The organism is Lysobacter sp. Soil_C_15 (genome assembly GCF_057657315.1).
The window spans coordinates 1-115,343 of record NZ_JBDGIR010000010.1; the positions used below are offsets into that span (position 1 = coordinate 1).

A 115,343-nucleotide genomic window follows, 5' to 3' on the forward strand; every position below is an offset into this window, starting at 1 on the left:
CGCTGACCCCGAACGGCAAGCTGGACCGTGCGGCGCTGCCGGCGCCGGAAGGCGAGGCGCATGCGCGCCAGGCCTACCAAGCGCCGCAGGGCGAGGTGGAGCAGGCGCTGGCGCAGCTGTGGACGCAGTTGCTGGGGGTGGAACGGATCGGCCGCCACGACCATTTCTTCGCCCTCGGCGGGCATTCGCTGCTGCTGGTGCAGTTGTCGTCGCGGATGCGCGAGACCTTCGCGGTCGAGTTGAGCATCGACCTGCTGATCCGCAACCCGGCGCTTGGCGCAATGGCCGCGGCGGTGGTCGAGGCGCAGTTCCAAACCTATCTGGGTAGCGATGCGCAGGCCCTGGCCGAGCAACTGGACGGATTGTCGCGCGAGGAACTATTGGCCTTGCTGGACGAGGAGGATGGGGTGACCTGATCCGCACGCTTGCCGACCGAAGAACACGCCTACCCACGCCGCTTCCTATCGAGGACGACAACATGAAGCACGCAGTCAACAGCGAGATCCGCGCCATCGATGGCGCGGCCGATGGCGCAGGCCACGATCCGGCGCAGACCGCCGCAGCGGCCGGGCGACGGCGCCCGCTGGGCGGGCTGGCGGGAATCGCGGCTTTCGTCCTGCTGGCGTTTTCGGCCGCCGTGTCGGCGCGCCAGGCGACGCCGGTCGCCGGGGTCGACTATCAGGTGTTGCCCAAGCCGGTGCGCGCTGCGCAAGGGGCCGGCATCGAAGTGGTGCAGGTATTCAGCTACGCCTGCGGCGCCTGCGCGAAGTTCGACCCGGCGATGAGCGCCTGGCGCGCCAAGCTGCCCCGCGACGTGCGCTTCCAGTACGTGCCCGCGGCCTTCGGCGGCGCATTCGACGCGGCGGCCAAGGCGTACTACGCGGCCAAGGAACTGGGCGTCGCCGACAAGACTCATGCGGGCATCTATCGCGCGGTGCACGTCGAGCAGACCCTGACCGGCGACAGTCCCGAACAGGTCGGCGAAGCCTATGCGCGGCTCGGCGTGGACCGGGCGCGATTCGACCGCGCCTACCGGAGCGACAAGACCGCCGAGCGCCTGCGCTGGGCGCGGTCCTACGCGATCGCCGCAGGCGTGGAGAGCACGCCGACGGTCCTCGTCGCCGGCAAGTACCGGGTGGCGCCGAAGCCGGGCGCGCCGGCCGAGGCCCTGCTGGCCACGGTCGACTACCTGATTGGGATCGAACGCCGCGCGCACGCCAAACGCTGAGCCCGATCGGCACGGACGCATGAAGGAGACCGCTTTGTTATACGAATCGATCCTGGATACCGTCGGGCGTACCCCGATCGTCAAGATCAACCGACTGGCGCCGGCGGGGGTGGACGTCTACGTCAAGGTGGAAGCGCGCAATCCCAGCGGTTCGATCAAGGACCGAATCGCCGCCTCGATCCTCGACGACGCGATCGGGCGCGGCGCGCTGCGCCCCGGCCAGACCGTGGTCGAGGCCACCTCCGGCAACGCCGGCGTCGCGCTGGCGATGGCCTGCGCGGTGCGCGGCTACCGCTTCGTCGCCTTCATCAGCGACAACTACTCGGTCGAGCGCCGGCGTCTGATGCGCGCCTACGGCGCGGAGGTGGTGCTGACCCCGGCGGTCGAGGGCGCGCTCGGCCGCAGCCGTGCGGCGCGCGAATACGCCGAACGCAACGGCGCGTACTTCGCCGATCAGTACGCCAACCCGGCCAACCCGGCCTGCCATCGCGACAGCACCGCGCGCGAGATCCTCGACGCCTTCGCCGGGCGGCGGCTGGACTGGTTCGTGTCCGGCTGGGGCAGCGGCGGCACCTTGAGCGGGGTCGGGGCGGCGCTGAAGGCGGCACGCGGCGATGTGCGCGTGGCGGCGGCCGAGCCGGCGCGCGCCCGCGTGCTCGCCGGCCAGCCGTGGGCGGCCCACGAGATCGCCGGCTGGGCGCCCAATTTCATGCCCGCGGTGCTGACCCCGCAGGTGGCCGACCGCACCGTTGCGGTGGACGAAGCCGAAGCGCGCCAGGCCGCGCGCGAACTGGCGCGCCAGGAGGGCTTGTGCTGCGGCATTTCTTCGGGCGCTGCGTTCGCCGCGGCGAGCGCCATCGCCCGGCAGATGCCGGCCGGCAGCGCCGTACTGACCATCCTGCCCGACACCGGCGAACGCTACCTGTCGACTTCTCTGTTCGACGCGGCCGGCGCCTGAGCCGGCCGCGCACCGCACCACGCGACGCCCCATCCGATATCGCCTAGCCCTCATGACCGACGACCACGCCAGCCTGGAACAACTCAAGCGCAAGATCCTGCAGCGGAAGCTGGACCAGCGCATGCGCGAAGCCGCTCCGGCCGCGGCGCCGATCGCGATCGCCGACCGCGACGGCGGCCTGCCGCTGTCGTTCTCGCAGCAAAGGCTGTGGTTCCTGGATCGGCTGGAGCCGGCCAGCGCCACCGCCTACCTGCTGCCGGCGGCCTTGCGCCTGAGCGGCCGCCTGGATCGGGCGGCCTTGCGCGCCGCGCTGGACCGCATCGTCGCCCGCCACGAAGCGCTGCGCTGCGCTTTCGTCGAACGCGACGGCGCCGGCCGCGCGGAGCCGGCGGCCGCCGATATCGGCATGCCGATCCGCGAGGACGACCTCAGCGACCTGTCGGCCGAGGCACAGCAGGCGCAGATCCGCGCCATCGTCGCGCAGGAATGCGCCACCGCCTTCGATCTCGCGCGTCCGCCGCTGGTGCGCTGCAGGCTGCTGCGGCTGGGCGAGTGCGAGCATGTGGCGATCCTGGTCCAGCACCACATCGTCTCAGACGGCTGGTCGCTGGGGGTGCTGGTGCGCGAGTTGGGCGCGCTGTATTCGGCCTACGCGCAAGGCCAGTCCGATCCGCTGTCGCCGCTGCCGGTGCAGTACGGCGACTACGCCGCATGGCAGCGCGAGCGGGTCGAAGGCGATGCGGCGCGGGCGCGCCTGGATGCATGGCGAGCGCGCATCGGCGATGCGCCCGGGTTGTTGGCCCTGCCCAGCGACCGGCCGCGGCCGCCGCAGCAGAGTTTCGCCGGCGCCGCGATCGAACTGGCGCTGCCCGCCGCGCTGACCGCGCGGGTGCGCGAGTTCGCGCTGCGCTGGGACGCCACTGCTTTCAACGTGCTGCTGGCGGCCTGGGCGGTGCTGTTGTCGCGGCTGAGCGGCCAGCGCGACCTGCTGATCGGCGCCTCGGCGGCCAATCGCGGCCAGGCTGGCGTGGAGGGCTTGATCGGCTTTTTCGTCAACACCCTGGCGCTGCGCGTGGACCTGCGCGATGCGCCCGATGTGGCGGCGCTGATGCAGCGCAGCCGCGAGACCCTGGCGTTCGCCTACTCGGCGCAGGACGTGCCGTTCGAGCAGGTGGTCGACGCCGTGCGCCCGGCGCGCAGCCTGGCGCACGCGCCGCTGTTCCAGGCGATGCTGAACTACGACAACACGCCGGCCGGGGCCCTGGACCTGGCCGGGCTGCGGGTGGAGCCGTTGCGCCTGGAGCAGGCGACGACCCATTTCGATTTGACCCTGGCGTTGAGCGACGACGGCGAACGGATCCAGGGCCGGCTGGAGTACGCGACGGACCTGTTCGACGCGGCCACCGCGCAGCGCTGGGCCGGCCATTTGCTCAGCCTCCTCGAATCGCTGACCCAGGCCGCGCCGTCCACCGCCGTGGACGCGCTGGACGTGCTCGGGCCGAGCGAACGCACCCGCTTGCTGCAGCGGTTCAACGACACCCACACCGTGTTCGCCGAACCGATGCTGATCCACCGGCTGATCGAGGCGCAGGTGCGGCGGACGCCGGATGCTGTGGCGGTCGAGTTCGAAGGCGCGCAACTGACATATGCCGAACTGGATGCGCGGGCCAACCGCTTGGCGCGCTACCTGCGCGCGCGCGGTTGCGGGCCGGACGTGCTGGTCGCGATCGGCATGGAGCGTTCGCTGGAGATGGTCGTGGCCCAGCTCGGCACGCTCAAGGCCGGCGCCGCGTTCCTGCCGCTGGATCCGTCCTACCCGATCGAGCGCCTGCGCTACATGCTCGACGACGCCCGCCCGCCGATCCTGCTGACCCAGGCGCGGCTGCGGTCGATGTGGCCGGCGGACGAAACCCGCCGGGATCTGGCTCTGGATGAGGGCTGGGACGAGGTCGAAGCCTATCCGGCGACGGCGCCGACGCCGGACGAGGCGCCGGCGGAGCCGAGTCCCGAACACCTGGCCTATGTGATCTATACCTCCGGCTCGAGCGGACGGCCGAAAGGCGTGATGGTGCAGCACCGCGGCATCGCCAACCACATGTGCTGGCTGCGCGCGCAATACCCGATGGACGGCCGCGACATCCTGATCCAGAAGACGCCCTTCAGCTTCGACGCCTCGATCTGGGATTTCTTCAGCGCGCTGATCTGCGGCGCCCGCCTGCTGATCGCCGCGCCAGGGCGCCATTTCGACGCCGAGTATCTGATCGACCTGATCCTGCGCGGCGGAGCGACCCGGCTCAAGCTGGTCCCGACCCTGCTGCGTGCCATGCTCGATCATCCGCGCTTCGGCCAGTGCACTTGCCTGCGCCAGGTGTTCTCCGGCGGCGAAGCGCTGCCCTACGAGCTCGCGCAGCGCTTCTTCCGGGCGTTGCCGGGCACCGAGCTGTTCAATCACTACGGCCCGACCGAAACCTCGGTCAACGTCTGCTATGCGCCGTGCCGGCCCGGCGACCCGGGCGGGCGCGCGCCGATCGGCTGGCCGATCGCCAACACCCGTTTCTACATCGTCGACGAGGCGATGCGGCCGCTGCCGGTGGGCGCGCCGGGCGAGCTGCTGATCGGCGGGGTGCAGGTCGCGCGCGGCTATCTCAACCGGCCCGAACTGACCGACGAACGTTTCCTGCCCGATCCGCTGGACCCGGCCGGCGGACGCGTCTACCGCACCGGCGACCTGTGCCGTTGGCTGGACGACGGCAGCGTCGAATATCTCGGCCGCAACGACCAGCAGGTCAAGATCCGCGGCTTCCGCATCGAGCTGGGCGAGATCGAGGCGCAGTTGCTGGCCGAGCCGGGCGTGCGCGAGGCGGTGGTGGTCGCGCGCGAGGACGAGCCCGGCGAGCCCAGGCTGGCGGCGTACGTGGTCGCGCACGACGGCGCCGATCCGGCGCCGGCGCGGTTGCGCGCCGCCTTGGCCGCGGTCTTGCCCGAATACATGGTGCCCGCCGCGATCGTCCGGCTCGCCGCGCTGCCGTTGACGCCGAACGGCAAGCTGGACCGCAACGCGCTGCCGGCGCCGGAGCGCGGGGCGATGGTCGCGCGCGATTTCCTGCCGCCGTCGACTCCGACCGAACGCCGGGTCGCGGCGCTGTGGCGCGAGTTGCTGGGGCTGGAGCAGGTGGGGCGCGACGACGGCTTCTTCGAACTGGGCGGACATTCGATGCTGGCGATCCGCATCGTGGCCCGGTTGCGCGAGCACGGCGATACGGTCGATGTGCGCATGCTGTTCGCCGCACCGGTGCTGCGCGCGTTCTGCGCCCAGCTCGACGCCGGCGGCGTCCGTCCGGCCGCGCCGATCGCCGCCGGGGTGCCGGAGCACGCCACCGCATTGCGGCCGGACCTGGTGCCGCTGGCGGGCCTGTCGCAGGCCGAGCTGGACGTCCTGGCCGCGCGCATCCCCGGCGGCGCGCCCGGCGTGCAGGACGTTTATCCGCTGGCGCCGCTGCAGGAAGGCATCTTGTTCCACCACCTGGCCGAAGAGACGGGGGATCCCTACCTGTCCACCTTCGTGCTCGGTTTCGCCGACCGCCGCGGGCTGGATCGCTTCGTCGAGGCGCTGCGCACGGTGGTGGCGCGCCACGACATCCTGCGCAGCTCGGTGCACTGGCAGGGACTGTCGCGGCCGGTGCAGGTCGTGCACCGCCGAGTCGAGCTGCCGTTGCGGGAGGCGGCAGTGCCGGCGGGCGCGGACCCGACCGCCTGGCTGTCGCGCATCGCCGATCCGGCCACGACCCGCATCGCTCTGGACCGGGCGCCGCTGATCGCGCTGCACGCCGCCGCCGATGGCGACGGCGCGCAGTGGCGCCTGGCCCTGGTCAATCACCACATCATCAGCGACCACGTCACCCTGGAGCTGATCCTGAGCGAGGTCGCGGTGCTGCTCGACGGCCGCGCGGAACAGTTGCCGACGCCGGTGCCGTTCGGCCGCCACCTGGCCGCGATCGCGGCGCAGCCGGCCCGGACGCACGAAGCCTATTTCAGCGGCTTGCTCGGCGACGTCGACGCGCCGACCGTCGCGTTCGGAGTCGACGCCCTGCACGGCGGCGCAGCCGGCGTGCACGAAGCGCGGCGAGCCTTGCCCGCGCCGCTCGCGGCGGCGGTCCGCGCCTGCGCGCGGGCGCGCGGGGTCGCGCCGGCGGCCCTGTTCCATGTCGCCTGGGCGCAGGTCGTGGCGCGCTGCAGCGGGCGCGACGACGTGGTGTTCGGCACCGTGCTGTCCGGGCGGATGGGCGGCGACGACGCCGAACGGATGATGGGGGTGTTCATCAACACCCTGCCGTTCCGCTTGCAGGTCGACCGGCGCAGCGCCGCGACTGCGGTGGCGGCGGCCGCCGCGCAACTGGCGGCGCTGCTGCAGCACGAGCACGCGCCGCTGGCGCTGGCGCAACGCTGCAGCGCGGTGCCGGCGCCGCAGCCGTTGTTCACCACGCTGCTCAATTACCGCCACAGCGTCGCGCTGGCCGAACCGGGCTCCGGCGGGGCCGATTGGGACCGCATCCGCGTGTTGTTCATGGAAGAACGCACCAACTACCCGCTGTCGATGTCGGTCAACGACGAGGGCGAGGGCTATACCCTGGTCGTGCATTGCGCGCGATCGATCGATCCGGTGCGCTGCATCGGCTTGCTCGAGCGCGCGCTGGCCGGCCTGGCCGAGGCGCTGGAGCGCGACGCCGCGACTGGCGTTTGCGAACTGGAGGTGCTGCCCGAGCCGCAGCGCCTGCTGATGCTGGAGCAGTTCAACGACACCGCGGCCGCTTACCCGCGCGGCACGACCGTGCACGGCTTGTTCGAGGCCCAGGCCGCGCGCACCCCGGATGCGACCGCAGTCGAGTACGAGGGCGCGGCGCTGAGCTATGCCGAACTGGACGCGGCGGCCAACCGGGTCGCCAGCCGGCTGCGCGCGTACGGGGTCGGTCCCGAGGCGCGGGTGGCGATCTGCACCCGGCGTTCGCTGCAGTTGCCGGTGGGACTGCTCGGCATCCTCAAGTCCGGCGCCGCCTACGTGCCGTTGGATCCCGATTATCCGCACGAGCGCCTGGCTTTCATGCTCGAGGATTCGGGCGCCTGCGTGCTGCTGGTCCAGTCCGAGCTGCTGCGGACCCTGCCCGGACTGGCCTCGGCTTGCGACCGGGTCTGGCGCCTGGACGCGGCGGAGGAATGGTTAGGCTATCCGAGCGCAACCGCGCCGGTGCCGGGGCTCAGCGAGTCGAGCCTGGCCTATCTGATCTATACCTCGGGATCGACCGGCCGGCCGAAAGGGGCGATGAATCAGCACGATGGAGTGGTCAATCGCCTGCTGTGGGCGCGCGACCGGTTCGGCGTGGACGCGCGCGACGTGGTGCTGCAGAAGACCTCGTTCGGTTTCGACGTGTCGGTCTGGGAACTGTTCCTGCCTCTGCTGAGCGGCGCGCGCCTGGTGCTGGCGCGGCCGGGCGGGCAGGCCGACCCGGCTTATCTGTCGCGCACGATCCAGGAGCGCGGAGTGACCATGGTGCATTTCGTGCCGTCGATGCTGCAGGCCTTCCTGGACGGCGCCGAAGCAGCGCAATGCCTGGGATTGCGCCATGTGCTGTGCAGCGGCGAGGCCTTGCCGCCGCGCTTGCAGGCGCGCTTCCGGCGATGGTTGCCGACGGTGCGCCTGCACAACCTGTACGGACCGACCGAAGCGGCGGTGGACGTGACCTGGTGGGCCTGCGAGGAGGCCGCGCCCGAGACGGTGCCGATCGGCCGGCCCGTCGCCAACACCCGCATGTACGTGCTCGATCCGGCGCAGCGGCCGGTGCCGTTGGGCGCGATAGGCGAACTGTACATCGGCGGCGTGCAGGTCGGCCGCGGCTACTGGAATCGCCCGGAACTGACCGGGCAGCGGTTCCTGCCCGATCCCTACGCGCCCGCAGGGCGGATGTACCGCACCGGCGACCTCGGCCGCTGGCGCGAGGACGGCGCGCTCGAATACCTGGGGCGCAGCGACTTCCAGCTGAAGATCCGCGGTTATCGGGTCGAGCCGGGCGAAATCGAGGCCTGCCTGGCCGCGCACCCGGGGCTGGACGACGTGCGCGTGGTCGCGCGCGACTTCGGCGACAGCGATCGCCGGTTGGTGGCCTACGCGGTGCCGTCGGCGCGCCGCGCCGCGGTGCCGCGCGCGCTGGCGGCGTTGGCGGCGGAAGCGGGCGCCGACACGCTGGAACTGGACGGGCTCGGCGAGGTGTTCCACCTCAACGCCAGCGAGACCCGGTTCCTGCACGAGGAGATCTTCGCCGGCGACGCCTACCGCCGCCACGGCATCCGCCTCGACGACGGCTGTTGCGTGTTCGACGTCGGCGCAAACATCGGCATGTTCGCGCTCTACGTCGGCGAACGCTGCCGCGACGCGCGGATCTTCGCGTTCGAGCCGATTCCGCAAGTCCATCGCATCGCGCGCCTGAACGCCGAACTGCGCGGTCTGCGCGCCACGGTCTACGACTGCGGTCTGGCGGCGGCGCCCGGCGAGGCCGAGTTCGTGTTCTATCCGCACAACAGCATCGTTTCCAGCTGCGTGCTGGATGCCGCCGCCTCGCGCGGCGTGGTCGAGTCTTATCTGAGTTCGTCTTCGGCCGCGGCGCCGGCCGGCGAGGGGCTGCGCGAGCTGCTGGACGAGCGCATGCGCGAGGAACGGGTGCGGCGGCCGTTGCGGACCGTGTCGCAGGTCGTCGCCGAGCACGCGCTGGACCGCATCGACCTGCTCAAGGTGGATGTGGAGGGCGCCGAGCTGGAGGTGTTGCTCGGCATCGACGACGCGCATTGGCCGCGCCTGCGCCAGGTGGTGGTGGAGGTGCACGACCTGGACGGGCGTCTGGAGCGGGTACGCGGCCTGCTGGAGAGGCATGGCTTCGCGGTGGCCAGCGAGCAGGAGGCCGCGCTGGCCGGCACGGCCCTGCACAACGTTTATGCGACGCGTCGCTCCCCATCGCCTGAGGCGGCGACGGTCGCGGCGGATGCGGGCATGCAGGACGCTACGGTCTGGAGCGGCCGCGGCGCGCTCGAACGCGCCCTGCGCGAACAGGTCGCGGCCTTGCCCGATTACCTGCGCCCGGCGCATTACGTGTTCCTCGACCGGATTCCGACCACCGCCAACGGCAAGCTGGACTCGGCCGCGCTGCCGGCGCCGGGACGGATCGCCGGCGACGGGCGCCGCGAGCCGCCGGCCGACCGGACCGAGCGCGAACTCGCCGGGCTCTGGCGCGAACTGCTCGGCGTCGCCGAGGTCTGTCGCGGCGACGACTTCTTCCTGCTCGGCGGACACTCGCTGTCGGCGTTGCAACTGGCGCAGCGGGTGCGCGAGCGGCTCGGAATCGGCTTGGCGATACGCGACATCTTCGCCCATCCCACATTGGCGGCGATGGCGGCCGCGGCGACCGAGAAAGGATTGGCCGGGTTCGACGCCCAGGCGGTAGCGCAGGCCAGCGCGGGACTGGACGAGCTCAGCGAAGACGAACTGCTGGCGCTGCTGGACGAGTAAGCGCCGGCGGTTGTGGCGGCGCAGGCAATGGACGTGGAACCGACGACGTAATGGAATCGAGGCGATGACGCAGAATCGAAGCGACGCAAGCGGCAAGGGACGGCAGGGGCAGGGCGCGGACCGCCTGCCCGCGAACGAGGCCGAAGAGCGGCTGCAAGCCTTGCGCCGCGCGGTCGCGCTCAAGCGCCTGCGCGCGGGCGAAGCGCCGACGCAAGCGGGCGATGCAGCCATCGTGCGGATCGATCGCGACGGCGCGCTGCCGTTGTCCTGGGGCCAGCGCCGGCTGTGGTTCCTGCACCGCCTCGATGGCGGCGCCGGCGATGCCTACCGGATCTGCGCCGCGCTGCGCCTGCTCGGGCCGCTGCGCAGCGAGGCGCTGCAGGCGGCGCTGAGCGGAGTGACGGCACGGCACGAGATTCTTCGCAGCCGCATCCGCGACCGCGACGGCGAGCCGGAGCTGACGATCGCCGCCCCGGCCGAGTTCGCGCTGGCCCGGTCCGACCTGGCGGACGCCGCCGACGCCGAGCGCGAATCGCGGCTGCAGGCCCTGTGCGGCGAAGAAGCGGGCCTGCCGTTCGATCTGCAGCGCGAGCCGCCGGTGCGTGCGCGCCTGATCCGGTTGGGCGAGGAAGACCATGTGCTGGTGCTGACACAGCACCACATCGTCAGCGATGGCTGGTCGGTCGGCATCCTGGTACGCGAGGTCGCGGCCTTGTACGCGGCGCAGTTGGAGGGTCGTCCCGATCCGTTGCCGCCGCTGGCGCTGCAATACCCGGATTTCGCCGCCTGGGAGCGCGGCCGGCAACACGGAGCGGCCTTCGAGACCGCGTTGTCGGCATGGAAGCAGGCGCTGGACGGCGCGCCGCTGCTGTCGACCCTGGCCGGCGACTTCGCCCGCCCGGCGGTGGCGCGGCATCGCGGCGCGCGGGTCGAGGTGCGCTGGCCGCAGGCGGTGAGCGCGGCGGTGCGCGGGTTGGCCGCGCGCTGCGGGGCGACGCCGTTCGCGGCGATCCTGGCGGCCTGGAACCTGATGCTGGCGCGGATGAGCGGCCAACGCGACCTGGTCGTCGGCATGCCGGTCGCGCACCGGCCGCGCACCGAACTGGAACAGCTGATCGGATTCTTCGTCGATACCTTGCCGGTGCGGACGCGATTGGACGACGGCATGACCGCCGAGGCCCTGGTTGGCGCCGTGCACCAGGAGCTGCTGGCCTGCTTCGAGCGCCAGGAGGTGCCGTTCGACCGCATCGTCGATGCGGTGCGGCCACAGCGCGCGCTCGGCCACGGCCCCTTGTTCCAGACTCTGGTATCCCTGAACAACACGCCATCGACGGCGTTGCGCCTGGGCGAGTTGCGCATCGAGGAATTCCCGCTGCAGCAACACACCGCCAGTCACGACTTGGTGTTGAATCTGAGCGAGACCGCCGACGGCTACGCCGGCGGACTGAGCTACGACGCCGACCTGTATCGCCGTTCCAGCATCGAGCGCTGGCTCGGCGGCCTGGAACGCCTGCTGCTGGAGATGGCGCGCGATCCCGCGCGGCCGGTCGAGACGCTGGAGCTGTTGCCGCCGGCGGAACGATCGCTGTTGCTGGAAACGTTCAACGCGACCCAGCGCGGCTATCCGCCGCTGCCGAGCCTGCACGCCGGCTTCGAGGCGCAGGCGCGCAAGGCGCCGGACGCGGTGGCGGTGGAGTTCGAAGGCGCGTCGCTGAGTTACGGCGAGTTGAACGCGCGCGCCAATCGCCTGGCCCACACCCTGCTGGCGCAGGGCGCGATGCCGGACGACCGGATCGCGCTGTGCGCCGAACGCGGCCTGGAGTTGGCGGTCGGCCTGCTCGGCATCCTCAAGGCCGGCGCGGCCTACGTGCCGCTGGACCCGTCGCTGCCGGCGCAGCGGCTGCAGGCGATGTTGGCCGACTGCGCGCCGCGGCAAGTGCTGGCCGACGCCGCCGGCGCGGCGGCGCTGGCGCAGACGCCGTTGCTGCACCTGGACCGGCCGGCCGGCTGGTCGGCGCTGGACACCGACCCCGACCCGCAGGCGCTGGGCCTGACGCCGCAGCACCTGGCCTACGTGATCTACACCTCCGGTTCGACCGGCGCGCCGAAAGGGGCGATGAACCAGCACGACGGGGTCTGCAACCGGCTGCAATGGGCGCAGGAGGCGTTCGCTGTGGGACCGCAGGACGTGGTGCTGCAGAAGACCCCGTTCGGCTTCGACGTGTCGGTGTGGGAGTTCTTCCTGACCTGGAACGCGGGCGCGCGGCTGGTGCTGGCGCGGCCGGGCGGGCATCAGGATCCGCAGTACCTGGGCGAGCTGATCCAGCGCAGCGGCATCCGCGTGCTGCACTTCGTGCCGTCGATGCTGGAGGCGTATCTGCGCCACGCGCCGGCCGGTTCGCTGGCCGGGGTGCGCGCGGTGCTGTGCAGCGGCGAGGCGCTGAGCGGCGAACTGCGCGACCGGTTCCTGGCGGCGTACCCGCAGGTGGCGCTGCACAACCTGTACGGCCCGACCGAAGCGGCGGTGGACGTGACCTGGTGGACCTGCACGGCGCAAGACCGGGGCGCGGTGCCGATCGGGCGGCCGGCGCCGAACGTGCGCATGTACGTGCTGGACGAGGCGATGCGTCCGCTGCCGTTGGGCGCGGCGGGCGAGTTGTACATCGGCGGGGTGCAGGTCGGACGCGGCTATCTGAACCGTCCGGAGCTGAGCGCGGAGCGGTTCCTGGCCAGCCCGTTCGCGGCCGGCGATCGGCTGTACCGGACCGGCGACCTGGCGCGCTGGCGCGAGGACGGCGTGCTGGAGTACCTGGGGCGCAACGATTACCAGGTCAAGCTGCGCGGGTTCCGGATCGAGTTGGGCGAGATCGAGAGCGCGCTGCGCCAGTGCGCGGGCGTGCGCGAGGCGGTGGTGTGCGCGCGGTCCGACGGCGGCGAGCCGCGGCTGGTGGCGTATGTGGAATGCGAACGGCTGGAGGCGTCCGAGCTGCGCCAGGCCTTGGGCGCGCGCCTGCCGGACTACATGGTGCCGGCGGCGTACGTGGCGGTGGCGCAGTGGCCGCTGAGCGCGAACGGCAAGCTGGAGCGCAGCCGATTGCCGGAACCGGGAGCGTCGGCGTACGTGCAGCGCGCCTACGCCGCGCCGCAGGGCGAGGCGGAGCGGGCGCTGGCGCAGATCTGGTCGCAGGTGCTGGAGGTGGCCCAGGTCGGCCGCCACGACAACTTCTTCGAACTCGGCGGCGACTCGATGCGGGTCCTGCGCCTGGTCGAGCCGCTGGCGCGCGCCGGCTGGCGATTGCAGGTCGGCGACGTATTCGCGGCCCCGGAGCTGGCCGCGTTGGCGCGACGCATGACCGCGGAAGCCGGATCCGAACCGGTCGTCGCGGTTCCGCCGAACCGGATCCCCGCCGATGCCGAACGCATCGAACCCTCGATGCTGCCGCTGGTCGAGCTGACCCAGGCCAATATCGATGCGATCGCCGCGGCCGTGCCCGGCGGCATGCGCAACATCCAGGACATCTATCCGCTGGCGCCGCTGCAGGAAGGCATCCTGTTCCATCATCTGCTGCAGAGCCAGGGCGATGCCTACCTGCTGCGCACGGTGCTCGGCTTCGATGACCGCCCGCGGCTGGATGCGTTCCTGCGCGAGTTGCAGGCGACGGTCGACAGCCACGACGTGCTGCGCACGGTGGCGTGCTGGGAGGGCGTGCCGGAGCCGGTGCAGGTGGTGCTGCGGCGGGCAGCGCTGCCGTTGGAAGAGCTGACGCCGGCCGCGGACCGCAGCCCGCGCGAAGCGTTGGAAGCGCACACCGATCCGGCCCGGCTGCGCCTGGACCTGCGCCAGGGGCCGCTGTTGCGCGCCTACGCGATGCCGGACGCGGACGGCGGCTGGTTGCTGGCGCTGGTCAACCATCACTTCATCAGCGACCACATCACTCTGGCCGGCGTGGTCGAGGAAATCGGCCTGCGCCTGGCGGGACGGACCGCGCAACTGCCGCCGGCGCTGCCGTTCCGCGACTTCGTCGCGCGCGCGCGCCTGGCCGGCAGCGCCGGGCACGAGGCGTATTTCCGCCGCACTTTGGGCGAGGTCGAAGAGCCGACCGCGCCGTTCGGGATTGTGGACGCGCGAGATGCCGGCGCGTCCGCGGTCGAGGCGCGCCTGGCCCTGCGCGAGGAGGTCGCGTTGCGCCTGCACCGCCTGGCGCGCGCGCGCGGCGTGCCGCTGTCGGCGTTCCTGCATGCGGCCTGGGCGATGACCCTGGCCGCCTGTACCGGCCGCCGCGACGTGGTGTTCGGCTCGGTGCTGTCCGGACGCATGCGCGAAGCCGGCGCGGCGCGCGCGCTGGGCGTGTTCATCAACACCCTGCCGCTGCGGATCGCGCTCGACGGCGACGCCACCGCGCTGGTGGAGCGCACCCGCCAGGCGCTGGCCGAGTTGCTGCGCCACGAGCAGGCTTCGCTAGCCCTGGCCCAGCGCTGCAGCAGCGTCGAGGCGCCGTTGCCGCTGTTCACCGCCTTGCTCAACGTGCGCCATGGCGCCGAACCGACCGGCGCAGGGACGGGCCTGCCCGGGGTGCGCGTGCATGCCGGACGCGAGCGCTCGAATTATCCGTTGACCTTGTCGGTCGACCTGGCCGGCCATGCCATCGGCCTGGTGGCGATGTGCGCGCCCGGAATCGACGCCGCGGCGATGGCCGAACGCTACGCCTGCGCGATCGAGCGCCTGCTGAGCGCGGTCGAGAGCGGCGATTCCACGCCCGCGCACGCCTTGCCGGTACTGCCGGCGGCCGAGCGTGCGCGGCTGGTCGACGCGTTCAACGACACCGCCGTGCCGTACCGGCGCGAGGACCTGATCCACAGCGGTTTCGAGCGCCAGGCGCGGCTGCGTCCGGACGCGGTCGCGGTGATCGCCGACGGCCGCAGCTGCGGCTACGGCGAGCTCAACGCGCGCGCCAACCGGATCGCCCACCGCTTGCTGGCGATGGGGCTGCGCCCGGGCGATCGGGTGGCGATCTGCGCCGAACGCGGGGCGAGGATGATCGCCGCGCTGCTTGGCATCCTCAAGGCCGGCGGCGCCTATCTGCCGCTGGATCCGGGGTATCCGCCCGAACGCCTGGCCTACATGCTGGAGGACGGCGCGCCGGTCGCGCTGCTGGCCGATGGCGGCCTGCTCGACGATCCGACCGCGCTCGGCGCGGCCGCCGAGCGGATGCAGGTGCTGCGCCTGGACCAGGAAGACGCAGTCGCAGGCTATCCCGAGCACGACCCGGACCCGGCCGCGCTCGGCATCGTCTCCGATCAGCTCGCCTACCTGATCTACACCTCCGGATCGACCGGCCTGCCCAAGGGCGTGATGGTCCAGCATCGCCCGGCGATCAACCTGTTCGAATGGGTCCAGCGCAGTTTCGGCGTCGGTGCGGACGACACCCTGCTGTTCACCACCTCGCTGTGCTTCGATCTGTCGGTGTACGACATTTTCGGCATCCTGGCGGCGGGCGGCCGGGTCCGGGTCGCCACCCGCGAAGAGGTCGCCGACCCGCGCGCGCTGGTGCGGATCCTGCGTGAGGAGCGGATCAGCTTCTGGGACTCGGCGCCGGCGGTGTTCGCGCAACTGCTGCCCTACCTGCGCGACGGCGTGCAATCGCCGTGGCTGCGGCTGGCGTTCTTCAGCGGCGACTGGATCCCGCTGGAACTGCCCGACGCGCTGCGCGCCGCGTTCCCGAACTGCCGGCCGATCGGCCTGGGCGGCGCCACCGAGGCGGTGGTGTGGTCGAACTACTTTCCGATCGAGCGCGTCGATCCGGCCTGGGCCAGCATTCCCTACGGCCGGCCGATCCAGAACGCGCGCTATTACGTGCTCGACGCCGACCTCAACCCGGTGCCCGAAGGCGTCGCCGGCGACCTGTACATCGGCGGCGAATGCCTCAGCGCGGGCTACTTCCGCCGCGACGCGCTGACCGCCGAGCGCTACCTGGCCGACCCCTTCGTCGCGCCGGGCGCGCAGGCGCGGATGTACCGCACCGGCGACCGCGCCCGCCATCGCGGCGACGGCCAGCTGGAATTCCTCGGCCGCCTCGACAGTCAGGTCAAGATCCGCGGCTTCCGCATCGAGCTGGGCGAGATCGAGGCCCAGTTGCTCGACGCCGGCGATGTAGACGCGGCGGTGGTGGAAGTGCGCGAGTTCGCGCCGGGCGACCGGCGTCTGGTCGCCTACGTCGTACCCGCCGATGCCGCGTCCTGGTCGGCCGCGGCCGCGCGCGAGCGGCTCGCCGCGCGCCTGCCGGACTACATGATGCCGTCGGCCTTCTCGGTCCTCGAGGCGCTGCCGCTGACCGCCAACGGCAAGGTCGACCGCGCGGCGCTGCCGACGCCGCAGGGGCCGGCGGCGATCCGGCGCGATTACCAGGCGCCGAGCGGCGCGCAGGAGACCGTGCTGGCCGAAGCCTGGACGGAGGTGCTCGCGGTCGACGCGGTCGGCCGCCACGATTCTTTCTTCGAACTGGGCGGGCATTCGCTGTCGGCGATCGCGTTGATCGAACGCCTGCGCCAGGCCGGCCATGCCCTGGACGTGCGCGCGGTATTCGAAATGCCGTCGCTGGCGCGGATGGCGAGCCGGCTGCGGTTGGCCGGCGGCGCCGAAGCGACGGACCCGTCTGCGGCGGACGGCAGCGGCATCCCGGCCGATGCGCTGCGGATCGAACCGACGATGCTGGATCTGGTCGCGCTGGACCAGGCTCGCATCGATGCGATGGTCGCCGCGGTCGAAGGCGGCGCCGGCAACGTGCAGGACATCTACCCGCTGGCGCCGCTGCAGGAAGGGATCCTGTTCCATCATCTGCTCGGCGGCAGCGGCGACGCCTACCTGCTGCGCACCGCGATCGCTTTCGACGGCGCCGAACAGGCCGAGGCCTTCCTCGACGCGCTGCAAACGGTGATCGATCGCCACGACATCCTGCGCACGGCCTTGCATTGGCAAGGCCTGGAGGCGCCGCTGCAGGTGGTCCGCCGGCAGGCGCGCCTGCCGTGCATCGACCATGGCCGCCTGGCCGACCGCCAGGCCGCTACCGCGCACCTGCTGGCTGCGACCGATCCGGACCGGACCCGACTCGATCTGGACCGTGCGCCGCTGCTCGCGGCCCATCGGGTGCAAGCGGCCGACAGCGGCGAATGCCTGCTCGGGCTGCTCGCCCACCACGCAGTCTGCGACCACGTCACCCTGGCGATGATGATGCGCGAGGTGTTGGCGCTGCTGTCCGGGGCCGGCGAACTGACCCCGCCGTTGCCGTACCGGCGCTTCATCGCTCACACCCTGGCAGTGCCGCGGCAGGCGCACGAGGCCTACTTCCGCGAGCGTCTGGCCGACCTCGCCGAACCGACCTTGCCGTTCGGCGCGAACGACGTCCGCGGCGACGGCAGCGCATTGCGCGAAGCCGTCGAGCGCCTGCCGGCGGATCTGTCTCGGGCCTTGCGCGCCCGCGCCCAGCGTGCCGGCGTGCTGCCGGCCGCGCTGTTCCACCTGGCCTGGGCGCAGGTGCTGGGCGCATGCGCGGATCGCGACGACGTGGTGTTCGGCACGGTCCTGTCGGGCCGCCTGCAGGGCGTGGCCGGCTCCGACCGCGCTCTGGGGGTGTTCATCAACACCTTGCCGGTGCGGGTGCGGCTGGACGGGCAAGGCGCGGACGGCGGCCGCGATGGCGATGCCGCGTTGCGCCGCATGCAGGACGAATTGAACGCGCTGCTCGCCCACGAGCAGGCGCCGCTGTCGTTGGCCCAGCGCTGCAGCGCGGTCGCGCCGCCGACGCCGTTGTTCAACAGCCTGCTGAACTACCGCCGCGGCGAAGCCGCCGACGCGCGCGCCGCGGCCGCCCTGGCGGCGCAAGGCATGCGCCTGGTGGCCGGCGGCGAACGCACCAACTACCCGATCGCGATCGCGGTGGACGACACCGAGGAGGGCTTCTCGATCCTGGCCCAGTGCGCCCACTCCGCGCGGGCGGCGGATCCGCAGCGCCTGATCGGCTATCTGCGCACGGCGCTGGAGGCTCTGGCCGGCGGCGAGAGCGCCGACGGCGTACTGCCGCCGGCGGAACGATCGCTGTTGCTGGAAACGTTCAACGCGACCCAGCGCGGCTACCCGCCGCTGCCGAGCCTGCACGCCGGCTTCGAGGCGCAGGCGCGCAAGGCGCCGGACGCGGTGGCGGTGGAGTTCGAAGGCGCGTCGCTGAGTTACGGCGAGTTGAACGCGCGCGCCAATCGCCTGGCCCACACCCTGCTGGCGCAGGGCGCGATGCCGGACGACCGGATCGCGCTGTGCGCCGAACGCGGCCTGGAGTTGGCGGTCGGCCTGCTCGGCATCCTCAAGGCCGGCGCGGCCTACGTGCCGCTGGACCCGTCGCTGCCGGCGCAGCGGCTGCAGGCGATGTTGGCCGACTGCGCGCCGCGGCAAGTGCTGGCCGACGCCGCCGGCGCGGCGGCGCTGGCGCAGACGCCGTTGCTGCACCTGGACCGGCCGGCCGGCTGGTCGGCGCTGGACACCGACCCCGACCCGCAGGCGCTGGGCCTGACGCCGCAGCACCTGGCCTACGTGATCTACACCTCCGGTTCGACCGGCGCGCCGAAAGGGGCGATGAACCAGCACGACGGGGTCTGCAACCGGCTGCAATGGGCGCAGGAGGCGTTCGCTGTGGGACCGCAGGACGTGGTGCTGCAGAAGACCCCGTTCGGCTTCGACGTGTCGGTGTGGGAGTTCTTCCTGACCTGGAACGCGGGCGCGCGGCTGGTGCTGGCGCGGCCGGGCGGGCATCAGGATCCGCAGTACCTGGGCGAGCTGATCCAGCGCAGCGGCATCCGCGTGCTGCACTTCGTGCCGTCGATGCTGGAGGCGTATCTGCGCCACGCGCCGGCCGGTTCGCTGGCCGGGGTGCGCGCGGTGCTGTGCAGCGGCGAGGCGCTGAGCGGCGAACTGCGCGACCGGTTCCTGGCGGCGTACCCGCAGGTGGCGCTGCACAACCTGTACGGCCCGACCGAAGCGGCGGTGGACGTGACCTGGTGGACCTGCACGGCGCAAGACCGGGGCGCGGTGCCGATCGGGCGGCCGGCGCCGAACGTGCGCATGTACGTGCTGGACGAGGCGATGCGTCCGCTGCCGTTGGGCGCGGCGGGCGAGTTGTACATCGGCGGGGTGCAGGTCGGACGCGGCTATCTGAACCGTCCGGAGCTGAGCGCGGAGCGGTTCCTGGCCAGCCCGTTCGCGGCCGGCGATCGGCTGTACCGGACCGGCGACCTGGCGCGCTGGCGCGAGGACGGCGTGCTGGAGTACCTGGGGCGCAACGATTACCAGGTCAAGCTGCGCGGGTTCCGGATCGAGTTGGGCGAGATCGAGAGCGCGCTGCGCCAGTGCGCGGGCGTGCGCGAGGCGGTGGTGTGCGCGCGGTCCGACGGCGGCGAGCCGCGGCTGGTGGCGTATGTGGAATGCGAACGGCTGGAGGCGTCCGAGCTGCGCCAGGCCTTGGGCGCGCGCCTGCCGGACTACATGGTGCCGGCGGCGTACGTGGCGGTGGCGCAGTGGCCGCTGAGCGCGAACGGCAAGCTGGAGCGCAGCCGATTGCCGGAACCGGGAGCGTCGGCGTACGTGCAGCGCGCCTACGCCGCGCCGCAGGGCGAGGCGGAGCGGGCGCTGGCGCAGATCTGGTCGCAGGTGCTGGAGGTGGCCCAGGTCGGCCGCCACGACAACTTCTTCGAACTCGGCGGCGACTCGATCCGCAGCATCGCGGTGGTCGCCAAGGCGCGCGAGCGCGGTCTGGCGTTCGCTATCGCCGACTTGTTCCGCAGCCCGACCGTGGCCGAACTTGCGTGCGGCTTGGGCGGCGCGGCGGACACGAGCGCGGATACCGACGCCGACGAGCGGCCGCGGCCGCGGCCCTTGACGGAGGCCGACGCCGCGCGCCTGCCGGCCGGCATCGAACAGGCGTATGCCGCCACGCTGTTGCAACAGGGCATGATCTTCCATGCCCAGTTGGCGCATGCCGAGGGCGCCTACCACGACGTCTTCAGCTACGAACTCGAGCTGCCGCGCTGGAGCGAAGCCTGCATGCGCGCCGCATTGGCGGCGGTCTTGCGCCGCCATCCGGCCTTGCGCACCGGTTTCGTCCACGGCGGCTACAGCGAGCCCTTGCAACTGGTCCACGCCGAGGCGGCCGTGCCGCTGGAGGTGATCGACTGGCGCGCGCACGACTCCGGCCAGCGCGCGGCCGCGGTGGCCGACTTCGTCGCCGGCGAGCGCCGTCGCGATTTCGACCTGGAACGGCCGCCGCTGTGGCGCGTGCTCGTGCACCGGCTGGACGAGCGTCGGATCCAGTACACGATGAGCTTCCACCACGCGATCCTCGACGGATGGAGCGTGGCGCTGATGCAGACCGAGCTGTTCGGCGGTTATCTGCGCAGGCTGGAGCAGGCCGGCGCGGCCGACCCGATCGAACCGATCGAACCGATCGAACCGATCGAACCGATCGATCGGGTCGATCCGCAGCCTTTGCGCGCCTCGCCGGCCGATGCGGTGGCGCTGGAACAGGCGGCGTTGCTGGACCCGCGCCAGGCGCAATATTGGCGCGACGCGCTGGCCGGTTTCCAGCGCAACGCGCTGCCGGCGCACGACGGCAGCGCGCACGCGCGCGCCGGCTACCATGCCGAGGCGACCGAGATCGCCGCCGGCGACGAACGCGCCCTGCGCGAGCTCGCCCATGCCATGGGCGTGCCGGTGCGCACGCTGCTGTTGACCGCGCACTTGCGCGTGCTGGCCGCGCTATGCGGCAGCCGCGACATCGCCACCGGACTGGTCTCCAACGTGCGTCCGGAGACGGTCGACGGCGATCGCGCCCTGGGACTGTTTCTCAACACCTTGCCCTTGCGGACGCAGCTGGATGCGCGCAGTTGGCGCGAGCTCGCGCTGCAGGTGCGCCAGGCCGAGCTGGGAGCGATCGAGCATCGCTATTACCCGTATTTCCGCCTGCACCGCGAACAGGGCGGCGAAGCCTTGTTCGAGTCGATCTTCAACTACGTCAACTTCCATGCCTACGAAGCCCTGGACGGGGCAGGGCTCAAGCTGCTGGGTTCCAGCGTGCACGAGTGGACCGGCTATCCGCTCGATGTGTCGTTCTCGCACACTGGCGGGCGGTTGCTGCTGCAGGTCATCGTCGATCCGTTGCGGCTGTCGCCGGCGCAGGCGCGGCGCATCGCCGGGTATCTGCGCGAGGCGATCGCGGTGCTGGCGTCGCAGCCGGACGCCGACGCTGCCGCGCATCCGCTCGCCGCGCCCGATGAGGCCGAGCGGCTGCGCGGCTGGGAGCAGGGCCCGGCGCCGGCCGACGACGACGCGCCGGCGACCGTCCATGCCGGGGTGGAAGCGCGGGCGCGACTGTGCCCCGAGGCCGAGGCGATCGTCGACGGCGAACGGCGCCTGAGCTATGCCGAGCTCGACGACCGTGCCGAACGCATCGCCCGGCGCCTGCGCGCGCTGGGCGCGGGTCCGGGCCGCTACGTCGCCTTGGTCATGGCGCGCGGTGCGGACCAGATCGTCGCGATGCTGGGGGTGCTGAAGGCCGGGGCCGCATACGTGCCGGTCGATCCGGCGTATCCGGACGCGCGCATCGCCGATGTGCTCGCCGACTGCCGTCCGGCCGCGCTGATCGTCGATGCGCCAGCCGCGGAGCGGTTGGCCGGCATCGCCGCTGCGCCGCTGCTGACGGTCGATGCGGCTTGCGCGGCCGTCGATCCGGCCGCCGTGCCGCACTTCGTCGCTGCCGCGTCCGCCGCCGATGCCGCCTATGTCATCTACACGTCCGGCTCGACCGGGCGACCCAAGGGGGTGGTGGTCGAACACCGCAACGTGGTCCACCTGATCCGCAACCACATCGCCCAATGCGCGCTGGCGCCGGCGGAGCGGGTCATGCACTACGCCTCGTGCAGTTTCGACACCTCGGTGGAAGAGATCTTCCCGACCCTGTGGGCCGGCGCCACGATCGTCGTGCGTCCTGCGGCGCTGGTCGCGCCCGATGCCGAGTTCGAGCGGTTCCTGCGCGAGCAGCGGATCGCGGTGGCCGATCTGCCGACTGCGTTCTGGCATCGCTGGGTGCAGGCGTTGGGCCGCGGCGTCGGCGAACGGCCGGGAATCGGTCCGGACCTGCGCCTGGTGGTGGTCGGCGGCGAGAAGGCCGAGCCGGCGGCCCTGGCGCAGTGGCGGGCATTGCCGGCGACGGCGGCGACGCGCTGGCTCAACACCTACGGGCCGACCGAAGCGACCGTCTACGCCACCGCCCAGGCGCTGGACTGCGCGGCCGTGCCGCAGGCCTGGGACGGCAGTATCGGCCGGCCGATCGCCGGCGTGCGCGTGCGCGTGGTCGACGTCTACGGCCAGCCGGCGCCGGTCGGCGCGGCCGGCGAGTTGTGGATCGGCGGCGACGGGGTGGCCCGCGGCTACCTCGACCGCGCCGAGCTGAGCGCGCAGAGGTTCCTGCGCGACGCCGAAGGACGGCGCTGGTACCGCAGCGGCGACCGCGCGCGTTGGCGCGACGACGGGCACCTGGAATTCCTCGGCCGCGACGACGGCCAGGCCAAGTTGCGCGGCTATCGGATCGAACTGGGCGAGATCGAGGCGGCGCTGCTGTCCTGTCCCGGCCTGCGCGATGCGGCCGTCGCCGTGCGCAGCGACGGCGACGGCGAGCCGCGCCTGGTCGCCTATGTGGTGGCCGAGGCGGGTCTGGCGCCGGACTCGCGCGGCCTGCGCGATGCGCTCGCCGCCCGCCTGCCGGAGTACATGCTGCCGGCGGCGTTCGTCGCCCTGGAGTCGATACCCTGGTCGACCAGCGGCAAGCTGGACCGGGCGGCGCTGCCGGCAGCGACCGCCGCCGCCGGCGCGAGCGCCTATGTCGCGCCGGCGCCGGGGGTCGAGACGGCGATCGCCGCGATCTGGTCGGCCATGCTCGGCATCGAGCGGGTCGGCCGCGACGACCATTTCTTCGAACTCGGCGGTCACTCGCTGATGATCGTCGGCATGATCGAACGCCTGCGCGAGCAGGGCATCGCCCTGGACGTGCAGACCGTGTTCGCGGTTCCGCGGCTGGCCGAACTGGCCGCGCGCGCGGTCGCGGCGACGTCCGGCGACGCGGCCGCCGCCAGCGCGCCGCCCAATCCGTTGCAGGCGGGCCCGCAACGGATCGTGCCCGGGCTGCTGCCGCTGGTGGACATCGACCAGGCCGACATCGATGCGGTGGTCGCCGCGGTACCGGGCGGGGCCGACAATATCCAGGACGTCTACCCGTTGGCGACGCTGCAGACCGGCATCTTGTTCCATCACTTGATCCAAGAGCAGGGCGACCCCTACTTGCTGCGCTATGTGGTCCGGATCGACCAGCGCGCCCGCCTGGACGGCCTGTTGGCCCATCTTCAGCGAGTGATCGACCGGCACGATGCCTTGCGCACCGGCGTGCATTGGGAATCGCTGCTGCAGCCGGTGCAGGTGGTGCAGCGGCGCGCCGCGCTGCCGGCGATCGAACTGGCGCTGGATCCGGCGCAGGACCCGGTCGAGCAGATGTTCCGGCTCACCGACCCGCGCGTCGCGCGCAAGGACCTGCGCGTCGCGCCCTTGCTGGAAGCGCGCTACGCGCGCGATCCCGACGGCGGCTGGCTGCTGGCCATCCTGGTCCATCACATGATCAGCGACCACGTCAGCCAGAACCTGATCCTGGGCGAGGTCGACCTGCTGCTGCGCGGCCGTGCCGACTTGCTGCAGCCGCCGGCGCCGTACCGCGACTTCATCGCCGCCCAGCGGTCGGTGTCGGCGGCCGAACAACGGCGCTATTTCGAGCAGCGTTTCGCCGGCCTGGCCGCACCGACCATCGTCTTCGGCGTGCCCGAAGTGCGCGGCAGCGGGCACAGCGTGGCGGCGGTGCACGAGCCGATGGCCCCGGCCCTGGCCGCACGCGTGCGCGCGGCGGCGCAGCGGCTGGGGGTGGCCCCGGCGGTGCTGTTCCATCTCGCCTGGGCGCGCTGCCTGTCGGCGCTGACCGGCAGCGACGACGTGGTGTTCGGCACCGTGCTGTCGGGCCGTCTGCAGGGCGTGCGCGGCTCCGGGCGCGCGCTGGGGGTGTTCATCAACACCCTGCCGCTGCGCCTGCGCCTGCAGGGCCTGAGCCTGCGCGGGGCGGTGGAGTTGGCGTTCGCCGAGTTGAGCGCGATCCTCGGCCACGAGCAGGCGCCGTTGGCGCTGGCGCAGCGCTGCAGTCCGACCGGCGCGCGCACCGCGCTGTTCAACACCCTGTTCAACTATCGACACAGTCCGATCGGCGATGCGCAGGAACTGGCGCGCGCGCGGCAGACCTGGCAAGGCATCGAGCTGATCCTCGGCGAGGAGCGCACCAACTACCCGGTCGCGGTATCGGTCGACGACCAGGGAGGCGGCCATGGCTTCGTGGTCAGCGTGCAGTGCGTGGCGGGGATCGATCCGGCCGCAGTCTGCGCGATGGTGCAGACCGCGATGGCGAATCTGATCGATGCGCTGGGGCGCGATCCGGAGCGGCCGCTGGCGACGATCGCGATCGGCGCCGAACACGCCGGCGAACACGACAGCGACGGTGGAACGACGCAACCCAGGGACGAGGTGGTCGCATGAACGCAACCGACGGCATGATGGTCCTGTTGCACGAGCGCGCGGCGGTGCCGATCGAGATCGGCGGCGCAGACCTGATCGGAACAGATCGGATCGGAACAGATCGGATCGAAACGAACCCGATCGAGACGGTTCGGGTGCCGTGCGAGGATTCGGCGACGACCCTGCCGGGCATGGCCAAGGCGGTCTTGGCCCGATTGCGCCAGCGCGGATGGGCGGGCGAGTGGATCCTGGTCGGCCTGGGCGACCGGCCGGGCGCCCTGGCCCAGGCGCTGGCACTGGAAATGCTCGGCTGCGACCTGCCGGTCCGCAGCGTCGCCGCGGTGCCCGATGCGGCCTTACCGGCGTGGGCGCCGCAAGCGCAGGAACTGGCCGCGGCCGAGCGGCTGCGCGCGGCCTGCGAGGCATGGACGGCGCCGGAGCCGACGCTGCTGCCGACCCAGCGCTGCTCACCGCACGAGCGCGACGTCGCGACCTGGGTGGCCGCCGCCGCGGCCGCTCCGCGGCTGCGGCCGCCGCCGCCGGCGACCCAGTCGATTCCGCTCAAGAACGGCGGTCCCCTGCGCGCTCCGGTGTTCTGCATTCCCGGCGCCGGCGCCAGTGTGGTCAGCCTGCTCGACCTGGCCCAGGCGGCGCATCCGCAAGCGAGCATGTTCGGCATGCAGCCGCGCGGCCTGGACGGCATCGCGCCGCCGTGCACCACGGTCGAGACGGCGGCGGCTTCGATCCTGGCGCAGGCGTTGCAGGCCGCGCCGCAGGGGCCGATCCGTCTGGTCGGCCATTCCTTCGGCGGTTGGATCGCGTTCGCCGTGGCCTTGATGCTGCGCCGGCTGGGCCGGACCGTGGCCAGCGTGGATCTGCTCGACTCCAGGCCGCCGACCGCCGACCCGGCGATGGCCGAATGCGACGAACTGGACGTGCTGGTGCGCTGGGTCGAGTTGGTGCAACTGTCCAGCGAACGCCCGCTCGGCATCGATGCGGCCGGCCTGCGGCCGCTGTCGGCCTCGGCACGGATGCAACTGGTGCACCGGCGCATGGCCGAGGTCGGCCTGATGCCCGCGCAGTCGGATCCCGCCTCGATGCTGGGCGCGTTGCGCATGTTCGCCGCCTGCCTGCGCACGAGCTATCAGCCGGCGGGCGTTTACGACGGTGTGCTGCGGGTGGTGCACATGCCCGATCCCGAGCTCGACGCCGAGGGCAACGACCGGGAAGCCCTGCAGATGCATGCGGGCTGGCTGCGGCACGCGCCGCGGGTGCAGTTGATCCGCGGCGGCGGCAACCACATGACCGGCATCCGCGGCCGGCATGCGCATGCGCTGGCCGAACGCCTGGGGCTGGGGGACTGAGAGCGGCGCGCCGCGCGCCGCAGCCTCAGTACTTCTTTTCCGGGGCGATGTCCTTGTACAGGCCGCCGCCGTCGATGAGACTGGAGAACTGCTGCGCCATCGCCATCAGGCCGCCGCCGCCGGCCAGCTGGCTCAGCGCGTCCAGGCGTTCCTGGAACTCGCGCGGCGCCGCGGTCGCCAGGTTTTCCGGACTCAGCGCCGAAGTCGGCCGCCGCCAGTCCAGGCCGTACAGCGGCGGCGCGTGGTCCAGCATGAAGCGGAACAGGTCGCGCCACGACGGCAACCGCACCTGCAGCACCAGGTGCAGGCTTTCTTCCAGATTCTGCTCGACCTTGTGCCAGTACCCGCGCGGCATGTACATCACCGAGCCGGGCAGCATTTCCACCGATTGCCAGCGTTCCGGCTCGCGGATCGGCGCCGGCGCCTTCAGTTGCATGGCCATTTCACGCGACGGCGACGAGGTGGGCATGCCGTTGATGGTCGGCCAGTCGACGTAGTCGTTGGGCGCCACGTGCCACAGCTTGCGGCCGCGGACCTGGACCACGAACACTTCCTGCGAGTCCCAATGCCAGGGAATGCCCTTGCCGCGCAGGGAGGTGAAGCCGTTGACCACGGTGGTGCCGGGGATCAATCCGAGCGACGCGTCCAAGGCGCGATGCCAGCGCCGGATCTCGTCGGTCTTCAGGTCGAGGATCTGGATGGTATTGCCGGCATGGAATTGCGCGACCGCATGGGCCGGGTCGGCGTCCAGCTCGATCCGGAAGCGTTCTTCGCGGGTGTAGTTGATATGGATCCCGCCGTCGTTGCCGGCTGCGCAGAAGGCGTCGATGTCGCGCAGCTCGGGCTGCGCCAGCAACGGCGCCAGCTCGGGCTTGGGGTGGTGCGAAACGTGCAGCTCGCCGGGCCATACCCTGGCCTTGAACTCCTGCGCCGACATCGGGGCGACGAGGCCCTCGAACAGGCGCGCGCATTCCGTCGTGGTCATCCTGGCCTCAGCGGTATCGGGAGTAGCGAAGGATTGCATGGATGGGCGGCGATCGCCACGGATCGCACCGGGCCGACTGTATGGCAGGTCTGGTCTTCTTGCCGTCTGGTACGTCTGCAATGCCGTTTTCCGACAACGGCGCCGAGGCGCCGCGATCGCGCGCCGGCGCCGGACGCGCGGATCCTCGTTCGCGGCACGCCCGACCGCGGCGCGACGCAATGCGCCGGGCGGCCCGGCTGCGCTGGCGCCTGCCGCGCCATCGCGCGTTCCATGTTGCGACGCGGCAATGAAAACGGCGGAGAAAACGCTTTTTGCTTGATCGGAATACCGCTTCTGTCCAGAAGATTGACAGCGCTGTCATGGCCGTGCCAAATCGGCCCCTGGCAGTCGAGGGGACGGGCAGCACCTGCCCGGCCATGCATCGTGGGCATTCGGGGAGGAATTTCGATGAAGCAAACGCGCGGCGCGCTGAAGCGCACTGTACTGACGTCCGCATTGCTGCTGGCGCTGGCCCAGCCGGCGTATGCGCAGAGCGCCGAAACGGCGGCCGGCGCCCAGGCCGCGGCGGAGGCCGGAGCGCAGAGCCGGCCCGGCGCCGCCGACGACGCGCGCACGCTCGACACCGTCGTGGTCACCGGCATCAAGGGCAGCCTGACCTCGTCGATGAACCTCAAGCGCGACGCGCAGGGCGTGGTCGACGGCATCGCCGCCGAAGACATCGGCAAATTTCCCGACACCAACCTGGCCGAAGCGCTGCAGCGCATCAGCGGCGTGTCGATCGACCGCAACGCCGGCGAAGGCTCGCGGGTGACCGTGCGCGGCGTCGGCCCCGACTTCAACATGGTCCTGCTCAACGGCCGGCAGATGCCGACCGCCACCGGCAGCCGCGCGTTCGAGTTCAGCGACCTGGCCGCCGAGTCGATTTCCGCGGTCGAGGTCTACAAGACCAGCCGCGCCAGCACCCCCGCCGGCGGCATCGGCGCGACCATCAACATCAAGACCGCGCGTCCGCTGGACAAGCCGGGCGTGCACGCCAATGTCGGCGTCAAGGGCGTCTGGGACACCTCCGACGACGATCTGCCGGGCGACCTGCGCGGCGATTCGGTCACCCCCGACGCCTCGGGCATCTTCAGCGCCACCTCGGCCGACGGCCGCTTCGGCATCGGGCTGAGCGCCAATTACCTCAAGCGCGAGTCCGGTTCGGCCTCGGCCTTCGTCGCCGCGGGCAACGGCTGGCGACCGTTCCTCGATACCCCGCTGGCCAGCGGCGAGGGCTCGGGTTCGGCCTTGCCGCTGCCGGGCCAGCCGGGTTCGGAGAACATCGCCAACCGGCCCGGTCCGAACGACGTCTACTCGATGCCGCAGAGCCTGGGCTACAGCGTCAACTCGGTCAAACGCGAGCGCCTCAACGGCCAGCTGACCCTGCAGTGGGCGCCGACCGACAACCTCACCACCACGCTCGACTACACCTATTCGCAGAACAAGATCGAGCAAATGCGCCACGACATGTCGGTGTGGCTCAACTTCACCCCCGGCATGAGCTCGTGGACCCCGGGCTCGGGTTCCTCGCCGCTGATCTACGACGAGCGTTACAACGGCAATTCCGACTTCGCCAACGGCGCGGGCAAGAGCGCGATCAAGCGCGAGAACAAGTCGCTGGGCCTCAACGTCGACTGGCGGCTGAGCGACGACTTCAGGCTCAACTTCGACTACCACCGATCGACCGCCGATTCCTCGCCCGACAGCCCGTACGGCTCGAACAACACCCTGGCCAGCGCCGGCTTCTTCCGCGCCGGCAACACCATCGATTTCAGCCGCGATTTCCCGGTCCTGACCCTGCACCTGCCGAACGGGATGAGCGCGATCGACCCGGCGCAGATGCTGGTGACCGGGTCGGTGTTCCGGAACGAGCGCGAGCGCGCCCAGATCGAGCAGTTCCAGGCCAGCGGCGAATACCAGTTCCAGAACTATTCCAAGCTCGACTTCGGCGTCGCTTCGACCGACTATAAGAACCGCTCGGCCTTCACCCACGTCCAGCTCGACACCTGGGGCGGCGCCACCAGCCCCAACGACTACCCGGACTCGGTGTGGAAGCTCGCCCGCATGGGCGACTACTTCCGCGACGTCGGCGGCGCCAACGACCCGCGTTTCACCGACGCCTTCTTCCTGTTCGACTTCGACCAGGTGCGGCAGATGGCCGAAGACGCCTGGGTGGCCAGCGGCAAGGGCGTGCGCGACGACTACCGCGCCTCGTTCGACTACAGCGGCGCGCGCGTGCCCGGCAGCGCCGCCAACCGCACCGTCGGCGACAGCCGGGTGCGCGAGGAGTCGCGCAGCTTCTATCTGCAGTGGAGCAACAGCTTCGATTGGAGCCTGCCGGTGCACGTCGCCGCCGGGGTGCGCTACGAGCGCACCAAGGTCAAGGCCTCGGCCCTGCAGCCGGCGCCGGTCGGGATCGACTGGGTCGCGGCCAACGAGTTCATCATCCGCTACTCCGGCTCGCAGTTCCGCGAGCTGGACGGCGACTACAAGTACTGGCTGCCGGGCCTGGACGTGTCGGTCGACCTGCGCGAGGACATGAAGCTGCGCGCCAGCTACGGCGAGTCGATCGGCCGGCCGAACTGGAACAACCTCAACCCGGCGCTGAGCGTCGGCGGCCAGGCGCGCTTCGACGGCGGCGGCGGCGGCGCCGGCAACCCGGCGCTCAAGCCGTTGGAGTCGCGCAACTTCGACCTGTCCTACGAGTGGTACTACGGCGAATCCAGCTACCTGTCGCTGGGCTACTTCCGCAAGAAGATCGACAATTTCATCGCCGACCAGGTCAGCCGGCAGACTCCGTATCCCGACCTGCACACCCCCGCCGGCGGCGCCTACTGGAACCAGGCCATCGGCGCCGGCGGCTGCGCGAGCACCGATCGGCCGTGCATCCGCAACTACATCCTCAACACCTACAACGGCCAGCCCGGGGTGGTCAGGACCGGGACGGATGCCAACGGTTTCCCCACCGGCACCATCAGCGGCCTCGGCGCCGATCCGGTGCTGGCGTTCAACATCACCCAGCCGGTCAACAACCGCGCCGATACGCTCGACGGCTGGGAGTTCAACATCCAGCACGTGTTCGGCGAATCGGGCTTCGGCCTGGCCGCGAACTACACCATCGTCGACTCGGGCCTGACCTACAACAACGGCAGCCTGGGCACCCAGTTCGCAATGACCGGTCTCAGCGATTCTGCCAATCTGGTCGCGTTCTACGAAAAAGGGCCGTGGCAGGCGCGCGCTGCCTACAACTGGCGCGACGAGTTCCTGACTTCGCTGGGCGACGGCAAGGGCGCCAACCCGATCTACGTCGAGGCTTACGGTCAGTTGGACATGAACGTCAGCTACGCGGTCAGCGACAATCTGGTGCTGTCGCTGGAAGGCATCAACGTGACCGACGAGACGATGCGCACCCGCGGGCGCAACAAGCGCCAGCTGTACTCGTTCGACCAATACGGACCGCGCTACATGTTCGGCGTGCGCTACAAGTTCTGAGCGCGGTCTTCGGTGAAGCCGCCGCCGCGCTGCGCCCGCAGCGCAGGCGGCGGCGCTGCGGCCGGCGCTGGTCCCGATCACGGAAATTCCGATGCCCCGAACCGTACTGCTCAACAACGTCGAGCACCACGACCTGCGCGTGATCACCGCGCGCGGCGTCCGCTACGGCGACGACGAAATGCTGGCGCCTGCCTGGTTCGGCGAGTTCCGCGAATTGCAGGCGCACTATCCGATCGTCTTCCAGAAAACCGCGGACGGCGGGTTTCGCTCGCTGGCGCTGCTCGGCCTGCGCCAGAACGAAAACCTGTTCCTGCAAGGCGCGGCGGACGAGGGCGGCGAACGCTGGGACGCGCACTATCTGCCGATGGCGGTCGAACGCCTGCCGTTCTGGATCGGCATCGCCGAGGACGAGCCGATGGTCCACATCGACCTGGATCATCCGCGGGTGGCGCGCGGCGGTACCGCGGGCCAGCCGTTGTTCCTCGAACACGGCGGCAGCACCGCCTATCTCGAGCGCGTGGCCTCGCTGCTGCGATCCCTGCACGAGGGGCTGGGCGAGGAGGCCGGTTTTCTGGCCGCGCTGCAACGCTACCAACTGCTGGAGCCGTTCGCGCTGGAGATCCGGCTGGACGAGCGCACTCAGCACCGGCTGTCCGGATTCCACACCATCGACGAGCGCCGCCTGCGCGGCCTCGACGGCGCGGCCCTGCATGCGTTGTCGCAGGCGGGGTACCTGGAAGCGGCCTACATGGCGCTGGCCTCGCTGTCGCGGTTGCGCGACCTGATCGACCGTCTGGAGCGCCGCCATGCCGCCGGTGGTTGAAGCCATCGAGGAGGTGCGCGGCGTCGACCCGGCCGCGCTGCCCGAGGCGCTGCTGCGCTCGGACCGTCCCTGCGTGCTGCGCGGCCTGGTGGCGCACTGGCCGCTGGCGCGCGCGGTCTCGGCGCAGGCGTCGGCCGATTACCTGAAGCGCTACGCCAGCGACGCGGCGGTGACGGTCAGCATCGCGCCGCCGGACGCCGACGGGCGCATCACCTATCGGCCGGACCTGCTCGGCTTCGGATTCGAGCAGCACAAGGCGTCGCTGTCCGGCGTATTGGACGCATTGCTGCGCCATGCCGGCGACCCGGCGCCGCCGACGATCTACGTCGGCTCGACCACCATCGACACCTGGTTGCCGGGCCTGCGTTCGGATAACGACCTCGGCTTCGGCGCGCTGCAGCCGCTGGCCAGCATCTGGATCGGCAACCGTACCCGCATTCCCGCCCACCAGGATGTGCCCGACAATATCGCTTGCGTGGTCGCCGGGCGCCGCAGGGTGACCCTGTTTCCGCCGGACCAGTTGCGCAATCTGTATATCGGGCCGCTCGACCGCACCCCGGCCGGGCAGGCGGTGAGTCTGGTCGATTTCGCCGCGCCCGATCGGCAGCGCTTCCCGCGCTTCGTCGAGGCGATGCGCCATGCGCAGGTCGCCGAGCTCGGGCCCGGCGACGCGGTGCTGATTCCGAGCATGTGGTGGCATCACATGGAGGCGCTCGACGCCTTCAACGTATTGGTCAACTACTGGTGGCGGCAGTCGCCGCGCTGGATGGATACGCCGATGAACGCGCTGCTGCACGCGATCCTGAGCGTACGCGACCTGCCGCCGGCGCAACGCGAGATCTGGCGCGAGGCGTTCCGCCATTACGTGTTCGAGGCCGATGCGGATACGCCGGCGCATATCCCGGAGGCCGCGCGCGGCGCGCTGGCGCCGTTGGACGAAACGCGCGCGAGAGAGCTGCGCGCGCGCCTGCTGCAGGGGCTGAATCGATGAGCGCGGTATCGTCGAACGCCGCGCGCTCGGCCGCCGCGCTGGCCTTGTCCGTCGCCCTGGCGCTGGCGCCGGGCGCGAGCCGGGCCGAGGGCTTCCTGCGCGCGCAGGGCCGGCAGATCGTCGACGCGCAAGGGCGGCCGGTGATCCTGCGCGGGGTCGGCCTCGGCGGCTGGATGCTGCAGGAGGGCTACATGCTCGGCCTGACCGGCCCCGGCATGCAGCACGCGATCCGCCGGCGCATCGTCGACCTGATCGGCGAGGAGGACGCCGAGGCGTTCTACCGGGCCTGGCTGGACAACTATGTCGGCAAGGACGATATCGACGCGATCGCGGCCTGGGGATTCAACTCGATCCGACTGCCGATGCACTACCAGCTGTACACGCTGCCGGTGGCCAAGGAGCCGGTGCGCGGACGGCAAACCTGGCTGGAGGACGGTTTCCGCCGCACCGACGCCCTGATCTCGTGGGCCAAGGCCAACGGCCTGTACGTGATCCTGGACCTGCACGCCGCGCCAGGCGGACAGGGCAACGACCTCAATATCTCCGACCGCGATCCGTCCGCGCCTTCGCTGTGGGACGAGCCGGCCAACCGCGACAAGATGGTCGCGTTGTGGCGCCGGCTGGCGCTGCGCTATCGCGACGAGCCCGCGGTCGCCGGCTACGACCTGATCAACGAGCCCAACTGGGGCTTCGCCGACGCGGACGACAAGAACGGCTGCAAGGAAGCCGGCAACGCACCGCTGCGCGAGTTGCTGGTGCGCACCACCGCGGCGATCCGCGAGGTCGACCGGCGCCACATCGTGATCGTCGAAGGCAATTGCTGGGGCAACAACTATCGCGGCGTGCTCGACGCCGGGTTGTGGGACGACAACCTGGTGCTGAGCTTCCACAAGTACTGGACCGGCACCGGCCGCGACAGCATCGCCGAGCCGCTGGCCCTGCGCGAGCGCTGGAACCTGCCGTTGTGGCTGGGCGAGACCGGCGAGAATTCCAACGACTGGTTCGCGCGCACGGTCGAAACGCTGGAGGGCGAGGGCATCGGCTGGGCCAATTGGCCGCTGAAGAAGCTGCGCTACAACAATCCGCTGCAGGTGGTCGCCAATCCGGGCTACGAGCGGGTGCTGGCGTACTGGGAAGGCCTGGGGCCGCGGCCGAGCCGCGCGCAGGCGCGCGAGGCCCTGCTGACCCTGGCCGGCCGCGACGTGCGCTTCGAGCACAACCTGCGCCGTGCCGATGTGGTCGACGCCTGGCTGCGCGCGCCGCGCGACGACCGCAGCCTGCCGTTCAAGCCGCACCGGATCGGGCGCGGCGGCGGCGAAGTGGCGGCGGTGGACTTCGACCTCGGCCGCAACGGCGTGGCCTACTTCGACCTCGACGCCGGCAACGAAAGCGGCAAGCCGAATGCGGACTGGAACCGATCGCAGCTGTACCGCAACGACGGCGTCGATATCGAACGCGACGGGGACGGCTTGCGAGTGGCGTCGATGCAGGCCGGCGAATGGCTCAAGTACACGATCGAAGCCGAGGCCGCCGGCGATTATCGGCTGAGCTGGCGCGGTACCCCGGGCCGGCTGCGGATCCGGGTCAACGGCGCAGCGTTGGCGCCGGCGCCGGCGGACCGGCCGCAACGCGCGGCCCTGCTGCGCGGGCGCAATACGCTGGTGGTCGAATCGGTGTCGGGCGCGCCCGCCGTCGCGGCGCTGCACTTCGAACCGATCGGCGCAAGCGCCGGAGCCGGCCGCTGATGCGCGTCCTGGTCAGCGACATCGGCGGCACCAACGCCCGTTTCGCCCTGGCCGAGCTGGACCGGGGCGAGCGGCTGCGGCACGACAGCGTGCGCGAATACCCGGCCGCGGGTTTCGCCAGCGCCGCCGAGGCTGCGCGCCATTTCCTCGAGGAGTCGGGCGAACGGGTCGACGCCGCGGTGTTCGCGGTGGCCGGACGCGTGCGCCGGGAGGAGGCGCGCATCACCAACCATCCCTGGCAGATCCGCGCAGCGGACATCGGCGCCGCGCTGGGCACCGCGCGGGTCGCGCTGATCAACGATTTCGCCGCCCAGGCGATGGCGATCTCGCGCTTGCGCGCCGGCGACGTGGCTGCGGTCGGAGCGGTCGACTGGCCCGGCTTCGACATGGCGGCGGCGCAGACCTACGCGGTGATCGGCCCCGGCACCGGCCTGGGCGTGGGCGGCCTGCTGGTGCGCGAAGGCCGCTGCTTCGCCCTGGAAACCGAGGGCGGCCACGCCGGTTTCGCGCCGTCGCGGCCGCGCGACATGGCGGTGCTGGAATGCCTGATGCGCCGTTACGGCCGAGTCTCGTGCGAGCGGCTGGTGTCCGGGCCCGGCCTGGCCAATCTGTACGCCGCGGTCTGCGAACTGGAAGGCGCCGCCGCCGAGCCGTGGTCGCCGGCGCAGATCAACGCTCAGGCCGCGGCCGGCGATGCCCGCTGCCGGCACGCGGTGGAGCTTTTCTGCGCCGCCTTCGGCTCGATGGCCGGCGACCTGGTGCTGACCCTGGGCGCCTGGGACGGCGTGTTCCTGGCCGGGGGCGTGGTGCCCAAGCTGCTGGATGCGTTGCGCTTGGACAGCTTCCGCGACGCGTTCGAGGCCAAGGGCCGGTTCGCCCCGGCGATGGCCGAAGTGCCGTCGCTGGCGATCGTCCACGCCTGTTCCGGCCTGCTCGGCGCCGCGGCGCACGCGGCGGAGACGTATCGCGGCACGATGCGCGCCTGAGCGGCGCGAGCGACGGCGGCGCTCGCCGCGATCCGAGCGGGCGGAGCAACCGATTGCAGCGAGGCGGAGCGTCGGTGCGGTTTGCTCAACGCGGCTGCGCCGACCCGCGCGCCGAATCAGCCCAAGTCCACCGCGCGTCCGCCGACATGCACCTGGACCACGCGCAGCTGCGCGTCCAGCACCACCAGGTCGGCGCAGGCGTCCGGTTCGAGCCGGCCGCGGTCGCTCAGGCCGAGGTAGTCGGCCGGGAAGGTCGAGACGCGTTGCGCGGCGTCGGCCAGGTCCAGGCCGACCTCGACCAGGTTGCGCAGGGCCTGGTCCATGGTCAGCGCGCTGCCGGCCAGCGAGCCGCTGGCCAGGCGCACGCAGCCCAGGCATTTGTGCACGCGCTGCGAGCCCAGGGCGTACTCGCCGTCGGGCATGCCGGTGGCGGCGGTGGCGTCGGTGACCGCGTACAGGCGCGGGATCGCCCGCAAGGCCATCCGGATCGCGCCGGGGTGCACATGCTGCAGGTCGGGAATCAGCTCGGCGTACTCGGCGTGGGCGAGGGCGGCCGCGGCGATGCCGGGCCGGTAGTGATCGACCCCGGTCATGCCGTTGAACAGATGGGTGAAACCGGCCGCGCCGGCGCGCAGCGCCGCCAGGCCTTCCTCGTAGGTGCCGGCGCTGTGGCCGATCTGGACCCGGATGCCGATCGCGTTCAAATGCGGGATCAACTCGGTATGGCGGCCGATCTCCGGCGCCAGGGTCAGCACCCGTATCGGCGCCAGCGCGTGCAGGCGCTGCACCGATTCCACAGTGGCCTCCACGGTCAGCGGCGGCTGCGCGCCGAGCCTTCGCGGGCTGATGAACGGCCCTTCCAGGTGCACCCCGAGCATGCGCGCCGCATCCGCGGCGGGCTCGGCGATGGCCGCGGCCAGGCCGCGCAGGGCGTGGGCGATGTCGGCCTCGGCGGCGGTCATGGTGGTGCCGAGCAGAGCGGTGGTGCCGTGGCGCGCGTGGGCGCGGGTCACGGTGCGCGCGGCGTCGCCGCCCTGCATCAGGTCGACCCCGGCGGCGCCGTGCACGTGCAGGTCGATGAATCCGGGCAGAACGATGGCGTCGCCGTCGCCATCGTCGCCGGCGACGTCCTCGATGGTGCGGATCCTGTCGTCGAAGGCGATGCGGCCGCGACGCCAGCCGGCGGGGGTCAGGATGCGGCCTTGCAGGCTGCGCAGTTCGTTCACGGCGTAGGCTCGGCGATGATCAGCTCAATGCCCAGCCGTTGCAGACCCTCGCGGTAGCGGTCGTCGATGCCGGGGTCGGTGATGATGGCGTGGATCTGGTCGAGGCGGGCGATGCGGTGCAGGCTGACCCGGCCGAATTTGGACGCGTCGGTCAGCACCACGATCCGGCGCGCGCGCTCGACCATGCGGTGGTTGAGGCGGGCTTCGGCCTCGTCGTGGGTGGTCAGGCCGAACTGCAGGTCCAGGCCGTCCACGCCGAGGAACAGGGTGTCGAAGCTGTAGGCGTTGAGGCTGGCCTCGGCCTGGCTGCCCTGCAGCGACAGCGATTGCTTGCGCAGCAGTCCGCCGCTGAGCAGCACGTCGACGCCGGGGGCGTTGGCCAGCTCCCAGGCGATGTTGAGGCCGTTGGTCATCACCGTGACCTCGCGATGGCCGCGCAGGTGGCGGGCCAGGGTCATGGTGGTGGAGCCCGAGTCGATGATGATGTTGTCGCCGGCCTGCACCAGTTGCGCGGCGCGCGCGCCGATGGATTCCTTCAGCGGCAGGTTCAGCGCGTCCTTCTCGTGGATGTCCTGCTCCTGCGGCGGCGTGCGCACCAGGCTGGCGCCGCCGTGGGTGCGGGTGGCCAGGCCCTGGGATTCGATATGGCTCAGGTCGGAGCGCACGGTCACGGCCGATACGCCGAAGCGTTCGACCAGTTCGGCGACCTGCACCGAGCCCTGCTCGATCAGGCATTGCAGGATCTGCTGCCGGCGGGAGCGGGTATTGCGCGTGGCCATCGGTGGGTCCGCAGGAGAGCGAAGAGAAGATTAGCCGTTTGCCGCGGCGCGGGCGCCGTGCCCGGCGTCGGACCCGGGCTCGGACTCCGCGGGCCGCGCGCCGGCCATGTTCGCCGAGCAGGCGCGGGCGTACTCGTCCAGGCACAGGCCGATGCGGTGCCGGACCCAGGCTTCGGGCGTGTCGGCCAGGGTGCCGGCGCGCAGCGCGCGGTATTGCTCGGGCAGGTACTGGCTGAGCAGATAGGCCGGCGGCGCATGCGCGCGCAGGTTGTCGAACAGGCGCCGCACCGCCGCGACCAGGGCCGGTTCGCCCCAGTAGTAGCGGCAGCGGTCGCTGAGCGCGTACAGGCGCAGCAAGTGCAGCTCGCGCTCGTCGCCGCGGTAGTGCTGCTGCCAATGGCGCGGCTGTTCGAGCATGCAGCGTTCCAGCACCTGGGGCAGGTCGGAGCGCTGCTCCTGCGGCAACAGTTCGGCCTCGATCGCGGCCAGCGCGAACAGCGCCTCGCGGTAGGCGAAGGTCGCGGCCGGGCCGACCTTGAGGATGGCGAAGTGGTCGCGCACCAGTTCGTGCAGGCCTTGCTCGCGCTGGTAGTCGGTGGAGTGCGCCTCGAACACGATCCTCGGCTGGCGCTCGAGGAAGTCGGCCAGCTCGCGCGCCGCGATCGGGTCGTAGTCGTGCACGCTGCTGTGGTCGAAGTCGACCCCTGGCTGCACCACCATCGCGATCACCCGCTCCCAGGCCGCGGCCAGGTCGGGCGCGGCGAAGGCCTCGCGATGGATCGCCAAGGTCTGCTTGGCCGCTTGCGGGGTGGTCACCTGCAGGCCGCCGGCCAGCGAGGCTTCGCCGCCGGGCACCGGCACTTCGGTGCCGATCACGTACACCGGCGGCGCCAGGCCGTGCGCGGCGGCGGTGCGTTCGGCGATGCGCGCCAGCTCGGCCGAACGTGCGGCGACCACGGCGTCGGGCAGCGGCGTGGGGTCGTCGGCGCAGGACATGCTGCAGTCCAGGTGGATCTTGTGGAAGCCGGCGGCGACATAGGCTTCGATCAGCACCCGCGCGTTGGCCATCGCTTCCGCGGCCGGGCGCTTCTGCCAGGCGTTGGGGCCCAGGTGGTCGCCGCCCAGCACCAGGCGGTCGCTGGGGAAGCCTTCTTCGCGCGCCAGCGCCAGCACGTAGTCGCGGTACTGCGGCGGGGTCATGCCGGTATAGCCGCCGAACTGGTCGACCTGGTTGGAGGTCGCCTCGATCAGAAGCAGGGTGTCGTGACGCAGGGCCACGTCCATCGCCGCGCGCAGCACCAGTTCGTTGCTGCAGCACACGCTGTACAGGCCGAGGTTGCGGCCCTGGCGGTGGGAGGCGATCAGCGATTGCACGGGCGACATGTGGAAACTCCAGCGCGGCGGAAAACGGAAGGGACGGCGCGAACTCAGGACAGGGCGGGACGCCAGGCCAGCAGGGCGGCGCCGCGGGCGCCGCCGGCGTCGCCGAAACGCGGCGGCACGATCGGCGGCACCTGCACGCCGTTGAACAGGTGCGCGGCGACCGCGGCCGGCAAGGCGTCGTACAACGGCGCGTGTTGCGACAGGCCGCCGCCGAGCACGATCACGTGCGGATCCAGGATCAGCACCAGCGCGGCCAGGCTGTGGCCGAGCAGGTCCAGGTGGACGGTCATGGCCTGGCGCGCGCGCGCGTCGCCGGCGTCGGCCAGGGCGATCACCGCGCCGGCGTCGGCGGCCGCGCCGCCGAGGTGGCCGTGCAGGGCGACCAGGCCGCTGCCGGAGACATAGCGCTCGACGCAGCCTCGCAAGCCGCAGGCGCATTCCAGCACCGGCAGGCCGTGGCTACGCAGCAGATGCGCCGGCACGCTCCAATGGCCCCACTCGCCGGCCAGGCCGTTGTAGCCGGCGACCAGGCGGCCGTGCAGGCAGTAGCCGCCGCCGGCGCCGGTGCCGAGGATCGCGCCGAACATGCTCGGATAGCCTTCGGCCGCGCCGCCGTGCGCCTCGGACAGGGCGAAGCACTGCAGGTCGTTGCCGAAATGCAGCGGACGGCGCAGGCGCGCCTGCAGATCGGCGGCGACGCCGTGGCCGGTCAGTGCCGGCACGTTGGCGCTGAGCTGGCGGCCGCTGCGGCGGTCGCGCACGCCCGGCAGGGCGATGCCGATCGCGGTGCCGGCCTGGCCGAGTTCGGCGTCGGCGTCGGCGACCAGCGCTTCCAGCGCGGCGAGGAAGCCGGCGTAGTCGCCCTGCGGCGTGGCGATGCGCCGGCGATGGCGCACCTCCAGCGCGGCGTCGCAGGCGACCAATTCGATCTTGGTCCCGCCGATGTCGATGCCGTAACAGATTCCGGAATGCGACGCTTCAGCCATGGTGGATGGTAACGCCCTGAACCACCCGGTTGACGGTGCCGTCCGGGAAGGGATTGTCCGGGGTCAGGCCGAGCGCGGCCGAGCGCTGCAGCGCGTACAACTGGGCGAAGATCAGCCACACCGGCGCCAGCCAGGTATCGTCCAGCGGCGGCGCGCGCAGGCTGTAGTCGTCGCCGCCGCCGATGTCGGAGTGCGGGCCGATCGCCAGCACCCGGCCGGCGACGCCGTCGCGGCGCAGTTCGTCCAGCAGGTCCTGCTCGTAGCGGCGCGCCAGCGCATCGGCGCTGCGCATCACCACCACCAGGGTGTCGCGGTCGAGGGTGGATTTGGGGCCGTGGCGGAAGCCCAGCGGGGTATTGGCCAGGGCGAGCACCCGCCCGGCGGTGAGCTCGAGCACCTTCAGCGCGGCTTCGCGCGCCAGCGCTTCCAGCGGGCCGCTGGCGAGGTAGATCACCCGGTCGAACGGACGTTGCGCCAGCGCGGCCGCCGCCGCATCCCATTGCGCCAGGCCTTCTTGCGCCAGTCCGGCCAACCGCTGCAGGCGCTCGCTGCGTTGCGGCCAGGGCGCGGCGTCGAACACGCTCAGCGCGGCCAGCAGCATGCAGCTCAGGCTGCTGGTCATGGCGAAGGCGCGGTCGCAGCTGGCCGCCGGCATCAGCAGGGTGCAGGTGTCTTCGCGGCCGACGCCGCGACGGGCCAACTCGCCCTCGGGGTTGCAGGTGATATCGAGAAAACGCGCGTGTACCACTTCGGCGCGCAGCAGCTCGACTGCGGCCACGCTTTCCGGGCTGGAGCCGCTGCGGGCGAAGGACACCAGCAGGGTCGGGCGGTCGCGCTGCAGGTACAGCGCCGGATGGGTCAGCAGGCTGGTGGTATGCAAGGCGCGCACTTCGGCCGGCCACTGCGCATTGATGCGGTCGGCGACCAGGTCGGCGATGAAGCCCGAGCTGCCGGCGCCGGTGAACAGCACGCGCTGGTTAGGGTCCTCGAGGCAGTCGCCGAGGAAGGCCTGCACGCGTTCGCGCGCCTGCGCCAGCTCCTCGGCCAGTCGGTTCCACAGGGCCGGTTGCTGGGCGATCTCGGCGGCGGTGTCGGCTCCGCCCAGGCGCTGCCAGGCGGACGAGTCGGGAAGCGGGGTGAGGTCCATGGAGGGTTCCTGTTGAGCGAGGGCAAGATCAGTGTTTTCTTTCGGAAAGTCAATTATCGAAAGTAAAACAAAAGAAATTGATCGGGCACGCTTTGCAATGATCCCATCGCTACGAAGCGAAAGATTGAACCTGAATGCCTTTCGTATAAGGCTTAATGGGCATTTTGAGCTAGTTTGGAAAGTATTGCGCCGCACAATCTTTCGTTTTCTTATAAAAATTCTTCCTTTTTCCTTTCAGTTTATTGACAGGTTTCGAAACCCTGCCCTAGAGTCGGTCGCAACATAGTTCGAACGCCCGTCGAGCGGGCCCTGGGGGCAAGGTGGAGTTCCGCGTGCGTCGTCCGCGACTGTCGATCGCGATCCTGGCTGCGCTGGTGGCGTCGGCGTTGCCGGTCGCGGCCGAGCCGGTCGGCAACCTGCGCGGCGTCAGCGCCGTCGCCGCTGCCACGCCGAGTTGGGAGCTGAGCACCGACACCGGCAGCGTGCTGCGCATCGAGGTGCTGGCCGACGACATCGTGCGGGTGCAGGCCGGACGCCGCGGCAAGCTGGCGCCGGCCGGCGACCAGGCCGCGCCGATCGTCTTGCCGCAACCGGCGGTCAAGCTCGCCGCCGCTCTGGAAGAGGACGCCGACGAACTGCGGGTGCGCACCGGCGCGCTGGTGCTGCACGTGCAGCGGCAGCCGTTGAAGCTGCGCCTGGAGCGGATCGACGGCGAGCGCCGCGTGCCGCTGTGGCAGGAACTGCAGCCGCTGGACCTGGACCCGGCGCAGAGCGTGCAGGTGTTGTCCTCGCAGGCCGACGAGGCTTTCTACGGCGGCGGCCAGCAGAACGGCCGCTACCAGTTCAAGGGCCGCGAACTGGACGTGTCCTATTCCGGCGGCTGGGAGGAGGGCGATCGCCCGAGCCCGGCGCCGATGCTGCTGAGCTCGCGCGGCTGGGGCATGTTGCGCAATACCTGGAGCGACGGCAGTTACGACCTGCGCCAGCCCGACCAGGCCACCTTGCTGCATCGCGAAGACCGCTTCGACGCGTACTACTTCGTCGGCGAACTGCCGCGCCTGCTCGAGCGCTACACCCGTTTGACCGGCCGCCCCGGCCTGCTGCCGCGCTGGGCGCTGTCCTACGGCGACGCCGATTGCTACAACGACGGCGACAACGGCAAAAAGCCCGGCACCGTGCCGGAGGGCTGGCACGACGGCCCCACCGGCACCACCGCGGACGTGGTCGAAAGCGTGGCCCGCCAGTATCGCGAGCACGACATGCCCGGCGGCTGGATCCTGCCCAACGACGGCTACGGCTGCGGCTACAAGCAATTGCCCGAGACGGTGAAGGGCTTGGCCAAGTACGGCTTCCGCACCGGCCTGTGGACCGAGAACGGCGTCGACAAGATCGCCTGGGAAGTCGGCACCGCCGGCAGCCGGGTGCAGAAGCTCGACGTGGCCTGGACCGGCAAGGGCTACCAGTTCGCGATGGACGCCAACCGCTCGGCGTTCGAGGGCATCCTGCACAACTCCGACTCGCGCCCGTTCCTGTGGACGGTGATGGGCTGGGCCGGCATCCAGCGCTACGCGGTGGCCTGGACCGGCGATCAGAGCGCGAGCTGGGACTACATCCGCTGGCACGTGCCGACCCTGATCGGCTCGGGCCTGTCGGGCATGGCCTATGCCACCGGCGACGTCGATGCGATCTTCGGCGGCAGCGCCGAAACCTATACCCGCGACCTGCAGTGGAAAGCCTTCACCCCGGTGCTGATGGGCATGTCGGGCTGGTCGTCCAATGCGCGCAAGCATCCGTGGTGGTTCGACGAGCCCTACCGCAGCATCAACCGGGACTATCTGAAGCTGAAGATGCGGCTGACGCCGTACATGTACGGCCTGGCGCACGAGGCCGCGCAGAGCGGCGCGCCGCCGGTGCGCGGGCTGATGTGGGATCACCCGCAAGACCCGCACGCCCGCGACGAAACCTACAAATACCAGTTCCTGCTCGGCCGCGACCTGCTGGTGGCGCCGGTGTATCGCAGCCAGGCCGCCAGCCGCGGCTGGCGCCGCGGCATCCACCTGCCGGCCGGGCGCTGGATCGACTATTGGGACGGCCGCAGCGTGCAAGCCGGCGCTGCCGGGCGCGAACTCGACCGCCCGGTCGACCTGGCCACGCTGCCGCTGTTCGTGCGCGCCGGGGCGATCGTGCCGATGCATCCGGCGATGCTGTACGACGGCGAAAAGCCGCTCGACGAGATCACGCTCGACCTGTATCCGCAGGGCGAGTCGCAGTACAGCCTGTACGAAGACGACGGCAACACCCGCCGCTTCGAACAGGGCGAGTCGAGCACCCAGCAGGTGCGGATGAGCGCGCCGGCGCAGGGCAGCGGCCCGGTGACAGTGGCGATCGACGCGGTCCAGGGCCAGTACCAGGGCCAGTTGGCGCAGCGTCGCTACGCCTTGCGCGTGCTCAGCCGGCAGCCGCCACGCGCGGTGTCGCTGGACGGCCGCGCGCTGCCGAAGCTGGCCGATGCCGCGGCTTGGCAGTCGGCGGCGGAAGGCTGGTATTTCGACCCGAACGAGCGCAAGGGCAGCGTGCACGTGCGCAGCGCCGCGGTCGATATCCGCAAGCCGCTGCGGTTCGCGCTCGACATTCCCGTCGCCGCGGCGGCTGCCGACGACGCTTATCCGGACGCGCCCAAACTGGGCCGCGCGCTGCCGGCCGACAGCCTGCTGGTGGTCAACCGCCCGGCCGAAGAGCCCGGCCATGCGCTGGAGAACGCCTTCGACGAAGATCCCAAGACTTGGTTCCGCAGCGTGCGCAACCAGGCGGTGCGCACCGGCGCGCACGAATGGACCATCGGTTTCGGCGAACGCAAGCTGATCGACGGCATCGAACTGGCGCCGCGCAACGACCAGCACTGGAAGCACGGCCAGGTGCGCGACTACGAGGTCTACCTGGGCGACAGCAACGGCGAGTGGGGCGAGCCGATCGCGCGCGGCCGCCTGCAGCTCAAGCGGGAACTGCAGCGGATCGATTTCCCGGCCCGCGCCGGCCGCCTGCTGCGTTTCCGCGTGCTCAGCGTGCAGAACCCCGACGGCGACGGCGCGTCCGGCGCCGACCCGATGGTCGTCGCCGCCCAGGGCGGCGCGGCGCGCGCGATCGATGCCTTGCAACCGCGCGACGTCGGCCCGATCGCCCTGTCGAGCTTCCACATCCTCGAACATCAACCACCGGAGCGGCCGGCACAGCAACGCTATCTCTCCGAGCTGCCGTTGCCGGCCGCGCTGGCCGACACCGTGCGCAGCGATCGCGCTTTGCGCGGCGGCGACGCGCTGCGCATGAACGGCCTGCTGTTCCGCCGCGGCCTCGGCGTCGGCCCGTCCAGCCGCCTCGACCTGCGTCTGCAAGGGCAGTGGCGCCTGCTGCGCGCCGACCTCGGCATCGACGACGCCTGCCGCAGCGCCGGCGGCCTGCAGTTCCAGGTCTGGGGCGACGGACGCCTGCTGTACGACAGCGGCCTGGTCAAAGCGCCCGGCGTGGTCAAGCCGGAACTGGACGTCCGCGGCCTGTCTTCCCTCAGCCTGCGCACGCTCGGCGCGCAGGGCAGCCAACCCGCCCAGGTCTGCGCCAACTGGGCCAACGCCGTACTGATCGGCCAGGAGGGCGATACCGCCAGCATCCTCGCGCCATGACCCACCACCACTGACGCCGAACACATAACACCGCTCCTCCCCCCGCCCATACCGACTGCGGCCGTCCGGCCGCGGCCCGGGATCGCTGTTGCCTTTCGTCCGCCATCCGCGCCGCAGATCCTGCCAGGAGAGTTCCGATGTTGCCCGCTAGCCGCCGCCCGCGCCGTCAACGCGCCGACCGCCCGTCCCGCTATTCCGCCACCCCGCTGTCGCTGGCCTTGGCCGCCGCGTTGCTGGGCCATGCTTCGTTCGCCGCCGCACAGGACGGCGCCGCCGCCGCCACCGACGGCAAGGACAAGACCACCGAACTGTCGCGGATCGAAGTGACCGGTTCCAACATCCGCCGCCTGGACGTGGAGACCGCCTCGCCGGTGCAGGTGATCAGCAAGCAGGACATCGAGAACATGGGCGCGCGCACCCTGCTGCAGGTGCTCGACAACCTGCCGGCGGCGCGCCCGGCGCAGGTGGATTCCAAGTCGCTGTTCACCGGCTCCGACGGTGCCTCGCAGGCCAACCTGCGCGGCCTCGGCGCGCAGGGCACGCTGGTGCTGCTGAACGGCCGCCGCCTGTCGTATTACGGCGCGCCGGCCGGCTTCCAGACCCAGTTCGTCAACATCGATGCGATCCCGGCCGCGGCGATCGAGCGGATGGAAGTGCTGACCGACGGCGCATCGGCGGTGTACGGCACCGACGCGGTCGCCGGCGTGATCAACGTTATCACCAAGCGCGAGTACCGCGGCGCGGAGATCAACGTCACCACCGACTTCGCGCCGCGCTTCGATTCCTACGGCGAGCACCAGCTCAGCCTGACCGGCGGCTTCGGCGACCTGGACGAGGACCGCTACAACGTCTACGGGTCGGTCAATCTGTACCGGCGCGATCCGATTCCGCTGTCGGAGTGGTACGACAAGAAGCCAGAACAGTTCTACGTCAACAACCCGAACTACCTCAACAACCTGCGCCTGGGCACCGGCAGCGCGCCGGGCGTGTTCAACCCGGGCAGCTACTTCGCGATCAACCCGGTCACCGGCCGGCGCACGCAGGAGGCGGCGCCCGGCTGCCAGAACGTCGTCGTCGAAGCGGCCGGCCCGCGCTGCATCTGGCAGACCTGGCTGAACAACGAGATCGACGGCGGCGCCGAATCCGAACGCGCCACCGCCTACGTCAGCGCACGTTTCCTGCTGGGCGAGACCACCGAAGCCTTCGCCGAAGCCACCTATACCGACATCGACCTGCGCGCCAACGGCGGCACACCGCGTGCGTTCGGTACCACCACCGGCAATCCGACCAGCTGGTTCTCGCGCAACACCGGCAACAGCGTCAACCAGTTCTTCTATCCCTATCTCGGCCCCAACAACGTCTACAACAAGGCCAGCCCCGCGCTGCGCGCGATCAATGGCGGCGTGGTTGGTTTGCAGTACCTGCTGCAGGACGTGGGCGGCGACCACTTCGGCCAGCGCAACACCGACAAGAGCTACCGCGGCATGTTCGGCCTGCGCGGCGCGCTGGGCGACTGGAACTGGGAAACCGCCTTCACCACCGCCGGCTCGCATTCGGTCACCTACCAGACCGCCAACGTCAATCTGGAAGGCTTCGAGCGCGCCTTCGGCCCCTTCACCATCGACCCGGGCACGGGCCGGGTGATCATCTCCGATAATCCGGCCTACAAGTTCGGCGAGATCAGCGAAGCCAACGCCAAGCTGCTGCGCGAGGCCTACCCGACCTTCGACATCGAGTCCTGGACCCGCCTGCACACCCTGGACGGCAAGATCGAAGGCCCGCTGTTCTCGCTCCCCGCAGGCGAAGTGCGCGCGGCGTTCGGCTTCAACCTCAGCCGCGAAACCTTCTACACCCCGGGCAACGAGGACGCGGCCAACGGCCTGATCACCCAGCAGGGCGGCTCCTGGTTCGACGGCAAGCGCACCACCTACGCGCTGTTCGCCGAGTCGGTGGCGCCGATCACCGACAAGCTGGAGCTGGAAGTCGCCGCGCGCCTGGACAAGTATCCGAACTTCAATGCCAACCTGGCGCCGAAGATCGGCCTCAAGTACCAGGTGCTGCCGGAACTGCTGCTGCGTAGCACCTATTCCGAAGGTTTCCGCGCGCCCAGCCTGGCCGAGTCCGGCGAAGGCGGCGTGTTCGCGCAGATCGGCGGCTACCGCGACGAGGTCCGCTGCAACGAGACCAACGCCATCGCCAACCTGCTGCTGCGGTCGGCGCGTCCCGGCGATGTCGACCTGGGCCGCACGCTGCGCAATTCCGACTGCAGCCGCAACGTGGCGCGCCTGACCCAGCCGAACCAGGACCTGCAGCCGGAGAAGGCCAAGATCGCCACCCTGGGCTTCGTGTACGAGCCCGCCAGCTGGCTGTCGGTCTCGGCTGATTACTGGTTCATCTATCGCCGCAACGAGATCGTCGCGCCGGACTACAGCAAGCCCGAGGACATCCAGGCGCTGACCCGCTTCCCGGTCACCGATGCCGACCGTTCCAACCTGGCCGCGCTGGCGGCGATGTGCGCCGATCCGGCCAGCGGCGTGACCTGTCCGAGCGTGCTGCCGGGCTACAGCACCGGCAACATCGCCAGCGTGATCGGCCAGTACCGCAACCGCGGCCGCACCCTGGTCGACGGCTTCGATATCGACGCGCGCAGCCGTTTCGACCTGGGCGAGTGGGGGCGCTTGAACATCGGCGTGGCCGCGACCATCGCCCGTCGCAACATGTATCACGGCGGCGACGATACCGGCTGGTTGTACGGCAACACCGTCGGCTACTACAACAACCCGCGTTTGCGCGCGACCTTCAACGTCGACTGGAACTACGGCGACTGGAACACCAGTTTCTACGTCAACTACGTCGGCAAGACCAAGTGGGCCTACGACCGCATCGACGGGCAGGACAACAACGAAGCGACCTGCACCGGCAGCTACGTGTCGCTGCAGTCGAGCAAGTGCGACGGCGCGCCGGCCTGGTGGACGGCCAACCTGGGCGTGACCTGGCGGCCGACCGAGAAGCTGACCGTGGGCGCGACGGTGAAGAACCTGTTCGACCGCCATCCGTTCTACGATCCGAACGACTGGATGAGCTTTCCCGGTTACACCAACAACTTCGGCCGCATCTACAGTCTGAGCGTCGGCTACAAGTTCTGAGCGTCGCGAACGCGCCGGCCGTCGCCGGCGCGTTCGAACAAAGCGCCCTTCGGCGGGACTTGCCGAAGGGGCGCCGGTTCGACTTATCGGTTAGGTTCGGTTCGAGCCACCCGATCGCGGTTGGGGCAATCGGCGCTGCGCGCGATCGCGGTGCCGGTACGCGTCGCTCGTTCCTGTCCCTCCGGGTCTCGTCCCTGCCCGCCGCGGGCCTCGGCGCCGCTTGCAGACAGTGCCCGCCGTCGGCTGGCAGACAGCAGTCGGCCCTGCTCGGCGACCTGGCTTAGGCCGTGTCGGTCACCCATTGCGGGCCAGCCAGATGTTCGGCCGGCGGACTTCGAGTCCGTCTCTGGCCCCCTTGGTGCACAGGCAGAAGGCCGGAGCGCGTCGTCGCCGTGCTTGCTGCGTGCGGCGTTACATCGGGGCGCGATTTTGGCCGCCTCGTTTACCGCTGTAGCGCGCCTTGCCTGCAATGGGGACGACCGGGCCGGTGGCGCCGCCGGACGCCCGAGTGGCAAGGCAAGGCGGACCCTTGCCGACCGAGGCGTTGTGCGAGCGGCATCAAGTCCGACGCGTGCCCGCTGCCCGGGTTCGAGCCGCGATCTGTGTGCGCCTGTGCATGGCCGATGCAGGTCGCGGTTCCGTCCGCGGCCCCGGGGTAGCGTGCGCGGCGCTGCCGTTGCGTGCCGGATCGCGCCACTGCGACCGTCGACGACGGCGCCTGACGCTACGGCCGCGTTCCCGTCTGTGTCCTCCGCGAGGTTTTCCATGCGCTTAGCCTTACGCCCCCTCCCGTCGTTTCCTCTCGCCGCCGTACTGGCCGCCGCGCTGGCCCTGCTCGGCAGCGACCCACTCCAGGCCGCCGAGGCCGCCAACGTGGTGGTCGATTTCAACGCCCATCGCCAGCCGACTTCGGCCTATTCGCTGGGCTCGACCGTGTCGACCTATGCCGACAACGGCAGCAACCTGATCAAGGGGCCGAACCAGGCGCTGTGGCGGCGCTACCTCGGCGAACTGGGGCCGCTGGTCTGGCGCATTCCGCTGTACCACCACGACGGCCAGGTCGGTTCCGCCGCCGGCGGCGTGCACGGCGGCAACGAGGGCGAGGCCTATATCCGCGCGATCAAGGGCATCGGCGGCCTGCCGATGATCGCCGTCGGCGGCAGCGCCAACGACAACGACATCCGCGCCAGCGACGCCGCGGCCCTGGTTCGCTACTTCAACGACAACGGCGGCAGCCACGGCGGCCCGGTCGACGACTACATCATCGGCAACGAGCCCGACAACGGCTTCGGCATGGATCCCTACATCCACGGCGGCAACGGCAGCGACGGCTTCCACGCCATCGCGACGGCGATGCGCGCGGCCAGCGCGCGGCCGCTGTCGCTGGCCGGCCCTTCGCTGGTGACCTGGGCCGACTACAAGTTCGGCGACTTCCGCAAGTTCTTCGCCGCCAGCCACGCCGATGTCGACGTGGTCGACTTCCACAAGTACGGCGACGGCCAGCGCTTCGACAATCTGCACCGAACCGGTCAGTACGCCGACGCCATCGCCTGGCTGCGCCAGGAGATCGACACGACCTTCGGCGAGCGTGCCGGCGCGATCGCGATCCAGGTCGGCGAGTTCAACTACAACTCGTGGTACGACGGCAGCTGGCGCGACGCGTTCTACACCTCGCGCAATCTGGTCCACACCGCCTCGGTGATCGGTCACGTGCTCAACGCCGGCGGCAGCGCCTATCAGTACGCCGACAACAACGGCCCGCTGGGCCTGATCACCGACGGCACCGGCCGCAACGACCAGCCGGACGGGCAGCACGTGCGTCTGCCGGCGTATTGGGGAATGAGCGTGTGGACCGGCGGCACCTGGTCGAGGCGCTTCGGCTCGACCATGGTTGCGGCCACCAGCGCGATCCCGGAACTGGAGGTGTTCGCCACCGACGACGCCAAGAAGATCGTGCTGATCAACAAGTCGGCCTCGCTGGACCGGCGCGTGGTGATGGACCTGCGCGGCAAGGCCAGCGGGGTCTACTCGGCCTGGCGCCACGGCCGCGGCATGAATCCGGCCGACTTCGCCCTTGGCGCGCAGTTCCGCGCCCCGGCCCGGATCGCCAACGCGGTCGCCTTCGCCCAGGGGCGGGTGGTGGTGCAGGTGCCTTGGATGAGCGTGGTGGTGGTGACGGTGGATTGAGGTCGGCTCCCGGGCAGTCGCGCAGGGGGGGCTGCCTGGGCGGAACGCTGGGCCAGGTACCAACGGGGCCCGGCCCAGCGGGCAGATGGGCATGAAACGCCTGTCTGCGCACATATCGGGCGCGATGACGGTCGCTTTTGGCAGGGCCGGCTAGGCTTCGCCTATCCTGTAGGTAGCAACAACGGCAAGAATTGGAGCGGGAGCGGGCTGCCGCTTACCCATTACAATGCCCCGATCTCAAGCGGCCCTGCAGAGCCGAGTCGTTGGCCGTGGCGAATGCTCTGGACGCTTGGTTCATTGCGCTTGTTTCCCGGTCGGAAGCGGTCCGGTTAAGCGAACCTAAACACATGAGGAGTGTCCTGAGTGGCTACTTGGCTAGTGACCGGCGGTGCCGGCTTTATCGGCGGTAACTTCGTTCTCGATGCGGTCGGCAAGGGCATCAAGGTGGTCAACCTCGACGCTCTGACCTATGCGGGCAACCTCGACACCTTGGCCGGCCTGGAGGGCGATCCGGCCCACGTCTTCGTCCAGGGCGACATCGGCGATGCGGCCCTGGTCAAGCGCCTGCTGGCCGAGCATCGCCCCGACGCGGTGGTCAATTTCGCCGCCGAAAGCCATGTCGACCGCTCGATCGACGGCCCGGCCGCGTTCGTCCAGACCAATGTGGTCGGCACCCTGAGCCTGCTGGAACAGGTGCGCGATTACTGGAAGCAGCTGAGCGCGCCGGCGCGCGACGGCTTCCGCTTCCTGCACGTGTCCACCGACGAGGTCTACGGCAGCCTCGGCGAAACCGGCCAGTTCACCGAAACCACCCCGTACGCGCCGAATTCGCCGTACTCGGCTTCCAAGGCCGCGTCCGACCACCTGGTCCGCGCCTTCCATCACACCTACGGCCTGCCGGTCCTGACCACCAACTGCTCGAACAATTACGGGCCGTTCCAGTTTCCGGAGAAGCTCATCCCGCTGGTCATCGCCAAGGCCCTGGCCGGCGAGCCGCTGCCGGTGTACGGCGACGGACTCAACGTGCGCGACTGGCTGTTCGTCGGCGACCACTGCTCGGCGATCGCGCGGGTGCTGGAAGCCGGCCGCATCGGCGAGACCTACAACGTCGGCGGCGACGCCGAACGCGCCAACATCGTCGTGGTCAAGACCATCTGCGCGCTGCTCGACCAGCGCCGGCCGCTGGCCGACGGCCGCGCGCGCGAGTCGCTGATCGCCTACGTCGCCGACCGCCCGGGCCACGACCGCCGCTACGCGATCGACGCCTCCAAGCTCAAGAACGAGCTGGGCTGGGCGCCGACGCTGAGCTTCGAGCAGGGCATCGCCCGCACCGTCGACTGGTACCTGGACAACCAGCCCTGGGTGCGGCGCGTGCTCGACGGCAGCTATCGTCTGGAACGCATCGGTCAGGCCTGAGGGCGCGCGCATGAACCGCAAGGGCATCATCCTCGCCGGCGGCTCCGGCACCCGGCTGTACCCGATCACCCAGGGCATCAGCAAGCAACTGTTGCCGGTGTACGACAAGCCGATGATCTATTACCCGCTCAGCGTGCTGATGCTGGCCGGTATTCGCGAGGTGCTGATCATCAACACTCCGCACGAGCAGGCCTTGTTCAAGAACCTGCTCGGCGACGGTTCGCAATGGGGCATGACGATCGAGTACGCGGTGCAGCCGAGCCCGGACGGCCTGGCCCAGGCCTATCTGATCGGCCAGGACTTCGTCGCCGGCCAGCCCAGCTGCCTGGTGCTGGGCGACAACATCTTCCACGGCCCGGGCCTGACCGCGATGCTCAAGCGCGCCGGCCAGCGCGATCGCGGGGCGACCGTGTTCGGCTACTGGGTCCGCGACCCCGAGCGCTACGGCGTGGCCGAATTCGATCGCGAGGGGCAGGTGATCGGCCTGGAAGAAAAGCCGGCCAAGCCGCGTTCCAACTACGCGGTCACCGGCCTGTACTTCTACGACGGCCGCGCCAGCGAATTCGCCTCCGGCCTCAAGCCGTCGGCGCGCGGCGAACTGGAGATCACCGACCTCAACCGGATCTACCTGGAAGAGGGCTCGCTGCATCTGGAGCGGTTCGGCCGCGGCTACGCCTGGCTCGACACCGGCACCCACCAGTCGTTGCTGGAAGCGTCCAACTACATCGAAACCATCGAGGCCCGCCAAGGGCTGCGCGTTTGCTGCCCCGAGGAAATCGCCTGGAGCAACGGCTGGATCGATGCCGAGCAACTGGCAGAACTGGCCCGTCCGCTGGCCAAGAACGGCTACGGCCAGTACCTGCTCGGCCTGTCCGAGCGCGGTTTCGTGCCCTAAGGAACACCGCTTGAAAATCATCGAAACCGATCTGCCCGGCTGCCTGGTCGTCGAACCGCAAGTGTTCGGCGACGCGCGCGGCTTTTTCTTCGAATCGTTCAACCAGGACAAGCTCGCCGCGCACGGCCTCAACCCGCGTTTCGTGCAGGGCAACGTGTCCTCGTCCGCGCGCGGCGTGCTGCGCGGCCTGCATTACCAGTGGCCCAATCCGCAGGGCAAGTACGTCTCGGTGGTGGAAGGCGAGGTCTGGGACGTCGCGGTCGACATCCGCCGCGGCTCGCCGCATTACGGGCGCTGGACCGCAGCCGTGCTGAGCGCCGAGAACAAGCGCCATCTCTGGATTCCGGAAGGCTTCGCCCACGGTTTCGCTGTGCTCAGCGAACGCGCGGTGTTCAGCTATCTGTGCACCCGCGTTTACGACGCCGCGGCCGACGCCGGCGTGCGCTGGGACGACCCGGAGCTGGCGATCGACTGGCCGCTCAGCGAGCCCAGCCTATCGGCCAAGGACGCGGCGGCGCCGTTGCTGAAGGACGTCGCCGAGGACCGCCTGCCGGTGTACGCGCCGTGAGGTTGCTGCTGCTCGGCGGCGACGGCCAGGTCGGCCACGAGCTGCGCCGCAGCCTCGCCCCGTTGGGCGAGCTGGTGACGACCACGCTCAGCGGCCGCTTGGCCGAGGACGGTTCGGTCTGCGAGGCCCTGGACCTGTCCCAGCCCGACGCGATCGAGCCTTTGCTGCGCCGGGTGCGGCCCGACCACGTGGTCAACGCCACCGCCTACACCGCGGTCGACCGCGCCGAAAGCGAACCCGAACTCGCCTTCGCGATCAACGCGCAAGCGCCGGAGCGTTTGGCGCGGCTGTGCGCGGCGGACGGGATCGGCCTGATTCATTACTCGACCGATTACGTATTCGACGGCAGCGGCACCCGGCCCTATCTCGAAACCGACCTGACCGGCCCGATCAGCGTCTACGGCAAAAGCAAGCTCGCCGGCGAGGAGGCGATCCGCGCCAGCGGCGCCGACCACCTGATCCTGCGCACCGCCTGGGTCTACGCCACGCGCGGACACAATTTCCTGCTCACCATGCTGCGCCTGGGCGGCGAGCGCGAGGAATTGCGCGTGGTCGCCGACCAGCACGGTTCGCCGACCCCGGCCTGGCTGCTGGCCGATGCCGCGGCGCAGGTGCTGCGCCAGGGGTTGAAGCAATCCGGCGTGCGCCACCTGGTCGCCGGCGGCCAGACCAGCTGGCACGGTTTCGCCGAAGCGATCTTCGAGGAAGCGTTGGCGCGCGGCCTGATCGCACGCCGTCCGCGGGTCGAGCCGATCGCCACCGCCGACTACCCGACGCCGGCCCGTCGCCCGGCCTACTCGGTGCTCGACAGCGGCCGCCTGCGGGACGAGTACGGCCTGGACGTGCCGCACTGGCGCGCCGCCCTGGCCGCGACCCTGGACCGTCCGGCCGACTGAGCGCGGCCCCCGCGGCGCCGCTGCGGCGGCGTCCTGTGTGCGTTTGTACGGCCGCGGCCGCCCCCCTATGATCGGGCCGTCGCGCAGCGACAGCGGCCGCTCCGGCGGCCGCCACGGACGATGTGCACGGGGGAAGGGCCATGAAGTTTTGGGGATACGCGTTGCTGCTCGCCGCAGGGCTGGCAGCGCCGGCGACGGCCGCTGCGGCCGCTGCCGATGGAGTCGACGTCGAGTCGTTCATCAAGGACGACGCCTTCGTCGACATCAAGCTTTCGCCGACCGGCGAGTTCTACGCCGCCACGGTGCCGACCGAGAACGAAACCATGCTGGTGATCTTCTCCCGCGAGGGCATGAAGATGACCGGCGCGTTCCGGCTCGGCAAGAACAACCATGTGCACGACTTCTGGTGGGTCAGCCCGACCCGGGTGCTGATGGGCATGGCGCAGAAGCTCGGTTCGCGCGACGAGCCGCAGCCGACCGGCGAGATCTACGCCATGAACGCCAACGGCACCGGCATCGACGTGCTGGTCGGCTATCGCGTGCGCGGCGCCGGCGCCGGCACCCGCATCCAGCCGAAGAAGGTCGAGCAGGTCGCCGCCTTCCTGGTCGACGACCTGCCCGGCGACGACAAGAGCGTGGTGATTTCGGTGCAGCAGTTCGCCGCCGACGCCTACACCCGCGCCGAGCGCCTGGACGTGTACACCGGGCGCCGCAACCAGATCGCGATCGCGCCGGTGCGCAACGCCGATTTCGTCACCGACAACCAGGGCGTGGTGCGGTTCGCGCTGGGTTACGGCACCGACCAGGTGCGCAAGCTGTTCTACCGCGCCGGCGAAGGCAAGGACTGGCAACTGCTGAGCTCGGACGCGCAAGGCAAGGGCATCGACCGTCCGATCGGCTTCTCCGCCGACGACAGCATCGCCTATTTCCGCAGCGAGCAGCCGCAGGGCCCGGACGCGATCGTCGCTTTCGACATCGCCAGCCAGAGCCGCAAGGAGGTCCTGCGCGATCCGGTCGCCGACCCGAATCGGGTGATCTACCGCCGCAACAGCAACATCCCGGTCGGCGTGTTCTTCGCCGACGGCGTGCCGCGCACCGAGTTCTTCGACAAGACCTCGCCGGAGGCCAGGCAGTACCGCAGCCTGGAGGCCGCTTTCGAGGGCGAGAGCCTGCGCATCACCTCCGAGACCGTCGACGGCGGGCTGGCGTTGCTGCGCAGTTGGAGCGACCGCAATCCCGGCGACATCTTCCTGTACGACAACGCCAAGAAGCATGCCGCGCACGTGATCAGCCGCGGCTCCTGGGTCGATCCGGCGAAGATGGCGCCGATGCGCCCGGTCCGGTTGAAGGCGCGCGACGGTCTGGCGCTGTCCGGCCTGTTGACCACGCCCTACGGCAGCAGCGGCAAGTCGCTGCCGATGGTGGTGATGCCGCACGGCGGCCCGTTCGGCATCCAGGACGTCTGGCAGTTCGACCACGATGCGCAATTGCTGGCCCAGGCCGGTTATGCCGTGCTGCAGTTGAACTACCGCGGCTCGGCCGGTTACGGCCGCGCGTTCCAGCTCGCCGGTCAGCGCCAGTGGGGCGGCACGATGCAGGACGACCTGACCGACGCCACCCGCTGGGCGATCGAGCAGGGCGTGGCCGACCCGGCCCGGATCTGCCTGTACGGCGCCAGCTACGGCGGTTATGCCTCGCTGATGGGCGTGGCCAAGGAGCCGGCGCTGTACAAGTGCGCGGCCGGTTATGTCGGCGTCTACGACCTGCCGATCATGCACAGCACCGGCGACATCCAGAAGGCCGGTTCCGGCGAAACCTATATCCGCGAGTGGATCGGTTCCAAGGAGGAGACCGCCAAGGTCTCGCCGGCGCAACTGGCGCAGCGGATCAAGGTGCCGGTGTTCCTGGCCGCGGGCGGCGAGGACCAGCGCGCGCCGATCGTCCACAGCGAAAAGATGGAGAAGGCGCTGCGCGCCGCCGGGGTGCCGGTGGAAACCCTGTACTACAAGACCGAAGGGCACGGCTTCTACGTCAAGGAACACCAGCGCGAGTTCTACACCCGCCTGCTGTCGTTCCTGTCGCGCTCGCTCGGCGGCCGGGTGGCGGCGGCGGGCGCGGCCGCGCCGGCGGCGGCGAAGTAACAGCGAGGAGTGAGCGTAGAGGAGTGAGGAGCGAGCATGGCGCAAGCGGCTACGCACCCGCCTTGGCTCACTTCTCGCTCCTCTTCACTCGTTCCTCGTCACTAGCCCGCCCCATGCATCCAGCGCCGCAGCAGCGGCGCCAGCAGCAGGAAGGCGACGCCGGAGCCCAGGCCCAGCCACATCAGCATCGAGAACAACTCGCCGTACCTGGCCGCAGCCGCGGCCAGGTCGATCGCGCCGCCTTCGGGAATGTCGACCGAGGCGATCTTGGCCAGTTGCGCGGCCAGCACTTCCGAAAAGGCCGTGGCCAGCCAGAACGCGCCCATCATCAGCCCGACTACGCGCGCCACCGACAGCTGGGTCACCGCCGACAGGCCGATCGGCGACAGGCACATCTCGCCGATTTCGAGGATGAAGTAGGCCGCGACCAGGTACCACACGCTGGCCATCGCGCCGCCGCCGGCGAGCTCGGCCGCGGCCGCCAGCGGCAGGAACGACAGGCCGGCGAAGATCAGCCCCAACGCCATCGTCACCGGCTTGCCCGGGCTGCGGCCGCGCCGCGCCAGCCACGGCCACAGCCAGGAGAACAGCGGCGCCAGCACGACGATGAAGAACGCGCCCAGGTAGGTCAGCGAGCCGGCGGTCTGCGGCACCAGCACCACATCGTGCGCGGTCGCCAGGGCCAGGCCGAGCACCAGCAGCGCGACCAGGGCCTTGGCCAGGCCGTCGCGGCCGCGGTCGCTGGCGAGCAGGGCGGCGACCATCAGCGGCGGGCTGGCCGCCATCGAGAACAGCGACCAGGGCAGGGTCGGCTTGTAGTCGGCGGCGTTGGCCAGGCCGAACATGTCCTTGGTCATCAGTCGGTCGTTGAAAGTCACCCAGGAGCCGTAGGTCTGCTCGTACAAGGTGAAGAAGATCAGCACCGCGAAGATCAGCACCACCAGGGCCAGCATCTGCTGGCGTTCGACCTTGCCGCACTGGCGGGCGAGGAAGCCGAAGAACCAGGCCAGGAACGCCGCCAGGGTCGCCAGCATGATCGCCAGCGCTGCGGTGAAGTCGAGGCTGCCCAGGCGCAGGGTGACCTGCGACGCGAACTGGATCGTGGCCCACAGCACCAGCACGCCGGCGGCGCTGCCCAGGTAGATCCAGGCCTCGCGCGACAGGCCGCGCACTTTCTCGCGCAGCCGCGCCGGGTCGGCCGGCTCGGCATGGCCGTGCAGATAGCGCTGGCCCCACAGGAACATCAGCAGGCCGGCGACCATGCCGATGCCGGCGGCGCCGAAGCCGTACTTCCAGCCGTAGGTCTCGCCGAGGAAGGCGCAGATCAGCGCCGAAAACAGCGCGCCGACGTTGATTCCGGCATAGAACAGGGTGAAGCCGGAATCGCGGCGCGGGTCGTCGTGCGCATACAGCTTGCCGACGATGGTGGAGATGTTCGGCTTGAGGAAGCCGACTCCGGCGATGATCAGCGCCAGCGACAGGTAGAACACCTGCAGCGCGGCCTCGTCGCGCACCACCACGCCGTTCACCGTCGTCGCCGCCTGGCCTTCGTAGGCCATGCCCAGGTGCCCGAGCACCAGCAGCGCGCCGCCCAGCACCACCGCCTTGCGCATGCCCAGGTAGCGGTCGGCGAGCAGGCCGCCGATCACCGGCACGGCATAGACCAGGCCGCCGTAGGCGCCGATCAGATCGTAGCCGGCGTCGTCGCCGAACAGGTGGTACTTGAGCAGGTACAGCAGCAGCAGCGCCTTCATCCCATAGAACGAGAAGCGCTCCCACATCTCGGTGAAGAAGCAGACGTACAGGCCCTTGGGGTGGCCGAGGAACTCGTCGCAGCGCGCGGCGGCGGGACCGGGTTGAGAGGAGTCGGGCAGGGCGGGGCTGGCGGGCACGTGCGGACGTTCCTCTCGTGGGGTCGGGCCGGTTCGGGCCGGTGGCGGCCGGGTCCGGGCCATGCCGGGAGGCGCGAGTATAGGCCCGGGCGGGCGGCGCGCCGGTCGCAGCGGTGGACGCCGCCCGTGCCGGCCGGGCCGTTGGGGCGACGCGCGATCGCGCTTTTTCCAGATGAACGCGGAAAAATCCCGCTTTGCCGCGGCGCGGGCGGGGTTTGCGCAATCACGCTTTTTGCCGCACTGCACTTTTACAGGCGCCCGCGGCGGATGCGATCATCGGCGGATTGTGCGGCGCCGCCCGGCGGCGATCCCCACCCGCCCATACGCCGCCTTACCGCCCGACCTACCGCGATGGAGACGCCGATGGCATCGCCCGCAACGCAAAAGCAATTGACCTTCCGAGCCGTCGCGCTCTCGATTTTCCTGGCGGTGATCCTGGCCGCCGCCAACGCCTACCTGGGCCTGTTCGCCGGCCTGACCATCGCCACCGCGATCCCGGCCGCGGTGATTTCCATGGCGGTGCTGCGCCTGCTCGGCGGCGGCACCATCCTGGAGAACAACATCGTCCAGACCGGCGCCTCGGCCGGCTCGTCGATCGCCGCCGGGGTGATCTTCACCATCCCCGCGCTGGTGATCCTGGGCTACTGGCAGGATTTCCGCTATTCGTGGGTGCTCGCCATCGCCGGCCTCGGCGGCCTGCTCGGCGTGCTGTTCTCGGTGCCTCTGCGCCGTTCGATGATCGTCGAAGATCCGCTGCCCTTCCCCGAAGGCAAGGCCGCGGCCGAAGTGCTCAAGGCCGGCGAGAACCCGGGCCCGGGCATGAAGATCCTCGGCCTGGCAGGCGGCATCGGCGCGGTGCTCAAGCTCGCCGCCGAAAGCGGCATGAAGCTGATCCCGGACAACGCGGTGATCTCCGGCTTCATGGGCAAATACCTGGGCTACATGGGCACCAACCTGTCGCCGGCGCTGATCGGCGTGGGCTACATCGTCGGCCTCAACGTCGGCATCGTGGTCGTGTCGGGCTCGATCCTGTCCTGGCAGTTCGCGATTCCGATCTACCACATGTTCTTCCTCGACTCCGATCCGGCCCTGGCGGCGCGCATCGCCGGCGGCAGCGCGGCCGACATCGGCGGCGCGATCTGGTCGGCCAAGGTGCGCTATCTCGGTGTCGGCACCATGCTGATCGGCGGCGTGTGGACCCTGTTCTCGCTGCGCAAGTCGCTGCTGTCGGGGGTCAAGAGCGGCCTGGCCGCGGCGCGCAAGAGCGCGGCGGTCGGCGACGTCGCCGAGACCGACCGCGACCTGCCGATGAAGTGGATGCTGGTGGCCCTGGTCGGCTTCGTCCTGCCGCTGCTGCTGCTGTATCAGGCCATCGTCGGCAACTGGTTCGTCAGCGTGCCGATGACCGTCATCATGATCGTCGCCGGCTTCCTGTTCGTGTCGGTGTCGGCCTACCTGGCCGGCCTGATCGGTTCGTCCAACAACCCGGTCTCGGGCATCACCATCTCCACCATCCTGTTCGCCTCGGCGGTGCTGGTGCTGATGCTGGGCCGCGACTCGCCGATCGGCGCGGTCGCCGCGATCATGATCGGCGCGGTGGTGTGCTGCGCGGCTGCGGTCGGCGGCGACAACCTGCAGGACCTCAAGGCGGGCTACATCGTCGGCGCCACGCCGTGGAAGCAGCAGCTGATGCTCGGCATCGGCGCTTTCTCCTGCGCGCTGATCATGGCGCCGGTGTTGAACCTGCTGTCCGCCGCCTATGGCATCGGCGCGCCGACGCCGGAACACCCCAACGCACTGGCCGCGCCGCAGGCGACGCTAATGGCCTCGGTCGCCAAGGGCCTGTTCGGCGGCGAGCTGCCGTGGACGATGATCGGCATCGGCGCCGGCATCGGCGCGCTCATCATCGCCTTCGACGAATGGCTGAAGTCGCGCAAGGCCAAGTTCCGCGTGCCGGTGCTGGCCGCGGCGATCGGCATCTACCTGCCGCTGGAGTTGATGGTGCCGATCTTCCTCGGCGGCCTGCTCTCGCACATCGTCGGCCGCCGCCGCGGCCTGACCGCGAGCAGCAGCGAAGAGGAAAGCGACCGCGTGCACCGTCCGGGCACCTTGTTCGCCGCCGGCCTGATCACCGGCGAGGCGCTGATGGGCATCGCCATCGCCTTCCCGATCGTGATCACCAGCAACCGCGAGGTGCTGGCGCTGCCGGAGCGATTCCACTTCGGTCCGCTGGTCGGCCTGGCCGTGTTGGCTGCGGTGGTGTGGCTGTTCTACCGCAGCAGCAAGAACGCGGCGGTGCCGCAGGCGTAAGTTCCAGGCGGCGGCCCGGCAGCGATGGCGGGCCGTCGCGTTTTCGTTCCGATTCCGCAAACCCGGCCGCGCGCGGCGCCGCCGTTCCCGCATCGACCACGTTCAGAGGTTCGCCATGACGCCACGCCACGCTCTTCTGCCGCTGGCCCTGACCCTGGCCTGCGCGTCCGCGCCGGCTTTCTCGCTCACCCCGGCGCAGCCGCAGGGGCTGCAGATCCGCGATCTGGCCAGCATGGACCGTTTCTCTTCGCCGACCTTGTCGGCGGACGGCCGCCAACTGGTGTTCGCCAAGCGCAGCGTCGACTTCGCCGCCAACAAGTCGAGCACCTCGCTGTGGATCGAGGACCTGTTCGCGCGCGACGCCGCGCCGCCCAAGCGGCTGACCCCGGAAGGCTGGAACGTCAATTCGCCGGCGTTCGCGCCGGACGGCAAGAGCGTGTACTTCCTCAGCAGCAAGAACGGCAGCTCGCAGCTGTATTCGCTGCCGCTGAGCGGCGGCGCGCCGAAGCAGATCACCGCCTTCGACGGCGACGTCGGCGGCTACCAGATCTCGCCCGACGGCAAGCGCATCGCCTTCAACGCCGAGGCCTATCCCGAGTGCGCCGCCGACCTGGCCTGCAGCAAGAAGAAGCTCGACGCGGCGGAGAAGAGCAAGGCCACCGGCAAGGTCTTCGACCGCATGTTCATCCGCCACTGGGACGCCTGGAACGACGGCCGCCTGAACCGGCTGTTCGTCGCCGAGTTGCCGGTCGCGGGCAAGACCGTGACCAGCGCCAAGCTGGTCAGCGGCGAAGTCAACGGCGACGTGCCCTCGCGTCCGTTCGGCGACAGCAGCGAGTACACCTGGGCGCCCGACAGCCGGTCGCTGGTGTTCAACGCCCGCCAGGCCGACGCCAAAGAGCCGTGGTCGACCAACTTCGACCTGTACCAGGTCGGCGTCGACGGCGGCGCGGCCAAGAACCTGACCGCGTCCAACCCGGCCTGGGACACCGGCGCGGTGTTCAGCGCCGACGGCAAGACCCTGTACTACCGGGCGATGAAGCGCCCCGGCTTCGAGGCCGACCGCTTCGCCCTGATGGAACTCGACCTGGCCAGCGGCAAGGCGCGCGAGATCGCTCCGGACTGGGATCGCTCGGCCTCGGGCATCGTCCTGTCCAACGACGGCAAGACCCTCTACACCACCAGCGAAGACCTCGGCCAGCAGCCGTTGTTCGGCGTCGACATCGCCAGCGGCAAGGCGACGTTGCTGATCGGCGAAGGCACGGTCGGTTCGGTCGCCCTGGCCGGCAAGACCCTGGCCTTCACCCGCAACAGCCTCAAGAGCGGCGACCAGATCTTCGTCGGCGGCCTCGACGGCGCGCCGCAGCGCGCGATCACGCCGAGCGCGTCGGAACTGCTGCCGGGAGTGAAGTTCGGCGATTTCGAACAGTTCGACTTCAAGGGCTGGAACGGCGATACCGTGCACGGCTACGTGGTCAAGCCATGGAACTACGAGGAAGGCAAGAAGTACCCGGTCGCGTTCCTGATCCACGGCGGCCCGCAGGGTAGCTTCGGCAACGGCTGGAGCTACCGCTGGAACCCGCAGACCTACGCCGGCCAGGGCTATGCGGTGGTGATGATCGACTTCCACGGTTCGACCGGCTACGGCCAGGCCTTCACCGACGCGATCAGCCAGCACTGGGGCGACCGCCCGCTGGAGGACCTGCAGAAGGGCTGGGCCGCGGCGCAGAAGAAGTACGCCTTCCTCGACGGCGACAAGGCTTGCGCGCTGGGCGCGTCCTACGGCGGCTTCATGGTCAACTGGATCGCCGGCAACTGGCAGCAGCCGTGGAAGTGCCTGGTCAGCCACGACGGCGTGTTCGACCAGCGCATGATGGGCTACGCCACCGAAGAGCTGTGGTTCACCGAGTGGGAGCAGGGCGGCACCCCGTACGACAAGCCGGCCAGCTACGAGAAGTTCAATCCGGTCAACCACGTCAAGGACTGGAAGGTGCCGATGCTGGTGATCCACGGCCAGCTGGATTTCCGCATCCCGGTCGAGCAGGGCATCGGCGTGTTCACCGCGCTGCAGCGCCAGGGCATCGAGTCCAAGTTCCTGTATTTCCCGGACGAGAACCATTGGGTGCTCAAGCCGCAGAACAGCGTGCAGTGGCACGACACGGTCAACGGCTGGCTGAAGCAGCACATCGGCCAGTAAGCGCCTGGCGTCGCGCGTGCGAGAAGGCCGCCTGCGGGCGGCCTTCTTGGTTTTGTTTGTATCCGATCGCGGCATTGCGTATGCCCTGCGGCCGCATCGCGCCACCTGAACTCGCGTCGTGCCGCCACCGGGCCTTGCCCGTCGGGGCCGATCCGAAGTAAAAGCGGAGTCGCCTTAGCCCAGGGGACCCCACATGCCAGACACCGCCCGCACGGCGCTCATCAGCAACGACATCGTCGTCCTCGGCCTGATCGCCGCCACCCTCGGCCTGGTGTTCTGGACCTCCGCGCGGCAGACCGGCTTCTGGAAGAAGTTCTACACCTTCGTCCCGGCGCTGCTGCTGTGCTATTTCATCCCCGGCATCTACAACACCGTGGGCCTGGTCGACGGCAACAACACCAAGCTCTACAACCCGGTCGCCAGCCGCGTGCTGCTGCCGGCGGCGCTGGTGCTGCTGACCCTCACCATCGACCTCAAGGGCGTGCTCAAGCTCGGCCCCAAGCTGTTGATCATGTATGCGGTGTCGTCGCTGAGCGTGGCCTTCGGCGCCATCGTCGCCTTCGTGGTCATGCGCGCAGTGCATCCGGAGACCGTGGCCGGCGACACCTGGGGCGGCATGGCCGCGCTGGCCGGCAGCTGGATCGGCGGCGGCGCCAACATGCTGGCGATGAAGGAGATCTTCCAGGTCGACGCGACCACGTTCGGCCAGTTCGCGGTGGTCGACGTCGGCGTCGGCTATGTCTGGATGGCGGCGCTGATCTTCCTGGCCAGCCGCGCCCAGGCCATCGACGCGCGCAGCGGCGCCGACGTCAGCGGCATCGAAGAGCTCAAGCGCCGGATCGAGGATTTCCGCGCCCAGCACGAACGCGTGGCCAGCCTGACCGACTTGGCGATGATCGTCGGCATCGCCTTCGGCGTGGTCGGCCTGGCCCACGCCATCGCCGGGCCGCTGTCGGCGTGGTTCGGCGCCAACGTCTCGTGGGCGCGCACGGTGAGCCTGCACGAACCGTTCTTCTGGGTGGTGGCGGTGTCCACCTTCGCCGGCCTGGGCCTGAGCTTCACCCGCGCGCGCCAGCTCGAAGGCGCCGGCGCCTCCAAGATCGGCAGCCTGCTGCTGTACTTCCTGATCGCCTGCATCGGCCTGCAGATGGACATCCTGGCGCTGCTCGACAAGCCCTGGCTGTTCGCGCTGGGGCTGATCTGGATCCTGGTCCACATCGCGATCCTGTGGGGCGTCGGCCGCCTGCTGAAGGTGCCGCTGCTCTATTTCGCGATCGGCTCGCAGAGCAACATCGGCGGCCCGGCGTCGGCGCCGGTGGTGGCCTCGGCGTTCCATCCTTCGCTGGCGCCGGTGGGCGCCTTGCTCGGCACCCTCGGCTACGCGACCGGCACCGGGCTGGCCTACCTCGTCGGCATCACCCTGCGCGCCATCGCCGGGGATACGCCGGCGTGAAGTCCGACAGGTAGGGTCGCAAAACCGCGTCGGTGCATGGGGGGGCGCTAACCTCCCCACCGTCATTCCCGCGAACACGGGAATGACGAGCGGGAAAGACGCAGCGAATCCGCATGCGAAGAGGCCGCCCATGGGCGGCCTCTTGCGTCATCGCGCATTCAACGGATCAACAGCACCCGACCCGCCCGCCGCCGTAGCGCGCTTCCTGGCGTTGGCGGAAGAACGTCGCGTAATCCGGGATCGGCCGTTCCGGATGCTTCTCCATCAGGTGGCGGACGTAGTTGTCGTAGTCCGGCACCCCGCAGCACAGCCGCGCGGTCTGCACCAGGCGGCGCCAGGTGCGCTTGTACAACTGGTACTGGCTGGCGGGGACGAGTGCGGTGCCCATGTCAGATGTTCCCCATTTCGTGCGGCTTCAGCGCCACGTAGGGCGACTCGCGGTCGCTGCGCTGCGGGTTGGCGCGGGCCTTGAGCACCGCGCCGATCGAATACGCCAGCACGCTGAACACCACGAACAGGAACAGCGCGGTCAGGCCGGTGTTGACGTAGCTGTTGACCATGATCTGCTGCATCTGCTCGATGCTCTTGGCCGGCGCGACCACTTCGCCCTTGGCGATCGCGGCGCTGTACTTGTTGGCCTGGGCGAGGAAGCCGACCGCCGGGTTGCCGTCGAAGATCTTGATCAGGCCGGCCGCGCTGGTGCAGATCAGCAGCCACGCCGTCGGCACGATGGTGACCCAGGCGTAGCGATCGCGCTTGAGCTTGAACAGCGCCACCGTGCACAGCATCAGGGCGATGCCGGCCAGCATCTGGTTGGCGATGCCGAACAGCGGCCACAAGGTGTTGATGCCGCCGAGCGGATCGACCACGCCCTGGTACAGGAAGTAGCCCCACAAGGCGACGCAGCCGGCGGTGGCGAGCAGGTTCGGGCCCCAGGCCTCGGTGCGGCGCAGCGCAGGCACGAAGCTGCCGAGCAGGTCCTGCAGCATGAAGCGGCCGGCGCGGGTGCCGGCGTCGACCGCGGTGAGGATGAACAAGGCCTCGAACAGGATCGCGAAGTGGTACCAGAACGCCATCGTGTTCTCGCCCGGCAGCACGTTGTGCAGGATCTGGGCGATGCCGACCGCCAAGGTCGGCGCGCCGCCGGCGCGGGCGAGGATGGTGTGCTCGCCGATGTCCTTGGCGGTGGCTTCCAATACGTCCGGGGTGACGCTGAAACCCCAACCGCTGATGGTCTGCGACACCGCGTGCACGTCGCTGCCGACCAGGGCCGCGGGGCTGTTCATGGCGAAGTAGACGCCCGGGTCGATCACCGAGGCGGCGACCAGGGCCATGATCGCGACGAAGGACTCCATCAGCATGCCGCCGTAGCCGATGTAACGCATGTGCGACTCGTTGGCGAGCAGTTTGGGCGTGGTGCCGGACGAGATCAGCGCATGGAAGCCGGACACCGCGCCGCAGGCGATGGTGATGAACAGGAACGGGAACAGGCCGCCCTTCCACACCGGGCCGTTGCCGTCGGTGAACTGGGTCAGCGCCGGCATGCGCAGGTCGGGCATGACGATGAAGATGCCGATGGCCAGGCCGACGATGGTGCCGATCTTGAGGAAGGTCGACAGGTAGTCGCGCGGGGCCAGCACCAGCCACACCGGCAGCACCGCGGCGACGAAGCCGTAGCCGATCAGCATCCAGGTGATCTGGGTGCCGGTGAAGGTGAAGGCCGGGCCCAGCACCGGATCGGCCGCGACCTTGCCGCCGTACCAGATCGCCGCCAGCAGCAGGACCAGGCCGACGATCGAGATCTCGCCGATCTTGCCCGGTCGGATATAGCGCATGTACACGCCCATCAGCACCGCGATCGGGATCGTCGCGATCACCGTGAACATGCCCCAGGGGCTTTCGGCCAGCGCCTTGACCACGATCATCGCCAGCACCGCGAGGATGATGATCATGATCAGGAAGGCGCCGAACAGGGCGATGGTGCCGGGTACGCGGCCCATCTCCTCGCGCACCAGGTCGCCGAGCGAGCGGCCGTTGCGGCGGCTGGATACGAACAGGACCATGAAGTCCTGCACCGCGCCGGCCAGCACCACGCCGACGATCAGCCACAGCAGGCCGGGCAGGTAGCCCATCTGCGCCGCCAGCACCGGGCCGACCAGCGGGCCGGCGCCGGCGATCGCGGCGAAATGGTGGCCGAACAGCACGTGCTTGTTGGTCGGCACGTAGTCCAGACCGTCGTTGTGGATCACCGCCGGGGTGGCGCGGGTGGGGTCGAGCTGCATCACCTTGTTGGCGATGAACAGCGAGTAGTAGCGGTAGGCGACCAGATAGATCGACACCGCCGCGACCACGATCCACAAGGCGTTGATGTGTTCGCCGCGGCGCAGCGCGATGGTGCCGAGGCAGAACGCCCCGAGGACTGCGAGGGCCGCCCAGCCCAATTTGCCGAGACCACCTTTCATGACGACCCTCCCAGTTTGACCCTCAGAGGGTCGCGCCGGGGGCGGCACGGGTCAATGCGCAATGCCGCAAACCCGGCTGATACTTTGGTCTTAGGGGGCGATTCGGGCCGCTGGCGGTGCGGTTTCGGGCGTCGGGGAGTGCCGATGGCGGGCTAGGCGGCGAGGGCGGAGCGTAAGCGACGCCAGGGCAAGGCCAAAGCCAAAGCAAATCCCCCGGCGCCGCCGGAGCGGTCGGACTTCGTATCGGCGCAGGCGCCAGCCCCCTTTTTCAAAGGGGGCGAATTGTCGTGCGCTGCAACGCGTTGCGGCGTACCGCAGCGCGTTGTGGTTCGTCGTACGAATTAGCGCATACGCAATCGGCGTTATCTGCGCTTGTCGCCGCCGCCGTAGCCGCCGCTGTCGCCGTCGTTTCTGAAGCGGCCGCCGCCCTTGCTGTTCCCCCCTTTGAAAAAGGGCGGCAGGGGGGATTTGCTGTTCGCCCTTACCGCGTCCCTACAACCACTTCGCCCGCTTGAAGCCGAAGTACAGCACGATGCAGACCGCGATCACGGTGCCGATCAGGATCGCGTAGCTCCACTGCCCGGCCAGTTCCGGCATATGGGTGAAGTTCATTCCGTACCAGCTGGCGATCAGCGTGGGCGCGGCCAGCAGCGCCGCCCAGGCGCCGAGGCGCTTGACGATCTCGCCCTGGCGCACGGTCACCAGAGACAGGTTGACGCTGACCGCGGCGGTCAGCATCTCGCGCAAGGTGTCGGTGGTTTCGTTGATGCGCACGGCGTGGTCGAGCACGTCGCGGAAATACAGCTGGATTTCCTCGTCGATCAGCCCGCCGCGCGAGCGCGCGAGCTGGCCCAGGATGTCCTGCAACGGCGACACCGCCATGCGCAGCCGGGTCAGCTCGCGCTTGAGGTCGTACAGCTCCTGCACGGTGTCCTTGCGGAAATCCTCGGCGAAGATGTCCTTCTCCAGCTCGTTGAGCTCCAGGGTGAAGCCTTCGACGATCGGCATGAAGTTGTCGACCACGCTGTCGAGCACCGAATACAGCGCCGCGCCGGGGCCGTGCTCGAGCAGGTCCGGCTCGCGCTCCATCCGCGCCCGCGCGTTCTTGTAGCTGACCGAGGCGCCGTGGCGCACGGTGACCAGGTAGCGCGGGCCGACGAACAAGTGGGTCTCGCCGAAGCGGATCCGGTTGTCGATCTTCTGCGCGGTATGGATGGCGATGAACAGCGAGTTGCCGTAGGACTCGATCTTCGGCCGTTGGTGGGCGTTGTGCGCGTCCTCGACCGCCAGGTCGTGGAGGCCGAATTCTTCCTGCAGTTTGTCCAGGATGCCTTCGTCCGGCTCGTACAGGCCGACCCAGACGAAGCTGCCGTCGTCGACGGCGAGCACGTCGCTGATCTCGTCCAGGCCGATGTCGCGGCGCTTGCCGTCGCGGCCGTAGGCGGCCGCGTTGATGACGCATTGGGGCAGGTCGGGCGTGGTCATGCCGGCATCCTGCCCGCGCTCGCCGGCACGGGCAAGCCTCAGGCCAAGCGCAATCGGGCGGCTTTGCGGAAGCCGGCCCACAGGCCGACGTGGATCGGCAGCCACAGCGCGATCCAGTGCAGGTTGCGCTGCGGGTACACCGGCAGCCAGTACAGGAACAGCGCCGCCAGCGCGCACAGGGCCACCAGCGCGGTCAGCCAGACGAAGCCCGAGCCGGTTTCGCGGCCGAACAGCGCGCGCAAGCCGCCCAACCACAGCAGCAGGCACAGCGGGTTGAACAGCAGCAGGTTGCGGTTGGCCCAGATGTAGTCGTGGCCGGTGCCGGCCCAGGCGTAGACCAGCACCGCGCCGACCGCGCCCAGCGCGCCCCACAGCGGCAACGCGGCGAAGGCCAGCACGCGCGGGCTGCGGTCGCCGATCCAGGCCAGCGCCGCGCCCAGCGCCAGCCCGGCAAGGGCCCAGGGCCACCACGGCAGCGGCTGGCCTTCGGGTTCCGGCGAGATCTGATGCGGCAGCAGGCTGCGTTCTTCGGCCACCAGCGGTCGGCCTTGCGGATTCTTGACCTCGCGCAGCGCCGCGGCCAGCCGGCCCGGCACGTAGGACTCGGCCCATACCGGCACCGGCAGGTCGGCCTTGGGGCCCATCATCACGTCCAGCAACACCCACATCCACGGCTCCGGCGAAGACAGCCGCAGCGCTTCGCTGCGCAAGGTGTTGCCGTGCGAGCGGCCCTCGGTCTGGCGGCGCAGTTCGCCGCCGATCGCGCGATCGATGGCGTCGCGCACGCGGGTGGCGCAGTTGTCGTCGAAGTACTGGTAGCGGTAGTAGGAGTTCTCGGGCAAAGCGTTCAGCCGCAGCGCTTCGGCCAGCCCGCGCGCCTGCTCCGGGGTCAGGTCCAGCCATTGCAGACTCACGCCGCGGCCTTCGTGCGCGTATTGCGACATGTCGGTGTCGAACGGCAGCGCCAGCAGGCGGTAGCGCATGTCGTTGCGGACGAAGCGCTGGACGAAATCCGGTTCGCTGGGGTCGAAGTAGCCGAAGTTGTACGAGATCGCTTCGCCGTTGTCCGGATTCAGCACCACCAGGGCGTCGTGGCCAAAGCGCGACCAGAATTCTTCGCCCGGTTGCATGGTGACCATGCCGATCCGCGGCGGCTTGGCGCCGGCCGCGCTGGCCGGGGCCGGCGGCGGGGCGGCGTGGACGAAGGCGGACAGGAGCAGCAGGGCGGCGAGGGCGTAGAGCCGGACGAATCGGGGGAATGCGGTCACGGGCAGCCTGGTCCGGCGGGGCGGTGGCGGCCATTGTAAACAGGCCCAGGCGGCGGCCGGCCGGGTACGGGCATGGGGATGCCCGGGGTGCGGGGCATCGACGTTCGGCGGTGGCGGCCTGCCATCGCGACGGCGCTGCCGCGGGCGCAATCGCCCGTCGCGCCGCCGGGCCGGCAGCGCGCGGAAATGCGGCGATCGAAACGGCGGCCGGCGCGGAACCGGCCGCGTGGGCTCAGCCGTTGCCGAGCACGCCGACGTGGAAGGCGTGTACGCGGCGCGCGTCGGCGCTGGCGACCCGGAACACGAAGCGGTCCAGGGTCAGCTCTTCGCCGGCCTCGGGCAGGTGGCCGATCGCGGCGATGATCAGGCCACCGATGGTGTCGTACTCGTCGTCGTCGAAATCGGCGCCGAAGCGCTCGTTGAAGTCGGCGATCGGGGTCAGCGCGTCGACCACGTACTGGCCGTCGGCCTGGGCCGCGATCAGCGCGTCCGGGTCTTCGGCGTCGTCGTGCTCGTCGTCGATCTCGCCGACGATCTGCTCCAGCACGTCCTCGATGGTCAGCAGGCCGGCGACGCCGCCGTGCTCGTCGATCACGATCGCCATGTGGTTGCGCGACTGGCGGAACTCGCGCAGCAGCACGTCCAGGCGCTTGGACTCGGGGATCAGCACCGCCGGACGCAGCAGCTCGTGGATGCTGCCGGGACCGTTGTCGGCGACCACGCCGCGCAGCAGGTCCTTGGCCAGCAGGATGCCGAGGATCTCGTCCTTGTCTTCGCCGTGGACCGGGAAGCGCGAGTGGCCGGACTCGACCACCAGCTTCATCAGGTCGAGGAACTTGGCGTCGGCCGGCAAGGCGACCATCTGCGAGCGCGGAATCATCACGTCGCCGACGGTGAGGTCGGAGACGGCGATCGCGCCTTCCATCATTCGCAGGGTGTCGGCGGCGATGAGGCCGTCGGACTGCGCGTCGCGCAGCAACTCGACCAGGTCTTCGCGGGAACTGGGTTCGCCCGACAGCGCGGAACTGATGCGGTCGAGCCAGGAGCGCCGTTTCTCGTGGTGTTCCGGCGCGTGGGTGCTACTACTGTCGTCCTCGGACATTCGATTCATGAACTGTGCCCCCGGGGGGAGGGCTGTGGGCCAAGTCTAACCCGGAAGGCCCTACCGGACCGTGGCAGGGCCGCCGTCCGCCCTGCCGCCGCGCTCCGCCCGTCGTCGCAACGACAGCGGCACCGTCGCGCCGACGGACGCTTCCCGTCCGGTCTTCGCCGTTGCGCATCGCCGGCTCGCGTTGGCCGGACCGGGCGGCTAACCGGCCGTCGGGGGGCGGCCGTGGCGGCAGGCGGCGGTCTGTGCGGCACTGGCGGCGTCCAGGCGCACCCGTCCCGGATTGGACAGCACCAGCAGGCCCGCCTCGCCGGCGCCGGACGAGCACAGGGTGAAGGTCAGATTCGAGCCGGCGCTGTCGCCCTCGGGCTGGAACACGATCCGGGTCCGCCCGGCGGTGCTGAGCAGGCGGATGTCGCCGGCGAGCGCGCGCCGGCGCTGGATCAGGGTGTCGCTGGGGCCATAGCGGCGATCGCCGTCGACGTCGGCGAACACCAGCCAGCCGGCGCTCCAGTCGGTGCTCGCCCGGCAGCCGCCGGCGTCCGGCGCGGGGCAGATCACGGTGGCGCTGCCGGTGGCGACGGCGACCCGGTTGGCGTGCAGGAAACTCTCGGTCAGGGCCAGGCGGACGTGGCCGATGCGGGCGCGGGCCACGGCATGCTGCAGGGCCGGCACGGCGAAACCGAACAACAGGAAGCCGATCGTCAGGGCGATCGCCACCTCGAGCAATGTGATGCCGCGCATCGTGCGCATGAGCATTCCTCCAGGAAGAGGCGCTCAGTGTCGGCGTCGATCGGGCCGTCGGGCATCGGCGCCCGGCGCGACGCGGGGTCGGATTTCCCGGGCGCGGATGTCGGAACTTTGCCTGGACGAATGTGCCAGCTGGCGCGGGCAGGGACGGAGGGGGTCAAGCGCGGCTAATCCCTTCCGTGCCGCGGCTCACTCGCGATACGGATCGGCGATGCCGAGCCCGGCGAGGATCTCGCGCTCGAGCTGCTCCATGCACTCGGCTTCGCGCTCGTCCTCGTGGTCCCAACCGAGCAGGTGCAGGACGCCGTGCACGGTCAGGTGGGCGTAATGGTCGTTGAGCGCTTTCTTCTGCTCGCGCGCCTCGCGCGCGACCACCGGGGCGCAGATCACCAGATCGCCGAGCAGCGGCAGGCGTACGCCCTCGGGCAGGCCTTCGGGCAGGTCGGCGGGAAAGCTGAGCACGTTGGTGGCGTAATCGCGGCCGCGGTAGTGGCGGTTCAGCGCGCGGCCTTCCTTGCTGTCGACCAGGCGCAGGGCCAGGTCGGCTTCGCGGATGCGTCCGGCCAGCGCCGCCGCGACCCACTTGCGGAAGCTGGTCGCGGCCGGCAGGCCTTTGCGCGGCATCGCATAGTTGACGGTGACATCGAGTCGGACGGGGCCTTGGGTCATTACGGCGTTCGCTGCGTTGGTTGCGGCGCTTCGCGGAGCGTGCCGGTGCCGCGGGCGGAAGCGCCGTCCCGCGGTCACCCGTCCGGATCAGGCCGAAGGCCCGGTCTCGGCGTCCTTGGCGTCGCGCGCGTCGTAGGCGCTGACGATGCGCGCGACCAGGGGATGGCGGACCACGTCCTTGGCCTCGAAGAAGGTGAAGCTGATGCCGTTGACGTTGCGCAGCACGTCCAGCGCGTCCTTGAGCCCGGATTTCTGGTGCTTGGGCAGATCGATCTGGGTCATGTCGCCGGTGACCACCGCGGTGCTGCCGTAGCCGATCCGGGTCAGGAACATCTTCATCTGTTCGATGGTGGTGTTCTGCGCCTCGTCGAGGATCACGTAGGCGTCGTTGAGGGTGCGTCCGCGCATGTAGGCCAGCGGCGCGATCTCGATGACGTTCTTCTCCAGCAGCTTGACCACTTTCTCCACGCCCAGCATTTCGTACAGGGCGTCGTACAGCGGGCGCAGATAGGGGTCGACCTTCTGGGTCAGGTCGCCGGGCAGGAAGCCGAGCTTCTCGCCGGCCTCGACCGCCGGGCGCACCAGGATCAGGCGCTGCACCCGCGCTTCGTTCAGGGCTTCGACCGCGCTGGCGACGGCGAGGAAGGTCTTGCCGGTGCCGGCCGGGCCGATGCCGAAGTTGATGTCGTGGGTGGCGATGGCGTGCAGGTACTTGGCCTGGTTGGCGCCGCGGCCGCGGATGGTGCCGCGCTTGACCCGGATCGCGACTTCCTGCGGCTCGATGTCGTCGGCGACGATCTGCTCGACCCCGGCCTCGCTCAACGCCAGGTGCACCGCGTTCTCGTCCAGGGTCTGCTCGGCGGCCTCACGCCACAGGCTGCGCAGCAGCTTTTCGGTCTTGCCGACCGCGGCCAGCGGACCGTCGATGCGGAACACGTTGCCGCGATTGGCGATTTCCACGCCCAGGCGCAGTTCGATCATGCGCAGATGACCGTCGAACGGCCCGTTGAGGTTGGCCAGGCGTTCGCTGTCGGCGGGGTCGAGGGCGAATTCGGAAGCGGTTCGGGCGGGCATGAGAGCGGGGCGAGGCGGTAGCGCGTTGGGGTCTGAAAGCTTGCGCCTGTCGCCGGGTTTTCGCAAAGCCGCTCGGTTCAGGCGCGCGGCGGACGGCCTGCGCGCCAGCTGCGCCAGATCCGCACCGCGCCCATCGCGGTCAACAGCACCGAACCGATCAGCCACAACAGGGTGATCGCGTCGGCGTCGAAACCGCCGCCGCGGGTGGCGCGCATCAGCGAGCGCACCAGGCCGAGCAGGCCGAGGCCGAAAAACCAGAAGCCGACCGCGTCGCGCGGCGGTCCGGGGGAGTTGGGCGAGGTATCGGGCATGACGGCATCCTTCAACGGCAGGCGACAGCGGGCGGGGGTACAGCTCGCCACAACGGCGCGCCGGCGAGCAAGAGACCCAAGGTCGCGGTGAGCAGGCCGCCGGCGATGTCCCAGGCGTAATGCTGGCCGGTGGCGATCACGCTCGGCGCCAGTGCGACCAGGCCCAGCGCGACCGCGCCGCGGGCGCGCGGATACTGCGCGGCGAAACCGACCGCGGCCACCGCCGGAATGGTGATATGGCCGGACGGAAAGCAGTTGTGCGGCCCGTCCAGCGCATACAGCGCGCTCCAGGCGGCCTCGGTCCAGGCATCCAGGCCGTCCGGCAGCGGCCGGCGCGCGATCCGGGTCGGCCAGGCCAGCCACACCGCCGCATTTAGCCCGGCGGAGAGGGCGAAAGCGCGCAAGGTGGCGTAGAACAGCGCGCGTTCGCGGATCGCCAGCGCCAGCGCCGGCCCGGTCGCCAACATCGCCCAGTACGGCCAGATCGCCCAGGCCCGCCAACCGATCGCCGCGTCGACGAGGCTGGGCGGCAGGCTCGCCGGCGGGCGCCAGGGCTGGGCATTGATGCCCAGGTACACCAGCGCGCCGAGCAGCGTCGCCGCCAGCACGATGGCGAGACGGCGCGGCCAGGGTAGGACGGCGGGCGGCGAGGGCGGGTTCGCGTGCAAGGCGCGGCGAGGCGGCGGGACAGGCGCCGAGCATGGGCGATGCGCGCGGTCCAGGCCAGTGGCCGCGGCCGTCGGTCCGTATCGGCAAACCGCGGTGCAAGGCTCATACTGCGTCGCGATGAGGGATATCCAGAACATCGATCGGGAAGGTGCGGACCAAGGGCATGCTGACCAAGGGCGTGCGGACCAAGTGCCTGCAGACCAACGGCGTACGGATCCAGAGCGCGCGCAGCGCGAGCCGCGGTCCGCCGCGCCGGCCGATGCGGGCGGGCCGCGGCGCCGCCGCGACGCCGGCCCGGAGCTGGATTGGCGGGTGCGCATCGCCGGGCTCGGCCGTTATCTGCCGCAACGCCGCGTCGCCAGCGCCGAAATCGAAGCGCGCGCCGGCCTGGCCGAGGGCTGGGCGCTGCAGCACAGCGGCGTGGCGTTCCGTCATTGGGCCGAACCCGAGCGCGAACGCGCCAGTTGGATGGGCGCGCAGGCCGCGCTGCAGGCCTGCGAGCGCGCCGGCATCGCGCCGGAGCAGGTCGAGCTGATCGTCAATGCTTCAGGATCGGCCGAACGGGCGATTCCCGACGGCGGCCCCTTGCTGCAACGCGAACTCGGGCTCGGCCGGTCGGGCATCCCGGCCCTGTCGGTGCATGCGACCTGCCTGAGCTTCGTCGCCGCGGTGGAGATGGCGGCCGAACGCATCCACCACGGCCGGATCGAACGCGCCCTGGTGGTCAGCAGCGAGATCGCCTCGGTCGGTTTGAACTTCGCCGACGCCGAAGTCTGCACCCTATTCGGCGACGGCGCCGCGGCGGCGGTGCTGGAGCGCGCGCCGGACGACAGCCCGAGCCGGATCCATCGGGTCGCCTGGCGCACCCTGGGCGAGGGCGTGGAGTTGACCACCTTGCGCGGCGGCGGCAGCTGGCGGCCGCCGTTGGGCGCGTCGACCCGGCCGGAAGACGCCTACTTCAGCATGCAGGGGCCGGCGGCGCTGCGTAGCGGCATCCGCCTGGTGCCGCACGTGATGCGCGCGCTGGCGCTGGAAGACCGGCTGGCGCGGCGCGAACTGCGCTGGGTGGTCAGTCACCAGGCCAGCCGCGCCGCGCTGGAAGTGATCGAGCAGATCGGCTTCGACCATGCGCGCCTGGTGCGCACGCTCGAGCAGACCGGCAACTGCATCGCCGCTTCGATTCCGCTGGCGCTGGAGCAGGGCGTGCGCGAAGGCGCGATCCGCCGCGGCGAACGCGGCGTGCTGCTCGGTACCGGCGCCGGCCTGTCCGGGGTCGGCATGACCCTGACCTACTGAGATGCCGGTGCCGAGGGTCGACAGGATTTGCGGTCCGCGGACGTCCGCCGCGACGGAGCGGGCGGCATGAGCGCGCCGCGCCGCATCGTCGTCACCGGCGCGACCGGTTTTCTCGGCGGCGCGCTGGCCCGCCGCCTGGCCGCGGCGCGGCCCTGGGACCGGGTGCTCGGCCTGGGCCGCGACGCCGCGCGCGGCCGCGCCCTGCAGGCGCAGGGCGTCGAGTTCGCCGCGCTCGACCTGACCGACGCCGCAGCGGTGCACCGCGCCTTGCGCGGCGCCGACATCGTCGTGCATGCCGCGGCGCTGTCGAGTCCATGGGGCCGGCGCGCGGATTTCGTCGCCGCCAACATCGACGCCAGCGATCACGTCGCCGAAGCCTGCGTCGCCCATCAGGTGCGGCGGCTGGTGCACATCTCCACGCCCGGCATCTACCACGACGGCCGTCCGCAGCGGAACATCCGCGAAGACCAGCCGTTGCCGGCGCGCCCGGTCAACGACTACGCCGCGACCAAGCTGATCGCCGAGCGGCGGGTGCTGGCGCGCTGCGCCGACGGCGGAGTGACCGCGATCGCGTTGCGGCCGCGGGCGATCTTCGGTCCCGGCGACAGCGCGATCCTGCCGCGCCTGGCCGATGCGCTGCGCCGCGGCCGCCTGCCGCGGCTGGGCGCCGAGGACTGCGAGGTCGACCTGACCTACGTCGACAACGCAGTCGACGCGATCGGCTTGGCGATGGACGCGTCCTGGCGCCTGGCCGGCCGCGTGTACAACATCAGCAACGGCGAACCGGTGCGGATCTGGGGCGTGATCGACCGCCTCGCCGATGCGCTGTCGCTGCCGCGCCCGCAGCGGCGCCTGCCGCGGCCGCTGGTGCTGGCGCTGGCCAGCGCGGTCGAGGCCGGCTACCGGCATCTGCGCCCGGGTCGCGAACCGCCGCTGCTGCGCTACGGCATCGAGTTGTTGAGCGTGGACATGACCCTGGACATCGGCCGTGCCCGCGCCGAACTCGGCTATCGGCCGCGGGTGGGCATGGACGAAGCCCTGAACCGCACCCTGGCCGAGTTGGCGCGCAAGGAACCGCGGCGGTGAGCGCGGGCGTCGCGCTCAGCCTCGGCGTGTCCGGCCACAGCTGCGCCTCGCCGCGCCATCTCGGCCTGGGCGGAGGACCGGCGCTGCGCTTCCCGGCCGGCTGGGCCCTGATCGAACATCCGCGCCACGGCGCGGTCCTGTTCGACTGCGGTTACGGCGCCGCCGCGCGCGCGGCGATGCGCCGCGGCCTGCGCCGGATCTACCGGCATGCGATCCACGCCTGCTCGGCGGCGCACACCGACGCGGCCAGCCTGCTGCAACAGCGCGGCCTGCGCTGCGCCGATATCGGCACGGTGGTGCTGAGCCATTTCCACCCCGACCACATCGGCGGGCTGACGCCGTTCGCCAACGCGCGTTTCGTCGTCCATGCCGAGGCCTGGCGGCAGGTCCAGCGCGGCGGCTGGTTCGGCCTGCTGCACGCGCAGATCTGGAGGGAGCTGCTGCCGGCGGATTTCGCCGCGCGCCTGGATTGCCTGGACGAAGCCGGCGCGGGCGCGCTCGGCGGCGATCTGGCCGGGTTCGGGCCGGGGTGGGATCTGTTCGGCGACGGCAGCGTGGTGGTGTTGTCCTTGCCGGGGCACGCGCGCGGCCAGCTCGGGCTGGCGCTGCGCACCGTCGAGGGCGAGCGGGCGGTGCTCGCGGCCGATGCGTTCTGGCGCCGCGAGCAATTGCAGCGCGAGGTCGAGCTGCCGTGGCTGACGCGCTGGCTGGCGGTGGACGATGCCGCGGCCTATCGCCGCACGGTGCGGCGGCTGGCGCAGTTCCAGCGCGAGCACCCGCAAGCCTGGGTGATCCCGGCGCACTGCGCCGATACCCTGGCGCAGTGGCGCGCGCGCCATCCCCACGCCGTCCTCGACGAACCCGCCCCCCTGTAGGAGCGGCGCCCCACAGGGATTTCCTTCGGTCACAAGCCGCGACCACGGGACGCGCAGAGAACCCAAGACCGTCGTCAGCGATCGAAGCTCGAAGTTACCGTCTGTAGGAGCGGCGTAAGCCGCGACCGCGTTCTTGCGATCTCGCGCCGTTTGCCGTTCGAAGGCTACAAAAGCTCAAAAGCAAAGCTTCCGTCCGCAAGCGGCCGGGTCACTTTCTTTGTCCAAGGCGACAAAGTCCCACGGGATTTCCTTCGGTCAAAAGTAACCAAAGAAAACGCCATAACTGTTTCGAATCAAAAGCCACTATGGGACGGAGCTTGCGCAGGGCTGCTCCGCACAGGCCATCCCTGGCCTGGCTGCGCACGGCCCGCATCCCTGCGGGCCGCCCTCCGGGGCTTCAGGGCGTTCTCGCGAGTTCCGTCCCGCGCCAAGCTCTTTACGGCAACGGCAACGGCAACGGCAACGGCAACGGCACGCATAGCGCGGTGGGTGCTGGTGCCGAGGTAGGAGCGGCGCAAGCCGCGACCAAGGCGGCGGTATGCGCGTGGGTCGCGACCGAAGATTGGGCTGCCCCGGCTAGGACACGCCGGAAGGCGGGGTGTATCGCGCTCGCTCGCCGCCAGGTTTCGACAAGCCGCCCGGGCAGACTGAGTCGCGGACGACCGTTCGTCGGCTTGCGCTTGAAAACTAATTAATCACTGAATTAAATATGGCGCATGGACCCGTCAGCCCCCAAGCCGCGCGGAAGACCGCGCAAGACCGCCGCCGTGCGCCGCGCCCCCGGGCGGCCGGCCGCGGCCGATAATCCCGACCTGCGCGCGCGCCTGCTCGATGCGGCGATCGCCTGTTACGCCCGCCAGGGCATCGCCGCGACCTCGCTGCGCGCGATAGCCGCCGAGGCCGGGGTCAACCCGGCGCTGTTGCATTACTACTTCGGCGACAAGGAGCAACTGCAGCAGGCGGTGGTCGGCGAGCGCCTGCTGCCGGTGTTCATGAGCCTGCGCGAGGGCGTGGCGGGCGAGGGCCGCGACGTGTTCGAGCTGATCGGCGGTTTCGTCGCCGGCATCGGCCGGATCGTCGCCGCGCATCCGTGGCTGCCTTCGCTGTGGGTGCGCGAGGTGCTGTGCGAAGGCGGTGCGCTGCGCGAAAGCGTGTTGTTCCAGCAGGTCGCGCCGGCGCTGCCGAAGATGCTGGCGGCGCGCTTCGCCCAGGCCCAGGCCGAGGGCAAGATCAACCCCGAGCTGGATCCGCGCCTGCTGATGGTCAGCCTGATCGGCCTGACCCTGTTCCCGGCCGCCAGCGCGCCGATCTGGCGCCATCTGTTCGACGCCGACGATCTCGACCTGGACCGGCAACGCCAGCACGCGCTGGCCCTGCTCGACCGCGGACTGCAGCCATGACCTATCGCCTCGATTTCCCGGTCGCCGCCGTGCGCGCGTCGACCCTGTTGGCCGCGCTGTTGCTGGCCGCCTGCAGCGACCCCCCGCCGCAGGCGCTGGGCACCCTGGAGTGGGACCGGGTCGCCTTGCCGGCGCCGGTCGCGGAAAAAGTGGTGCGCATCGACGTGCGCGAAGGCCAGCGGGTGCGCGCCGGCGCGCGCCTGCTGCAACTGGAGACCGACCGCAGCCGCGCCCAGTCGCAGGCGGCGCAGGCGCAGGCGCAGCAATCGGCCGAAGCGCTGGCCGAGCTCGAGGCCGGCGCGCGCAGCGAAAGCATCGAGCAGGCGCGCGCCAACCTCGCCGCCGCGCAGGCCCAGGCGCGCGATGCGGCCGCTTATTACGCCCGGGTGCAGCCGCTGGGACGGCAGCGGCTGATCGCCGCGGCCGAGGTCGACCGCGCCCGCGCCGCGGCCGGCAACGCCGGGGCGCAAGTGCGCGCGGCGCAGGCCGCGCTGTCGGAGCTCGAGCACGGCACCCGCCGCGAACGCATCGCCCAGGGCCGCGCCGCGCTCGCCGCCGCGCAGGCCCAGGCCGCCGCTCAGGCGATCACGCTGAGCAAGCTCGACGTGCTGGCGCCGCGCGACGGCGTGGTCGACAGCCTGCCGTACAAGCTCGGCGACCAGGCCCCGGTCGGCGCGCCGCTGGCGGTGATGCTGGTCGGCGAGCGTCCGTACGCAAGGGTCTATGTGCCCGAGCCGATCCGCGCCGATGTGCGGGTCGGCGGCAGCGCGCGGATCCGCATCGAGGGCCGCGAGCGCGCCTGGACCGGCCGGGTGCGCATGGTCCGCAGCGAACCCAGCTTCACCCCGTACTACGCCCTGACCGGCGAGGACGCGGCGCGGCTGAGCTATCTGGCCGAAGTGGAGTTCACCGAGGCCGATTCGGCCGCGCTGCCGGCCGGGCTGCCGGTGCGGGTCGAGTTCGCGCGATGAGCGCGCTGCCCGGCACCGCCGCGCTGGTCATCCGCGCGCGCGGCATGAGCAAGCAGTTCGGCGCGCTGCGCGCGGTCGACCGGGTCGACCTGAGCGTGCCGCGCGCCTGCGTGTACGGCTTCCTCGGCCCGAACGGCTCCGGCAAGTCGACCACCATCCGCATGCTGTGCGGGCTGCTGACCCCCAGCGAAGGCGAGATCGAAGTGCTGGGGCTGAAGATTCCCGCCCAGGCCGAAGCGCTGCGCCGGCGGATCGGCTACATGACCCAGAAGTTCTCGCTGTTCGAGGACCTGAGCGTGCGCGAGAACCTGGAGTTCCTGGCCAGCGTGCAGGAGCTGCCGCGCGCGAGCGCGCGCCGGCGGGTCGACGAACTGATCGAGCAGTACCACTTCGGCGACCGCCAGAAGCAACTGGCCGGGACCATGAGCGGCGGGCAGAAGCAGCGCTTGGCCCTGGCCGGCGCGGTGATCCACGAGCCGGAGCTGCTGTTCCTGGACGAACCGACCAGCGCGGTCGACCCGGAGTCGCGGCGCGATTTCTGGGAAAAACTGTTCGAGCTGGCCGACGCCGGCACCACCTTGCTGGTCTCGACCCATTACATGGACGAGGCCGAGCGTTGCCATCGCCTGGCGATCCTCGACCGCGGCGTGCTGGTCGCCGACGGCACTCCGGCCGAGCTCGCCGACGAACTCGACGGGCGCGCGGTCGAGGTGTTGGCGGCGCAACCGCGCAAGGCGCAGCGGGTGCTGGTCGGTCTGGACGGGGTGCTCAGCGTGGCCCAGGTCGGCAACAGCCTGCGGGTATTGCTGGCCGACGCGCGCCTGAGCGAACGGGCGCTCGGCGACGCCCTGCGCGCGGCCGGTCTGGAAGCGCAGGTCGGCCGGGCCAAGCCCAACCTGGAAGACGTGTTCGTCTCGGCCACGCGCGGCCGCGAGCGGCGCGCAGCGGACGCGGAGACCGGGCCATGAACCTGCGGCGGCTGTGGGCGATCGTGCTCAAGGAGGTTCGGCAACTGCGCCGCGACCGCATCACCCTGGCGATGATCGTGATGATTCCGGTCGGGCAGCTGGTGCTGTTCGGCTATGCGATCAACCTCAATCCGCGCGGGCTCGCCGCGGCGGTCGCCGATCAATCGGGCACTGCCGGCTCGCGCGCCGTGGTCATGGACATGGTCGCGACCGGAGTGATCCGGCCGGTGGCGACGGCCGACACGCCCGAACAGCTGATGGCGATGCTGCGGCGCGGAGAGATCAGCGTCGGGGTCAGTCTGCCGGCGGATTTCGAACGCCGGCGCATCGACGGCCGCGAAGCGGTGCAGGTACTGGTCGACGGCAGCGATACGGTGGTGCAGAGCGCGGCGGTGCAGTTGGCGCAATTGCCGATCGACGCCGGCGCAGCGCCGCGCAAGTCCGCGCCGATCGGAGTGGTCGCGTTCTACAACCCGCAACGGCGCTCGCCGGTCAACATCGTGCCGGGCTTGATTGGGGTGATCCTGACCATGACCATGGTGATGTTCACCTCGGTGGCGATCGTGCGCGAACGCGAGCGCGGCAACATGGAGCTGCTGATCACCACCCCGGTCAGCCGCACCGAGCTGATGGTCGGCAAGGTGTTGCCGTACGCGCTGATCGGCCTGATCCAGACCACGGTGGTGATCCTGCTCGGGCTGTGGCTGTTCCAGGTGCCGATCCGCGGCAGCGTGCTCGACGTCTACCTGGCGGCGATCCTGCTGATCCTGGCCAACCTGACCCTGGGCCTGATGATCTCGACCAAGGCCGCCTCGCAGTTCCAGGCGATGCAGATGACGGTTTTCATCCTGCTGCCGTCGATCCTGTTGTCGGGCTTCATGTTCCCCTACGCGGGCATGCCGCGGGTCGCGCAGTGGCTGGCCGAGGTGCTGCCGATGACCCATTTCCTGCGCCTGATCCGCGGGGTGATGTTGCGCGGCGCCAGCCTGTGGGAGCTGTGGCCGGACGTGCTCTACCTGGTCGCCTTCGTCGCGGTGATGATGAGCCTGGCGGTGGCGCGCTTCCGCAAGCGGCTGGACTGAGCGGCGCATGCGGGATTGGCCACAGCCGAAGTCGGCGGCCCGACGCGCAACCGCGCCGCTGCGCGCCACGATCATGCGGCGTCGATGACGATTGTAACGGACTCGTAATTCCGTGATTGTCAATCCGGATTCAGTTGTGTTTCCGATTGGAATCGCGTCGCCGGTCAAACTTCGACGCCAGCCCCGACCCTAGGATCGCTGCCGAACAGCCAGCCTTGGGGGCCTGCAATGAAATCCTTACTTCTGCGCTCAGCGTGGATGGGCGCATCGTCGCGCCTGTTGCTGGCGCTGGGAATCCTGATCGCACTGCGCGGGGTGACGCCGACGCCCGATTACGGCGGGCCGTATCCCGGCGCACCGGATCCGCTGCAATTGGGCGCCGATCGGGGCGCGACCGGCGCCGCGCCCGCGGCGCGGTTCGCCGACATCCCCGCCACCGACGGCGAGGCCGCGCGCTTCCTGACCCAGGCCACGTTCGGCCCGACCCGCGAGGACATCGACCGGCTCAAGCAGATCGGCTACACCGCCTGGATCAACGAGCAGGTCGGGTTCCCGGTGTCTTCGCAGCTGACGTTCCTCAAGAACGCCAGGGTGCGCAGGCCCGACGATTTCAGCCGCGACTGGCGGCTGGACGCGTGGTTCGTCAATGCCGTAGGCGGCAAGGATCCGATCAAGCCGACCCTGATCGTGCACCGCGATCAGCTGCGCCAGCGGGTGGCGTTCGCGCTCAGCCAGATCATGGTGGTGTCGGATGCGACCTCCGATCCGCTCTACCACGCCTCCTACGGGATGAGCCACTACTACGACACCCTGGCCCGCGACGCGTTCGGCAACTTCCGCACCCTGCTCGAGGACGTGACCCTGCATCCGGTGATGGGCATCTATCTGTCGATGCTGCAGAACCGCAAGCCCGATCCGGTCAACAACATCCGTCCCGACGAGAACTTCGCCCGCGAAGTGATGCAGTTGTTCAGCGTCGGCTTGGTCCAGCTCAAGCAGGACGGCACGCCGCTGCTGGACGCGGCGCAGCAGCCGATCCCGACCTATGGCCAGGACACCGTCCGCGGCTTCGCCCACGTGTTCACCGGCTGGACCTTCAAGGGTTGCCAGGCCGAAGGTTCGTTCGATTGCTATTTCTACGAAGTCGACGCGCCGGCCTGGGTGTCGCCAATGGAGAACCATGCGGCGTACCACGCCTCGGCGCAGGAGAAGCAGCTGCTGCTGTATCCGGGGGTGAGCCTGCCGGGCGGCAAGCTCGCCGCCGGCGGCAGCGGCCGCGCCGACCTGAGCGCGGCGCTGGACAACATCTTCAACCATCCCAACGTCGGGCCGTTCATCGGCAAGCAGCTGATCCAGCGGCTGGTGACCAGCAATCCCAGCCCGGCCTACGTCGCCCGCGTCGCGGCGGCGTTCGACAACAACGGCCAGGGCGTGCGCGGCGACTTGCGCGCGGTGGTCAGCGCGATCCTGCTCGACCCCGAAGCGCGCGATCCGGCCGCGCAGCCGGCGCATTTCGGCAAGGTGCGCGAGCCGATCCTGCGCCTGACCCACCTGTGGCGCGCGCTGAAGGGCAAGTCCAAGAGCGGGCACACCGAGGAGTTCTGGAGCGTCGACAACTACCTCGGCCAGGTGCCGATGTACGCGCCGTCGGTGTTCAACTTCTTCAGCCCGCGCTACAGCCCCAACGGCGAGCCGCAGAGCCTGGGCCTGGTGGCGCCGGAGTTGCAGTTGGCGACCGACTACATGATGCCGGCCAACGAAAGCTATCTGATGAGGAAGATCTTCGATGCCTACCTCGGCAATCCGGAAGGCATCGGCACCGACGAGGTGGCGATCGACCTCAGCGCGGAGGTCGCGGTCGCGCACGACATTCCCGCGTTGATCGCGCGCTACGACGCCTTGTTCCTGTCCGGGCAGATGACCGATCAGATGAAGCAGGTGCTGACCCAGCGGCTGTCCGGCATGCCTGCCAACACGACCGCGGCCAAGCGCTTGCGGGTGCAGGAGGCGCTATACGTGATCGTCAACTCGCCCGATTACATCGTGCAGAAGTAAGCAGGAATACGGAGACAGCACCCATGAAACGTCGGCAATTCCTGACCAACACGATCTGCGCCGCGCTCGGCGGCGCCGGCCTGTATTCCGCGCTCGGCAACCTGCGCCTGGCGCAGGCGGCCGCCAACGCCTACGGACCCTCGCGCTTCGACGACTACAAGGCCCTGGTCTGCGTGTTCCTGTTCGGCGGCAACGATTCGCTGAACATGATCGTGCCGCGCGACGACGGCCACTATCAGCAATACCGCGCCGCGCGAGCCACCTTGGCGGTCGAGCAGGACCGACTGCTGCCCCTGGCGGCGCAGGCCGGCGGCGGCGCTTCGGACGGCGCGCTGTACGGTCTGCAGGCCTGCACCACCGACGACGACCCGGTCGGCATGGGCGGCCTGCAGGGCCTGTTCAACAGCGGGCAGGCGGCGGTGCTGGGCAATGTCGGCACCCTGATCCGGCCGACCAGCAAGGCCGATTACCTCAATCAGAGGGTCGAGCTGCCGCCGCAGTTGTTCTCGCACAACGACCAGCAACAGTACTGGCAGGTCTCGCGCACCGGCGAGGGGCGCGGCTTCGGCTGGGCCGGGCACATCGCCGACCTGCTGCGCGACGCCAATCCCGACGCCTTCATTCCGATGTCGGTGTCGTTGAACTTCGAGAGCATCCTGCAACGCGCGAGCCAGTCCAGCCAGTACGTGATAGGCAACGACGGTCCGCGCCAGTTCAGCCGTTTCGAGTGGGACGACGACAGCCGCCGGGCGTTTCTGCAGCTGATGGCGCCGGGCGCGCAGTCGCACGTGTTCGGGCGCAGTTACGCCGGCGCGTTCCGCCGCGCGCGCGAGAACGCCTCGGCGGTGGCGATGGCGCTGGAGGCCTCCGCGCCGTTGCAGACCGCGTTCCCCGAAACCGACCTGGGCAACCAGTTGCGGATGGTGGCGCGGCTGATCAAGGTGCGCGAGGTACTGGGGCTGAAGCGGCAGGTGTTCTTCGTGTCGATGGGCGGATTCGACCACCACGACAGCCTGCTCGGCGATCAGCCGGGCCTGCTGGCGCGGCTGTCGCAGGCGATGACCGCGTTCCACGCGGCCACCGGCGAACTCGGCGTGGCCGACAAGGTCACCGCGTTCACCGCCTCGGACTTCGGCCGCACCTTGTCGTCCAACGGCGACGGCTCCGACCACGGCTGGGGCGGTCATCACTTCATCGTCGGCGGCGCGGTGCGCGGCGGGCGATTCTTCGGCACCATGCCGACCCTGGTCAACGGCGGGGCCGACGACGCCGGTTGGGGCCAGATCATCCCGACCACCTCGGTGGATCAATACGGGGCGACCCTGGCGCGGTGGTTCGGGGTCGGCGACAGCGAACTGGACCTGATCTTCCCGAACCTGGGCAACTTCAACTCGCGCGATCTGGGATTCATGGCCTAGCCGGCCGACGCGGCGCGCGCCGGGCGCGCGCCGTGTGTCTCCGGCAGGCGATGGCCGCGCGCCAGGAGGCCTCCAGCGCTCTCGCACGAATAGCCCTGGATTCCCGCGTTCGCGGGAATGACGGCAGACAAGGGGGCGGCATCGCATAGGGCGAGCTCAGGAGCAGGCAGGCAACAAGTGTGCTGCCTCAGCGACGCGAACCGCTCTTGCTTTTACCAATCCCGAGTCCCGAGTTCCGAGTCCCGAGTCCCGCCTCACAAAGCCCGATACATCACGAACACATCCACCAACCCCAGCGAGACGTGGCGGAACGCGTTCGGCACCCGGCCGACGATCTCGAAGCCGTGCTTCAGCCACAGGTTGACCGCGGCGGTGTTGGTGCTGACCACGTAGTTGAACTGCATCGCCGCGTAGCCGGCCTGGCTGGCCTGGGTCAGCGAATGCGAGCACAGCGCCGCGCCGATGCCCTGGCCCCAGTAGCGCTCGGCGACCATGTAGCTGGCGTTGGCGATATGGTCGCCGCGGCCGGCGTAATTCGGGCCGAGCTTGTAGCAGCCCAGTACTTCGCCGTCGTCGCCCTCGGCGACGAAGCTCCGGTAGGGCGGGGCGGTCCACATCTGCCGGGCCTTTTCCAGCGACAGTTCGGCCGGGTAGTTGTAGCTCTCGCCGCGGGCCAGCACTTCGCGGAAGATCGGCCAGACGCGTTCGAATTCGTCGGGGCCGATCTCGCGGATGTTGAAGTCGCGATCCATGCGCAGCGGTCTCCTCGAGGCTGGGTCAGGCGGCGTCGCGGTCCTGGTCGGTGAGCACCCGGCCGCGCAGCGAGTTGGACATGGCCTCGGTGATCAGCACGTCGACGAACCGGCCGATCAGCCGCGGCGGAGCGGGGAAGTTCACCGAACGCATGTTCTCGGTCTTGCCGGTGAGCTCGTTGGGGTTCTTGCGCGAGGGGCCTTCGACCAGCACCGTCTGCACGCTGCCGACCATGGCCTGGGAGATCTTCGCGGCGTTGGCGTTGATCGCCGCCTGCAGGCGCGACAGGCGCGCGTGCTTTTCCTCGTTGGAGACGGTGTCTTCCAGGTCCGCGGCCGGAGTGCCCGGGCGGCGCGAATAGATGAACGAGAACGACTGGTCGAAGCCGACGTCCTCGATCAGCTTCATGGTCTTGTCGAAATCGGCCTCGGTCTCGCCGGGGAAGCCGACGATGAAGTCCGAGGAGATCGAGATGTCCGGACGCACCGCGCGCAGCTTGCGGATCTTCTGCTTGAACTCCAGCGCGGTGTAGCCGCGCTTCATCGCCGCCAGGATCCGGTCGCTGCCGGCCTGCACCGGCAGGTGCAGGTAGTTGGCCAGCTGCGGCACGTCGCGGTAGGCCTCGACCAGCGAGTCGGAGAACTCCAGCGGGTGCGAGGTGGTGAAGCGGATCCGGTCGATGCCGTCGATCTGGGCGATGGTACGGATCAGCAGGCCCAGGTCGGCGACCTCGGCCTCGCCGCCGTCCTCGCCCGGCGCCATCGGCCCGCGATAGGCGTTGACGTTCTGGCCGAGCAGGTTGATCTCGCGCACGCCCTGGCCGGCCAGCTGCGCCACTTCCACCAGTACGTCCTCGAACGGCCGGCTGACCTCCTCGCCGCGGGTGTAGGGCACCACGCAGAACGAGCAGTACTTGCTGCAGCCTTCCATGATCGAGACGAAGGCGCTGGGACCTTCGGCGCGCGGCTCGGGCAGGCGGTCGAACTTCTCGATCTCCGGGAAGCTGATGTCGACCTGGGGCAGGCCGGTCTCGCGCTTGGCGCGGATCAGCTCGGGCAGGCGGTGCAGGGTCTGCGGGCCGAACACCAGGTCGACGTGCGGGGCGCGCTTGACGATCGCCGCGCCCTCCTGCGAGGCGACGCAGCCGCCGACGCCGATGATGACCGGGCGCTCGCCCTGCTTGAGCTGCTTCCAGCGGCCGAGCTGGCTGAACACCTTCTCCTGCGCCTTCTCGCGGATCGAGCAGGTGTTGATCAGGATGACGTCGGCTTGCGAGGCGTCGTCGGTGAGTTCCAGGCCGTCGCTGGCGGCGAGCACGTCGGCCATCTTGGCCGAGTCGTACTCGTTCATCTGGCAACCGTGGGTCTCGATGAACAGCTTCTTGGCCCCCGGCGTGGACGGCCGGGCGGCGCCCGCGGCCGGCGCCGTGGGCAGGGGGTGCAGGTCGGTCATGGTTCGGTCCGGGGAGGGCGGCGGTTAGTCCGCGCCGGAAGGGGGCGCCAGTGTAGCCGTAACCGGGGCTCGGCGGGCCCTGTCCGCGCCGCCGGTCACGTTTCAGTATCAAAGACTTGGCAGTTCGGGCGCGGCAGAGGACACTCGCCGCCATGAGGGGGAGCTCACTACTGTTGGGGTTGGCTTGTCTGCTGGCCGTGGCGCCGGCCGTGGCCGGCACCGTCTGGCGCTGCGAGAACGCCGCCGGCGAGCGCAGCTACGTCAGCAAGAAGCCCAAGGGCCAGACCTGCGTGGTCGCCAGCCAGTACACCAGCCGCGCCAGCCGGCCGCGCAATCCGGCGCCGGTGGCGTATGCGCCGCCGCCGGCCGCCAGCGTCGCCGCACTCGGCGCCCCGGCGACGGTCAACAACAACCCGCCGGCGACCTACAGCGGCGCCGCGGCGATGATGACCGCGGCCGGGCTCAAGCCCGCTGCGCCGGCCGCCGCGACCGCCGCCGACGCCGCCAAGGCGATCGCCCCGACGGCCGCGCCGGCGGCCCCGGCCGCGGCCGCGCCGCAGGCGGCGCCGACCCGGCTGGTCCAGGGCCAGGTCTACTCCTATATCAAGGACGGCGTACGCCACTACACCAGCAAGCGGCCGAAGGGATTGGCCAGCGCCACCGCGGTGCGCACGATCCGCTATTCCTTCATCGAGACCTGCTTCGCCTGCGCGGCCCGGCCCGGGGTCAACTTCGGCACCCTGCGCCTGAACACCGAGGCCTACGCCAACGAGATCGCCGCGGCGGCGCGCCAGCACGGGGTCGAAGAGGCCATCGTCCGCGCCATCATCCACGCCGAGTCGGCCTACAACCCGAACGCGATGTCGCGGGTCGGCGCGCAGGGGCTGATGCAGCTGATGCCGGCGACCGCACGCCGGTTCGGCGTCGGCAACGCCTTCGACGCCGGCCAGAACATCCAGGGCGGGGTGCAGTACCTGGCCTGGCTGCTGAAGCGCTTCAACGGCAACCTGACTCTGGCCGCGGCCGGCTACAACGCCGGCGAGGGCGCGGTCGACAAGTACAAGGGCGTGCCGCCGTACAGCGAAACCCAGCGCTACGTGCAGCGGGTGGCGGTGCTGGCCGAACGCTACCGTGCCGCGGCGACCGTGGCGCGCTGAGCCTGGCCGGGCCGCGGGGACGCCGGCGCGGCAGCCCGGGAAACGGGGTTTTCCCCTGGGATTTACCGCGTTTCGCGTCGCGCTCGCGGCGGTCGCCGGTCGCCGCCGGGGCGGGGTACGGGCGCACCGGTGTGGGCGGTGGAGATTTTCGCAATAGGGCCGATTGTCGCGCCCTTAACGGTTCCGCTACACTTCCCTGTCTTTTGAGCCGCCAGCCTTTCGCCAGTGGTACAAGTAGTCGCTCCTGGTGCAGGTCTTCGCGGCGTAACTTCGAACTGCAGTTTTGCGGAGTGCCGGATGGCCAACCAAGGGGTCCACGATCCTATCAACACGGGCCGGCGTCGGTTCCTGACCGCGACCACGGCTGTGGTCGGCGCAGTCGGAGCCGGCTTTGCGGCGGTGCCTTTCATCAAGTCCTGGAACCCCAGCGCGCGCGCCAAGCTCGCCGGCGCTCCGGTGACGGCCGACATCAGCGCGCTGGCCGAGGGCCAGCGCCTGGTCCTGGAGTGGCGCGGCCAGCCGATCTGGATCGTCAAGCGCTCCAAGGCGATCCTCGACGCGCTGCCGACCCTGGACTCGCATCTGCGCGATCCCAAGTCGGACAACAAGGACCAGCAGCCCGACTACATCAAGGGCGAGCTGCGTTCGATCAAGCCCGACATCTCGGTGCTGGTCGGCCTGTGCACCCACCTGGGCTGCTCGCCGGAGATGAAGGCCGAGATCCGTCCCGAGCCGTTCGATCCGGCGTGGAAGGGCGGCTACTTCTGCCCCTGCCACAAGTCGCGCTTCGACATGGCCGGGCGCGTGTTCCAGGGCGTTCCCGCCCCGACCAACCTGCTGGTGCCGCCGCACCACTACGAGAACGACACCACGATCGTGATCGGCGTTGACCCGAAGGGAGCGGCGTAAGCCATGGCCAACATCCTCACCCGCACCGCCAACAACGTGTTCGACTGGGTCACCGCCCGCGCGCCCGGCATGATGCCGGTCTACCGCAAGCACATGACCGAGTACTACGCGCCGAAGAACTTCAATCTTTGGTACTACTTCGGTTCGCTCGCCCTGCTGGTGCTGGTCAACCAGATCGTCACCGGCATCTTCCTGACGATGCACTTCAAGCCGAGCGCGGCCGAGGCCTTCGCCTCGGTCGAGTACATCATGCGTGACGTGGAGTGGGGCTGGCTGATCCGGTACATGCATTCGACCGGCGCCTCGCTGTTCTTCATCGTCGTCTACCTGCACATGTTCCGCGGCCTGATCTACGGCTCGTACCAGAAGCCGCGCGAGCTGGTGTGGATCCTGGGCATGTTCATCTACCTGGTGCTGATGGCCGAAGCCTTCATGGGCTACGTGCTGCCGTGGGGCCAGATGTCGTTCTGGGGCGCCAAGGTCATCATTTCGCTGTTCGGCGCGATCCCGGTGATCGGCAACGGCCTGACCGAATGGATCATGGGCGACTACCTGCCCGGCGACGCGACTCTCAACCGCTTCTTCGCCCTGCACGTGATCGCGCTGCCGCTGGTGCTGCTGCTGCTGGTCGTGCTGCACCTGGGCGCGCTGCATGAGGTCGGTTCCAACAACCCCGACGGCGTCGACATCAAGTACGGCCCGAAGGGCAACCGCTGGGATCCGAGCAAGCCGGCCGACGGCATTCCGTTCCATCCCTACTACACGGTCAAGGACCTGGTCGGGGTCGGCTTCTTCCTGATCATCGCCGCCTTCATCATCTTCTTCGCCCCGGCCTTCGGCGGCTGGTTCCTCGAGCACGACAACTTCACCGAGGCCAACCGCCTGGTGACGCCGGAGCACATCAAGCCGGTGTGGTACTACACCCCGTACTACGCGATGCTGCGGGTGATTCCGCACAAGCTGTCGGGCGTGCTGGTGATGTTCGGCGCGATCGCGGTGCTGTTCTTCGTGCCCTGGCTGGACCGCAGCAAGGTCAAGTCGCACCGCTACCGCGGCTGGATCACCAAGCTGATGCTCGGCGTGCTGGCGGTGTGCTTCCTGTGGCTGGGCAAGATCGGCGCCGGCCCCGGCACCGACCCGGTGGAAACCATCATCGGCCGCGTGCTGACCTTCCTGTACTTCGCCTTCTTCATCACCATGCCGCTGTGGACCAAGCTGGACAAGACCAAGCCGGTACCGGAACGGGTGACGATGCATGACTAAGACCAGCCAGCCGTCCTTGAAGAAGAACCGCATCGTGAAGAAGCTCGCCACCTTCGCCGCCGGCCTGCTCGTGTCGGCCACCGCCTTCGCCTCCGGCGGCGGCGACCTGATGCAGTCGGGCACCGACCTGAGCGACCGCGCCTCGCTGCAGCGCGGCGCCCAGCTGTACATGAACTACTGCTCGGGCTGCCACTCGCTGAAGTACCTGCGTTATTCGCGCATGGCCGAGGACCTGGGCCTGAGCGAAGACGAGGTGATGAAGAACCTCAACTTCACCGGCGCCAAGTTCGGCGAGCAGATCCAGGTCAGCCTGACCCCGGAACACGCCAACCAGTGGTTCGGCAAGATGCCGCCGGACCTGAGCCTGATCACCCGCGTGCGCGGCAGCGACTGGGTCTACACCTACCTGAATTCGTTCTACCTCGACGAGTCCCGTCCGCTGGGCTGGAACAACAAGCTGTTCCCGAACGCCTCGATGCCGAACCCGTTGTGGGAGCTGCAGGGACTGCAGCACGCCGAGTTCGGCGAACCCGACAAGACCACCGGCGAGCGTCCGGTCCACGCGCTCAAGGTCGCCCAGCCCGGCTCGCTCGACGAGCAGGGCTTCAAGACCGCGGTGCGCGACATCACCACATTCCTCGAGTACGCCGCCGAGCCGGCCGCGCTCAAGCGCCAGAGCATCGGCGTTTGGGTGATCCTGTTCCTGGCGTTGTTCACCTTCATCGCGTATCTGTTGAAGACCGAGTACTGGCGCGACGTGGAGCACTGATCCCGTCCAGCGAAAAGCCCGGGCCGCAAGGCGCGGGCTTTCCGTCTTCGCAGCGGCCGGGGAGCCGCCGGCGAGGATGCGGACGGGCGCAGAACCAGGCACGGGCTCGAGGCCGTGACGACCTTCCACAGCGGGTGGAGGGCGTCTTGCGACTGGCGGATTCCGGTCGCTGGAGAGGTCGATGATGGCGGCGAGCCCCCGTATGCGTAATGCCCTGACTCTGTTTTCGTCCACCGATTGCGTGCTGTGCCATCGTGTCCGCCTGGTCCTGGCGGCCAAGGGCGTCAGCTACGACCTGATTCCGGTCGACCCGCAGAATCCGCCGGAAGATCTCGTCGACCTCAATCCCTATCACTCGGTGCCGACCCTGGTCGAGCGCGACCTGGTCCTGTACGCGGCCAGCGTGGTCAGCGAGTACCTGGACGAACGCTACCCGCACCCGCCGCTGATGCCGGTCGATCCGCTGTCCCGCGCCCGCCTGCGCCTGGCCATGCTGCGCCTGGAGCACGACTGGGTGCCGCAGGTGCAGGCGATCCAGATGGGCAACAAGGTCCAGGCCGAGGCCGCGCGCAAGCGGCTCAAGGAACTGCTGACCGCCTCGGTGCCGCTGTTCAAGGCCAGCAAGTTCTTCCTCAACCCCGAGATGAGCCTGGCCGACTGCGCCATGGCGCCGATCATCTGGCGCCTGCCCTCGCTGGACGTGGCCCTGCCCAAGGACGGCAAGGCGATCGAGGACTACGGCAACCGGATCTTCCGCAGCCCCGGCTTCGGCCGCAGCCTGACCGACCAGGAGCGCCGCCTGCGCGACCTGCCGGTCTGAGGCCCCCGGCGCCGCGGGCGCCGGTCGCGCCGCGGTGCCGGATCGGGGCCTTCGCCGCCGACGCCTCGTCGCGCATGCCGGCATGGGGCTAAAATGCCGGCATGACCGAAAGCAGCTCGACGATGACCAGCCACCGCCCTTATCTGTTGCGGGCGCTGTACGAGTGGATCGCCGACAACGGCATGACCCCGCATCTGCTGGTCGACGCGACCCGTCCCGCGGTGCAGGTGCCGACCCACGCGGTCAAGGACGGCAAGATCGTCCTCAACGTCGCCGCGCGCGCGGTCTCGCACCTGGAAATGGGCAACGACGTGATCCGTTTCAGCGCTCGCTTCGGCGGCGTCAGCCATCCGGTCTCGGTGCCGGTCGGCGCCGTGCTGGCGATCTACGCCCGCGAAACCGGGCAGGGCATGGCTCTGCCCGAAGACGTCGGCATGGAGGATGCGGGCCCGGAGGGCGAGGGCGCCGAGACCGCGCCGCCGCCGCTGACCGCGGTGCCGAACGACCCCGGCGACGGCGGCGACGACGACGGCCCGCAGCCGCCCACGCCGCGCCGCGGCGGCCACCTGCGCATCGTCAAATAAGCGCGCTGCAACGGCCGTCTCGCGCCGCAGCCTTCGGCCGCTTCTGTAGGAGCGGCGTGAGCCGCGACCACGGGATGCGCAGAAGAACAACCTCGCCGCTGTCGATCGGAGCCGGCGGCGCCGCTTCGAAGAGCGGCGTCCGCAGGGATCTGCTTGGGCCAAGAGCGGCGGCGGCCGAAGCGATGGGGTTCCCGACCTTTCGCAATCGCGCCAGCCGAGGTGAGGGCGCATAGCGCTCGCGCGCCCGGGCTTCGGGCGCTGCGCTTGCGTACGTCGCTGCGATTGTCGCCGCTTGCGCCGCTCCTAGCCTGGAAGCGCGGCGCCGGTGGGGAATGTTGTTGCTGGCTTGCCTGCGCGTCCCCTGTCGCGGCTTACGCCGCTCCTGCACAGAGCCGGCGGCTCAGTGCAGCGATGCCGGCGCGCGTGCGACCGGGCCGCTGAAGGCGATCAGGCGGCCGTCGCGCAGCACCAGGCGGCCGACATGGCGGTCTTCGCCGTCGATCGAATAGTCGAAGCGGAAAGTGCGCTCGAAACCCAGCCAGCCGCTTTCGCGCCGGATCAGGCGCAGGCCGGTGGCGTGCACGCTCTGGTCCAGCCATTGCACGCCGGCGGCGCGGCAGGCGTCGCGGCCGACCGCTTCGGCGCGTTCGGCGGCGGCGCGGCCGGCGCTCCAGAAGGCGAAGGCGGCGGCGCCGAAGATCATCAGCAGGATCAGGGTAGGCATGGCGCAGTTGTGGCGGCGGCGAGGGGCGAAGCCAAGGGGGTTCAGCTCGGCGGCGGACCGAGTTTCAGCGAAAGGTCGATCGCGCGCACATGTTTGGTCAGGCCGCCGATCGAGATGCAGTCGACCCCGTCCTGCGCGATCGCGCGCAGGCCGTCCAGGTCCACGCCGCCGGACACCTCCAGCGGAATCCGCCCGGAATGAGGCGCGGCGCGGGCGATGCGCACCGCTTCGCGCCGGGTCGCTGCGTCGAAGTCGTCGATCAGGATCCGGTCGCAGCCTTGCTCCAGGGCCTCGCGCAACTGTTCCAGAGTCTCGACCTCGACGATCAGCGGCAGCTGCGGGTAGCGCGCCCGCGCGCCCTGGATCGCCGCGGTCAGCGAGCCGGCGGCGCGGACGTGGTTTTCCTTGAGCATGACCGCGTCGTACAGGCCGATGCGGTGGTTGACCCCGCCGCCGACCCGGACCGCGTATTTCTGCGCCAGGCGCAGGCCGGGCAGGGTCTTGCGGGTATCGAGGATGCGGGTGCCGGTGCCGCGTACCGCCTCGACGTAGCGGGCGGTAACGGTGGCGGTGCCGGACAGGGTCTGGAGGAAATTCAGCGAGGCGCGCTCGGCGCTGACCAGGGCGCGGGCGCGGCCCTGCAGGGTCGCCAGCACCGTGCCCTTGGCGACCCGGTCGCCCTCGGCGACGCGCCAGTCGATGACCACGTCCGGGTCGAGCGCGCGGTGGCAGGCGTCGAACCAGGGCCGGCCGCAGACCACCGCGTCCTCCTTGCACAGCAGGTAGGCGCTGTCGGCGGCGTCGGGCAGCAGCGAGGCGGTGACGTCGCCGGGGCCGAGGTCCTCGGCCAGGGCGTCGGCGACGTCGGCCTCGATCTCGCCCGCCGGCGGCGGGGCCAGGTCGCGGTGGGCGGCGCTCATGCCGCCGGCAGGCCGTCGATCTGGGCCGCGGCGATGGCGTTCTCCGCATCCAGCAGCGGAATCCCGTCGTCGACCAGGTAGACGATCTTGCGGTCGCGGGTGATCAGCGCCTCGCGCTGGGTCTGGGTCTGGGCGTCGCCGCTGCCGCGGACCACCGCGCCGGCGGCGATCGCCGCGTTCAAGGCCTGCAGGCCGCGGCCATCCAGGGGCAGCAGGGGCTGGCGGGTGGTCGGGCAGACGAGCAGGTCGAGCAATTTGCGATCCATACGGTGCGGTGCCGGTACGACGGGACAGGGCGTTAGAATACGTCTTTGCGCCAAGGCACGTCCCATGTCCCCAGCCCAGAGTTCCGCCCCCCCGTCCGCTCCGCCGCCGCTGGTCGGCATCGTCATGGGCTCGCGCTCGGACTGGGAGACCATGCAGCACGCCGTCGCCAAGCTGGAGGCGCTGGGCGTCCCGCACGAGGTCCGGGTGGTCTCGGCCCATCGCACCCCGGACGTGTTGTTCGAATACGCCGACACCGCGGCCGCGCGCGGCCTGCGCGCGATCATCGCCGGCGCCGGCGGCGCCGCCCACCTGCCGGGCATGCTCGCGGCCAAGACCGCGCTGCCGGTGCTCGGCGTGCCGGTGCAGTCCAAGGCCCTCAACGGCATGGACTCGCTGCTGTCGATCGTGCAGATGCCGGCCGGCATCCCGGTGGCGACCTTCGCCATCGGCAACGCCGGCGCGGCCAACGCCGGACTGTTCGCGGCCGCGCTGCTGGCCGCCGAGTATCCGGCGATCGGCGCCGCGCTGAGCGCGTTCCGCGCCCGCCAGACCGACGAGGTGCTGGCCAACGACGACCCGCGCCGATGACCACCGTCGGCATCCTCGGAGGCGGGCAGCTGGCCCGCATGCTGGCCCTGTCGGGCGCGCCGCTGGGCCTGCGTTTCCTGGTCCTGGACAACACCGCCGACGCCTGCGCCGGCCAGTTCGCGCCGATGGTGGTGGGCGACTACACCGACCAGCCGGCGCTGGACGAGTTCGCCTCCAAGATCGACGTGGCGACCTTCGATTTCGAGAACGTGCCGGCCGAATCGGCGCACTGGCTGGCCGAGCGCCGGCCGGTGTTCCCGAGCCCGCGCGCGCTGGCCGTGGCCCAGGACCGCCTGGCCGAGAAGACCCTGTTCCGCGAACTCGGCATTCCGGTGCCGGACTTCGCCCCGATCGATACCCGCGAGCAATTGATCGACGCGGTGGAGAGGATCGGCACGCCCTGCATCCTCAAGACCCGCCGCCTGGGCTACGACGGCAAAGGCCAGTTCCGGATCAAGGCTCCGGCCGACCTCGACGCCGCCTGGGACGCGCTCGGCGCGCAGGCCGACAAGGTCGGACTGATCCTGGAAGGCTTCGTGCGCTTCGAGCGCGAACTGTCGGTGGTCGCGGTGCGCGGCCGCGACGGCGAGTTCCGCGCCTGGCCGATCACCGAAAACTGGCACGTCGACGGCGTGCTCTCGGCCAGCCTGGCGCCGGCGCGGGTCGACGATGCGCTGGCCGCGACCGCCATCGCCCACGCCGGCAAGCTGGCGCAGGCGCTGGACTACGTCGGCGTGTTCGCGCTGGAGCTGTTCTGCCGCGACGGCGTGCTGCTGGCCAACGAGCTCGCCCCGCGGGTGCACAACTCCGGCCACTGGACCATCGAAGGCAGCGAGACCTCGCAGTTCCAGAACCATCTGCGCGCGGTGCTGGGCCTGCCGCTGGGCGATACGCGCATGCTCGGCCAGGCCTGCATGCTCAACTGGATCGGCGCGATGCCCGAGGCCGCGCCGGTGCTGGCCGAGGCCGGCGGCCACTGGCACGACTACGGCAAGTCCGCGCGCGCCGGGCGTAAGGTCGGCCACGCCACCTTGCGCGCCGACGATCCGGCCGAGCTGGCCGCAGCGCTGCGCCGGGTCGGCGCTGCGCTGGGGCGCGAGGACCAGGTCGAGCCGGTGGTTCTCGCCTTGGCCTGAGGCCAGGGTGGGAATGGGGAATAGGGAATAGGGAATGGTTGAAGCGGTGCTGCGCGTTCGTGCGTCTGGCACCGTTCAACCACGCTTGCTTCAACGATTCCCCATCCCCCATTCCCGGCCTATTGGGGAATGAGGGAATAGTCGGAGCGGCGTTGCGCATTCGTGCGCCCCTTGCGCCTCCGGCCACGCTATCGCTTCAACGATTCCCTATTCCCCATCCCCGGCCTGCCGCAACTTGGCGTCGAGCAGGGGCGTGGCGCGGATCGACTTGGCTTCCGAGTAGGCGCGCGCGGCGCCGGCGGCGTCGCCCTGGGCCTTGAGCAGGTCGCCCTGCAGCGACAGGCCTTCGCGACGGGTCGCCGGGATCGACTGCAGTTTGACCGACAGTTCGCGCACCGCCGGTGTGGCGGCGACGGTGGGTGCGATCACGGCGGGTGCGGCCACGACCGGGTCGCGTCGCGGCTCGGGGCGCGGGGCGGTGTCGGGGCGCGGCGCGGCGCCGGCCGGGCGTTCGCGCGGCGGCAGGTCCGGGCCCGGTTTCGGCGCCACCGGTACGTCGTCGCGGCCGGACTGGGCCGAGATCTGCGCCGCGACCTGCTTGACCGCGACCGATTTGGCCACGCTGGGGTAGCGTCGCTCGACCGTGCGCAGGGCGGCGACCGAAGAGTCGAGCATGCCCAGCTCCGACAGGGTGTCGGCGGCGGCGACCCAGCGCGCGCCGGCCGGCAGGTCCGGACGCTCGGCGGCGATCGAGGCCTGCGCGGCCTCGGCCACGGCCTGCCACTTGGCCTGGTCGGGCAAGTCCTGGAAGGCCACGCCGCCGTCGGACGCTTCGATCCGGGCGTTGATCGCCTCGGCGGTGGTTTCCAGCCGCTGCGCCTTGGCCGCCTGCGCCGCGGCCAGGTCCGGGATCCGCACCACCACCGTGCGCTCCGGCTGCGAGGCCAGTTGCAGGGTGAAGCGGTACTCCGGCTGCGGCGCGCCGTAAACGAACAGGCGCAGGTCCTCGCGGCCGCCGGCCGGGATCAGCTTGGGCGTGGTTTCCGGCGAGATCCACAGCTTGGAGTTTTGCGGCAGGGCGATGCGATAGCTCTGGCTGGTCGCGCTCTTGTTGACCAGGCCGGCGTGGTTGAGGTCGTCGGCGCGCTGCAGCACGTAGCTCCAGCCGTCCGCTTCGGGCACGAAGTCCGGCGTATCCCAGGCCGAGGCCTCCAGCCGCGGCAGCGCATAGCGGCGCAAGGCATTCACCAGCTTGACCACCGACTCGTGCTCCTGCCGGTCGGGCTTGACGATGCTGATGTGGTCGGCGCCGGCGATGCCGGGCGGGGCCTCGTCGCAGAAGCGGGTGGCGCTGGTCCAGGGCACGATCAGCACGCCGTGGGTCTTCATGGTCTCGTAGGCGCAGATCACCTTCGGCGCCCGGCCGGCGGCTTTCAGTCCGGTCCAGTCGTCGCTGAGCTGCTTGAGGTAGTCGTTGCCGTCGGCCGGCAGCATCTGCCGGATCGCGTTGTTGGCGACCACGTGCTTGGCGATGCGGGTGATCTCCGAGCCTTCCTGCGGAGTGGCGTAGAACATCAGCAAAGGCACCTTGGCGCTGAGCTCCGGGTGCGAGATCAGCTCGCGCATCGCCACCAGCCCGCCCATGCTGTGGGCGACGAACACCACCGTGTCGTACTCGGTCACGCCGTGGTACTGCAGGTATTCGTGCAGCTTGAGCGAGGCCTCGCGGATGTCCTGCGAGCCTTGGCCGAACATGCGCGAGGTGAAGCCGAAAGCGTAGGTGTCGACCTTGTCGCCGACCCCGGGCGCGCCGCTCAACAGGTCGAAGAAGCGCGCGCCGTTGGCATGGGTCCAGGTGCCGAGGGTGTCGCCGAAGATGCCGTGGACGAACACCACCGCGATCTTGGCGCGCGGCTGGGATTGGCGGATCCAGCGCGGGTCGGTGGTGTTGGCCGGCGCCTGCGCGGTCTGGCCGCCCGGGTCGGGACCGGGCGCGGGCTTGGGTCCGGGGCAGGCGGCCAGGCCCAGGGCGAGTGCGGCGGCGAAGACGCCGCGCGCTGCCGTCCGGGCGTTGCGGCCGATGCGGTGGCTGCGGCCGATCCTGTTCATGGCGTGCGGGCTCCTGCGGCGGCGATGCGTGCATATCCAGCAACGCAACGCCGGCGCGGAACCGGTCTGGCGATCGACGGCGGCGCAAAAAAAGACGGCCGGGTCGCCCCGGCCGTCCCGATGCTGCGGACCGCGCGCGCTTACTTCAGGTTGGCGGCGACGAAGTCCCAGTTGACCAGGTTCCAGAACGCCTCGACGTACTTCGGGCGGGCGTTGCGGTAGTCGATGTAGTAGGCGTGCTCCCACACGTCGCAGGTCAGCAGGGCGGTGTCTTCGCCGGTCAGCGGGGTGGCCGCGTTGGGGGTGCTGACCAGGCCCAGCGAGCCGTCCGGACGCTGCACCAGCCAGGCCCAGCCGGAACCGAAGGTGCCGATCGCGGTCTTGGTGAACTCTTCCTTGAACTTGGCGAAGTCGCCGAAGGCCTTGTTGATGAGCTCGGCCAGCTTGCCGGTCGGCTCGCCGCCGCCCTTGGGCGAGAGGCAGTTCCAGTAGAAGGTGTGGTTCCAGATCTGGGCGGCGTTGTTGAACATGCCGCCCTGCGACTTCTTGATGATCTCTTCCAGCGACAGCGAGGCGAACTCGGTGCCTTCGATCATCTTGTTGAGATTGTCGACGTAGGCCTTGTGGTGCTTGCCGTAGTGGAAGTCGATGGTCTCGGCCGAGATGGTGGGTTCCAGCGCGGTGCGGTCGTAGGGCAGGGCAGGCAATTCGATGGCCATTGGCGGGCTCCAGGAGTCGAGGGGGCTGGCTAGCGGGGGGCGACGCGGCCGGCGTTCCGGTCCCGGGACGATGGAGTTCCCGGACGGCCGCCTGCGCGACGCCTTGAAGGCTTACAATTCATATTCTATCCCCACGCCGGGTTGCCGAACCGTCAAAGTCGGCAACCCGCTTTCGCAGGAGCAGTACCCATGTCCGTTATGGAACGGATCCAGGCCGAAGTCGAAGCCCATCCGATCGTGTTGTTCATGAAGGGCACCGCGCAGTTCCCGATGTGCGGGTTCTCCAGCCGCGCCGTGCAGGCGCTCAAGGCCGCGGGCGCGACCTCGCTGCACACGGTCAATGTGCTGGAAGATCCGGAAATCCGCGCCAACCTGCCGCGCTACTCCAACTGGCCGACCTTCCCGCAGCTGTTCATCCACGGCGAGCTGATCGGCGGCTGCGACATCACCCTGGAGCTGTACGAGTCGGGCGAACTGGCGCGGATGATCAGCGAGACCCAGTCGCAGTGAGTTCCAGCGCCGCCAGCCCCGCGCCGGCGCCGGCCCTGGCCGGCCGCGTCGTGCTCGTCACCGGCGCCGCCGGCGGCCTCGGCGCGGCCGCGTCGGCGGCCTGCGCGCAGGCCGGCGCCACCGTGGTCCTGCTCGGCCGCAAGCCGGCCAAGTTGAACCGGGTCTACGATGCGCTGGCCCGGCTCGGCCCCGAGCCGCTGCTGTACCCGCTCGACCTGGAAGGCGCGCAGCCGGACGACTACGCCGAGATGGCGGCGCGGATCGAAACCGAGCTCGGCCGGCTCGACGGCGTGCTGCACTGCGCCGCCGACTTTCCCGGCCTGACCCCGCTGATGCAGACCGACCCGGCCGCGTTCGCGCGCGCCGTGCACGTCAACCTGACCGCACCGTGGTGGCTGTCGCAGGCCTGCCTGCCGTTGCTGGCGCGGGCCCAGGACGCGGCGCTGGTGTTCGCCGTCGACGACCCGCAGCGGGTCGGTCAGGCCTATTGGGGCGGCTACGGCGCCGCCCAGCACGGGCTGGCGGCCCTGGTCGGCATGCTCCATGCCGAGCTCGGCAACTCGAGCGTGCGGGTGTCGGGGCTGCGCCCCGGGCCGATGCGCACGCCGTTGCGCGCCCGCGCCTACGTCGAAGAGAACGACCGCGCCGCGCGCGAGCCGGCGGCTTACGCCGCCGCCGCGGTGACCCTGCTGTCGCCGGCCGGCGCCGAACATCGGGGGCGGATCTGGACGCCGACCCCATGACCATCGCCTCGGCCGCGCTGCTGCTTTTCATCATCCTGGACCCGCTGGGCAACATCCCGGTGTTCCTCAGCCTGCTGCGCGGGCTGCCGCCCAAGCGCCAGCGCATCGTCCTGGCGCGCGAGCTGCTGATCGCGCTCGGCGTGCTGATGATGTTCCTGTGGGGCGGCAAGTACGCGCTGGAGCTGATGCACCTGCGCCAGGAGTCGGTGTCGATCGCCGGCGGCATCGTCCTGTTCCTGATCGGCATCCGGATGATCTTCCCGCCGCCGGAAGGCTTGATGGGCGAGTTGCCCGACGGCGAGCCCTTCATCGTGCCGATGGCCATTCCGTTGGTGGCCGGCCCCTCGGGCATGGCCGCGGTGATGCTGATGGGCAGCAACGACCCGGCGCGCCTGGGCGACTGGAGCCTGGCTCTGCTGATCGCCTGGGGCGCGACCGCGACGATCCTGTTCTCGGCCACCTTGTTGTACAAGCTGCTCGGCCGGCGCGCGCTGATCGCGATCGAGCGCCTCATGGGCATGCTCCTGGTGGCGATCTCGGTGCAGATGTTTCTCGACGGGCTGGGGACGTATCTGCAGATCTCGCCGCCCTGAGCGGCGGCGGGACGCGCGGCCAGGCCAGGTCCAATCGGGTCCGGCAGGGCGGACCGGGCGTCCGCGATTCGGTGGTCCTCGGGGCCCATTCCAACGTGGCGGCAAGCGCCCCGGGACGCTCGGGGCGGCCAGGGCGCGGCTGCCCTGCGCGGCGCTAAGTCCCTGTCGCGGCTGGTTTCTTGGCCCGAATTTGCGGTTTTTCCCCGAACTTTGCGGCACTTGCCGGTTCAGCTTTGACCACGGTCACCGTGTGACAAGGCATGAACTGCGTCACGTCGCTGTCACACTCCCCTCCTAGCCTGTTAAACTGCTGTTAACCCGACGGCGACGTACTGTGCCGCCGCCCGGGTAGGGGCTAGCCAGAAGAACCTCAGGGCTCGGCCTGCGGCGCAAAGCCGCGCCGGCCCGAAACTCCGCCACGCATTCCACGTACCGAGGCCATAGTAATGACCCATCGCAACCGCGTCCGCACGTCCAAGCTCACGCTTGGCTTGCTCGCCGTCCTCGCCACTGCGCCGGTATTCGCGCAGAGCACCTCCGCCGGCATCGCCGGTCGCGTTCTCGGTGCCGACGGCCAGCCCGTCACCGGCGCCGAAGTGACCATCACCCACACCGAGTCGGGCACGGTCAGCCGCGCCGTCACCGGTGCCGACGGTCGCTACAACGCGCGCGGTCTGCGCGTCGGCGGTCCGTACACGGTCGTCATCAACAAGGAAGGCGCGGGCACCGCGAGCCAGGACGGCGTGTTCCTCAACCTCGACAAGGTCAACGAAGTCGACGTCGCGCTGAACAATTCGGTCACCACCCTCGACGCCGTGCAGGCGATCGCCGCGGGCGGTTCGGAAGTGTTTTCCTCGACCAAGATGGGCGCCGGCTCGACCATCACCCGCGAACAGCTGGAGTCGATGCCGACCATCAACCGCAACCTGCAGGACTTCGTCCGCCTCGACCCGCGCGTCGTGCTGACCGACAAGTCCCGCAACGAGATCTCGGTCGGCGGCCAGAACCCGCGCTACAACGTGATCCGCGTCGACGGCATCAGCACCAACGACTCGTTCGGCCTCGGCGGCAACGGCCTGCCGACCCCGCGCCAGCCGTTCTCGATGGACGTGGTCGACGAAGTCTCGGTCGACGTCGCCAACTACGACGTGACCATCTCCGGCGGTACCGGCGGCGTGATCAACGCGGTGACCAAGTCGGGCACCAACGAATTCCACGGCTCGCTGTACGGCGTGTACCGCGACAACGACTGGTCGGGCAAGAACCAGAACGACGTGCGCCCGCAGCTGTTCGACAACGAGTCGACCTACGGCGGCACCTTCGGCGGCCCGCTGGTCAAGGACAAGCTGTTCTTCTTCGTCAACTACGAGAAGTACACCGGCAAGGAAGTGTTCACCGGCAACTCCAGCTTCGGTCCTCCGGGCTCGGGCGCCAACAACATCGTCAACATCACCCAGGCCCAGATCGACGACGTCATCGCCACGTCGAAGAGCGTCTACGGCTTCGATCCGGGCGACCTGAGCCTGCCCTCGCTGGACACCAAGAGCGAGGAATACGGCATCAAGTTCGACTGGAACATCAACGACCAGCACCGCGCCAACTTCCGCTACGCCAAGAGCGAGCAGAGCACCGCGTTCCTGCAGGGCTTCGGCACCAACTCGCTGGCGTTGAACTCGTACCACTACATCAACGACTTCGAGTTCAAGACCTACACCGCGCAGCTGTTCAGCGACTGGACCGACGTGTTCTCGACCGAAGCCAAGGTCTCCTACCGCGACTACTCGGCCGTGCGCAGCCCGCGCTTCGACCTGCCGGCGATCGCGGTCCGCTTCGGCAGCAACACCCTGAACCTGGGCACCGAAGAGAACACCCACGCCAACGTCCTCGAGACCAAGACCTGGAACGCGTTCTTCGCCGGCAACCTGTTCCTGGGCGACCACACCGTCAAGTTCGGCGCCGACTACGAGTCGAACGAGGTCTACAACCTGTTCGGCCGCCGCGTCAACGGCGTCTACACCTTCAACAGCCCGGCCGACTACCGCGCCGGCCGTTCCAGCCGCTACCAGCTGTTCTACCCGGCCGGCGGCCAGCTCGACAACATGGCCGCCGAGTTCACCCAGAAGAACCTCGGCCTGTTCGTGCAGGACACCTGGGCGGTCAACGACAAGCTGAGCCTGACCTTCGGCATCCGCTACGACCGCGCCATGGTCGACGACAAGCCGACGTTCAACCCGACCGCCTCGGCGCTGTTCGGCGTGCGCAACGACAACAACATCGACGGCACCGACATGTGGGCGCCGCGCTTCGGCTTCAATTACACCTTCGACAGCGAGCGCCCGACCCAGCTGCGCGGCGGCATCGGCCTGTTCCGCGGCGGCACCCCGACCGTGTGGCTGGCCAACCCGTACTCGAACAATGGCCTGTCGTACACCGACTACGTGTTCACCAACGGCATCAACGGCTTCAGCCCGAACCCCGATGCGCAGCTCGGCCTGGTCAACGCCGCCGGCGGCGCCGCCGGCGCGACCCAGTCGGTCGACTTCATCGAGAAGGACCTGAACCTGCCGTCGGTGTGGAAGGCCAACCTGGCGTTCGAAACCGAGCTGCCCTGGTACGGCATCGTCGCCAGCGCCGAAACCGTCGTGACCTCGGTCAACGACGCGCTGTACTACCAGCAGCTCAACCTGGGTGCGGCGACCAAGACCGGTCAGGACGGCCGCAACATCTACTGGGACGCCAACGGCCTGGCCGCGACCAGCTGGAACGCCGAAGGCGTGGCCTGCCTGCGCGAAACCGGCCTGAACGGGTCGTCGTGCACCAACAGCCGCACCAACGCCCGAGCCCTTCGCCGCACCGCGTACAACGACGCGATCATCGCCCGCCAGACCAGCAAGGGCGAAAGCCAGCAGTTCACCCTGTCGCTGAGCAAGCCGTTCAACAACAGCGACTGGTCGTGGAGCGTCGCCTACACCTACACCCACGCCGACGAAGTCAGCCCGCTGACCAGCTCGACCTCGAGCTCGCAGCTCGGCAACGTCGCCGTGTTCCAGGCCAACGAAGAAGTGTCGGCCCGCTCCAGCTACGAGATCCGCGACCGCTTCACCGCGGCGATCAACTGGAAGCACGCCTTCTTCGGCGACAACAAGACCACCGTGTCGCTGTTCTACGAAGGCCGCTCGGGCCGTCCGTACAGCTACGCCTTCGACAACGACGCCAACGGCGACGGCCGCTTCAACGACCTGCTGTACATCCCGAAGGGCCCGGGCGACGTGCTGTTCCGCAACCCGGCCGAAGAGGCCGCGTTCTGGGCGTTCTTCAACGGCGACGAGTACATGCGCAGCCACGCCGGCCAGGTCGCCGAGCGCAATGCCGTCCGCGGCAAGTGGGTCAACCAGTTCGACCTGCACATCGCCCAGGAATTCCCGGGCTTCTGGGAAGGCCACAAGGCCGAGCTCGCGCTGGATATCCTCAACGTCGGCAACCTGCTGAACAAGGACTGGGGACAGGTCGAAGAAGTCGCCTTCCCGGGCATGCGCGGCATCGTCGACTACGGCGGCGTCGATCCGGCGACCGGCAAGTACGTCTACCGCTTCACCAAGCCCGATCCGGAACAGATCTACGACGAGAAGGGCATTTCGCGCTGGGCGGCTCAGCTGAGCTTCCACTACCGCTTCTGATTTTTGCGGTATCTGGCGTGAACGAGAACGGCCGGGGCGATGCTCCGGCCGTTTTCTTTTTATGGGGCCGCCGATTCCGCGGCCGGGCAGGGTGGGGCGGCACGGCCGCGGACCGGTCCGGCGGCGGGCGCGGCTCCCGCAGTCCCGCGGACAAGCTGCTAGAGTCCTTTCCCACTAATCGATGAAAACGCAGAGAAAAACGCAATGACCGCAACCCCCGCCACGGCCGTCCTGCCGACGGTCAACGCCCGCATCTACCCCAAGGGCGGACTCGACGTCCTGTCCCGCGACGAGGTCGCGCGCCTGCGCGACGCGTCCACCGGCATGCACGACCTGCTGCGCCGCTGCGCCCTGGCCGTGCTGACCAGCGGCAGCGCCTCCGACGACCCGCGCGCCGCGCGCGAGCTCTACCCCGATTTCGACATCGAGGTCCATCAGCAGGACCGCGGCGTGCGGATCGACCTGCGCCACGCCCCGGCGATGGCCTTCGTCGACGGCGAGATCATCCGTGGCGTCGCCGAACTGCTGTTCGCGGTGGTCCGCGACCTGGCCTACACCGCGATCGAGCTCGGCAAGGGCGGCGGCCGCGACCTGGGCAGCAGCGACGGCCTCACCGACTCGGTGTTCGGCCTGCTGCGCAACGCCCGCATCCTGCACCCGGCCGACCCCAACCTGGTGGTCTGCTGGGGCGGCCACTCGATCTCGCGCGACGAGTACATCTACACCAAGCAGGTCGGCTACGAGCTGGGCCTGCGCGGCCTGGACATCTGCACCGGCTGCGGCCCGGGCGCGATGAAGGGGCCGATGAAGGGCGCGACCATCGCCCACGCCAAGCAGCGCCGCCGCAACATGCGCTACATCGGCATCACCGAGCCGGGCATCATCGCCGCCGAATCGCCGAACCCGATCGTCAACCACCTGGTGATCATGCCGGACATCGAGAAGCGCCTGGAGGCCTTCGTCCGCATGGGCCACGGCATCATCGTGTTCCCGGGCGGCGTCGGCACCGCCGAGGAGATCCTCTACCTGCTCGGGATCCTGCTGCGCGAGGAGAACGCCGAACTGCCGTTCCCGCTGATCCTGACCGGCCCGACCGCCTCGGCCCCGTATTTCGAGCAGATCGACAAGTTCCTGCGCCTGACCCTGGGCGAGGCGGCGACCTCGCGCTACGAGATCGTGGTCGGCGACCCGGAGCAGGTGGCCAAGCGCATGAGCACCGGCATCCGCCGGGTGCGCGAGTACCGGATCGAGCAGAAGGACTCGTTCTTCTTCAACTGGTCGGTCGACATCCCGCTGGAGTTCCAGAAGCCGTTCGTCCCGACCCACGAGGCGATGGCCGCGCTGGACCTGCACCACGGCCGCAAGCCGCACGAACTGGCCGCCGACCTGCGCCGGGCGTTCTCCGGCATCGTCGCCGGCAACGTCAAGGAGGACGGCATGCGCCGGATCGAGGAATTCGGCCCGTTCGAAATCCACGGCGACCCGGACATGATGCAGTCGCTGGACGCGCTGCTGCGGGCGTTCGTCGAGCAGCGCCGGATGAAGATCGCCGGCGAGTACCGTCCCTGCTATCGCGTGGTGACCTGAACGGGTATCATGCCGGGCTCCGGCGTCGACGCTTCATTTCTCATTTGAGTGTTGACGCCGGGCCGTTCAATAAGCATCATATGCAGCCCCGCCCGAATAGCTCAGCCGGTTAGAGCACTTGACTGTTAATCAGGGGGTCGTTGGTTCGAGTCCAACTTCGGGCGCCATATTCGAGTAAAGACAAAGCCTCGCAGCGATGCGGGGTTTTTTCTTTTTCGGGACTCGGGGTTCGGGATTCGGGAGTCGGTTCGGGCTCAGGTTTCCGGGTCGGGCCTGACGATCGCCGGTCGACACCGCGCGAAAGATTCGATTTCCCAAGTCGAAGTGGCCGATGCTCTTGGCCGAGTCCCGAGTCCCGAGTCCCGAGTCCCGAGTCCCGAGTCCCGAGTCCCGAGTCCCGAGTCCCGAGTGCCGAGTGCCGAGTGCCGAGTCCCGCAACGAGAGGGCTGCCCGCGCAATCGCCGCCGGCGGCGCGGCAGGCGGTACCGGTCGCCCCTCCGGACGTGACGCCGGTCGGAATATTTTTCCCCCTCGGACCATTGGCCGACCCAGCCCGACCGCTCGTCGGTGCGACGGGTTTTCCAAGTAATTCCGACTGTTAGCATCTTCGCTGTCCTCTGGGGAAGAGAACCGCACATGCGCCGTGCCGCCGGCTTCACGCTGATCGAGCTGATGGTGACGATCGGGATCGCCGCGATCCTGCTCGCCCTGGCTTTGCCGAGCTTTACCGAATCCATCCGATCCAACCGGGTGTCGACCGCGACCAACCAGTTGCTGGCCACCATCAATCTGGCTCGGACCGAGGCGCTGCGCAGCAAAAGCAGCGGCCGCATCTGTCCGAGCACGAACGGCACCGGCTGCGCCGCCGGTTGGGGCACCGGAGAGAACGTCGGGCTGATCGTCTGGACCGACGAGAACGGCAACAACGCTTTGAACCCGGGCGAGGTCAAGCGCTACATCGAGCCGCAGCAGGGAATCCGCTTCAGTGTCAGTCCAGCGCCGCCGCTGGAGATCCGCTTCGACGATCGTGGCCGGATGACGACGACGCCCGCCCCGGCGCCGTCGCCGGTCATGAGCCTGCAAGCGTCGGTCTGCAAGTCGGGCACGTATAACCGGCGCACCATCGATATCAGCCGTATCGGCCGCACCAGCGTGACCAAGGGGGTATGCTCATGAATCGCCCGTCTTCGCGCCGTCGGCTGCCGTCGTTGCCGCGCAAGTCTCGAGGGCTCAGCCTGATCGAGGTCCTGATGGCGGTGTTGGTATTGGGGTTGGGTTTGCTCGGCCTGGCGATGCTGCAGGCGACCAATCTGCGTCTGTCGCAGAGCGCCAATCAACGCACCGTCGCCACCAACCTGTCCAGCGACCTGCTCGACGACATTCGCTCCAACCGATTGTTGGCGGCCAAGTACGGCGGCACCTACAACGCCTCGTCGGCGGCGGCTAACGCCAGCTGCGCGCGGATCAACAAGCTGACCCCGGACGACCGCAAGGCGGCGTTCACCTGTCGCATGCGCGAGGCGCTCGGCGAATCCGCCGTCGCCACGGTCACGGTCAATGCCGACAAGACGGTTCGCATCGCGATCCGCTGGGACGACGACAAGCGCTGGAGCGCGATCGGTTCCGGCACCGAATTCGTTATGGAGAGCGCGCTGTGAGCCTACGACTGCAACAAGGCCTGTCGCTGATCGAGTTGATGGTCGCCCTGCTGCTCAGCGGCCTGCTGCTGCTGGGCTTGGTCGAGATTTTCTCGGCTTCGCGGGCGTCCTATCAGTTGGCCCAGGGCTTGGCACGAACCCAGGAAAGCTCGCGCTTCGCGATCGACGCGCTGCAGCGCGACGCACGCATGAGCGGCCATTTCGGTTGTGTGTCCGACCAGGCGCACTTCTATGCCGGCAACGGCATGTTCGGCGAACTGTTTCTGTCAGACCGCAGCAACTACACGACCATTCCGGCCAATCGCGAGCCGTTGCGCTTCGACTACTCGGTTCGGGGCTACGAAGCGCGCAATACCGGACCGGCCGACACCGTGAACCTGACCGCGACGCCGGTTCTCGGTACCGCCGCCGACTGGGTGCCGGCGTTGAGCAACGAGTTCTTCGGGGCGCTGAACCCCAAGCCTATTCGCGGCAGCGACATTCTCGTGCTGCGCTTCCTTTCGCCCGAAAGCGCGGAGGTCACCGGTTTCACCACCGGCAACCCGGCGACGATCCGGGTCAATCCTGCGGCGACCCAATGGGGCGTATTGACTCGCAACGTAACCAACCCCGGGCTGTTCGGCATCGCCGACTGCCGTTCTGTGGTGCTGTTTCAGGCCAGTTCGGTCACCGACGTGGCCGGCGCCAAGGTCATCAGCGTGCGCAATAACGGCGTCAACCAGATCGCCTTCGACGGTTCGGACACCTTCGCTTCGGGCCAGGCGCGGCTTTATCGCGCCGAGAGCTTCGTCTACTACGTCGGCCTGAAACAGCGGGTGGACAGCGGCATTACGAGCGACGAACCGACCTTGTACCGCGCTCGGTTCGACGCGGCGCCGGGCGCGACGGCCGTGTCGCTGGACGGCGGCTTGGCCGAAGAGATCGTCGAAAGCGTCGAGAACATGCAGTTGCTATTCGCTCAGGACACTGTCACCAATCCGGCCAATCCCCCCACCGGCATCATCGACGGTGTACGCACCGCGGCGAACTTGCTGCCGGCCAACGACAGCAGCGGCGGTTGGCAGCGCGTCGGCGGCATGCAGGTCGGTCTACTGATCCGCAGCACAGACCCGGCAGCGGCCCAGCAGCGTACAGCCGCGCCGCGTTCGCTCGGCACCCAGCTCACCCTGCCGAACGATCAGCGCTATCGCACCGTGTACGAAACCAATATCGCTCTGCGCAACCGGCTGTACGGAAACTGAGGCCCGCCATGAACACGATCCGTACCCGCCCGCTCGCATCGCTCCGCGCCCAGCGCGGCGCAGTGCTGTACGTCGCCCTGATCATGCTGATTCTGTTGGCGTTGATCGGCATTACCGCGATGCAGGTGACCGGTTTGCAGGAACGCATGACCGCCAGCTACCGCTCGACCAATATGGCGTTCCAGAACGCCGAAGGCCGCGCGCGCGGCAGGGAGAGCGACCTGCAGCGTCAGGTCCAGAGCGGCGGCGCCGAAGCCATCGATCTGGACGAATCGGTCTGCACCGCCGGCTTCGATCCGTCCGCTTGGGCGGAAACGCTCAAGTACGCCAACCCGCTGCCGGCCAAACTCAGCTATACCCGCCGCATCGACGAGTGCGTGTCTGGCGGCAGCGGCATCGGCATGGGTACCGCGCCGATCAGCGAGAACACCAATCTGATCTTCCAGGTCACGGCCTACGCCGTGGACCGCGGCGCGAACCCGGGTTCGGACGCCGTCATCGACACCATTTTCGTGCCCTGAGGGTAACGTCATGACTTCCCCGCGCATCTATCTACTCGCGCCGCTGGCACTGGCGGTCGCCGCCGGCGGCTATTGGCTGTACAACGCCGACGCGATCCAGGCCGGCGGTTCGCTGGCGCAGACGCCGCTGAATTCCAGCGTGACCGTGCCGCCGGCCTTCGTCATGGCGGTCGACAATTCCGGTTCGATGACCTTCCAGACCCTGTTCCCGGGTCAGGACGGCGCGGCGTTCTGGGACTACGGTTCCCGCGCCACGAACGGCTATTTCATCGGCAGCGGCAGCAGCGCGCGCTTGCGTCTGGCCAACGAGATCGAGTACTCGAACGGCCAGCCAGCCAACGGCGACATGAACGGGTTCCACCACACCATTCCGTCAGAGGGGTATCGCATCGACGGCAATCGTCGGGCGATCGCGCCGATCGACAACTTCGGCTTCGCCCGGTCGCCGGACCTCAACCCGGCCTACTTCAATCCGTTGGTGACCTATTCGCCTTGGAAGCGGCCTAACGCCGCCAACGAAATCGTCGATTATCCGCAGGCGAGCATCACGGCCACGCGAATGGATCCCGACGATGCTGCTCCGACCATCAATCTTGCCTCCAACTGGCGAGCCAACAGTTTCCGCGAAGAGCATTTCTTCGTCCCGCAGGGCGCGACCTTGCCGCAGGGGACCGTCTATCAGACGTATAACGACGGCGGTTGCGGCGGACTGGCCGGCGGCGGCTGGAATACGTTGGGTTCCGCCCGGACTTTGACTGCGGGCTGCGAGGTGGCGATCGAGTATTACCCCGCAACGGTTTACCTCAAGTCCGCTACCGCGGGCGCCGCCTGGGGCTATACCGCCACGCCGGTCACCGCGACCAACGCCTGCGGTAGTGGCTGCGATCTGTACAGGTACGAAATCAAGCCGGCCAACTTCGCGGCCGGCAAGTACGCACCGGCCATTCAGAACTTCGCCAACTGGTTCAGCTTCTACGGCAATCGCAACCGCGCGATGAAGGCCGCATTGACCTTGTCGCTCGAGCGCACCGAGAAAATGCGCGTCGGCATGTTCACGATCAATCCGACCAGCTATACCGACGTCACGATGCGCGACATGTCGGTGGCTGCCGAAAAGGCTGCGCTCTACAACGAGAAGCTGCTGGCCCTGAATGCGTCCGGCGGTACGCCCAACCGCTTCGCCGTCGAACACATCGGCAAGCAGTTCATGCGCACCGATGCGGGCGCGCCGGTGAAGTACGCCTGCCAGATCAACGCCGGCATGCTGTTCACCGACGGCTACAGCAACGGCGGCGGCCCTTCGGTCGGCTCGCACGATGCGGATATGCCGGCGCCGCTGGCCGATGCGCATCCCAACACGCTCGCCGATACCGCGGCGCTGTACTACAAGACCACGCTGCGTAGCGACCTGGGCCTGGGCAAGGTGCCGGTGCCGGAAGCCTGCAACACCACGCCGAACGACCCCAAGCTCGACTGCCGCAAAGACCCGCACATGAACTTCTACGGGGTCACGCTCGGCGCTCGCGGCGACATCTACGGCGTGACCTACAACCCGGTCACCAATACGCCCGATCCCTATACGCCCGCCGGCTATCCTGCCTGGCGCGCGTTCCAGAACGACGCGCCGAGCACGGTCGACGAGATCTGGCACGCGACCATGAACGCGCGCGGCAAGTACATCAACGCATCGACGCCGGCGGACATCACCTCGGCGATGCGCGAGATCCTGGCCTCGGTCGGCGGCGGCGCGACCCCGTCCGGCACCATCGGTCTGGTCGGCGCGCGCGTGGGTTCCAATACCTTGTCGGTCGAACCGATCTACGAGTCGGCCAACAACGGTACCGACTGGTTCAGCCGGCTGACTGCGTATACGGCGATCAACGATCCGGTCGCCGGGACCATCACCTTTACCCAGAAGTGGGAGGCCGCCTCCCAGATCACGGACGCGGGGCGTACGGTCCGGTTTGGCAAGACCACGGCGGGGAGCGTCATTCCGACCGTGGGCGATTTCACCGCCACCGCGCTCGGCGCCACCGATGCGGCGGTCCAGGCCGCTTTGTGCAGCGACGCCTTGCAGAACTGCGCCGGCAAGTTCAACCGCATCGACGGCGGCGTGACCGGCGCCGAGGCGGTGGCTTATCTGCGCGGCAGCCGGGCCCACGACGGCGGCAAACTGCGCAAGCGCACCACCCTGCTCGGCGATATCGTCAACTCGACCCCGATCGTCTCGTCGAAGGGCGACGATTACGGCTATCGCGGTCTGCGCAGCGCCGACGGCCTGACTCCGGACGTGCTGAACTACGCCAACTACCTCAATACCAAGCGCACCAGCCGCAAGACCTTCGTCTATGTCGGTGCGAACGACGGCATGTTCCATGCCTTCGACGGCGACAGCGGTAAGGAGCAATTTGCCTACATCCCGGCGACCTCGGTCGGTCATATGGGCAATCTGCTGTTCCCGTACCGTGCCGCCGACCGTAACGATCAGGTGTTCCAGCACCGTTACTACGTCGACGGCCTGGTCACGGTGTCCGACGCCCACGACGGCAGCGCCTGGAAGACCGTGCTGGCGGCCAGCGTCGGTGCCGGCGGCCGCGGCGTGTTCGCGCTCGACGTGACCAACCAGAACGCTTTGAACGTGTTGTGGGAAGTCAACGATCAGTCGGGCGACGCCAACGGCGCCAAGGACATCGGCAGCGTGCTCGGCAAGATATCTATCGTTCCGGTCAAGGAAGCCGGCGGCGCGATCAAGTGGAAGGCCATCTTCGGCAACGGCTACGACAGCGCTAACGGCAAGGCCGTGCTGTTCCTGGTCGATATCGCTGATGGCAAGGTCACTCGCATCACCGCCCAGGAAACCACCGGCACGCTGCCGACCCGGACCAAGAACGGCCTCGGCAACGTGGTGGTGATCGACCGCTACCAGGGCACCAGCGCCAATCAGGTCCGCGACGGCTTCGCCGACACGGTCTATGCCGGCGACCTCAACGGCGCGGTGTGGAAATTCGACCTGCGCAACAACACGGTCGGCTTCGGCGGCCAGCCGCTGTTCATCGCCCGCTACAACGACAACTACGCCCTGCGCCAGCCGATCCTCGGCGGCCTGGAGGCGACCACGGTCGGCAACGACGTGATGGTGCTGTTCGGCACCGGCAGCTTCTCCTTCACCGACGACCCCAGCGACAAGGCGATGCAGAGCGTGTACGGGATCATCGACAAGGGCGTGGTCGTCGCCGGACGCAACGAGTTGCAGGCCCAGTACATCAACCAGGAACTGGATACCACCGGGGCGATCCTGCGCTACGTGACCGGCGATCGCCTCGATGCGACCAAGAAGGGCTGGTACATCAACCTGGGGGTCGATACGGCCCGCAACGGCAACCCGGTCGCCACCGGCGAGCGTTTCATCGGCAATCCGCGCCTGCAGAACGGCATCCTGTTCTTCCCGACCTACGATCCCAGCAGCACCGACGGCTGCGCCACCGACGGCAACAACTGGCTGTACGGCCTGGATGCGTTGAGCGGCGCGGCCGGGCTGTCCAACGGTCGCATCGGCTCGGCCACCGGCGACCGTTTCGGCGACAAGGTCGGTGCGGTCAAGCTCAAGAGGCAGGGCAGCGGCACCGGTACCGCGCCGGTGAAGGACGTGGCCGTGGTGGCGACGCCGAAGACCGATATCCTGCCGGTCACTGCGACCGACGAAGAGATCGCCAAGGCGGTCGCGGCCAAGTGCTCGGTGATGGTGCAGACTTCGGGCTCGCAGCCGATCTATCTGCCGCGGCCGTGCGGACGCCAGTCCTGGCGCCAGATTCGCTAACAGGGGACCGACATGACGTCAAACAGCAATCGTTCGTTCGCGCGCTCGAGTCGGGGCTTCACCCTGATCGAGTTGATGGTGGTGATCGCGGTCGTCGGGATCCTGGTCGCCATCGCGGTCCCGACCTACCAGGACAGCGTGCGCAAGAGTCGGCGCGGCCAGGCCAAGGCGGACTTGGCCGAGGCGGCGCAGGCGATGGAGCGTTACTACACGATCAACAACACCTACGTCGGTGCGAACCTGAGCACGCTCTTCAACAATCCGCCGCAATCGCCGAAGGACGGCACGGCTCAGTACGCCATTTCTTTCGACGGCGCCGTCACCGCGACCAGCTTCCGCCTGCAAGCGGTTCCGAGCACCACCACCGGCCAGAGCAAGGACAAGTGCGGTACCATGACCTTGTCCAACACCGGGGTGAAGGGGCCGGCCACCCCCGAGGAATGCTGGAACAGGTAAGCGCGGGGCGCACCGTGCCCTGCATAAGGCCCGCTCCCGACGGAGCGGGCCTTTTCGTTTCCGCGGCCAGGTACGTGCGTTGCTTCCCGGGCGACGGCAGGCGGCCCTCGCCGCCGTCTCACCCGTTGAGACCAGGTTGGCTACACTGGTCGACTCCCCGCGTTCGGATCGCACGATGGACGACACCGCCCAGTCCCCCGGCTTCGAGCTGGTAGCGCCGTATTCGCCGGCCGGCGACCAGCCGCAGGCGATCGAGCGCCTGGTCCAGGGCTTCGAGAACGGCCTGGCCCACCAGACCCTGCTCGGGGTGACCGGCTCGGGCAAGACCTACACCATCGCCAACGTGGTCGAGCGGGTGCAGAAGCCGACCATCGTGATGGCGCCGAACAAGACCCTGGCGGCCCAGTTGTACGGCGAGTTCAAGGCCTTTTTCCCGCATAACGCGGTCGAGTACTTCGTCAGTTATTACGACTACTACCAGCCCGAGGCCTACGTGCCCTCAAGCGACACCTTCATCGAGAAGGACAGCTCGGTCAACGAGCACATCGAGCAGATGCGCCTGTCGGCGACCAAGGCCCTGCTCGAGCGCCGCGACGCGATCATCGTCTGCACGGTGTCGGCGATCTACGGCCTGGGCGACCCGAACGAATACTTCCGCATGGTCCTGCATATGGTGCGCGGCGAGCGCATCGACCAGCGCGAGCTGATCCGGCGCCTGACCGAGATGCAGTACACCCGCAACGACACCGAGCTGCGCCGCGCCACCTACCGGGTGCGCGGCGAGGTGATCGACGTGCACCCGGCCGAAAGCGACGCCGAAGCGCTGAGGATCGAGCTGTTCGACGGCGAGATCGAGCAGCTGACCCTGTTCGACCCGCTGACCGGCGAGACCCTGAACAAAGTGCCGCGCTACACGATCTACCCGGGCTCGCACTACGTCACCACCCGCCGCACCGTGCTCGACGCGATCGACACGATCAAGGAAGAGTTGCGCGAACGCCTGGAGCAGTTGTACGCCCAGAACAAGCTGGTCGAGGCCCAGCGCCTGGCCCAGCGCACCCAGTTCGACCTGGAAATGCTGGCCGAGGTCGGCTACTGCAACGGCATCGAGAACTACTCCCGCCACCTGACCGGGCACATGCCCGGCGAGCCGCCGCCGTGCCTGTTCGACTACCTGCCGCCGGACGCCTTGCTGGTGGTCGACGAGTCGCACGTCACCGTGCCGCAGATCGGCGCGATGTTCAAAGGCGACCGTTCGCGCAAGGAAACCCTGGTCGAATTCGGCTTCCGCCTGCCGTCGGCGCTGGACAACCGGCCGCTGCGCTTCGAGGAGTGGGAGGGCCGCTCGCCGCGTTCGATCTTCGTCTCGGCCACCCCGGGGCCGTACGAGCTGCGCCATTCGGAAGGGCAGATCACCGAACTGGTGGTGCGCCCGACCGGCCTGATCGACCCGCAGGTCGAGATCCGCCCGGTCGCGACCCAGGTCGACGACGTGCTCGGCGAAATCCGCGAGCGGGTGGCGATCGGCGACCGAGTGCTGATCACCACCCTGACCAAGCGCATGGCCGAAAACCTGACCGAGTACCTCGGCGAGCACGGAGTCAAGGTGCGCTACCTGCATTCGGACGTGGACACGGTCGAGCGGGTGGAGATCATCCGCGACCTGCGCCTGGGCAAGTTCGACGTGCTGGTCGGCATCAACCTGCTGCGCGAAGGGCTGGACATGCCCGAGGTGTCGCTGGTGGCGATCCTCGACGCCGACAAGGAAGGCTTCCTGCGTTCGACCGGTTCGCTGATCCAGACCATCGGTCGCGCCGCGCGCAACCTGCGCGGCAAGGCGATCCTGTATGCCGACCGGATCACCAACTCGATGCAGCGCGCGATCGAGGAAACCGACCGCCGCCGGGCCAAGCAGATCGAGTACAACGAAGCCCACGGCATCACCCCGAAGTCGGTGGCCAAGGCGGTGGTCGACATCATGGAAGGCGCCCGGGTCGATCCGGAGGCGCTCAAGGCCCGCGGCAAGGGGCGCAAGGTGGCGGAGACCGCCGCCGACTATGCCGCGCTCAGCCCGGCCCAGTTCGCGGCGCGGATCAAGCAACTGGAGCAGCAGATGTACCAGCACGCGCGCGACCTGGAGTTCGAACAGGCCGCGGCGGTGCGCGACGAACTGCGCAAGCTCAAGGACGCCGGTTTCGCCGCCTGAGCGCGCCTGCAGCGCTTCCGGGCCGCCGGCCGGCGCGAAAACCGCTGGCCCGACCGGGGCGTCGAAAGGGCTTGTCGCCCGTTTTGCGCTGGGCTACACTACGCGCCCTCGCCGGGG

Annotated in this window: 75 protein-coding genes and 1 tRNA gene; 52 read left to right on the forward strand and 24 right to left on the reverse strand. The window is 69.7% G+C overall.

Annotation, left to right across the window (positions count from 1 at the left end; genetic code table 11):
• The 6 genes from AC3A57_RS19590 to AC3A57_RS19615 form a co-directional block, all read left to right on the forward strand.
• Window positions 1–416 (forward strand): phosphopantetheine-binding protein (locus AC3A57_RS19590; RefSeq protein WP_487580444.1); only part of this gene is annotated, 416 nt, incomplete at its 5' end.
• 62 nt (window positions 417–478) lie between these two features.
• Complete coding sequence (locus AC3A57_RS19595) at window positions 479–1,228, forward strand: thiol:disulfide interchange protein DsbA/DsbL (protein ID WP_487580445.1); 750 nt, start codon at window positions 479–481, stop codon at window positions 1,226–1,228.
• A 34-nt stretch (window positions 1,229–1,262) separates the two neighbouring features.
• Window positions 1,263–2,186, forward strand: coding sequence for a PLP-dependent cysteine synthase family protein (locus AC3A57_RS19600; protein WP_487580557.1), 924 nt, complete (start codon window positions 1,263–1,265; stop codon window positions 2,184–2,186).
• A 52-nt stretch (window positions 2,187–2,238) separates the two neighbouring features.
• Window positions 2,239–9,738, forward strand: a complete 7,500-nt coding sequence (locus AC3A57_RS19605; RefSeq protein WP_487580446.1) for an amino acid adenylation domain-containing protein — start codon at window positions 2,239–2,241, stop codon at window positions 9,736–9,738.
• 64 nt (window positions 9,739–9,802) lie between these two features.
• A complete protein-coding gene (locus tag AC3A57_RS19610) occupies window positions 9,803–24,400 on the forward strand; it encodes an amino acid adenylation domain-containing protein (RefSeq protein ID WP_487580447.1) in 14,598 nt (4,865 codons plus the stop codon).
• Window positions 24,397–25,743 carry a thioesterase domain-containing protein gene (locus tag AC3A57_RS19615; RefSeq protein WP_487580448.1) on the forward strand — a complete coding sequence of 449 codons (1,347 nt, stop codon included), beginning with the start codon at window positions 24,397–24,399 and terminating at the stop codon, window positions 25,741–25,743. Before AC3A57_RS19610 ends, AC3A57_RS19615 begins: the two co-directional genes overlap by 4 nt.
• A gap of 25 nt (window positions 25,744–25,768) precedes the next feature.
• On the opposite strand, the gene AC3A57_RS19620 is transcribed toward AC3A57_RS19615, so the two are convergent.
• Window positions 25,769–26,728, reverse strand: coding sequence for a JmjC domain-containing protein (locus AC3A57_RS19620; protein ID WP_487580449.1), 960 nt, complete (start codon window positions 26,726–26,728; stop codon window positions 25,769–25,771).
• A 447-nt stretch (window positions 26,729–27,175) separates the two neighbouring features.
• Here AC3A57_RS19620 and AC3A57_RS19625 point away from each other — a divergent pair, with 447 nt between their 5' ends.
• The 5 genes from AC3A57_RS19625 to glk all read left to right on the forward strand — a co-directional run bounded on the left by AC3A57_RS19625 (window position 27,176) and on the right by glk (window position 34,804).
• Window positions 27,176–30,259 carry a TonB-dependent receptor gene (locus AC3A57_RS19625; RefSeq protein ID WP_487580450.1) on the forward strand — a complete coding sequence of 1,028 codons (3,084 nt, stop codon included), beginning with the start codon at window positions 27,176–27,178 and terminating at the stop codon, window positions 30,257–30,259.
• 91 nt (window positions 30,260–30,350) lie between these two features.
• Window positions 30,351–31,082, forward strand: a complete 732-nt coding sequence (locus AC3A57_RS19630; RefSeq protein WP_487580451.1) for a SapC family protein — start codon at window positions 30,351–30,353, stop codon at window positions 31,080–31,082.
• Window positions 31,066–32,073, forward strand: coding sequence for a cupin-like domain-containing protein (locus tag AC3A57_RS19635; RefSeq protein WP_487580452.1), 1,008 nt, complete (start codon window positions 31,066–31,068; stop codon window positions 32,071–32,073). Before AC3A57_RS19630 ends, AC3A57_RS19635 begins: the two co-directional genes overlap by 17 nt.
• The gene (locus tag AC3A57_RS19640) at window positions 32,070–33,818 is read left to right on the forward strand and encodes a cellulase family glycosylhydrolase (RefSeq protein ID WP_487580453.1); all 1,749 of its coding nucleotides are present in this window, start codon (window positions 32,070–32,072) and stop codon (window positions 33,816–33,818) included. Before AC3A57_RS19635 ends, AC3A57_RS19640 begins: the two co-directional genes overlap by 4 nt.
• A complete protein-coding gene (glk, locus tag AC3A57_RS19645; protein ID WP_487580454.1) occupies window positions 33,818–34,804 on the forward strand; it encodes a glucokinase in 987 nt (328 codons plus the stop codon). The genes AC3A57_RS19640 and glk overlap by 1 nt, the downstream gene beginning before the upstream one ends.
• 116 nt (window positions 34,805–34,920) lie before the next feature.
• Here the strand turns inward: glk and nagA are convergent, their stop codons facing one another.
• The 5 genes from nagA to AC3A57_RS19670 are packed head-to-tail and all read right to left on the reverse strand — an operon-like array spanning window position 34,921 to window position 40,325.
• Window positions 34,921–36,030 (reverse strand): N-acetylglucosamine-6-phosphate deacetylase, encoded by a 1,110-nt coding sequence (nagA, locus tag AC3A57_RS19650; RefSeq protein ID WP_487580455.1) that lies wholly within the window; start codon window positions 36,028–36,030, stop codon window positions 34,921–34,923.
• Window positions 36,027–36,809: a DeoR family transcriptional regulator gene (locus AC3A57_RS19655; protein ID WP_487580456.1), complete on the reverse strand. Its 783-nt coding sequence runs from the start codon at window positions 36,807–36,809 to the stop codon at window positions 36,027–36,029. The genes nagA and AC3A57_RS19655 overlap by 4 nt, the downstream gene beginning before the upstream one ends.
• Before the next feature lie 30 nt (window positions 36,810–36,839).
• A complete protein-coding gene (locus tag AC3A57_RS19660; RefSeq protein ID WP_487580457.1) occupies window positions 36,840–38,192 on the reverse strand; it encodes a D-tagatose-bisphosphate aldolase, class II, non-catalytic subunit in 1,353 nt (450 codons plus the stop codon).
• Window positions 38,193–38,236: 44 nt separating this feature from the next.
• Window positions 38,237–39,178, reverse strand: coding sequence for an ROK family protein (locus AC3A57_RS19665; protein WP_487580458.1), 942 nt, complete (start codon window positions 39,176–39,178; stop codon window positions 38,237–38,239).
• Window positions 39,171–40,325: an SIS domain-containing protein gene (locus AC3A57_RS19670; protein ID WP_487580459.1), complete on the reverse strand. Its 1,155-nt coding sequence runs from the start codon at window positions 40,323–40,325 to the stop codon at window positions 39,171–39,173. The genes AC3A57_RS19665 and AC3A57_RS19670 overlap by 8 nt, the downstream gene beginning before the upstream one ends.
• A 320-nt stretch (window positions 40,326–40,645) precedes the next feature.
• On the opposite strand from AC3A57_RS19670, the gene AC3A57_RS19675 reads away from it, so the two are divergent.
• The 8 genes from AC3A57_RS19675 (at window position 40,646) to AC3A57_RS19710 (ending at window position 55,248) form a co-directional block, all read left to right on the forward strand.
• A complete protein-coding gene (locus AC3A57_RS19675) occupies window positions 40,646–43,999 on the forward strand; it encodes a TIM-barrel domain-containing protein (protein ID WP_487580460.1) in 3,354 nt (1,117 codons plus the stop codon).
• 137 nt (window positions 44,000–44,136) lie between these two features.
• Window positions 44,137–47,145, forward strand: a complete 3,009-nt coding sequence (locus tag AC3A57_RS19680) for a TonB-dependent receptor domain-containing protein (RefSeq protein ID WP_487580461.1) — start codon at window positions 44,137–44,139, stop codon at window positions 47,143–47,145.
• A 765-nt stretch (window positions 47,146–47,910) separates the two neighbouring features.
• The gene (locus AC3A57_RS19685) at window positions 47,911–49,332 is read left to right on the forward strand and encodes a hypothetical protein (RefSeq protein ID WP_487580462.1); all 1,422 of its coding nucleotides are present in this window, start codon (window positions 47,911–47,913) and stop codon (window positions 49,330–49,332) included.
• Window positions 49,333–49,695: 363 nt separating this feature from the next.
• Window positions 49,696–50,748 (forward strand): dTDP-glucose 4,6-dehydratase, encoded by a 1,053-nt coding sequence (rfbB, locus tag AC3A57_RS19690; protein WP_487580463.1) that lies wholly within the window; start codon window positions 49,696–49,698, stop codon window positions 50,746–50,748.
• 10 nt (window positions 50,749–50,758) lie between these two features.
• Window positions 50,759–51,643 carry a glucose-1-phosphate thymidylyltransferase RfbA gene (rfbA, locus tag AC3A57_RS19695; RefSeq protein WP_487580464.1) on the forward strand — a complete coding sequence of 295 codons (885 nt, stop codon included), beginning with the start codon at window positions 50,759–50,761 and terminating at the stop codon, window positions 51,641–51,643.
• Window positions 51,644–51,653: 10 nt separating this feature from the next.
• Window positions 51,654–52,211, forward strand: a complete 558-nt coding sequence (rfbC, locus tag AC3A57_RS19700; RefSeq protein WP_487580465.1) for a dTDP-4-dehydrorhamnose 3,5-epimerase — start codon at window positions 51,654–51,656, stop codon at window positions 52,209–52,211.
• Window positions 52,208–53,107, forward strand: coding sequence for a dTDP-4-dehydrorhamnose reductase (rfbD, locus tag AC3A57_RS19705; protein ID WP_487580466.1), 900 nt, complete (start codon window positions 52,208–52,210; stop codon window positions 53,105–53,107). The genes rfbC and rfbD overlap by 4 nt, the downstream gene beginning before the upstream one ends.
• A 140-nt stretch (window positions 53,108–53,247) precedes the next feature.
• On the forward strand, window positions 53,248–55,248 hold the full coding sequence (locus AC3A57_RS19710) for an alpha/beta hydrolase family protein (RefSeq protein WP_487580467.1): 2,001 nt from the start codon (window positions 53,248–53,250) through the stop codon (window positions 55,246–55,248).
• A gap of 101 nt (window positions 55,249–55,349) precedes the next feature.
• Here the strand turns inward: AC3A57_RS19710 and AC3A57_RS19715 are convergent, their stop codons facing one another.
• Window positions 55,350–57,140, reverse strand: coding sequence for a peptide MFS transporter (locus AC3A57_RS19715; RefSeq protein ID WP_487580468.1), 1,791 nt, complete (start codon window positions 57,138–57,140; stop codon window positions 55,350–55,352).
• A gap of 363 nt (window positions 57,141–57,503) precedes the next feature.
• Here AC3A57_RS19715 and AC3A57_RS19720 point away from each other — a divergent pair, with 363 nt between their 5' ends.
• From AC3A57_RS19720 to AC3A57_RS19730, 3 genes are all read left to right on the forward strand, one after another.
• Window positions 57,504–59,450 (forward strand): OPT family oligopeptide transporter, encoded by a 1,947-nt coding sequence (locus AC3A57_RS19720; protein ID WP_487580469.1) that lies wholly within the window; start codon window positions 57,504–57,506, stop codon window positions 59,448–59,450.
• 115 nt (window positions 59,451–59,565) lie between these two features.
• Window positions 59,566–61,647, forward strand: coding sequence for a S9 family peptidase (locus tag AC3A57_RS19725; RefSeq protein ID WP_487580470.1), 2,082 nt, complete (start codon window positions 59,566–59,568; stop codon window positions 61,645–61,647).
• A 193-nt stretch (window positions 61,648–61,840) separates the two neighbouring features.
• Window positions 61,841–63,100: a DUF819 family protein gene (locus AC3A57_RS19730; RefSeq protein WP_487580471.1), complete on the forward strand. Its 1,260-nt coding sequence runs from the start codon at window positions 61,841–61,843 to the stop codon at window positions 63,098–63,100.
• Between the two features lie 166 nt (window positions 63,101–63,266).
• Here the strand turns inward: AC3A57_RS19730 and AC3A57_RS19735 are convergent, their stop codons facing one another.
• The 10 genes from AC3A57_RS19735 to AC3A57_RS19780 all read right to left on the reverse strand — a co-directional run bounded on the left by AC3A57_RS19735 (window position 63,267) and on the right by AC3A57_RS19780 (window position 72,835).
• A complete protein-coding gene (locus AC3A57_RS19735; RefSeq protein WP_487580472.1) occupies window positions 63,267–63,488 on the reverse strand; it encodes a YbdD/YjiX family protein in 222 nt (73 codons plus the stop codon).
• A gap of 1 nt (window position 63,489) precedes the next feature.
• A complete protein-coding gene (locus AC3A57_RS19740) occupies window positions 63,490–65,562 on the reverse strand; it encodes a carbon starvation CstA family protein (RefSeq protein ID WP_487580473.1) in 2,073 nt (690 codons plus the stop codon).
• A 492-nt stretch (window positions 65,563–66,054) separates the two neighbouring features.
• On the reverse strand, window positions 66,055–67,047 hold the full coding sequence (gene corA / locus AC3A57_RS19745; RefSeq protein WP_487580474.1) for a magnesium/cobalt transporter CorA: 993 nt from the start codon (window positions 67,045–67,047) through the stop codon (window positions 66,055–66,057).
• A 38-nt stretch (window positions 67,048–67,085) separates the two neighbouring features.
• Window positions 67,086–68,315 carry a lipoprotein N-acyltransferase Lnb domain-containing protein gene (locus tag AC3A57_RS19750; RefSeq protein ID WP_487580475.1) on the reverse strand — a complete coding sequence of 410 codons (1,230 nt, stop codon included), beginning with the start codon at window positions 68,313–68,315 and terminating at the stop codon, window positions 67,086–67,088.
• 232 nt (window positions 68,316–68,547) lie between these two features.
• Window positions 68,548–69,417: a CorC family transporter gene (locus tag AC3A57_RS19755; RefSeq protein WP_487580558.1), complete on the reverse strand. Its 870-nt coding sequence runs from the start codon at window positions 69,415–69,417 to the stop codon at window positions 68,548–68,550.
• Window positions 69,418–69,624: 207 nt separating this feature from the next.
• Window positions 69,625–70,176: a GspH/FimT family pseudopilin gene (locus tag AC3A57_RS19760; protein ID WP_487580476.1), complete on the reverse strand. Its 552-nt coding sequence runs from the start codon at window positions 70,174–70,176 to the stop codon at window positions 69,625–69,627.
• 186 nt (window positions 70,177–70,362) lie between these two features.
• On the reverse strand, window positions 70,363–70,842 hold the full coding sequence (gene ybeY / locus AC3A57_RS19765) for an rRNA maturation RNase YbeY (RefSeq protein WP_221673432.1): 480 nt from the start codon (window positions 70,840–70,842) through the stop codon (window positions 70,363–70,365).
• Between the two features lie 87 nt (window positions 70,843–70,929).
• A complete protein-coding gene (locus AC3A57_RS19770; RefSeq protein WP_487580477.1) occupies window positions 70,930–71,916 on the reverse strand; it encodes a PhoH family protein in 987 nt (328 codons plus the stop codon).
• A gap of 77 nt (window positions 71,917–71,993) precedes the next feature.
• Window positions 71,994–72,227, reverse strand: a complete 234-nt coding sequence (locus AC3A57_RS19775) for a hypothetical protein (RefSeq protein WP_487580478.1) — start codon at window positions 72,225–72,227, stop codon at window positions 71,994–71,996.
• An 11-nt stretch (window positions 72,228–72,238) separates the two neighbouring features.
• Window positions 72,239–72,835 (reverse strand): phosphatase PAP2 family protein, encoded by a 597-nt coding sequence (locus AC3A57_RS19780; RefSeq protein ID WP_487580479.1) that lies wholly within the window; start codon window positions 72,833–72,835, stop codon window positions 72,239–72,241.
• A gap of 373 nt (window positions 72,836–73,208) precedes the next feature.
• On the opposite strand from AC3A57_RS19780, the gene AC3A57_RS19785 reads away from it, so the two are divergent.
• From AC3A57_RS19785 to AC3A57_RS19825, 9 genes are all read left to right on the forward strand, one after another.
• Window positions 73,209–74,192 carry a 3-oxoacyl-[acyl-carrier-protein] synthase III C-terminal domain-containing protein gene (locus AC3A57_RS19785; protein ID WP_487580480.1) on the forward strand — a complete coding sequence of 328 codons (984 nt, stop codon included), beginning with the start codon at window positions 73,209–73,211 and terminating at the stop codon, window positions 74,190–74,192.
• 66 nt (window positions 74,193–74,258) lie between these two features.
• Window positions 74,259–75,278, forward strand: a complete 1,020-nt coding sequence (locus tag AC3A57_RS19790; protein WP_487580481.1) for an NAD-dependent epimerase/dehydratase family protein — start codon at window positions 74,259–74,261, stop codon at window positions 75,276–75,278.
• Window positions 75,275–76,153, forward strand: a complete 879-nt coding sequence (locus AC3A57_RS19795) for an MBL fold metallo-hydrolase (RefSeq protein WP_487580482.1) — start codon at window positions 75,275–75,277, stop codon at window positions 76,151–76,153. Before AC3A57_RS19790 ends, AC3A57_RS19795 begins: the two co-directional genes overlap by 4 nt.
• A 716-nt stretch (window positions 76,154–76,869) precedes the next feature.
• Window positions 76,870–77,553, forward strand: a complete 684-nt coding sequence (locus AC3A57_RS19800) for a TetR/AcrR family transcriptional regulator (protein ID WP_487580483.1) — start codon at window positions 76,870–76,872, stop codon at window positions 77,551–77,553.
• Window positions 77,550–78,524, forward strand: coding sequence for an HlyD family secretion protein (locus AC3A57_RS19805; protein ID WP_487580484.1), 975 nt, complete (start codon window positions 77,550–77,552; stop codon window positions 78,522–78,524). The genes AC3A57_RS19800 and AC3A57_RS19805 overlap by 4 nt, the downstream gene beginning before the upstream one ends.
• A gap of 44 nt (window positions 78,525–78,568) precedes the next feature.
• A complete protein-coding gene (locus AC3A57_RS19810) occupies window positions 78,569–79,492 on the forward strand; it encodes an ABC transporter ATP-binding protein (protein WP_487580559.1) in 924 nt (307 codons plus the stop codon).
• Window positions 79,489–80,574 (forward strand): DUF2705 family protein, encoded by a 1,086-nt coding sequence (locus tag AC3A57_RS19815; protein WP_487580485.1) that lies wholly within the window; start codon window positions 79,489–79,491, stop codon window positions 80,572–80,574. Before AC3A57_RS19810 ends, AC3A57_RS19815 begins: the two co-directional genes overlap by 4 nt.
• A gap of 228 nt (window positions 80,575–80,802) precedes the next feature.
• Complete coding sequence (locus tag AC3A57_RS19820) at window positions 80,803–82,629, forward strand: DUF1800 domain-containing protein (RefSeq protein WP_487580486.1); 1,827 nt, start codon at window positions 80,803–80,805, stop codon at window positions 82,627–82,629.
• A 23-nt stretch (window positions 82,630–82,652) separates the two neighbouring features.
• A complete protein-coding gene (locus tag AC3A57_RS19825) occupies window positions 82,653–84,047 on the forward strand; it encodes a DUF1501 domain-containing protein (protein WP_487580487.1) in 1,395 nt (464 codons plus the stop codon).
• Window positions 84,048–84,301: 254 nt separating this feature from the next.
• Here AC3A57_RS19825 and AC3A57_RS19830 read toward each other — a convergent pair whose 3' ends face one another.
• Both AC3A57_RS19830 and miaB read right to left on the reverse strand, forming a co-directional pair.
• Window positions 84,302–84,799: an N-acetyltransferase family protein gene (locus AC3A57_RS19830; RefSeq protein ID WP_487580488.1), complete on the reverse strand. Its 498-nt coding sequence runs from the start codon at window positions 84,797–84,799 to the stop codon at window positions 84,302–84,304.
• 25 nt (window positions 84,800–84,824) lie between these two features.
• The gene (gene miaB / locus AC3A57_RS19835) at window positions 84,825–86,252 is read right to left on the reverse strand and encodes a tRNA (N6-isopentenyl adenosine(37)-C2)-methylthiotransferase MiaB (protein WP_487580489.1); all 1,428 of its coding nucleotides are present in this window, start codon (window positions 86,250–86,252) and stop codon (window positions 84,825–84,827) included.
• 152 nt (window positions 86,253–86,404) lie between these two features.
• On the opposite strand from miaB, the gene AC3A57_RS19840 reads away from it, so the two are divergent.
• The 6 genes from AC3A57_RS19840 to AC3A57_RS19865 all read left to right on the forward strand — a co-directional run bounded on the left by AC3A57_RS19840 (window position 86,405) and on the right by AC3A57_RS19865 (window position 91,754).
• The gene (locus tag AC3A57_RS19840; protein WP_487580490.1) at window positions 86,405–87,409 is read left to right on the forward strand and encodes a lytic transglycosylase domain-containing protein; all 1,005 of its coding nucleotides are present in this window, start codon (window positions 86,405–86,407) and stop codon (window positions 87,407–87,409) included.
• Window positions 87,410–87,706: 297 nt separating this feature from the next.
• Window positions 87,707–88,318 (forward strand): ubiquinol-cytochrome c reductase iron-sulfur subunit, encoded by a 612-nt coding sequence (gene petA / locus AC3A57_RS19845; RefSeq protein WP_487580491.1) that lies wholly within the window; start codon window positions 87,707–87,709, stop codon window positions 88,316–88,318.
• A gap of 3 nt (window positions 88,319–88,321) precedes the next feature.
• A complete protein-coding gene (locus tag AC3A57_RS19850) occupies window positions 88,322–89,581 on the forward strand; it encodes a cytochrome b (protein ID WP_221673416.1) in 1,260 nt (419 codons plus the stop codon).
• A complete protein-coding gene (locus AC3A57_RS19855; RefSeq protein ID WP_221673415.1) occupies window positions 89,574–90,350 on the forward strand; it encodes a cytochrome c1 in 777 nt (258 codons plus the stop codon). The genes AC3A57_RS19850 and AC3A57_RS19855 overlap by 8 nt, the downstream gene beginning before the upstream one ends.
• Before the next feature lie 184 nt (window positions 90,351–90,534).
• Window positions 90,535–91,170, forward strand: a complete 636-nt coding sequence (locus AC3A57_RS19860; protein ID WP_221673414.1) for a glutathione S-transferase N-terminal domain-containing protein — start codon at window positions 90,535–90,537, stop codon at window positions 91,168–91,170.
• Between the two features lie 101 nt (window positions 91,171–91,271).
• Entirely contained in the window at window positions 91,272–91,754 is a 483-nt protein-coding gene (locus AC3A57_RS19865; protein WP_487580492.1) for a ClpXP protease specificity-enhancing factor, read from the forward strand.
• Between the two features lie 400 nt (window positions 91,755–92,154).
• On the opposite strand, the gene AC3A57_RS19870 is transcribed toward AC3A57_RS19865, so the two are convergent.
• From AC3A57_RS19870 to AC3A57_RS19880, 3 genes are read right to left on the reverse strand one after another with little or no spacing between them, the layout of a single operon-like run.
• On the reverse strand, window positions 92,155–92,478 hold the full coding sequence (locus AC3A57_RS19870) for a DUF3301 domain-containing protein (protein ID WP_487580493.1): 324 nt from the start codon (window positions 92,476–92,478) through the stop codon (window positions 92,155–92,157).
• Between the two features lie 41 nt (window positions 92,479–92,519).
• A complete protein-coding gene (gene nadC / locus AC3A57_RS19875) occupies window positions 92,520–93,398 on the reverse strand; it encodes a carboxylating nicotinate-nucleotide diphosphorylase (protein WP_487580494.1) in 879 nt (292 codons plus the stop codon).
• Window positions 93,395–93,664, reverse strand: a complete 270-nt coding sequence (locus AC3A57_RS19880; protein WP_221673410.1) for a Trm112 family protein — start codon at window positions 93,662–93,664, stop codon at window positions 93,395–93,397. Before AC3A57_RS19880 ends, nadC begins: the two co-directional genes overlap by 4 nt.
• Window positions 93,665–93,728: 64 nt before the next feature.
• Between AC3A57_RS19880 and purE the strand changes: the two genes are divergently transcribed.
• Window positions 93,729–94,253 carry a 5-(carboxyamino)imidazole ribonucleotide mutase gene (gene purE / locus AC3A57_RS19885; RefSeq protein ID WP_487580495.1) on the forward strand — a complete coding sequence of 175 codons (525 nt, stop codon included), beginning with the start codon at window positions 93,729–93,731 and terminating at the stop codon, window positions 94,251–94,253.
• Window positions 94,250–95,389: a 5-(carboxyamino)imidazole ribonucleotide synthase gene (locus tag AC3A57_RS19890; RefSeq protein WP_487580496.1), complete on the forward strand. Its 1,140-nt coding sequence runs from the start codon at window positions 94,250–94,252 to the stop codon at window positions 95,387–95,389. The genes purE and AC3A57_RS19890 overlap by 4 nt, the downstream gene beginning before the upstream one ends.
• A gap of 207 nt (window positions 95,390–95,596) precedes the next feature.
• On the opposite strand, the gene AC3A57_RS19895 is transcribed toward AC3A57_RS19890, so the two are convergent.
• Entirely contained in the window at window positions 95,597–97,498 is a 1,902-nt protein-coding gene (locus AC3A57_RS19895; RefSeq protein ID WP_487580497.1) for an esterase/lipase family protein, read from the reverse strand.
• 140 nt (window positions 97,499–97,638) lie between these two features.
• Window positions 97,639–98,217 carry a superoxide dismutase gene (locus AC3A57_RS19900; protein WP_064748362.1) on the reverse strand — a complete coding sequence of 193 codons (579 nt, stop codon included), beginning with the start codon at window positions 98,215–98,217 and terminating at the stop codon, window positions 97,639–97,641.
• Between the two features lie 189 nt (window positions 98,218–98,406).
• Here AC3A57_RS19900 and grxD point away from each other — a divergent pair, with 189 nt between their 5' ends.
• The 13 genes from grxD to uvrB all read left to right on the forward strand — a co-directional run bounded on the left by grxD (window position 98,407) and on the right by uvrB (window position 115,226).
• Complete coding sequence (gene grxD, locus AC3A57_RS19905; protein WP_064748363.1) at window positions 98,407–98,727, forward strand: Grx4 family monothiol glutaredoxin; 321 nt, start codon at window positions 98,407–98,409, stop codon at window positions 98,725–98,727.
• Entirely contained in the window at window positions 98,724–99,470 is a 747-nt protein-coding gene (locus AC3A57_RS19910) for an SDR family NAD(P)-dependent oxidoreductase (protein WP_487580498.1), read from the forward strand. Before grxD ends, AC3A57_RS19910 begins: the two co-directional genes overlap by 4 nt.
• A complete protein-coding gene (locus tag AC3A57_RS19915) occupies window positions 99,467–100,063 on the forward strand; it encodes a YhgN family NAAT transporter (RefSeq protein ID WP_221673404.1) in 597 nt (198 codons plus the stop codon). The genes AC3A57_RS19910 and AC3A57_RS19915 overlap by 4 nt, the downstream gene beginning before the upstream one ends.
• Window positions 100,064–100,509: 446 nt before the next feature.
• A complete protein-coding gene (locus AC3A57_RS19920; RefSeq protein ID WP_487580499.1) occupies window positions 100,510–103,740 on the forward strand; it encodes a TonB-dependent receptor in 3,231 nt (1,076 codons plus the stop codon).
• 204 nt (window positions 103,741–103,944) lie between these two features.
• Window positions 103,945–105,327 carry a nucleotide 5'-monophosphate nucleosidase PpnN gene (gene ppnN / locus AC3A57_RS19925; protein WP_221673402.1) on the forward strand — a complete coding sequence of 461 codons (1,383 nt, stop codon included), beginning with the start codon at window positions 103,945–103,947 and terminating at the stop codon, window positions 105,325–105,327.
• Window positions 105,328–105,417: 90 nt separating this feature from the next.
• Window positions 105,418–105,494, forward strand: a tRNA-Asn gene (locus tag AC3A57_RS19930).
• 469 nt (window positions 105,495–105,963) lie between these two features.
• The gene (locus tag AC3A57_RS19935; protein WP_487580500.1) at window positions 105,964–106,503 is read left to right on the forward strand and encodes a GspH/FimT family pseudopilin; all 540 of its coding nucleotides are present in this window, start codon (window positions 105,964–105,966) and stop codon (window positions 106,501–106,503) included.
• The gene (gene pilV / locus AC3A57_RS19940) at window positions 106,500–106,985 is read left to right on the forward strand and encodes a type IV pilus modification protein PilV (protein ID WP_487580501.1); all 486 of its coding nucleotides are present in this window, start codon (window positions 106,500–106,502) and stop codon (window positions 106,983–106,985) included. The genes AC3A57_RS19935 and pilV overlap by 4 nt, the downstream gene beginning before the upstream one ends.
• Window positions 106,982–108,226, forward strand: a complete 1,245-nt coding sequence (locus AC3A57_RS19945; protein ID WP_487580502.1) for a PilW family protein — start codon at window positions 106,982–106,984, stop codon at window positions 108,224–108,226. The genes pilV and AC3A57_RS19945 overlap by 4 nt, the downstream gene beginning before the upstream one ends.
• An 8-nt stretch (window positions 108,227–108,234) precedes the next feature.
• Complete coding sequence (locus tag AC3A57_RS19950) at window positions 108,235–108,747, forward strand: pilus assembly PilX family protein (protein ID WP_487580503.1); 513 nt, start codon at window positions 108,235–108,237, stop codon at window positions 108,745–108,747.
• 10 nt (window positions 108,748–108,757) lie between these two features.
• Complete coding sequence (locus AC3A57_RS19955) at window positions 108,758–112,564, forward strand: pilus assembly protein (RefSeq protein ID WP_487580504.1); 3,807 nt, start codon at window positions 108,758–108,760, stop codon at window positions 112,562–112,564.
• A gap of 12 nt (window positions 112,565–112,576) precedes the next feature.
• Window positions 112,577–113,020, forward strand: coding sequence for a type IV pilin protein (locus AC3A57_RS19960; protein ID WP_487580505.1), 444 nt, complete (start codon window positions 112,577–112,579; stop codon window positions 113,018–113,020).
• 175 nt (window positions 113,021–113,195) lie between these two features.
• A complete protein-coding gene (gene uvrB / locus AC3A57_RS19965) occupies window positions 113,196–115,226 on the forward strand; it encodes an excinuclease ABC subunit UvrB (protein WP_487580506.1) in 2,031 nt (676 codons plus the stop codon).
• The last annotated feature ends 117 nt before the right edge of the window (window positions 115,227–115,343 follow it).

Coding starts and splice junctions, on each gene's coding strand:
- AC3A57_RS19815 (WP_487580485.1), top strand. CDS start 79,489: ATGAACCTGCGGCGGCTGTGGGCGATCGTGCTCAAGGAGGTTCGGCAA.
- corA (WP_487580474.1), bottom strand. CDS start 67,047: ATGACCACGCCCGACCTGCCCCAATGCGTCATCAACGCGGCCGCCTAC.
- purE (WP_487580495.1), top strand. CDS start 93,729: ATGTCCCCAGCCCAGAGTTCCGCCCCCCCGTCCGCTCCGCCGCCGCTG.
- petA (WP_487580491.1), top strand. CDS start 87,707: ATGGCCAACCAAGGGGTCCACGATCCTATCAACACGGGCCGGCGTCGG.
- AC3A57_RS19625 (WP_487580450.1), top strand. CDS start 27,176: ATGAAGCAAACGCGCGGCGCGCTGAAGCGCACTGTACTGACGTCCGCA.
- AC3A57_RS19595 (WP_487580445.1), top strand. CDS start 479: ATGAAGCACGCAGTCAACAGCGAGATCCGCGCCATCGATGGCGCGGCC.
- AC3A57_RS19635 (WP_487580452.1), top strand. CDS start 31,066: ATGCCGCCGGTGGTTGAAGCCATCGAGGAGGTGCGCGGCGTCGACCCG.
- nadC (WP_487580494.1), bottom strand. CDS start 93,398: ATGAGCGCCGCCCACCGCGACCTGGCCCCGCCGCCGGCGGGCGAGATC.
- AC3A57_RS19895 (WP_487580497.1), bottom strand. CDS start 97,498: ATGAACAGGATCGGCCGCAGCCACCGCATCGGCCGCAACGCCCGGACG.
- AC3A57_RS19915 (WP_221673404.1), top strand. CDS start 99,467: ATGACCATCGCCTCGGCCGCGCTGCTGCTTTTCATCATCCTGGACCCG.
- AC3A57_RS19710 (WP_487580467.1), top strand. CDS start 53,248: ATGAAGTTTTGGGGATACGCGTTGCTGCTCGCCGCAGGGCTGGCAGCG.
- grxD (WP_064748363.1), top strand. CDS start 98,407: ATGTCCGTTATGGAACGGATCCAGGCCGAAGTCGAAGCCCATCCGATC.
- AC3A57_RS19605 (WP_487580446.1), top strand. CDS start 2,239: ATGACCGACGACCACGCCAGCCTGGAACAACTCAAGCGCAAGATCCTG.
- AC3A57_RS19920 (WP_487580499.1), top strand. CDS start 100,510: ATGACCCATCGCAACCGCGTCCGCACGTCCAAGCTCACGCTTGGCTTG.
- AC3A57_RS19665 (WP_487580458.1), bottom strand. CDS start 39,178: ATGGCTGAAGCGTCGCATTCCGGAATCTGTTACGGCATCGACATCGGC.
- AC3A57_RS19685 (WP_487580462.1), top strand. CDS start 47,911: ATGCGCTTAGCCTTACGCCCCCTCCCGTCGTTTCCTCTCGCCGCCGTA.
- ybeY (WP_221673432.1), bottom strand. CDS start 70,842: ATGACCCAAGGCCCCGTCCGACTCGATGTCACCGTCAACTATGCGATG.
- AC3A57_RS19740 (WP_487580473.1), bottom strand. CDS start 65,562: ATGAAAGGTGGTCTCGGCAAATTGGGCTGGGCGGCCCTCGCAGTCCTC.
- AC3A57_RS19950 (WP_487580503.1), top strand. CDS start 108,235: ATGAACACGATCCGTACCCGCCCGCTCGCATCGCTCCGCGCCCAGCGC.
- AC3A57_RS19855 (WP_221673415.1), top strand. CDS start 89,574: ATGACTAAGACCAGCCAGCCGTCCTTGAAGAAGAACCGCATCGTGAAG.
- miaB (WP_487580489.1), bottom strand. CDS start 86,252: ATGACCGACCTGCACCCCCTGCCCACGGCGCCGGCCGCGGGCGCCGCC.
- AC3A57_RS19615 (WP_487580448.1), top strand. CDS start 24,397: ATGAACGCAACCGACGGCATGATGGTCCTGTTGCACGAGCGCGCGGCG.
- glk (WP_487580454.1), top strand. CDS start 33,818: ATGCGCGTCCTGGTCAGCGACATCGGCGGCACCAACGCCCGTTTCGCC.
- AC3A57_RS19860 (WP_221673414.1), top strand. CDS start 90,535: ATGGCGGCGAGCCCCCGTATGCGTAATGCCCTGACTCTGTTTTCGTCC.
- AC3A57_RS19830 (WP_487580488.1), bottom strand. CDS start 84,799: ATGGATCGCGACTTCAACATCCGCGAGATCGGCCCCGACGAATTCGAA.
- AC3A57_RS19630 (WP_487580451.1), top strand. CDS start 30,351: ATGCCCCGAACCGTACTGCTCAACAACGTCGAGCACCACGACCTGCGC.
- AC3A57_RS19880 (WP_221673410.1), bottom strand. CDS start 93,664: ATGGATCGCAAATTGCTCGACCTGCTCGTCTGCCCGACCACCCGCCAG.
- AC3A57_RS19960 (WP_487580505.1), top strand. CDS start 112,577: ATGACGTCAAACAGCAATCGTTCGTTCGCGCGCTCGAGTCGGGGCTTC.
- AC3A57_RS19900 (WP_064748362.1), bottom strand. CDS start 98,217: ATGGCCATCGAATTGCCTGCCCTGCCCTACGACCGCACCGCGCTGGAA.
- AC3A57_RS19890 (WP_487580496.1), top strand. CDS start 94,250: ATGACCACCGTCGGCATCCTCGGAGGCGGGCAGCTGGCCCGCATGCTG.
- AC3A57_RS19870 (WP_487580493.1), bottom strand. CDS start 92,478: ATGCCTACCCTGATCCTGCTGATGATCTTCGGCGCCGCCGCCTTCGCC.
- pilV (WP_487580501.1), top strand. CDS start 106,500: ATGAATCGCCCGTCTTCGCGCCGTCGGCTGCCGTCGTTGCCGCGCAAG.
- AC3A57_RS19620 (WP_487580449.1), bottom strand. CDS start 26,728: ATGACCACGACGGAATGCGCGCGCCTGTTCGAGGGCCTCGTCGCCCCG.
- AC3A57_RS19935 (WP_487580500.1), top strand. CDS start 105,964: ATGCGCCGTGCCGCCGGCTTCACGCTGATCGAGCTGATGGTGACGATC.
- AC3A57_RS19655 (WP_487580456.1), bottom strand. CDS start 36,809: ATGGCCACGCGCAATACCCGCTCCCGCCGGCAGCAGATCCTGCAATGC.
- AC3A57_RS19775 (WP_487580478.1), bottom strand. CDS start 72,227: ATGCCCGATACCTCGCCCAACTCCCCCGGACCGCCGCGCGACGCGGTC.
- AC3A57_RS19730 (WP_487580471.1), top strand. CDS start 61,841: ATGCCAGACACCGCCCGCACGGCGCTCATCAGCAACGACATCGTCGTC.
- AC3A57_RS19810 (WP_487580559.1), top strand. CDS start 78,569: ATGAGCAAGCAGTTCGGCGCGCTGCGCGCGGTCGACCGGGTCGACCTG.
- AC3A57_RS19850 (WP_221673416.1), top strand. CDS start 88,322: ATGGCCAACATCCTCACCCGCACCGCCAACAACGTGTTCGACTGGGTC.
- AC3A57_RS19805 (WP_487580484.1), top strand. CDS start 77,550: ATGACCTATCGCCTCGATTTCCCGGTCGCCGCCGTGCGCGCGTCGACC.
- AC3A57_RS19840 (WP_487580490.1), top strand. CDS start 86,405: ATGAGGGGGAGCTCACTACTGTTGGGGTTGGCTTGTCTGCTGGCCGTG.
- rfbA (WP_487580464.1), top strand. CDS start 50,759: ATGAACCGCAAGGGCATCATCCTCGCCGGCGGCTCCGGCACCCGGCTG.
- AC3A57_RS19865 (WP_487580492.1), top strand. CDS start 91,272: ATGACCGAAAGCAGCTCGACGATGACCAGCCACCGCCCTTATCTGTTG.
- AC3A57_RS19800 (WP_487580483.1), top strand. CDS start 76,870: ATGGACCCGTCAGCCCCCAAGCCGCGCGGAAGACCGCGCAAGACCGCC.
- AC3A57_RS19755 (WP_487580558.1), bottom strand. CDS start 69,417: ATGTCCGAGGACGACAGTAGTAGCACCCACGCGCCGGAACACCACGAG.
- AC3A57_RS19640 (WP_487580453.1), top strand. CDS start 32,070: ATGAGCGCGGTATCGTCGAACGCCGCGCGCTCGGCCGCCGCGCTGGCC.
- AC3A57_RS19760 (WP_487580476.1), bottom strand. CDS start 70,176: ATGCGCACGATGCGCGGCATCACATTGCTCGAGGTGGCGATCGCCCTG.
- AC3A57_RS19735 (WP_487580472.1), bottom strand. CDS start 63,488: ATGGGCACCGCACTCGTCCCCGCCAGCCAGTACCAGTTGTACAAGCGC.
- AC3A57_RS19670 (WP_487580459.1), bottom strand. CDS start 40,325: ATGGACCTCACCCCGCTTCCCGACTCGTCCGCCTGGCAGCGCCTGGGC.
- AC3A57_RS19955 (WP_487580504.1), top strand. CDS start 108,758: ATGACTTCCCCGCGCATCTATCTACTCGCGCCGCTGGCACTGGCGGTC.
- AC3A57_RS19770 (WP_487580477.1), bottom strand. CDS start 71,916: ATGCCCGCCCGAACCGCTTCCGAATTCGCCCTCGACCCCGCCGACAGC.
- AC3A57_RS19820 (WP_487580486.1), top strand. CDS start 80,803: ATGAAATCCTTACTTCTGCGCTCAGCGTGGATGGGCGCATCGTCGCGC.
- AC3A57_RS19660 (WP_487580457.1), bottom strand. CDS start 38,192: ATGTCGCCCGTGCAATCGCTGATCGCCTCCCACCGCCAGGGCCGCAAC.
- AC3A57_RS19610 (WP_487580447.1), top strand. CDS start 9,803: ATGACGCAGAATCGAAGCGACGCAAGCGGCAAGGGACGGCAGGGGCAG.
- AC3A57_RS19680 (WP_487580461.1), top strand. CDS start 44,137: ATGTTGCCCGCTAGCCGCCGCCCGCGCCGTCAACGCGCCGACCGCCCG.
- AC3A57_RS19725 (WP_487580470.1), top strand. CDS start 59,566: ATGACGCCACGCCACGCTCTTCTGCCGCTGGCCCTGACCCTGGCCTGC.
- ppnN (WP_221673402.1), top strand. CDS start 103,945: ATGACCGCAACCCCCGCCACGGCCGTCCTGCCGACGGTCAACGCCCGC.
- AC3A57_RS19790 (WP_487580481.1), top strand. CDS start 74,259: ATGAGCGCGCCGCGCCGCATCGTCGTCACCGGCGCGACCGGTTTTCTC.
- AC3A57_RS19825 (WP_487580487.1), top strand. CDS start 82,653: ATGAAACGTCGGCAATTCCTGACCAACACGATCTGCGCCGCGCTCGGC.
- uvrB (WP_487580506.1), top strand. CDS start 113,196: ATGGACGACACCGCCCAGTCCCCCGGCTTCGAGCTGGTAGCGCCGTAT.
- AC3A57_RS19720 (WP_487580469.1), top strand. CDS start 57,504: ATGGCATCGCCCGCAACGCAAAAGCAATTGACCTTCCGAGCCGTCGCG.